The organism is Ruegeria sp. G10 (assembly GCF_056533645.1).
Window position 1 is genome coordinate 400,040 of the sequence record NZ_JBQFOQ010000002.1, and the last position, 115,343, is coordinate 515,382.

At 55.5% G+C, this 115,343-nt stretch carries 105 protein-coding genes and 2 pseudogenes (2 of these 107 running past the window's edge); 54 read left to right on the forward strand and 53 right to left on the reverse strand.

Translation table 11 applies throughout. The annotated features are described in order from the left end of the window. Positions 1-756 carry the 3' portion of an MBL fold metallo-hydrolase gene (locus ACR0KM_RS05650; RefSeq protein ID WP_480858183.1) on the forward strand. The gene continues 123 nt to the left of window position 1, outside the view, so only the last 756 of its 879 coding nucleotides appear in the window; the start codon falls outside the window, past its left edge; its stop codon occupies positions 754-756. A gap of 432 nt (positions 757-1,188) precedes the next feature. On the opposite strand, the gene ACR0KM_RS05655 is transcribed toward ACR0KM_RS05650, so the two are convergent. From ACR0KM_RS05655 to ACR0KM_RS05665, 3 genes are all read right to left on the reverse strand, one after another. Then, positions 1,189-4,332, reverse strand: coding sequence for an efflux RND transporter permease subunit (locus ACR0KM_RS05655; protein WP_480858185.1), 3,144 nt, complete (start codon positions 4,330-4,332; stop codon positions 1,189-1,191). A gap of 12 nt (positions 4,333-4,344) precedes the next feature. Next, the gene (locus ACR0KM_RS05660; protein WP_480858188.1) at positions 4,345-4,986 is read right to left on the reverse strand and encodes an efflux RND transporter periplasmic adaptor subunit; all 642 of its coding nucleotides are present in this window, start codon (positions 4,984-4,986) and stop codon (positions 4,345-4,347) included. A 66-nt stretch (positions 4,987-5,052) separates the two neighbouring features. Next, positions 5,053-5,505, reverse strand: coding sequence for a hypothetical protein (locus tag ACR0KM_RS05665; protein WP_480858190.1), 453 nt, complete (start codon positions 5,503-5,505; stop codon positions 5,053-5,055). Between the two features lie 33 nt (positions 5,506-5,538). Here ACR0KM_RS05665 and ACR0KM_RS05670 point away from each other — a divergent pair, with 33 nt between their 5' ends. Next, positions 5,539-6,222 carry a TetR/AcrR family transcriptional regulator gene (locus ACR0KM_RS05670; protein ID WP_480858192.1) on the forward strand — a complete coding sequence of 228 codons (684 nt, stop codon included), beginning with the start codon at positions 5,539-5,541 and terminating at the stop codon, positions 6,220-6,222. A gap of 176 nt (positions 6,223-6,398) precedes the next feature. Here ACR0KM_RS05670 and ACR0KM_RS05675 read toward each other — a convergent pair whose 3' ends face one another. Then, positions 6,399-7,313, reverse strand: a complete 915-nt coding sequence (locus tag ACR0KM_RS05675) for a LysR family transcriptional regulator (protein WP_480858194.1) — start codon at positions 7,311-7,313, stop codon at positions 6,399-6,401. A 64-nt stretch (positions 7,314-7,377) separates the two neighbouring features. On the opposite strand from ACR0KM_RS05675, the gene ACR0KM_RS05680 reads away from it, so the two are divergent. The 3 genes from ACR0KM_RS05680 (at position 7,378) to ACR0KM_RS05690 (ending at position 10,698) form a co-directional block, all read left to right on the forward strand. Beyond that, entirely contained in the window at positions 7,378-8,118 is a 741-nt protein-coding gene (locus ACR0KM_RS05680; RefSeq protein WP_480858196.1) for a DsbA family oxidoreductase, read from the forward strand. A 342-nt stretch (positions 8,119-8,460) separates the two neighbouring features. Further along, entirely contained in the window at positions 8,461-9,465 is a 1,005-nt protein-coding gene (locus tag ACR0KM_RS05685) for an LLM class oxidoreductase (RefSeq protein ID WP_480858198.1), read from the forward strand. Positions 9,466-9,534: 69 nt separating this feature from the next. Next, positions 9,535-10,698, forward strand: a complete 1,164-nt coding sequence (locus ACR0KM_RS05690) for an FAD binding domain-containing protein (RefSeq protein ID WP_480858199.1) — start codon at positions 9,535-9,537, stop codon at positions 10,696-10,698. A 478-nt stretch (positions 10,699-11,176) separates the two neighbouring features. On the opposite strand, the gene ACR0KM_RS05695 is transcribed toward ACR0KM_RS05690, so the two are convergent. From ACR0KM_RS05695 to ACR0KM_RS05705, 3 genes are all read right to left on the reverse strand, one after another. Beyond that, complete coding sequence (locus ACR0KM_RS05695) at positions 11,177-12,502, reverse strand: amidase (protein WP_480858201.1); 1,326 nt, start codon at positions 12,500-12,502, stop codon at positions 11,177-11,179. Positions 12,503-12,584: 82 nt separating this feature from the next. Beyond that, positions 12,585-13,139: a disulfide bond formation protein B gene (locus tag ACR0KM_RS05700; protein ID WP_480858203.1), complete on the reverse strand. Its 555-nt coding sequence runs from the start codon at positions 13,137-13,139 to the stop codon at positions 12,585-12,587. Between the two features lie 33 nt (positions 13,140-13,172). Beyond that, positions 13,173-13,328: a DUF5993 family protein gene (locus ACR0KM_RS05705; RefSeq protein WP_480858205.1), complete on the reverse strand. Its 156-nt coding sequence runs from the start codon at positions 13,326-13,328 to the stop codon at positions 13,173-13,175. 426 nt (positions 13,329-13,754) lie between these two features. Here ACR0KM_RS05705 and ACR0KM_RS05710 point away from each other — a divergent pair, with 426 nt between their 5' ends. Further along, positions 13,755-15,272 carry a basic amino acid/polyamine antiporter gene (locus ACR0KM_RS05710; protein ID WP_480858207.1) on the forward strand — a complete coding sequence of 506 codons (1,518 nt, stop codon included), beginning with the start codon at positions 13,755-13,757 and terminating at the stop codon, positions 15,270-15,272. 4 nt (positions 15,273-15,276) lie between these two features. On the opposite strand, the gene ACR0KM_RS05715 is transcribed toward ACR0KM_RS05710, so the two are convergent. From ACR0KM_RS05715 to ACR0KM_RS05745, 7 genes are all read right to left on the reverse strand, one after another. After that, positions 15,277-16,551 (reverse strand): phophatidylserine decarboxylase associated domain-containing protein, encoded by a 1,275-nt coding sequence (locus tag ACR0KM_RS05715; RefSeq protein WP_480858209.1) that lies wholly within the window; start codon positions 16,549-16,551, stop codon positions 15,277-15,279. A 344-nt stretch (positions 16,552-16,895) separates the two neighbouring features. Continuing rightward, entirely contained in the window at positions 16,896-17,285 is a 390-nt protein-coding gene (locus ACR0KM_RS05720; RefSeq protein WP_480858211.1) for an ectoine synthase, read from the reverse strand. 559 nt (positions 17,286-17,844) lie between these two features. Continuing rightward, positions 17,845-18,036, reverse strand: coding sequence for a V4R domain-containing protein (locus ACR0KM_RS05725; RefSeq protein WP_480858555.1), 192 nt, complete (start codon positions 18,034-18,036; stop codon positions 17,845-17,847). A gap of 258 nt (positions 18,037-18,294) precedes the next feature. Continuing rightward, positions 18,295-18,951 (reverse strand): lipid-binding SYLF domain-containing protein, encoded by a 657-nt coding sequence (locus ACR0KM_RS05730; RefSeq protein WP_480858213.1) that lies wholly within the window; start codon positions 18,949-18,951, stop codon positions 18,295-18,297. A 104-nt stretch (positions 18,952-19,055) separates the two neighbouring features. Next, the gene (locus ACR0KM_RS05735; protein WP_480858215.1) at positions 19,056-19,916 is read right to left on the reverse strand and encodes a tyrosine-protein phosphatase; all 861 of its coding nucleotides are present in this window, start codon (positions 19,914-19,916) and stop codon (positions 19,056-19,058) included. Between the two features lie 82 nt (positions 19,917-19,998). After that, on the reverse strand, positions 19,999-20,751 hold the full coding sequence (locus ACR0KM_RS05740) for a porin family protein (protein WP_480858217.1): 753 nt from the start codon (positions 20,749-20,751) through the stop codon (positions 19,999-20,001). A 95-nt stretch (positions 20,752-20,846) separates the two neighbouring features. Beyond that, on the reverse strand, positions 20,847-22,502 hold the full coding sequence (locus ACR0KM_RS05745; protein WP_480858219.1) for a sulfatase-like hydrolase/transferase: 1,656 nt from the start codon (positions 22,500-22,502) through the stop codon (positions 20,847-20,849). Between the two features lie 270 nt (positions 22,503-22,772). On the opposite strand from ACR0KM_RS05745, the gene ACR0KM_RS05750 reads away from it, so the two are divergent. The 4 genes from ACR0KM_RS05750 to ACR0KM_RS05765 all read left to right on the forward strand — a co-directional run bounded on the left by ACR0KM_RS05750 (position 22,773) and on the right by ACR0KM_RS05765 (position 27,818). Then, complete coding sequence (locus ACR0KM_RS05750; RefSeq protein WP_480858220.1) at positions 22,773-23,753, forward strand: helix-turn-helix domain-containing protein; 981 nt, start codon at positions 22,773-22,775, stop codon at positions 23,751-23,753. A gap of 473 nt (positions 23,754-24,226) precedes the next feature. Then, a complete protein-coding gene (locus ACR0KM_RS05755) occupies positions 24,227-25,777 on the forward strand; it encodes a hypothetical protein (RefSeq protein WP_480820219.1) in 1,551 nt (516 codons plus the stop codon). Between the two features lie 38 nt (positions 25,778-25,815). Then, positions 25,816-26,508, forward strand: coding sequence for an HAD-IIB family hydrolase (locus ACR0KM_RS05760; RefSeq protein ID WP_480858222.1), 693 nt, complete (start codon positions 25,816-25,818; stop codon positions 26,506-26,508). Between the two features lie 35 nt (positions 26,509-26,543). Then, complete coding sequence (locus tag ACR0KM_RS05765) at positions 26,544-27,818, forward strand: glycosyltransferase (protein WP_480858224.1); 1,275 nt, start codon at positions 26,544-26,546, stop codon at positions 27,816-27,818. Positions 27,819-28,361: 543 nt separating this feature from the next. Here the strand turns inward: ACR0KM_RS05765 and hpaH are convergent. The 6 genes from hpaH to ACR0KM_RS05795 all read right to left on the reverse strand — a co-directional run bounded on the left by hpaH (position 28,362) and on the right by ACR0KM_RS05795 (position 34,321). Then, positions 28,362-29,162 (reverse strand): 2-oxo-hept-4-ene-1,7-dioate hydratase, encoded by an 801-nt coding sequence (gene hpaH / locus ACR0KM_RS05770; protein WP_480858226.1) that lies wholly within the window; start codon positions 29,160-29,162, stop codon positions 28,362-28,364. Further along, positions 29,159-30,013 carry a fumarylacetoacetate hydrolase family protein gene (locus tag ACR0KM_RS05775; RefSeq protein ID WP_480858228.1) on the reverse strand — a complete coding sequence of 285 codons (855 nt, stop codon included), beginning with the start codon at positions 30,011-30,013 and terminating at the stop codon, positions 29,159-29,161. Before ACR0KM_RS05775 ends, hpaH begins: the two co-directional genes overlap by 4 nt. Continuing rightward, the gene (locus ACR0KM_RS05780; protein ID WP_480858230.1) at positions 30,010-31,407 is read right to left on the reverse strand and encodes a pyridoxal phosphate-dependent decarboxylase family protein; all 1,398 of its coding nucleotides are present in this window, start codon (positions 31,405-31,407) and stop codon (positions 30,010-30,012) included. The genes ACR0KM_RS05775 and ACR0KM_RS05780 overlap by 4 nt, the downstream gene beginning before the upstream one ends. 86 nt (positions 31,408-31,493) lie before the next feature. Continuing rightward, positions 31,494-32,336: a 3,4-dihydroxyphenylacetate 2,3-dioxygenase gene (hpaD, locus tag ACR0KM_RS05785; RefSeq protein ID WP_480858231.1), complete on the reverse strand. Its 843-nt coding sequence runs from the start codon at positions 32,334-32,336 to the stop codon at positions 31,494-31,496. Positions 32,337-32,426: 90 nt separating this feature from the next. Then, entirely contained in the window at positions 32,427-33,935 is a 1,509-nt protein-coding gene (hpaE, locus tag ACR0KM_RS05790; protein ID WP_480858233.1) for a 5-carboxymethyl-2-hydroxymuconate semialdehyde dehydrogenase, read from the reverse strand. After that, positions 33,932-34,321 (reverse strand): 5-carboxymethyl-2-hydroxymuconate Delta-isomerase, encoded by a 390-nt coding sequence (locus tag ACR0KM_RS05795; protein WP_480858235.1) that lies wholly within the window; start codon positions 34,319-34,321, stop codon positions 33,932-33,934. The genes hpaE and ACR0KM_RS05795 overlap by 4 nt, the downstream gene beginning before the upstream one ends. Before the next feature lie 171 nt (positions 34,322-34,492). Here ACR0KM_RS05795 and ACR0KM_RS05800 point away from each other — a divergent pair, with 171 nt between their 5' ends. Then, a complete protein-coding gene (locus tag ACR0KM_RS05800; RefSeq protein WP_480858557.1) occupies positions 34,493-34,906 on the forward strand; it encodes a MarR family transcriptional regulator in 414 nt (137 codons plus the stop codon). A gap of 4 nt (positions 34,907-34,910) precedes the next feature. On the opposite strand, the gene ACR0KM_RS05805 is transcribed toward ACR0KM_RS05800, so the two are convergent. Genes ACR0KM_RS05805 through ACR0KM_RS05840 form a run of 8 tightly spaced genes read right to left on the reverse strand, consistent with a single transcriptional unit; the run spans position 34,911 to position 43,460 of the window. Further along, complete coding sequence (locus ACR0KM_RS05805; protein ID WP_480858237.1) at positions 34,911-36,263, reverse strand: aminotransferase class III-fold pyridoxal phosphate-dependent enzyme; 1,353 nt, start codon at positions 36,261-36,263, stop codon at positions 34,911-34,913. Beyond that, positions 36,260-37,075, reverse strand: coding sequence for an IclR family transcriptional regulator (locus tag ACR0KM_RS05810; RefSeq protein ID WP_480820197.1), 816 nt, complete (start codon positions 37,073-37,075; stop codon positions 36,260-36,262). Before ACR0KM_RS05810 ends, ACR0KM_RS05805 begins: the two co-directional genes overlap by 4 nt. Continuing rightward, complete coding sequence (locus tag ACR0KM_RS05815; RefSeq protein WP_480858239.1) at positions 37,076-37,786, reverse strand: type 1 glutamine amidotransferase; 711 nt, start codon at positions 37,784-37,786, stop codon at positions 37,076-37,078. 1 nt (position 37,787) lies between these two features. Then, complete coding sequence (locus ACR0KM_RS05820) at positions 37,788-39,080, reverse strand: type I glutamate--ammonia ligase (protein ID WP_480858241.1); 1,293 nt, start codon at positions 39,078-39,080, stop codon at positions 37,788-37,790. Between the two features lie 7 nt (positions 39,081-39,087). Continuing rightward, entirely contained in the window at positions 39,088-40,344 is a 1,257-nt protein-coding gene (locus ACR0KM_RS05825) for a cytochrome P450 (protein WP_480858243.1), read from the reverse strand. Beyond that, positions 40,325-41,929 (reverse strand): tripartite tricarboxylate transporter permease, encoded by a 1,605-nt coding sequence (locus ACR0KM_RS05830; protein ID WP_480858245.1) that lies wholly within the window; start codon positions 41,927-41,929, stop codon positions 40,325-40,327. Before ACR0KM_RS05830 ends, ACR0KM_RS05825 begins: the two co-directional genes overlap by 20 nt. Beyond that, positions 41,929-42,462: a tripartite tricarboxylate transporter TctB family protein gene (locus ACR0KM_RS05835; protein WP_480858246.1), complete on the reverse strand. Its 534-nt coding sequence runs from the start codon at positions 42,460-42,462 to the stop codon at positions 41,929-41,931. The genes ACR0KM_RS05830 and ACR0KM_RS05835 overlap by 1 nt, the downstream gene beginning before the upstream one ends. A gap of 59 nt (positions 42,463-42,521) precedes the next feature. Then, positions 42,522-43,460, reverse strand: a complete 939-nt coding sequence (locus tag ACR0KM_RS05840; RefSeq protein ID WP_480858248.1) for a tripartite tricarboxylate transporter substrate-binding protein — start codon at positions 43,458-43,460, stop codon at positions 42,522-42,524. A 176-nt stretch (positions 43,461-43,636) separates the two neighbouring features. Here ACR0KM_RS05840 and ACR0KM_RS05845 point away from each other — a divergent pair, with 176 nt between their 5' ends. The 4 genes from ACR0KM_RS05845 to ACR0KM_RS05860 are packed head-to-tail and all read left to right on the forward strand — an operon-like array spanning position 43,637 to position 48,616. Beyond that, positions 43,637-45,121 carry an aldehyde dehydrogenase gene (locus ACR0KM_RS05845; RefSeq protein WP_480858250.1) on the forward strand — a complete coding sequence of 495 codons (1,485 nt, stop codon included), beginning with the start codon at positions 43,637-43,639 and terminating at the stop codon, positions 45,119-45,121. A 45-nt stretch (positions 45,122-45,166) separates the two neighbouring features. Then, positions 45,167-46,432: an aspartate aminotransferase family protein gene (locus tag ACR0KM_RS05850; protein WP_480858559.1), complete on the forward strand. Its 1,266-nt coding sequence runs from the start codon at positions 45,167-45,169 to the stop codon at positions 46,430-46,432. Next, complete coding sequence (locus tag ACR0KM_RS05855; RefSeq protein ID WP_480858252.1) at positions 46,429-47,361, forward strand: homoserine kinase; 933 nt, start codon at positions 46,429-46,431, stop codon at positions 47,359-47,361. The genes ACR0KM_RS05850 and ACR0KM_RS05855 overlap by 4 nt, the downstream gene beginning before the upstream one ends. Positions 47,362-47,383: 22 nt before the next feature. Continuing rightward, on the forward strand, positions 47,384-48,616 hold the full coding sequence (locus ACR0KM_RS05860; RefSeq protein ID WP_480858254.1) for a Tm-1-like ATP-binding domain-containing protein: 1,233 nt from the start codon (positions 47,384-47,386) through the stop codon (positions 48,614-48,616). 875 nt (positions 48,617-49,491) lie between these two features. Here the strand turns inward: ACR0KM_RS05860 and ACR0KM_RS05865 are convergent. Together ACR0KM_RS05865 and ACR0KM_RS05870 are read right to left on the reverse strand one after the other, a co-directional pair. Beyond that, positions 49,492-50,577: a ParB/RepB/Spo0J family partition protein gene (locus ACR0KM_RS05865; RefSeq protein WP_480865463.1), complete on the reverse strand. Its 1,086-nt coding sequence runs from the start codon at positions 50,575-50,577 to the stop codon at positions 49,492-49,494. Then, positions 50,574-51,881 carry an AAA family ATPase gene (locus tag ACR0KM_RS05870; RefSeq protein ID WP_480820175.1) on the reverse strand — a complete coding sequence of 436 codons (1,308 nt, stop codon included), beginning with the start codon at positions 51,879-51,881 and terminating at the stop codon, positions 50,574-50,576. Before ACR0KM_RS05870 ends, ACR0KM_RS05865 begins: the two co-directional genes overlap by 4 nt. A gap of 467 nt (positions 51,882-52,348) precedes the next feature. On the opposite strand from ACR0KM_RS05870, the gene ACR0KM_RS05875 reads away from it, so the two are divergent. From ACR0KM_RS05875 to ACR0KM_RS05885, 3 genes are all read left to right on the forward strand, one after another. After that, a complete protein-coding gene (locus ACR0KM_RS05875) occupies positions 52,349-53,032 on the forward strand; it encodes a DnaA N-terminal domain-containing protein (RefSeq protein WP_480858257.1) in 684 nt (227 codons plus the stop codon). 268 nt (positions 53,033-53,300) lie between these two features. Then, complete coding sequence (locus ACR0KM_RS05880; protein WP_480858561.1) at positions 53,301-54,926, forward strand: ABC transporter ATP-binding protein; 1,626 nt, start codon at positions 53,301-53,303, stop codon at positions 54,924-54,926. Further along, a complete protein-coding gene (locus tag ACR0KM_RS05885) occupies positions 54,923-55,822 on the forward strand; it encodes a glycosyltransferase family 2 protein (protein ID WP_480858259.1) in 900 nt (299 codons plus the stop codon). The genes ACR0KM_RS05880 and ACR0KM_RS05885 overlap by 4 nt, the downstream gene beginning before the upstream one ends. A 161-nt stretch (positions 55,823-55,983) precedes the next feature. On the opposite strand, the gene ACR0KM_RS05890 is transcribed toward ACR0KM_RS05885, so the two are convergent. Continuing rightward, positions 55,984-56,232 (reverse strand): hypothetical protein, encoded by a 249-nt coding sequence (locus ACR0KM_RS05890; protein WP_480858261.1) that lies wholly within the window; start codon positions 56,230-56,232, stop codon positions 55,984-55,986. Between the two features lie 405 nt (positions 56,233-56,637). After that, on the reverse strand, positions 56,638-57,648 hold the full coding sequence (locus ACR0KM_RS05895; RefSeq protein ID WP_480858263.1) for a LacI family DNA-binding transcriptional regulator: 1,011 nt from the start codon (positions 57,646-57,648) through the stop codon (positions 56,638-56,640). A 211-nt stretch (positions 57,649-57,859) separates the two neighbouring features. Here ACR0KM_RS05895 and ACR0KM_RS05900 point away from each other — a divergent pair, with 211 nt between their 5' ends. The 5 genes from ACR0KM_RS05900 (at position 57,860) to ACR0KM_RS05920 (ending at position 63,234) form a co-directional block, all read left to right on the forward strand. Continuing rightward, entirely contained in the window at positions 57,860-59,128 is a 1,269-nt protein-coding gene (locus ACR0KM_RS05900) for an ABC transporter substrate-binding protein (protein ID WP_480858265.1), read from the forward strand. A gap of 73 nt (positions 59,129-59,201) precedes the next feature. Continuing rightward, a complete protein-coding gene (locus ACR0KM_RS05905) occupies positions 59,202-60,047 on the forward strand; it encodes a carbohydrate ABC transporter permease (protein ID WP_170556212.1) in 846 nt (281 codons plus the stop codon). Continuing rightward, positions 60,044-60,880 (forward strand): carbohydrate ABC transporter permease, encoded by an 837-nt coding sequence (locus ACR0KM_RS05910; protein WP_480820163.1) that lies wholly within the window; start codon positions 60,044-60,046, stop codon positions 60,878-60,880. Before ACR0KM_RS05905 ends, ACR0KM_RS05910 begins: the two co-directional genes overlap by 4 nt. A gap of 23 nt (positions 60,881-60,903) precedes the next feature. Next, positions 60,904-61,944 carry an ABC transporter ATP-binding protein gene (locus ACR0KM_RS05915; RefSeq protein WP_480820161.1) on the forward strand — a complete coding sequence of 347 codons (1,041 nt, stop codon included), beginning with the start codon at positions 60,904-60,906 and terminating at the stop codon, positions 61,942-61,944. Positions 61,945-61,956: 12 nt separating this feature from the next. Next, entirely contained in the window at positions 61,957-63,234 is a 1,278-nt protein-coding gene (locus ACR0KM_RS05920; protein WP_480858267.1) for an amylo-alpha-1,6-glucosidase, read from the forward strand. A gap of 262 nt (positions 63,235-63,496) precedes the next feature. Here ACR0KM_RS05920 and ACR0KM_RS05925 read toward each other — a convergent pair whose 3' ends face one another. The 5 genes from ACR0KM_RS05925 to ACR0KM_RS05945 form a co-directional block, all read right to left on the reverse strand. Then, positions 63,497-64,495 carry a LacI family DNA-binding transcriptional regulator gene (locus ACR0KM_RS05925; RefSeq protein WP_480858268.1) on the reverse strand — a complete coding sequence of 333 codons (999 nt, stop codon included), beginning with the start codon at positions 64,493-64,495 and terminating at the stop codon, positions 63,497-63,499. A gap of 21 nt (positions 64,496-64,516) precedes the next feature. Then, entirely contained in the window at positions 64,517-65,197 is a 681-nt protein-coding gene (locus ACR0KM_RS05930) for an ABC transporter permease (RefSeq protein WP_480820155.1), read from the reverse strand. Then, a complete protein-coding gene (locus tag ACR0KM_RS05935; protein WP_480858270.1) occupies positions 65,197-65,883 on the reverse strand; it encodes an ABC transporter permease subunit in 687 nt (228 codons plus the stop codon). Before ACR0KM_RS05935 ends, ACR0KM_RS05930 begins: the two co-directional genes overlap by 1 nt. A gap of 71 nt (positions 65,884-65,954) precedes the next feature. Further along, positions 65,955-66,731, reverse strand: a complete 777-nt coding sequence (locus ACR0KM_RS05940) for a transporter substrate-binding domain-containing protein (protein WP_480858272.1) — start codon at positions 66,729-66,731, stop codon at positions 65,955-65,957. A 31-nt stretch (positions 66,732-66,762) separates the two neighbouring features. Beyond that, entirely contained in the window at positions 66,763-67,548 is a 786-nt protein-coding gene (locus ACR0KM_RS05945; protein ID WP_480820149.1) for an ATP-binding cassette domain-containing protein, read from the reverse strand. A gap of 170 nt (positions 67,549-67,718) precedes the next feature. Here ACR0KM_RS05945 and ACR0KM_RS05950 point away from each other — a divergent pair, with 170 nt between their 5' ends. The 3 genes from ACR0KM_RS05950 (at position 67,719) to ACR0KM_RS05960 (ending at position 70,396) form a co-directional block, all read left to right on the forward strand. After that, positions 67,719-68,693, forward strand: coding sequence for an ester cyclase (locus ACR0KM_RS05950; protein ID WP_480858274.1), 975 nt, complete (start codon positions 67,719-67,721; stop codon positions 68,691-68,693). Positions 68,694-68,821: 128 nt separating this feature from the next. Beyond that, positions 68,822-69,841, forward strand: coding sequence for a nuclear transport factor 2 family protein (locus ACR0KM_RS05955; protein ID WP_480858276.1), 1,020 nt, complete (start codon positions 68,822-68,824; stop codon positions 69,839-69,841). A 126-nt stretch (positions 69,842-69,967) separates the two neighbouring features. Further along, positions 69,968-70,396, forward strand: a complete 429-nt coding sequence (locus tag ACR0KM_RS05960) for a hypothetical protein (protein WP_480858563.1) — start codon at positions 69,968-69,970, stop codon at positions 70,394-70,396. 70 nt (positions 70,397-70,466) lie between these two features. On the opposite strand, the gene ACR0KM_RS05965 is transcribed toward ACR0KM_RS05960, so the two are convergent. The 4 genes from ACR0KM_RS05965 to ACR0KM_RS05980 form a co-directional block, all read right to left on the reverse strand. Then, positions 70,467-71,411: a hypothetical protein gene (locus tag ACR0KM_RS05965; RefSeq protein ID WP_480820143.1), complete on the reverse strand. Its 945-nt coding sequence runs from the start codon at positions 71,409-71,411 to the stop codon at positions 70,467-70,469. 353 nt (positions 71,412-71,764) lie between these two features. Continuing rightward, on the reverse strand, positions 71,765-74,320 hold the full coding sequence (locus ACR0KM_RS05970; protein ID WP_480858278.1) for an AMP-binding protein: 2,556 nt from the start codon (positions 74,318-74,320) through the stop codon (positions 71,765-71,767). Positions 74,321-74,325: 5 nt separating this feature from the next. Beyond that, positions 74,326-74,976, reverse strand: a complete 651-nt coding sequence (locus ACR0KM_RS05975; protein WP_480858280.1) for an acetyltransferase — start codon at positions 74,974-74,976, stop codon at positions 74,326-74,328. Positions 74,977-75,257: 281 nt separating this feature from the next. Beyond that, positions 75,258-76,310, reverse strand: a complete 1,053-nt coding sequence (locus ACR0KM_RS05980; RefSeq protein ID WP_480858282.1) for a ketopantoate reductase family protein — start codon at positions 76,308-76,310, stop codon at positions 75,258-75,260. Positions 76,311-76,796: 486 nt separating this feature from the next. Between ACR0KM_RS05980 and ACR0KM_RS05985 the strand changes: the two genes are divergently transcribed. From ACR0KM_RS05985 to ACR0KM_RS06015, 7 genes are all read left to right on the forward strand, one after another. Then, positions 76,797-77,471, forward strand: a complete 675-nt coding sequence (locus ACR0KM_RS05985; RefSeq protein WP_480820135.1) for a Crp/Fnr family transcriptional regulator — start codon at positions 76,797-76,799, stop codon at positions 77,469-77,471. Between the two features lie 91 nt (positions 77,472-77,562). Then, positions 77,563-77,772: a YgaP family membrane protein gene (locus tag ACR0KM_RS05990; RefSeq protein ID WP_480534505.1), complete on the forward strand. Its 210-nt coding sequence runs from the start codon at positions 77,563-77,565 to the stop codon at positions 77,770-77,772. Beyond that, positions 77,772-78,206, forward strand: coding sequence for a YeeE/YedE family protein (locus ACR0KM_RS05995; RefSeq protein WP_480858284.1), 435 nt, complete (start codon positions 77,772-77,774; stop codon positions 78,204-78,206). The genes ACR0KM_RS05990 and ACR0KM_RS05995 overlap by 1 nt, the downstream gene beginning before the upstream one ends. A 3-nt stretch (positions 78,207-78,209) precedes the next feature. Then, a complete protein-coding gene (locus ACR0KM_RS06000; protein ID WP_480820130.1) occupies positions 78,210-78,647 on the forward strand; it encodes a DUF6691 family protein in 438 nt (145 codons plus the stop codon). Positions 78,648-78,670: 23 nt separating this feature from the next. Then, entirely contained in the window at positions 78,671-79,555 is an 885-nt protein-coding gene (locus ACR0KM_RS06005; protein WP_480858286.1) for an MBL fold metallo-hydrolase, read from the forward strand. A 21-nt stretch (positions 79,556-79,576) separates the two neighbouring features. Further along, positions 79,577-81,256 carry a bifunctional protein tyrosine phosphatase family protein/NAD(P)/FAD-dependent oxidoreductase gene (locus ACR0KM_RS06010; RefSeq protein WP_480858289.1) on the forward strand — a complete coding sequence of 560 codons (1,680 nt, stop codon included), beginning with the start codon at positions 79,577-79,579 and terminating at the stop codon, positions 81,254-81,256. Between the two features lie 22 nt (positions 81,257-81,278). Further along, complete coding sequence (locus ACR0KM_RS06015; protein ID WP_480858291.1) at positions 81,279-83,066, forward strand: SulP family inorganic anion transporter; 1,788 nt, start codon at positions 81,279-81,281, stop codon at positions 83,064-83,066. Between the two features lie 1,054 nt (positions 83,067-84,120). Here the strand turns inward: ACR0KM_RS06015 and ACR0KM_RS06020 are convergent. The 4 genes and pseudogenes from ACR0KM_RS06020 to ACR0KM_RS06035 all read right to left on the reverse strand — a co-directional run. Further along, positions 84,121-84,513, reverse strand: a pseudogene (locus tag ACR0KM_RS06020) (nicotinate-nucleotide diphosphorylase); the annotation flags it as partial. Beyond that, positions 84,465-84,836 (reverse strand): annotated as a pseudogene (locus tag ACR0KM_RS06025) (NAD(P)H-dependent oxidoreductase). The pseudogenes ACR0KM_RS06025 and ACR0KM_RS06020, both read right to left, overlap by 49 nt. Before the next feature lie 92 nt (positions 84,837-84,928). Continuing rightward, positions 84,929-85,354, reverse strand: a complete 426-nt coding sequence (locus ACR0KM_RS06030; RefSeq protein ID WP_480858293.1) for a hypothetical protein — start codon at positions 85,352-85,354, stop codon at positions 84,929-84,931. Positions 85,355-85,373: 19 nt separating this feature from the next. Then, positions 85,374-85,868: a nuclear transport factor 2 family protein gene (locus tag ACR0KM_RS06035; protein WP_480858294.1), complete on the reverse strand. Its 495-nt coding sequence runs from the start codon at positions 85,866-85,868 to the stop codon at positions 85,374-85,376. Positions 85,869-86,009: 141 nt separating this feature from the next. On the opposite strand from ACR0KM_RS06035, the gene ACR0KM_RS06040 reads away from it, so the two are divergent. The 7 genes from ACR0KM_RS06040 to ACR0KM_RS06070 all read left to right on the forward strand — a co-directional run bounded on the left by ACR0KM_RS06040 (position 86,010) and on the right by ACR0KM_RS06070 (position 90,185). Beyond that, complete coding sequence (locus ACR0KM_RS06040) at positions 86,010-86,141, forward strand: helix-turn-helix domain-containing protein (protein ID WP_480820118.1); 132 nt, start codon at positions 86,010-86,012, stop codon at positions 86,139-86,141. 9 nt (positions 86,142-86,150) lie between these two features. Continuing rightward, positions 86,151-86,624, forward strand: a complete 474-nt coding sequence (locus ACR0KM_RS06045) for a LysR substrate-binding domain-containing protein (RefSeq protein WP_480858295.1) — start codon at positions 86,151-86,153, stop codon at positions 86,622-86,624. A gap of 36 nt (positions 86,625-86,660) precedes the next feature. Further along, the gene (locus tag ACR0KM_RS06050) at positions 86,661-86,906 is read left to right on the forward strand and encodes a type 2 periplasmic-binding domain-containing protein (protein WP_480858297.1); all 246 of its coding nucleotides are present in this window, start codon (positions 86,661-86,663) and stop codon (positions 86,904-86,906) included. A 51-nt stretch (positions 86,907-86,957) separates the two neighbouring features. Continuing rightward, entirely contained in the window at positions 86,958-87,845 is an 888-nt protein-coding gene (locus ACR0KM_RS06055) for a helix-turn-helix domain-containing protein (protein WP_480858299.1), read from the forward strand. A 113-nt stretch (positions 87,846-87,958) separates the two neighbouring features. Further along, positions 87,959-88,912, forward strand: a complete 954-nt coding sequence (locus tag ACR0KM_RS06060) for an alpha/beta hydrolase (protein WP_480858300.1) — start codon at positions 87,959-87,961, stop codon at positions 88,910-88,912. 60 nt (positions 88,913-88,972) lie between these two features. Beyond that, on the forward strand, positions 88,973-89,482 hold the full coding sequence (locus ACR0KM_RS06065) for a nuclear transport factor 2 family protein (RefSeq protein ID WP_480858301.1): 510 nt from the start codon (positions 88,973-88,975) through the stop codon (positions 89,480-89,482). Positions 89,483-89,492: 10 nt separating this feature from the next. Beyond that, positions 89,493-90,185, forward strand: coding sequence for an SDR family NAD(P)-dependent oxidoreductase (locus ACR0KM_RS06070; RefSeq protein WP_480858303.1), 693 nt, complete (start codon positions 89,493-89,495; stop codon positions 90,183-90,185). Positions 90,186-90,187: 2 nt separating this feature from the next. Here the strand turns inward: ACR0KM_RS06070 and ACR0KM_RS06075 are convergent, their stop codons facing one another. Continuing rightward, the gene (locus tag ACR0KM_RS06075) at positions 90,188-91,024 is read right to left on the reverse strand and encodes a LysR family transcriptional regulator (protein WP_480858304.1); all 837 of its coding nucleotides are present in this window, start codon (positions 91,022-91,024) and stop codon (positions 90,188-90,190) included. A 91-nt stretch (positions 91,025-91,115) separates the two neighbouring features. Between ACR0KM_RS06075 and ACR0KM_RS06080 the strand changes: the two genes are divergently transcribed. Both ACR0KM_RS06080 and ACR0KM_RS06085 read left to right on the forward strand, forming a co-directional pair. After that, a complete protein-coding gene (locus ACR0KM_RS06080; protein WP_480858306.1) occupies positions 91,116-92,111 on the forward strand; it encodes a quinone oxidoreductase family protein in 996 nt (331 codons plus the stop codon). 28 nt (positions 92,112-92,139) lie between these two features. Further along, positions 92,140-92,880: an SDR family oxidoreductase gene (locus tag ACR0KM_RS06085; protein WP_480858307.1), complete on the forward strand. Its 741-nt coding sequence runs from the start codon at positions 92,140-92,142 to the stop codon at positions 92,878-92,880. A 198-nt stretch (positions 92,881-93,078) separates the two neighbouring features. Here the strand turns inward: ACR0KM_RS06085 and ACR0KM_RS06090 are convergent, their stop codons facing one another. Then, complete coding sequence (locus tag ACR0KM_RS06090; protein WP_480820100.1) at positions 93,079-93,495, reverse strand: hypothetical protein; 417 nt, start codon at positions 93,493-93,495, stop codon at positions 93,079-93,081. 166 nt (positions 93,496-93,661) lie between these two features. Between ACR0KM_RS06090 and ACR0KM_RS06095 the strand changes: the two genes are divergently transcribed. Next, entirely contained in the window at positions 93,662-95,299 is a 1,638-nt protein-coding gene (locus ACR0KM_RS06095) for a winged helix-turn-helix domain-containing tetratricopeptide repeat protein (RefSeq protein ID WP_480858309.1), read from the forward strand. A gap of 639 nt (positions 95,300-95,938) precedes the next feature. Here the strand turns inward: ACR0KM_RS06095 and ACR0KM_RS06100 are convergent. From ACR0KM_RS06100 to ACR0KM_RS06110, 3 genes are all read right to left on the reverse strand, one after another. Further along, positions 95,939-97,528 carry a hypothetical protein gene (locus ACR0KM_RS06100; protein ID WP_480858311.1) on the reverse strand — a complete coding sequence of 530 codons (1,590 nt, stop codon included), beginning with the start codon at positions 97,526-97,528 and terminating at the stop codon, positions 95,939-95,941. A gap of 747 nt (positions 97,529-98,275) precedes the next feature. Further along, positions 98,276-99,313, reverse strand: coding sequence for a mechanosensitive ion channel family protein (locus ACR0KM_RS06105; protein ID WP_480821320.1), 1,038 nt, complete (start codon positions 99,311-99,313; stop codon positions 98,276-98,278). A 119-nt stretch (positions 99,314-99,432) separates the two neighbouring features. Then, positions 99,433-100,983 carry a winged helix-turn-helix domain-containing tetratricopeptide repeat protein gene (locus ACR0KM_RS06110; RefSeq protein ID WP_480865465.1) on the reverse strand — a complete coding sequence of 517 codons (1,551 nt, stop codon included), beginning with the start codon at positions 100,981-100,983 and terminating at the stop codon, positions 99,433-99,435. A gap of 183 nt (positions 100,984-101,166) precedes the next feature. Here ACR0KM_RS06110 and mddA point away from each other — a divergent pair, with 183 nt between their 5' ends. Together mddA and ACR0KM_RS06120 are read left to right on the forward strand one after the other, a co-directional pair. Then, the gene (gene mddA / locus ACR0KM_RS06115) at positions 101,167-101,925 is read left to right on the forward strand and encodes a methanethiol S-methyltransferase (RefSeq protein ID WP_480821316.1); all 759 of its coding nucleotides are present in this window, start codon (positions 101,167-101,169) and stop codon (positions 101,923-101,925) included. Positions 101,926-102,069: 144 nt separating this feature from the next. Then, positions 102,070-102,582: a GFA family protein gene (locus tag ACR0KM_RS06120; RefSeq protein WP_480858315.1), complete on the forward strand. Its 513-nt coding sequence runs from the start codon at positions 102,070-102,072 to the stop codon at positions 102,580-102,582. An 85-nt stretch (positions 102,583-102,667) separates the two neighbouring features. Here the strand turns inward: ACR0KM_RS06120 and ACR0KM_RS06125 are convergent, their stop codons facing one another. The 3 genes from ACR0KM_RS06125 to ACR0KM_RS06135 form a co-directional block, all read right to left on the reverse strand. After that, the gene (locus ACR0KM_RS06125) at positions 102,668-103,564 is read right to left on the reverse strand and encodes an outer membrane protein (protein ID WP_480858565.1); all 897 of its coding nucleotides are present in this window, start codon (positions 103,562-103,564) and stop codon (positions 102,668-102,670) included. Positions 103,565-103,629: 65 nt separating this feature from the next. Further along, positions 103,630-104,454: a class I SAM-dependent methyltransferase gene (locus tag ACR0KM_RS06130; protein WP_480858317.1), complete on the reverse strand. Its 825-nt coding sequence runs from the start codon at positions 104,452-104,454 to the stop codon at positions 103,630-103,632. A gap of 3 nt (positions 104,455-104,457) precedes the next feature. Beyond that, positions 104,458-104,973 (reverse strand): OsmC family protein, encoded by a 516-nt coding sequence (locus ACR0KM_RS06135; RefSeq protein ID WP_480858319.1) that lies wholly within the window; start codon positions 104,971-104,973, stop codon positions 104,458-104,460. A gap of 142 nt (positions 104,974-105,115) precedes the next feature. On the opposite strand from ACR0KM_RS06135, the gene ACR0KM_RS06140 reads away from it, so the two are divergent. The 9 genes from ACR0KM_RS06140 to ACR0KM_RS06180 all read left to right on the forward strand — a co-directional run. Next, positions 105,116-105,826 (forward strand): winged helix-turn-helix transcriptional regulator, encoded by a 711-nt coding sequence (locus ACR0KM_RS06140; protein WP_480858321.1) that lies wholly within the window; start codon positions 105,116-105,118, stop codon positions 105,824-105,826. Positions 105,827-106,354: 528 nt separating this feature from the next. Continuing rightward, a complete protein-coding gene (locus ACR0KM_RS06145) occupies positions 106,355-107,920 on the forward strand; it encodes an arylsulfatase (RefSeq protein WP_480821344.1) in 1,566 nt (521 codons plus the stop codon). A 184-nt stretch (positions 107,921-108,104) separates the two neighbouring features. Beyond that, positions 108,105-109,058, forward strand: a complete 954-nt coding sequence (locus ACR0KM_RS06150; RefSeq protein ID WP_480858323.1) for an AAA family ATPase — start codon at positions 108,105-108,107, stop codon at positions 109,056-109,058. A gap of 9 nt (positions 109,059-109,067) precedes the next feature. Continuing rightward, positions 109,068-110,048, forward strand: coding sequence for a DUF58 domain-containing protein (locus tag ACR0KM_RS06155; RefSeq protein ID WP_480858325.1), 981 nt, complete (start codon positions 109,068-109,070; stop codon positions 110,046-110,048). Continuing rightward, positions 110,045-110,521: a DUF4381 domain-containing protein gene (locus ACR0KM_RS06160; RefSeq protein ID WP_480858327.1), complete on the forward strand. Its 477-nt coding sequence runs from the start codon at positions 110,045-110,047 to the stop codon at positions 110,519-110,521. Before ACR0KM_RS06155 ends, ACR0KM_RS06160 begins: the two co-directional genes overlap by 4 nt. Before the next feature lies 1 nt (position 110,522). Next, the gene (locus ACR0KM_RS06165) at positions 110,523-111,506 is read left to right on the forward strand and encodes a vWA domain-containing protein (RefSeq protein WP_480858328.1); all 984 of its coding nucleotides are present in this window, start codon (positions 110,523-110,525) and stop codon (positions 111,504-111,506) included. Next, a complete protein-coding gene (locus ACR0KM_RS06170) occupies positions 111,506-113,035 on the forward strand; it encodes a VWA domain-containing protein (RefSeq protein WP_480858329.1) in 1,530 nt (509 codons plus the stop codon). Before ACR0KM_RS06165 ends, ACR0KM_RS06170 begins: the two co-directional genes overlap by 1 nt. 293 nt (positions 113,036-113,328) lie before the next feature. Further along, on the forward strand, positions 113,329-114,315 hold the full coding sequence (locus tag ACR0KM_RS06175; RefSeq protein WP_480865467.1) for a hypothetical protein: 987 nt from the start codon (positions 113,329-113,331) through the stop codon (positions 114,313-114,315). Between the two features lie 238 nt (positions 114,316-114,553). Beyond that, positions 114,554-115,343: the start of an alkaline phosphatase family protein gene (locus ACR0KM_RS06180; RefSeq protein ID WP_480858333.1), read on the forward strand. 905 nt of this gene lie beyond the right edge of the window; the window shows 790 of its 1,695 coding nt (coding positions 1-790); its start codon is at positions 114,554-114,556; its stop codon lies off the right edge, out of view.

Below are 115,343 nucleotides of genomic sequence, written 5' to 3' on the forward strand. Positions count from 1 at the left end.
GCCTTTTCGCTTGGATTTGCAAGTTACGCTATTCTCGATCAGAACGAAGCTTTGGTTTACGATACGAGTATTTCTGTCGAGCACGCGCGGGCAATCAGAGACGAACTAGAACGCAGAGGTGCCACCTCTATTCGCGTCGTACTTAGCCACCACCACAAGGACCACGTTGCCGGGACCGAAGTCTTTCGGGATTGCGAAATTATCGCTAGCAAGAAATGCGCACGCGCACTTTTCGAAAACCAAGAAGCCTATGCAAAGTCTTCGCCACCGATTGATAAGCCGGTTATGCCCACCTCGGTTTTTGACGGCGAAATGGAGTTATCGGTCGGTAACATCGGCGTTGAGCTGCGGCCGTTGGACGTGCATAGCTTTGATGGTCTCACCATGTACCTTCCCAAAACGCGATTATTGTTCGCTGGCGATACATTGGAAGACACTGTCACTTACGTGGCCGAACCGGATCGCCTTGAGTTACATTGTGCAGAACTTGAACGCCTGACGACATGGGACATCCAGACTATTCTCCCCAATCATGGTTCGCCCGACCGGATAGTTAGTGGTGGTTACAAACCGTCTTTCGTAAACGCGACCCGAGACTACATTGAGAAATTACTGCGCTGCCAAAATGAACCGAATCTGAGGGCACTCCGGTTGTCAGATTTCATCGCTCGTGACATCGAGCGCGGGACGCTGACATATTTCGAACCTTATGAGCAGGTGCATGAAAGGAATGTGAAGTCTGTCCTGGCAATCTGAAGCCGGACCGGCAGGATGCTGCGCTGGCTCGGACCACCACGAAGAGCCCGCAGCGAGACCAGCACAAGGCGGCAAACGTCCTTAGAAAAGCACTCTACCTGATTTGCTGTTCTTCACAAAGGCAATCGGCAATCCGTTCGTTACCACTGTCCGTTCTTTCGAATCGAGGCCGTTGATCGGCACTATTGAACTCATGAGGGGATGCGTTTGAGATCTTGGATATCAGATTGCGTGAGGCACTACCCGTCACAATCCCTTCTTACATGCCGCTTCATCCGCTTTTGTCGAACGAGCCAACCGTGGCACTGCAAACGTGGGCGTTACGTTCCAGTAAGAACAGGATCAAGCAGCTGCGGTGAAGGTGCGGGGAATGTCCAAGGATCAACGAAAACTTGGTACGAAGAGAAACCACGGAAGAATTGATCGCAAGTTTCATTCTGCGGCGAGTCTATGAACGGCGATGCCGTCCTTGGGACGTTGGAGCGTGGACAGATGACGCCTTGCAAATTGCCCGCGATAGACCAAAGCAAACAAAGGCGGTGTGAAGTAGAAGGACACGACGGTTGATAGTAAAACGCCTCCGGCGATAGCGACGGCGAAAGGTGGCCAGAACGCGCCTCCGCCCAGGATCAGAGGTAGAAAGCCGCCAAAGGTCGTAACCGTTGTCGAGATGATGTGGCGGCTTGAGCCGGACACGACCCGCGCCATTGCGCTGTAGTCGCCGTGACTTGCTTCTGGGTCCTTTTGTAATCCGGTCAAAATGATGATGGCGGCGTTGACGGAAACACCTATTGAACCAATGACCCCAATAATTGCTGTAATGCCGAACGGAAATTGCATGATCGCCAGCGATAGCATCGACAGACCAGCGGACAAAACGCACACCACAAGCGTCACAAGTGTCAGCCGGAACGAGTTGAAGGTCAGCACAATGGTCGCAATCGACAAAGTGACGATCAACCCGACCGACGCAAGCAGGTTGCCGACTGTGTTCGAGCGCGCGTCGCTGTCCCCACCCAATGACACTGTGTAACCTTGCGGCAGGACAAAGCCGGACGCATCAAGCGCCTCCAATACGTCCTGCAACGCCTCTTCGGGCAAAACGCCCGGTACGATAAAGGCCTGAATGGTATTTTCGCGCACGCCGTCTGTCCGGGTGATAACGCTTTCGGTGGGTTCGATCACGGGTCGGGCCAGTTCGGACAATGGCACGGCAGGAAATACACCGGTCGCGGACACCTCGGCTGCGTTCGGCAGCAGGATTGGTATACTCACGATCTGGCTGAGGTCCGAGCGGATGTCGTCACCCAATCGGACACGAACGGGCAATTGTTCTGTGCCTTCAATCAGTGATCCGCCGGTAATGCCCACCAGTGCGGTATCAAGCTGACCTGCTATATCCGCGACGTCCAGTCCGAGAAGTCGGGCCTTGATCTCATCGATTTCAAACCGGATCTGCGGGTTGCCGCCATTGACGCTGGCCCGGGCCTGAGTGACCAGATCCAGATTGGCCATGATCGAGCGGACCTCATCCCCGAGATTGCGCAGAACCGTTATGTCCTGTCCCTGGATTTTAACCTCGACCGGGGCTGCAACTGGCGGGCCCTGCACCAGATCGCGGACGATGATCTGGGCGTCAGGGAAATCAATGTCCAACTGGCGCTGCAGGGCACCAACAAGTCGGGCAGCCTCGTCCGGGGTTTCGGTTGTAATCATGGCCTGCGCAAAGCCCGGCTCGCGCGAGCGGTTGCCGACTATGTTGTAGTAGAAGGCCGGGCCCGACTCGCCCACTGTCCAATAGACACTCTCAACGCCCTCATCAGCCAACAGCATATCGTCGATCTGCCGCGCGGTTGCTTCTGTCGTGGCAATGGACGTACCGCCCGGCATGTCAACTTCGATGTAGAACTGGTTGCGGTCTACACCCGGAAAGAACTGCGCTGTCAGAGTTGGAAATGCGGCAAAACCCAGCACAGGCAAAACCAAGGCCAGCGCGATGGACCGGATCGGGTTGGCAACGGACAAACGGATCGAAGCCTCAAAAAGGCGGGCCAGGGGTGGTATTCTTATGCCCCGGCTCAGCATGCCTGCATCCGCGCGGTCAGACAGAACCCAACCCGCAATCGCCGGGGTCACAGTCAACGCAACCACAAGTGACCACACCAGCATCAGCACCACCGCGATGGCGATGGAACCAACGAAATCCCCTGCCGGTCCGGGGAGCAGGATCATCGGTGTGAATGCAAGCGCGGTTGTGACAGTCGAAGCCAATAGCGGCGCAGCCAACCGGCGAACGGAGTCCCGAACCGCAGCAAGACGGTCCATACCTGCCTGCAGGCGACGACGGATCTCGTCGGTCATCACAATTGCCGCGTCGACCAGCAGGCCCAAAGCCACGATCAAGCCCGTCACCGACATCTGGTGAATGGGCAACCCGATCATGTTCATTGTCGCAAGCGTCGCCAAGGAAACAACGGGCAGAACCAGCGCCACAATCGCCGCTGCGCGGACACCCAGTGTTACCAACAGTACCGCAATAACCAGTGCCACTCCGATGGCCATGTTGATACCAACATCGGTCAGACGGTCTGTTGTGTATTGGCTTTGATCGAACAGCAGAACTTCTTGAATGCCCAAAGGGACCGATGCAGCACCGGCCTGCAGCTCATCCTTCAGGAAACCGGTCCAACGATCGATTTGCACGCCTTCCTGCGCGAGGACTCCGACCAGAACGGCTGGCTTGCCATCGGCGAAAGCAATCGAAGACTGCGGGTCGCGCGCGCCCCTATCTACCTTGGCGATATCGCCAAGTTGCACCACCGCACCTTCGGCGCTTTCGCGCAGAACGATGTTCCGGATGCGATCAAGGGTTTCGATTTCACCGCTGATGTTGATGGTAAGGTCTACGCCGGATTGCAGACGACCGGACTGTACCTTGCCATCGGCCTCTGCAATCCGCTGAGAAATCTCTACGGCGCTCAGACCCAGGGCGGCGGCCTTGTCCATGTCGACGCTGACAAGGACCTCTTCGTCCGGTTGCCCGAAGTAATCCACGGCACGTGTCGCCGGTATTGCGCGCAGCCGGTCCCCCAAAGCTTCGGCATGACGCGACAGCAGAGTGGTCGGGACATCCGGGTTATCTGCGCTGACCGCGATAACGGCGGAGTAGGCTGAAATACCTTCTGCATCAAATTCCGGCGGCAAAACACCTACAGGAAATGTCTGGCTCGCATCATCGACGGCATCCCGCGCCTCGGCCCAGACTTGTTCGATGGTTGCTTCGTCCAGCGTTTCAATCAGCTCAACCGAAACAACGGAAACGCCAGAACGCGACACGGAACTGACCTCGTCCACCTCGGCGATTTTCCGAAGTTCTTCCTCGATCTCTGCCGTGACCAACGCTTCGACCCGTTCCGGGTCTGCGCCCGGAAACTGGGTTGTAACGGTCGCGAATAGATTGGTGATTGTTGGGTCTTCCTGCCGACCCAGCGACAAGAACGAAGACAGTCCTGCAGAGACAAGAACCAGAACGATCAGCGCGACAAGCCGGGGATGACGATAGGTCAGGGTTTCCATCGGGTTCCTCCGTTACTCACCAGTGTTGAAGGAAACGCGCTGACCAACTGTAACGCGCTGTGGCCCCTGATCGATGAGGACGGCGCCATCCGGAAACGCGCCTCGCACGAAGACACGATTGTCTTCGGCATGCAGCACTTCGACCGTTGCCAAGCGCACTGTCTTGTGCGCGTCGGCAACCAGCAAAGTCCATTGGCCGCGCGCCCCTTCTTTGAGAGACGTCGTCGGCACCCAGGTCCCGGTATTTTGCACCTGATCAAGAACATGCACACGCGCGGTTTGCCCGAACGCAACCTCCCTTCCGTCGACCAGATCAAACAGCGCTGTTCGGGTGCGGGTGACCGGGTCAATATCTGGGCGCAGCGTTGCCAGCTTTGCGCGATAGCTTTCGCCAGCGATTTCGATTTCAACATCCGATAGCAGCGAGGGGTCAACGTCCAACGGAATCCCGATCCGAACCTGTGGCGAGACAACCTCGACCATGCCCAAGACCAGCTCGCCCGAGCGCAATGTTTCCCCGCCGTCCACATGCCTGGAAGTGATTTGGCCCGCAAACGGGGCTTCAATGCTGGATTTCTCAATCCTTACGGTCACATCGCGCAATCCAGCATCGATTTCGTCAATTCTGGACAGCAGCTCATCTTGTTGGGCCACAGCCTCATCCAGTCGTGCCTGACTGGTAAAGCCTTGTTCGATAAGCTTGGCGTTTCGTTCAACCGTCTACTGCGCAAACGCCAACTGCGCGGCGATTGCGGCGCGGGAGGCCGCCAGGCGGTCGCGTTCTACTTCCAACAGTGCGATATCCAACGTCGCAAGAAGCTGCCCCTTGGCAACGTCGTCACCTTCATCGGCAAGGATTTGATCCAGCGTACCATTGAGTTCGAACGATATATCTGCCGCGCGTTGCGGTTCGACCTGACCGATGAAAACGCGATCAACGCTATAAGTGCTTTCGGACTTTATTGGTGTTACGGACACCGGAGTCACAGCAGCGGCATCAGGCGCTGGAACGGCGTCAGCCCGACGCGTCAGTTCAGAAGTTCCGACAAAAACAGCCCCCACAGCGACGGCGATAATGCCAAGGGTCAAACCCAGTCGAAAGGTCCCGCGCAGGACGCGCGAAAACCGGCCAGGTTCCGGTGTGTCAGATCGATGTGTTGCAGGATTCGGCATTCGCGGACCTCATCAAGTTAGTATCTCTAACATATGTTAGAAGTTCTCACTTTGACAAGGGATACGCGATCTGGCACATCTTGGATCATGACAAGTACAGAAAAAATTCACTCGTCAGAAGGGCGACCTGTCGGAAAGAAAGCGTACCATCACGGTGATCTTCGTTCTGCTCTGACCGAGGCGACCCGGCAGTTGGTTGAAGAAAAGGGCCCCGACAGCTTTTCGGTGTCAGAAGCCTGCAGGTTGGCTGGCGTGTCGACAGCAGCCCCGTACAAACACTTCAAAGACAAGACAGAAATGCTGGTCGCAGCCGTTCTTGAGGGGATGGACCGACACCGGACCAGAATGCTTGCCGCGCTTGACGGTATTCCGGAGGGATCACCAGAGCGGATCACGGCGATCGGCATGGAATATATTGCCTTTGCTTTGAATGAACCGGGAATTTTCCGGCTAAAGTTTGGCGGGTTCACAGATCGCATCGCAGATCCGCGTCTGGAAGAAGGTGGACAGCAAAGTTTTGGAATTCTTTTGACCGAGGTCGCAAAATGCCTGGGCGAGCCGACGATCACAGAAGAGGTCCGCCGCCGTGGTTTCCTGCTGTGGAGTTTCGTGCATGGCCTTTCGTTCATTCTGCATGAAAAAGGACTTGCCGAAAAAGGGTCGGAATTCGAATTGCACGATCTACTTGAGGATGTTTCTGAAAGAATGCTGAACTGACCACTCTTCCACTCATTTGAGCTGGGCCAACGCACCTAAGGAAGCCACAAGGCGACTAGGGTTTGTGGGCTAAGCAGCCGTTACTTTGGCCTTCGCATGGTGGCATAGGATTCATGGCACTGTCGCTTGGTTCGTACCTGTCCGGGAGTTCGGTTTCCGAAGCCACATTATCCAATTCAGGCTTCCCAGTAGGGCGGCGAGCCGAAATGAGAGCGCAGGTGCTCGACGAACGCCGTGACCTTTTTTGATCCCCGCCTGTTTGGCAGATAGACTGCATGGATTGCCGTGTCTGTTTCGCCATGCCCGGCAGTCCAATCCGGCAAAACCTGGGTCAATCGCCCCGCCTTAAGATCCTCGCCCACCAGCCAACTCGGCACCATCAAAAGACCGCCTCCGTTGATTGCGGCTTGTCGCAACATCTCAGAGTTGTTGGCGACCATGCTTCCTTTGACCTTCAGGTTTAGACTTTTCCCTTCTTTTTCCATGCGCCACGTGCGATCTCCGTCTGTGAATGCAAAGCAGAGACAGTTGTGGTCTTTCAGCTCGTCGGGGTGTTGAGGGATACCGCGTTCGCCCAGATAGTCCGGGCTCGCGCATAACAGCCGCCTGTGTGGCGCGAGTTTACGCGCGATCAGGCTGCTGCTGTCGAGCCTGCCGATGCGGATGGCGATATCGATCCGATCCTCGACCAAGTTGACGAAACCGTCGCTCAGCTGGAAATCCAGTTCAATCTCGGGGCAACGCCGCATGAACAAACCCATCGCAGGAGCCACATGCATCGAGCCGAAGACGACCGGCATCGAGATTCTGAGCAACCCACGAGGCGCGCCGCCCGCTTCACTGACGCTACGGTTTGCATCATCAAGGGCGTCGAGCACCAGAATGGTCTGATCCAGATAACGCGCGCCCGTATCGGTCAGCGTTACGCTTCGGGTCGACCGGTTCAAAAGTTGCGTGCCGAGGCTTGCCTCAAGTGAATTTACTTGCCGTGTGAGAGATGACGTAGCCATCCCCATACGACGCGCGGCGGGCGCGAAGCCGTCTTCCTCGACTACGGTGCGAAACGCGCGAAGGGCGGCAAAGTAGTCCATCTATACTCCAAGCCATTGTTGCGTATTGCGCAATACTATTGCCGATACTTGGTAGATTATCAACGTGGCGCTGCTGGATCATATTCCTCTCAAACCCAACATTAGGAGTACGACCATGGCCACCGATATGACTGTCATAGACATTACCATGACCTCGGACTTCATCTGTCCGTGGTGCCGCATTGGTGAAAAACGGCTTGAGAATGCGCTGGCGATGCTGTCGGACGACATCAAGGTTAATCTTCGTTGGCAACCTTTCGAGCTCAATCCCCACATGCAGAAAGAGGGGATAGACCGCAAAGTCTACCGGTCGATGAAGTTCGGTTCGTGGGAGCGGAGCCAGTCGCTGGACGCCGGAACCGTCGAGGCGGGCCAGCCCGATGGTGTTGCGTTCAACTACGACATCATTGAGCGGACGCCCAACACCTTTGCCGCGCATAAGTTGACGCATTGGGCAGACACCCAAGGTAAACAGTCAGACGTCGCACACCGCATCCTGAGCGCGTATTTTGCCGAAGGGCGGGATATCGGCGATCCTAAGGTTCTTGCGGCAATTGCCGCAGCGGCGGGTTTGAGTGGGGGTGAAGCCCTGACTTACTTGGCAGATGAAACGACCGATGCCGAAACGCGAGACTTGCTGAATGCCACAGCGCGCTCTGGTGTGCGGGGTGTTCCACAATTCGATATCGAAGGCACAATTGTTAGCGGCGCACAGCCCGCGGACATTCTGGTGCAGGTTATTCAGTCGGCCGCACACCAGAAGTCAGCAGGCCAGCGCGCTGCTGGTTGGTGGCAAGGCTTCTGATGAGAAACTGACATTGGGCAAAATGGTGCAATCCCCGCCTGATGAATTTCAAACCCCAATCTCTGAAGCACTCAAAGCCAAAGCTTGGATGGCCCTGCCAACAGTGGGAGGCGACCCAACGAACGTCGTGGCTGTGGTCTGACGAAAGGGAAGAGAACCTATGATGTCTCGACGCTCCAAAACACACGGCACAACAGCACGCATGTCGCGGCACCCAAAATTCGCCGACAGTTTTGCATCAGATGGATCCGCATCTGACCTGTTCGCAACCGTGATGATCGCCTGGGCCTCGCGGGGCTCATTTGATGATCCAGATACCCTTCAGAACAAGGAGGTTTCCCAATGAAACTCGCCAACCCAAATGCCTCGCACCGGGGGTTTTCCCAAACCTTCGCTCCGGGACACCTGTCGCTCGGCCTGATGATGCCAACCGCGCCGCTTGTGCATGGCATTCCGAACATGATTGGACAGTTGGACCAGGCGGCGCGGATCGATGAACTTGGCTTCGCCGCGCTCTGGTCTCGCGATGTCCCATTGTTTGATCCTGACTTCGGTGATGCCGGTCAGATTTATGACACGTGGGTATGGCTGTCTCAATTGGCGGCGCGGACAAAAAGCATCGCCTTGTCGACAGCAGGCATCGTTCTGCCTTTGCGCCATCCCATTCACGTCGCAAAGGCCTCGGCATCATTGGATGTGCTGTCGGGTGGCCGCTTCATGCTGGGTGCGGCTTCGGGCGATCGTGCAACGGAGTATCCCGCTTTCGGCTATGACCATGCCGGCCGCGGCGCAGCATATAGGGACGGCATCAACACGATCCGTCACCTGACCGAGCATGATTTCCCTCGGTTCACGTCTGAGCGCACGTCCTTTGATGGCGGTCTTGATCTGCTTCCCAAGCCGACCGCGCCGCGCCTTCCGATCTTTGCAATCGGCAGCGGGCAGCAAAGCGTGCAATGGATTGCTGAGAATATGGATGGATGGATTTCCTACCCCCGTGACATCGAAGATCAGCGACGTCGCATCGGGCTGTGGCACACCGCCTTGGACCAACGCGCGCAGGGCACCTTCAAACCTTTCGCGCAATCCCTCTTCGTCGATCTGACCGATGATCCCGACGCGCCTGCAAGCCCTATTTTCCTGGGCTTCCGCTTTGGGCGGAACCGGTTGATTGAACATCTGGAGAGCTTAAAAACCCTTGGCGTCCATCATGTGATGATCAATTTGCGGCACAGCACACGACCGGCATCTGAGGTGATCGAAGAATTGGGTGCGGAGATTCTGCCGTATTTTCCAACCCTTGGAAGCGTTGCGCAAAATGCAAAGAAGTTGACGGAAACTGCATGATTATTACGGCATCCAACAAGCAATAGCTTGAATTCGAACCACTGAGACAGCGGAAAAAGGATGAGTGTTATGTCCAATCACAAAAACAGGGCCATTGTCATCGGCGGATCTCTGGGTGGGCTCTTTGCGGGCAACATGCTCAAGAAAGCCGGATGGGAGGTCGATATCTACGAGCGCTCGGCGCATGATCTCGACAGTCGGGGTGGCGGAGTCGTGCTGCAACCGGACGTTGTTGAGGTGTTCCGAGAAGCGGGCGTCGATATCAGCACCATGCGCCTTGGCGTTCCGTCCAAAAACCGGATCGTCTACCGCAAAGATGGCAGCATACAGGACAAACGCCCCGCGCAGCAAATGCAGACGTCCTGGTCTTTGATCTACACCACGATGAAAGAGGCGTTCGGCGATGCGCATTATCACCGGGGTCGGGTTCTGACATCCATCGAGCAGAACGAAGACGCCAAAACCGTGACCGCGATCTTCGAAGATGGTTCGCGCGAGACCGCAGACCTCCTTGTTGGAGCCGATGGAAATGGCTCGACCGTGCGCCAACTGATTTGGCCGGACGCGCAACCGACTTACGCCGGTTATCTTGCATGGCGCGGTTTAGTCCCCGAGCAAGAGCTGACCTCGGCCGCCCGAGATGGTCTGGCCGGCGATTTTGGTTTCGCCAACACAAAAGGATCGCACATTTTGGGCTATCTTGTTCCCGGGGAGGGAAACGCGACAGAGCCTGGCAAGCGGTTTTACAACTGGGTTTGGTACCGTGTTGCGGACCACGACACTCTCAGGAAGATCATGATCGACAAGAACGGCAAACAGCGTGGATACTCGATGCCCGAGGGAAAGCTGTCCGACACCTGGAAGGCGCATGTCTATCAAGAGGCTGAAGCGTTGTTGCCAAAGCCATTCCGCGAGGCGGTTCTTTCGACACAGGAACCCTTCGCGCAGGCGATCCGCGACCTAACCGTGCCGAACATGGTGCAGGAACGCGTCATCCTGCTTGGCGATGCAGCTTTCGTCCCCCGGCCACATACCGCAGCAAGCACGTCCAAAGCAGCGGCGAATGCCCTCGCGCTGTATGACGCGCTGACCCGCCACCCCTACGACGTCGATACAGCGCTACACCTCTGGGAGCCGGGCCAGATGATGCTGGGGACGATGCTGTACCGTCAGGGCACCCAAGCGGGCGACAGCCTGTTGTTTCGCAAAGATATGAGTGAGCGGATCGGCTAGGATAACCACTAGAAAGGGGTGCGAAAAGACCAAAATCATCACCTAAACTAAAGATGCTTGGCCTTTCTTTGACCGGGCGAAAGCTCTGCCGATAGCAATGGGGGTCGCCGTTCAAACAGGGCAACGTTTCCACCTTTGCCACCTGTGACGCTTCTTCTCTAATGGTAGGGGGACGTTGTCTTGGGTGGTTGGAACCCCGCTCTAAATGGAGCGATGTATCTCTCGAACATCGTATCGCACGTGACGATCATGCATCCGCGTGACTAGTTCAAGGCTGATCAGGTCCTGAAACAAAGGATTGAGAAACTCATCAATGAAAGCAACGTCGCCGTCCTTTGGAACCGGGAAGTCATTGATTTCCTCGGTGCGGGGTCTGTTTCGCGACTGCAGTTGACGAGAAACCGTTAGGGGAGCTGAACGTGAGATCGCAACCGATGCGGCGGTTGTGGTGATCAGTCGCGATCCAAAACCCCAAACGTCAGACAGGCGGGCGCAACTCGTGCCAACGGGTCAGCTTTTGAAACTCTTCTGCAAGTTCTAGCAGCGAGGTCTCCTGATATTGATGGCCTACAATCTGCAGACCAATCGGCAAACCCGTTTTCGTCTGCCCACAGGGCAGGCTCATCGCCGGGTTGCCTGTAAGATTAAACCCACATGTAAACGGCACGAGGCTTGCCAGCTCCTGTGTTGGATCAAACTCCGCCAGAGGCATCGCAGTGTGTGGTGTTGTTGGTGTCAGCAAGACCTGCGCGTCCGCTTCCTGGAGTGCCTGAGTGAGCTCATGCCGCAATTGCGACCGGACGTTTATCGCGTTCAGCAGCTGATCCTCGGGAATATCCAGACCAGAACCGATCATTTCAGCAACCGCGGGCGCGAAGTCATCGCGCCGATCCTTGAGGGTTTCACGATTGGCACATGCCAGCTCTGCCGCAAAGAGTGTGACGATTGCATCCACAGCCAATGGCAGCGTCGGAAGCTCAACCTCAACAACCTCAGAGCCGTTTTGTTGGAAAACAGAGCGCGCTTGTGAAAATGCGGCCATGATTTCCGGGTCAAGGCCGTATCTTTGCGTTACAGCCTCAAGAGTTGCTGCTCCGAGAACTGCGAGTTTCTCGGCGGGACGCCGTCTCTCGCCATTGACCGGTCGGCTTCTCAATGTTGCTTTGTCCTGCGGATCGGGCCCTGCGAGGATGGGCAGAATCCGAGCGATCTCAGCGGCGGATCTGGCGATGATTCCAACATGATCTATCGACGGCGCTGACGCCTGCCGCATAACACCATACGAACTGATCAGGCCCCAGGTCGGCTTCAGACCGGTGGTTCCCGTCATGGCCGCTGGTATGCGAACAGATCCGGCCGCATCAGTCCCCAGTGCAAAGCGGGCAGACCCAACCGCAACCGAGACGCCCGCGCCCGCGCTTGAGCCTCCAGGGTAGCAGGCTAAGTCCCATGGATTGCGTGTTGGTGGTTGGTCCAGTCCGCAGGTTAATTCATGCGCGACTTGCGTTCCGACCAAAATGCCTCCTGCTGCGCGCAGCCGCTCAACAACTGCGGCGTCCTTTGAGGGTATACGGCTTTCATAGGCCTTTGATCCCCCTGACGTCACCACGCCTGCTACATCGAAAACCTCTTTGACTGCAAATGGCCAGCCCTCGATATGGGGCGATTGAGGATCGACACGGGCGTCAGCCGCACCAGTCTGAGCTTTGGTAATCAACAGATGCTTGTACGCGTGAACTTTCTCTTCTGTGCGAGCCAAAGCATCCAGAGCATCTGAGAGCGGGCTGTCGGTGGTAGTGGACATAGGTTCTCCTGAGCTCCCCGTTGGTTCTCAATTCAACCACAAATCAAATCGCTATTCGGTCTCATGACCATCCAGTCGCTTATCAATCGGCTGAGACTCCCAGCTCATCCAGCAGCTTGTAGTCGGTTGGCGGATCGTCACAAATTCCTGGACCACACTCTAACAGAGCTGAGCCGGCGTTGAGTACCGCCAAGAGCAGGATCAGAAAAAACGCCGTTTTGGCCAGCGGGCTGCCACCGAACCTTTCGGTTGCCCGGACGTCCGACGCCAGATCGTATTGTTTTTCAAAGACAAGCATGATCGCGGTTCCAAGGATGACCAAGCCAAAGGCTATTCCCGCCCAAGTATAGAAATGCAGGCCCAACACAGGTGAGCCGTAATGTCCTGTCCCCGGAACGATGTGCAAAAGGATCTGCCGGATCGAAACACTTATGCCGAAGATCGCCGCAACCAGAACTATTCCATAGTTCCTTGCGCGCGTCCCCCACAACAGGTTCAGCCCCAAACCAAACCCAACGGCGACAAACCCGACGCGCTGTAACAGACACAATGGGCAAGGCAATTCGTACAAAACGAGCTGAAAATAAAAGGCAAGTGCCAATACAAGACAGACCGCAAGGGCGCCCAGCGCGTTCATGTTTCGAGCGAATTCAGGTGACATCGATCGACCTCAAAGCTGGATGGAAAGTGGGGTCGTAGCGTGGAATTTAAGCCAATATGTGCTCATCAAAACGGCGAGGACGAAGATGACGTATGAGACTTTTACGAAGTTGAGATAGGCAAACGCCATCGCGCTTGCAAAAAGTGCAAAAAGCAAAGCGATCATGGGATGCTCCTTACGGATCAAATGGATCTATTGAGACCAATACCGCTAAGCTGAACCGGTTCCGGTCCTTTAATCAAGCCTTTAGCTATCATTAGATGTGCTCAACTTTACCGGCTGCTCGCCATGCATCGATTTTGCGCTATGGCGAAGGTCGGCAATGCGCACTGCAGGCGGCATCAATGGTGCGTCTTATAGGCCGTTTGTCGTTCTCAATGCGCTATGCAGCAAATTTCCGTTCGTCCATTTTTCGAACCTGGGCGCTAGGAGGCACCTATTGGGAACATCACAGACAGGGTCTTTTGGTTCTTGCGTTGCAAAATCGACGAGCAACCAATCGATAAATGCAAAAGATGCAGCAAAAACTTCGACGATTATGTAACCTGAGCAAGCAAGCATCGTTTCAAGAGCAGTCGGAAAATCGAACTTATGGCAGCGCAATCTAACCCAGGTTCGGACGCATCGGACGGAGAGGCTCAACGGAAATCTGCTCCCAAGAAACTTGGTCTGTTTGCCATGACCCTACTGGTTGTGAGTGCGATGTTTGGCGGCGGAGTGTTCAATATTCCGCAAAGCATGGCCGAGCAGGCTGCGCTGGGTGCGATTCTCATCGCATGGTTGATCAGCGGACTGGGTATTTTCTTTGTCGCGCGAAGCTTTCAGGTTCTGGCCGATATCCACCCCGAGATGACCTCGGGCATCTACATGTACGCCCGCGCAGGGTTCGGCAGGCTTGCAGGGTTCCTGATCGCGTGGGGATATTGGCTATCCGTCGCATTCGGAAATGTCAGCTATGCCGTTCTTCTGATGGACGCCCTGAATTACTTTTTCCCGCCATACTTTCAGGACGGGAATACGTGGCAGGCCACGCTGGGTTCGTCTCTGATCATCTGGGGTCTGTGTTTTCTCGTCATGCGCGGCGTGAAAGGGGCGTCGCTTCTGAACAGTATCGGAACCGTGGCCAAGTTCTTGCCGGTTGTTGTTTTCTTGGCGGTGGTGGTTTTCTTCTCGTTTGGAAAAGGTCTGATCACCGCGGACTTCTGGGGCAATGCCCCTGATCCTCAGCATGCTGGCAAACCCTTGGGCAGTCTTCTGGACCAGATCAAAAGCACGATGCTGGTGACGCTCTGGATGTATATAGGCATCGAATGTGCCGTGGTGATGTCCGATCAGTCTGACGCCAAAACCGTCAGCCGGGCAACCATCCTGGGCTACTTCATCGTCACGGTCATCTTTGTTCTCATCTCGGTCGTGCCATTCGGGGTGATGTCCCAAAGTGAGCTTGCTGCACTGGCCCCACCATCTACTGCGGGCATTGTGATGTCGCTTGTCGGCTATTGGGGCGAGGTGTTTATCAATGTCGGCGTCATAATTGCCCTGCTCAGCTCTTGGCTGGTTTGGACGCTGTTGGTGGCTCAACTGCCATGGGTCTGCGCAAAGGACGGAACCTTTCCAAAGTTCTTCGCCAAGACCAATCAGGCCGGTATTGCGTCGAACTCTCTGATCATTTCAACCGCTATTATGCAAGCCGCCGTTATCGTTGTCTATTTTGCCGACAATGCATGGAACCTGATGTTGTCGATCACGGGGGTGGTGATCCTACCGGCGTATATAGGATCTGCGATTTTTCTGTGGAAGGTGATCTGGTCGGGCGATTACCCGCGCACCGCTGAATACGGCAGGAATACGGCCCTGATCAGCAGCCTGCTTGCGACGGGTTTCGGGCTGTGGCTGGTCTACGCGGCGGGCATTCAGTTCATGCTGGCGGGCGCGATTATCTATGCGGCCGGATTGCCGATATTCTATTGGGCGCGGCGGACTGCTGCAGATTCGTCCGCCGCATTTGACCGGGCCGAGGTATTGGTAGCCGTGGTTCTGGTGTTGTTGGCAGGACTCGCCCTGTGGATGTTGATCGATGGGCGGCTGCCACAGGTATTTTCGGTTTGATATATTAAACCTTCCTGCGCGGTCCAACCGTTGCAATCTGCTGGTTGACCAGGATGTTTGTGCTGTCCAGCCCCGGTTCCTGCCCATGCAGGTCAAAGTCGATATCAACGTCCGACTGAAAGACCAAGCAATGTGTTGAACCACCAAAATGGAACATACCAATCTCGTCACCTTTGGTGACATGCTGGCCTTCGTAGACGGTTATGTCACAGGTTGAAACTTCGGCCATGCCGATGCCGACGAAACACATAAGGCCAATATCCGGATTGTCCGCTTCGATGAATATCAACGCGCGCGTGGCCACCTCGGCGATGTAACCCTGCGAGGCATTCGGACCGGCAGGGTCCAGACCTTCCGGCATGATTTCCGAGTAATAGGTTCCTTCGATCCGACGGGTTTTGACAACCCGACCCGATACCGGTGCATGCCAGCGATGATAGCTGAGTGCGCTCAGGAACGCCTGGTAAACAGTGGCCGAGTCAAAGTGATGAACCAGCGGATCGTTATCCAGCATGAATTGCAGCGCGTAAGGTTGGGCTTTGATCCAGAACTGATCACGCAGCTTTACATCTCGGGCGACGCGATAGGGTGCGGATTCGCAGGCGTTGACGACAACCGCATCATCGCCCGGCGCAGCTATCGGTCGGACCCCTTCGCGAAACCGGCGCGTAAAGAAATCGTCCCAGGATTTGAACCCGAAGTGAGGCAGTGACGGGTCGCAGATGAAGTCTTCTTTGAAGGTGGGCATCGCTTTTTGCGCATTTGCGCCGAACCACCCTGTTTTCGGGTCATCAGTCAAAACCGATCTGCTTTCCGGTGATTGCAGGAAAATGGCCCATTCATTCAGCATATCGCGCAGACAGGCATCGATCTTGTCATCCAAAAATCCGGCCCAGCCACCGACATTCGCCATCGACCAGTCAAGGATCGCATTAAACGGAAATCCCACCAATCCGCTTTCATTGAATTCGGGCGCGTGCGTCATGATCGTATTGAACAGCCGCAGCATATGTTCATAGTCGCGCACCTGCGGCTTGCCCGAAGGCGAGGTTTTCTTGCTCTCGGGGACCTCCTGAAACATCTGCGAAAAGAACATATATGCCTTCGCATCGGTCTCGATCAGGTTTTTCAGCCTTCGTACAGATGGCAACAGCGGGCTGGTGTCCTGCTCGGCCTTGTCGGCGATTTTGGCAGACCAGGCGTCCAACACTTCCTGATCCGAAGGCAACCATTTGCCGACTTTGTAATGAACGTTTACAGACGTTTCTTTCGAGGTCATCGTAAGCACCTTATCCAACTGCGTTCTGGTCCATCTCGACCCAGACGATACTACATATCCAGTCGCCGCCCAGTCTATTTGGACACAGACACTTTACAACCTTGCGGTGTCCACGATCCCGACATCTATCGCTAGAAGGATCGCGCAGATGCAGGAGCGTGGTAACCCCGAGCGGCTGTCGCAGTATACCCTCCTATCGGTATGCTATGAGCCGCGCGTGAAGGCGATCCTGATGATCCTTGGGAATAGGTGCCGCGGTCTATCCAACTTCCGGAAAGAGCCCATTTTTCTGGGCGGCGCCCTGTGGCCCAAGGATCGATTGGCGGAAATCGTTGCCGCGCTCATCAGGATGTCGTCGGAGCATAGCTTCCGTCTTCGCGGTGCACTTCACCCCCGGTGAGCGGTGGATTGAAGATGCAGACCAGTCGCAGGTTCGTATCTGCGGCGCGGACCCGGTGCCGATCATGCTGGTCGAGTGCATAGAGTGTAAATGGCTCAAGCGGATGCCAGGCTTCATCGCCCACCGCTTTGATCTGACCCTTGCCCTCGATGCAATAACAGGCCTCAAGATGATGCGTGTATTCAAGCTCAAGCTCTGCGCCCATTTCGATCAGCGTATCGGTCAGTGAAAATCCCATGCCGTCAGACGCCACCAAAAGCCGTCTGCTGTTCCAACCCGGGCCGGAAACATCACGTTCAGTTCCAAGAACTTCCTTGAGTGATTTAACAATCATTCCTCACCACCTCTCTCTACCTTACCGCTCGGTTCATTCCGTCATCTGACGGTATGCTCTGGCAATCAACATAAAGGGCGCCTGCGTTGGCAGGGAACACGCAAGTCTGTCCAATATCCCGGAATGTAGCGGAGTGCTGAGCAAGGATTTCCCGGCGAGCTTGTTCAAACAGATCCACTTTATCGCGAAACTTGGGCAGCAGGTTGTTCAGGCGAATATTGTGTCGCGCGTAGGGGTCGCCGTAAAGCTTTGCGCAACTGTGCGGCGCACATCGTTTGCAAGTCATCGACATCCAGAACCGAGCCTTGGCCACCGATGCCGCCAAGCTCTTCCGCCAGTGCAGTCGAACAGTTAGAGGGTGACATCAACGAAACCTTGTAACCAGCCCTTGCCATTACGATCAGGCAGCATCGGCCAATGTGTTGTCCTGTCCTTGTCATCACTGCGACTTTGGTTGCGCCGGGTTTGTTTCGGCGCTCCGAAAGCACTAGATCAATCGTATTGCCGTACCCATCGACAGCTTGAAAGAGATAGGGCGAGCTCGCTACCATCAAAGGCCCTAGTCGAGACTGCGCGTCACCTTTAGCTCAAACCTGCAGGCATTAGCTGAGCTTTGCGCGCAGCAGCTCGTTTCGGCACACCTGACGTCCGGATGCACCAACTCCCGGTAGAGATACTCAAAGACAGCCGCGTGCCAAAGGCACAGCGGCGTCTGGCTTGTTTCGCCTCGAACGATTGGATTGTCCGTAATCTCGAACGTCCAGACGTTTGCTGCACGTGCAAATCAGGGTCTTTTCGAACTGATCGGCCTAAATACTGGTTCAGGTGTATTGCGAGGCTTGGCCGTAAAGATGAATATTTCATACTCCGCCCAATTCAAATCTCGCAACATACGGAAATGCAGATTAACCCAATGTCACAGGCAGAATGGTTGTCCTAGTCAGGTGTGTTATTCATAGTCTCAAGCGGTCAACCCGACGGGGTTACTTTTAACGAAAACCCGTCCAATTTACTTTTCGATTCTGCTGATCTTAGTGCCCTGAAGACTTGTCCCTGCCATTAGACCTTCTTGCCCGAAGACTATTGGAACTATATCCCCTTGTAGATCGTTTGTTCCCATAGACGCGGACCAACCCTGATCCCCACCTACGAGTGTTGGACCGCTTCCAGCCTCCCAACCATTATTGTTACGAAAGTATCCGAGAGCGTGAGGATTGAGGAAGAACATGACATATGAAAACTGCTGAACACCTGCCTGAAACCCATAAGACGCGCCGGCAATACTGTAGTATCCAGTGGTGTTCCCGTCTTCGCGCATTGCTCCCTCTCCAAATTGACCGCCTACCATCAGGCCACCTTTAGTGATCTTGGGAAAGACCAGGATCGCAACTGCTTGATTGGACAACTCTATGGTTTCAGGAGAACTTGCGTGAAGCTGAGCGAGTACGGCATCTACACCTGCGTCGATCTCAGATACGGTCGCACCGTTAGTCACATCAAATACAGTTTCGCCAGCTGATTCAGCTGCATTCCCTACCTTATCGACCACACCAGAGACACCTTCTGTGACTTTATCGAGCAAGCCTTGGGAACTCACCGATGGAGCCTGAGAAAGATGCACGAGGCATGCAACCACAAGTCCGAGCAAAAGTTTGGGACGTATCATGTTTCCTCCTATTGCCATTTTCGCTGGAGCAAGGTTGCGACTGACCACTACCGAAAGGTTGCTCAAGTCACCGACCCTTTCTACTTTCACACCCTGAGTTCGCCTCAGTTCAAATATCTGTTTCGTAGAATAACCAAGTCTTCATCCGTAAGACCAAGACCTTCGCGAAGGTAGCCATCGACCGAACCATAGCTCTTTTCAACGCTATTGTAGAACTCTTCGAGATAAGCCTTCCGGACCCCAAGCGAAGGCCAAACAGCTTCCGATGTCATGTTTGTCCCCTGAGCAGCATTGACTTCAGCTGCGATTTCCTCGGCCTTTTTATCTGCATCTTTAAGCACGTTGCTCATCATGAAATCGGCTTGAATGTCTTCTTTCGTGACACCAAGCGCGGTCAGCACCAACGCGGTAGCGACGCCGGTGCGGTCCTTCCCGCCAGAGCAATGGTAGAGAACCGCCTCACCTTCCGGCTGTGCAAGCAAGACGTCGAACAGATCGCGATACTCGTCTTTATAGTCCGTTGCGATGTAACCGAAGGCTCGGGCAAACAAGGCATCAGTTTCTGCCGCCTTGGCCTTCCCTGACTTGATGCTGGAGCGCATGTCTTCAATCATCCTACTTTCATTTTCCATCACCGGGAAATTATGACGCATCGGCCCCTCTCCTTCTGGCCATTGCGCGGGATGGGCTGTCGCCTCGGATGTGGTTCTGAGATCGACAATCACACTGACGCCCATGTCGTCCAGCGTCCGCATGCTGTCCTCACTGATCTCATCTATCTCTCCGGATCTGATAAGTTGCCCCGCACGCACCGAGCGGCCGTCCTCCGTTCGCAAACCACCGAGGTCTCTGGTGTTGAGGACACCTTCCAGCGACACAGCACGCTCCTCAGCAGCGATGACGGGAGGAAGCACGCCAATCGTCATCAGAAGAAGAGCGGCACCAATTGAACTGAGTGATTTCATGTCTGTCTCCATTGCCTGGTAGGACTAGGGTCTTCGACGCTGTTTTGCTCCGAGCCGGCTAATCTTGCTAACATCTTTCAACTCAGAACCCGAACCTTGCACCAATGAACGGCCCTTGAAAGGTTAGATCGGATAGAACCTGGGAATTGCCGAGGTCCCACGTCAAATACCGGTAGCCGAATACAAGGCCCCAATTGTTGATCTGGTAACTGACCGCAGCACTTAATTGTGCGGTCAAATCGCTTTCACCTGCCCCGATATCTGCATAGTAGGAAACGCCCAAACGATCGACGATCTGGGTGGTCCCACGGATGCCAACGATGGCGTCCCAGTTATTGATCCCATCCGAGATGCGCTGTGATCCAGAGGCGATAGAAAGATTTGCACTGGCGTCGAGATCCATGCCCCGAAACCCGCCAAGAACAGAGACCCGCGTGTTGGTGCTATCTGCCAGATCATAGCCGGCAGAACCGGAAAAAACCGTCCCGCGCACGTCGGCTTCTGCATTGGCTGCAAGGCCTGGACCCACGACAGTGTTCTGGTCATCACTCAGATCCAGGTACAACGCGTCCACAAAAATCGAATATCTGCCGCGCCGCGCTTCGAGCGCTCCCATCAAGGCAAAATCGAGATTGTCGAGAATGTCACTGAAGCTGATATCAATGCTGCCGCCGGCTGTTGTATCTCCGTTCAGTGCAGGGCCCCAGAGATACAGGTAGCCAGTGAAATCCCAGTTCGCGTCTTGTGCATTCCCATTCGCTGCCCAGCCCAAAGACAAGGCAACGCTTATGGTGGCCAGGAGTTGCCTTTGGGCTGACATGGTTCTCTCAGACATGACATTGACCTGCTGTTGTACCGGCTATTCTGTGCGACGCCATTTCTTCGTCTTCGAGGCGCATGCGCGAACAGGCTCAGCGCGCCCGCTGGTTTTCATTCTTGCCAGCTCATAAAGACCTGCCGCGCCTCTTCGCTTTCAGGTCGAAGGTTTTCTATGCCGCCGTAGGGTATGTCCTTGCCGATCTCAGAGTTCGGGTACTTTGCAATCGTTTTCTGATGACGTTTGACCATGTCCTGAAAAGAAGCCCCGGACCAAAGCGCATTACCGATCAGAGCATTCTCTTCCCGGGGATCGCGATAGACGTTAAAGACGGGTGCCGCAGCCCCGGGCTGACCGGGCGCAGGCAGGTGCATTTTGAACTCCTGCTTGACGACCGACCGAAGAACCGGGCCTTCGTAGACATAGACATAATCGCGACGCCCGTTCCCCTCACCCTCAAGCAACAAAGCTGTCTGATCGATCCCGTCGATCACCCGGTCACGGGGGATGAAATCCGTTGCTCCGGCGATGCGGGCCATCGTTGTGTAGATATCCGAGACATGAAAGATATCGCCCGCCGCGCTGTCGGCCTGAATCACGCCGGGCCAGCGGATGAACGCGTCGGTACGCACGCCGCCTTCCAGATGCTGGGTCTTGCCGCCGCGATAGATCAACTGGTTCAGGCCGGATGTCCCTTCATATTGGTACATCAAACCGTTGTCGGCCATGATCATGACGATGGTATTGTCTGCCTCGCCGGTCTCGTCCAGCTTGGTCAGAACCTCTCCGATCCAACCGTCCAGCAGTTGCAATTTATCGGCATGAAACCCACCGTTTCTGGAGAGAGCCTGATCCGGGTAGACGAAATTCAACGGGTAGAGCGGCCAGTATTGTAGAAAGAACGGCTCATCCAGTGCCGCCACCTGTTCAAGTTGGTCCAGTGCCTGTGCCTGATAGCGTTCGTTCATTTCCTCGTATTTGGCTTGCGTCCACTCTTCGCCCGCAGCCATATCAACCTCGCGCGCGGGTCCGCCTGCCACGCCTTCGACGCCGGTCACCAGCCCGTAAGGTTTAAAGCGTTCGTCCATCAGGAACTGGTTGTTTTGGCCTGAAGGATGGAAGCCCAGCATGTTGTTTGCCTGCATAGCCTCGCGGGTCATCAGGCTCAGCTGGACTTGCTGATGCAAAGGGAACGCGGCCCAGTCGAAGCCTTGATTGTGCGGGTACGCCTCTTCGATATCGCCCTGATGCCACTTGCCGACATGAGATGTGTTGTATCCTGCCTGTTTCAAAATCTCGGGCAGGGTGACCTCGCTAGCGGGCAGTCCTTCACCGACCAAAGCCACCTTGACCTCTTCGACGCCTGCCCGGATCGGATGGCGACCGGTCAGCATTGCAGTTCGGGTCGGCGTGCAAGACGGTTCGGTATACATGCGCATTAGCGACATGCCTTCTCGGGCGAACCCGTTGATGTTGGGCGTTTCGATCCCCATCACATAGTTCATCTTGCGCTCGCCCATCTGGCCGAAGCTGATGTCATCTATGAGAATGTAAAGAAAATTCGGGGGTTTGCCGCCGTTGGCTTCGCGGATATCTGCCAATCTGGCTTCGATCTCGACATCCTGCGCATCCCATTGCTCACCAAACTGGGCGCGCAAAAACTCAAACTCTCCGTCATGCACAATTGCATCTTGCTGCGCGGTCGTCGGCAAAGCGCTCAGCATTGCAAGCACACTGGCTGCGAAACCGGTTCTTAAAGGTTTGGTCACTCTCGGATCCCCCTCGAATACTCGTAAATTCCATGGCCTGAGCAATCAGTTCGTGGCATCTTTCTGAACACGACTGATTTGCGTGTTGTGCCAGTTCAGAGAGCCTCCGATGCTCCGGGGGCGTGAGAAATGTCACCACCCACTCAGATCGGGCATCGGCTTCGCGAAGCCGCGGAAGACCCACGGCTGTAAGGTTTGTAGGCTCGGCTGACACTTGACTCCCGACGGTTCAAAATCGCTACATTGCCGGTAAAGTGTCAGGCAATTGAAATGGACCACATCAAAAATTCGCCAAAATTGCAGAACGCCGCCCATCCCAAATCGGTCGAGGCGACACCGGCAATGGCGCTGAATTTTGATCACCCCAACATGATTGGGGAGGTCACACCCTGGGAAATCGACTTTCGACAGCTTGACCCAGGACGATTGTCTACGGCGATTACAGTACGCTCCGGGAATTCGGTATCCACCCTGAACATCGCTATGAACCAACGCGTTCACCAGCGAGGTGTTTCGCCAAAGGGCTGGATGAGCTTTGGTATTCCAACAAAGGGTGCTGTCGACAAATGGCAAGCAAACGATGTTACCGATGGCGCATTCCTGTCTTTTGGGGACAGCAACGGGTTTGATGGTATTTCGACAGCGGGATTTACGGGCAATGTTGTATCATTTGAAACCAAACGACTGGAGAGGTTGGCCAACACCTGTGGGTTTCAATTAGATGACAACAAACCGGCCGCCCGTAGATTGGGCTCAAAAACAGGGTTGGCAAGCATGGCGCGATTGGAGCGTCACGTGTCCAAATTGCTTACAAGTTCTGATGCACAATGGTCTCAAGAGACAGAAGAAACTCTGATGCTGGAAGCCCTGAACATCCTAACCGACAACGAATTACATTTTGACAAGAGTCAGGCGGACACGCGACGGCGATCCCTTGGACGCGCGATCGAGTTTATGCTCGCCAACCTTGAAGATCCAGTTTCAGTGGAAGAGATTTGTAAGGAATGCGGGGCGTCTTGGCGAACGTTGGATCGCGCTTTCAACGAGCAGTTCGGACAAGGGCCCAAGTTGTACTATGTGCGGCTTCGACTGAACCGCGTTCGAGAGGACCTTCTTGCAGCATCTTTCAATGGCACAATAACCGACACCGCCAACCTGCACGGATTTTGGCACATGGGGCAGTTCGCACGGGACTACAGGTTGTTTTTTGGTGAACTGCCGTCAGAAACACGGTGCAAACCAAATTCATAACTTCAGATATTTCCAAATGCCCCAATTATCGCGGGTCTGGACAATCAGTTCGAGAAAACAAACAGAGGGATCAAACGAAGAGTGGTACAGAACCGACGTTACGCACTGCACCCCGATGCTGTCGTCTTACCGCGCCGTCCCGATCTTGGCTGCAAGCGCGAAATTCGGTGTTGGGCAAACGGCAGTTCCGTGCATTTGTGCGATGATCATAGGCTCCCAGCCGCCGCCCAATCAGAAAAGCGGAATTCAGCATCCCCCTTTTTCTTGGGAGATATGGTAGTGCTTTCGCGAGATTATGCCGCAAATCAGAAGAAAACTTCGCGCTGAGGACAAGCATCGGGCTTCGTATGCCTGATTGTCTCATTCTTAGGTTCGCGTACATACTGTGCAGGTCACATTGCGCGAACAGCATCACAAAGCGCTTTCGTTTCTGGCATATTGCATAGTGGCTATACCTAAGACATTCTGAAGCAATGTACGCTTCACATGGTTTTCTGCAGTCCGATATCGGCGATGTCGACGTTGTCCATCACGACGGGCTTTACCATCTTTTCCACTTAGTCCTACCGAACCACGATTTCATTGCTCATGCCGTCAGTAAGGATGGCATGACATGGCGTCGTGTTCGAAACGCACTGTTCGTCGGAGATCCGGGCGCTTGGGATGACGACATGCTATGGACCATGCATGTTACACCGGATCCCGAACGCGACGGGTCGTGGCGGATGTTCTACACCGGGCTGACACGTAGCGAATACGGTCGGGTTCAGCGTGTGGGATGTGCCAGATCGGATGATCTTTATACGTGGGAGAGATGCGACACCGGATCATACCCACTCGAGATTTCTGGGAAGTGGTATGAATCGAGTGTCGATGAGGGCCGGAACTGGGTCAGCTTTCGGGATCCTTTCTTTTTTTGCGATCCGGCAACGGGCGAGCGTTTGCTCTTGTCTTCCGCACGGGTCAAAGAAGGCCCGATTGTTCGCCGTGGCTGTGTTGGTGTCGCCCGTGAAACTGCACCAGACATTTTCGAATTTGGTCCGCCACTGTGCTATCCAAGGCTGTATGATGATGTTGAGGTTCCCAATCTTGTTCAGATTGAGGGGCGCTATTACCTGATCGGCTCGATCCGAGAGGATACGAAAATCAGGTACTGGTACGCAGACGATATTGAAGGACCCTACAAGAATTTCGCTGACAATGTCCTATTGCCTGAGGGTAACTATGCGGCGCGGATTTGTCGTGTGGATGACCGGCTCTTGCTATTCAACTTTTTCCAGCGACGAGTGATTTCCTACGGCAAAGAAGTCACTACGCGCCTTCTACCGCCCCCCAAGGAATTGACCACGGATGACGCAGGGCGTCTGATATTGCGCTCGTTTCGTGGGTTCAACGCGAATGCACACAGTCCGTTTGAGGTTACTCACCCCGCAGAATTCGAAGCGATGTTCGGTAATCCGTATGCATCGATCCACGGCGACAATGGAAGTGTTCACGTGTCTTGTCCAAGCGGGTTCGAGGCGTTCCTATTGCCAGGTGAACACGAAGATTTTCGATTGCGTGCGCGCATTCAGCTTGAAGGTCTCGGCAAGTGCGGGTTGGTTCTGCGCTGTTCTGAGGAAGGGGATGGGTACTACCTGTCGCTCGACTTGGTGAAGGGGTATGCCCAGATCAGGCGCTGGGGGGCCAATCCGCGTCCCGAGTTCGAGAACGCCTTCGACTACGAAACGCTGCAAAGCGGTAATTTTGTCACCGACAATGCAAAGCAAGAGTGGGAGATCGAAGTGGTCTCGCATGGTACGTATATCGAATTCTCGATTGGGGGTCAGGTTACGTTGTGCGTCGTCGATGACGCGTTCCTGACGGGGCGTGTCGGGTTTTATTCGGAATCTGCGCAACTCAAGCTAGACGGGATCAAGATGGAACGGCTGTTACGATCCGTTAGCGAAGAGGAAACGGTGTATACCTCGACCCGCCATTCGGAATTGAGAATGCCGGCAGCCGACGCGCCTGCGGCCTCATGAATGATGTATCGAACCAAAGGCCTCATCGATGGCTGCTGGTGAGTGATATCGATGATACCTTGACCGGGGATGCAGACGCACTGGCGGAGCTTGCCTTGGCGCTGGAAGATGTCGGAAAGCGCGTGACGTTTGCCGTCAATTCAAGTCGGCCTGCGGCCAGTGTCGCGACCACTCTGGCGAATGACTTTCCCGAAACACTGCGCCCCGATGCAGTGATTACGGCCCTGGGAACGGAAATTTCGGTTGAAGGGACCGAAATGTCAGCGTGGCAGACCCGGTTTTCCGGTTGGCCACATGACACTGTTTTCTCAATACTCGCGGACCTCGGCCATCATCCACACGACCGAATTTTTCAAACCGAGCGCAAGGTCAGTTTTGCCGTCCCTGAACAGGCACAAGCTGAGGCGCGCAGGGCTTTGTCCGACGCGGGGATCGATTGCGAAGTTATCGTGTCCGGTCGTGATGACTTTGACGTTTTGCCCAAGGGTGCTGGCAAGGCAGCGGCAAGCCTGTTCGTTGCCGGCCATTTCGGGCTTCAACTCGATAATATGGTGGTTGCCGGAGACAGTGGTAATGATTTGGATATGCTTCTTGCGGCGCCCGCCCGCATTGTCGTCGGAAACGCACGGCGAGAATTGATCGATGCGTTGGGGCCTGCATCATTTTATCACGCAACGAGGCAGCATGCAGCGGGTGTGCACGAAGGACTTCGGCATTTTGGCGTGTTATAAACTACAGCACAACGTGCAAAAGGGATGTGGCTGACATGAGCAACGGCAATTCAGGTTCGCTATTGATGATTTCGCTGCACGGCTATGTGGCGGGATCACCCGAACTTGGAAAACCGGACACTGGTGGACAGGTCGTCTTTGTGATGGAGCTTGCCAAACGGTTTGCGCGCCTTGGCTACACGGTGGATGTCGTGACGCGGCGGTTTGAAGATCAGGCCGCAGAAGACCGGATAAACGAAAACCTGCGAGTATGGCGCATCCCTTTTGGCGGAACCGATTTCATTCGCAAGGAGGATATGCACGACTGGTACGGCGATTTTGTTTCGAACCTGTTGGCTGCAATTCGAAAACACGGTCTGTCCTACGATGTGGTGAACAGTCACTATTGGGACGCAGGAGTTTCGGGCCAAAAAATCGCCGAAGAACTGCAGATACCCCATATTCACACGCCGCATTCTCTTGGCTGGTGGAAAGCCAAGGATATGAAAAGCCTCGGAGAAGGCAAAGCAGCGAACTACCGTTTTGAGGAACGCATTCAAAAGGAATTCGTACTCTATCGTAGCTGCGATCACGTTATTGCAACAAGCGAGCAGCAGGTTCAGTTGATCGAAGACCACTACGACCTTCCAAGCGAACACATATCCATGATTCCTCCGGGCATTGATGAACAGCGGTTTACTGCGGTGACGCCGACGCAGGTTGCCGAAATTCGCCAAAGGCTGAATATGTCCCACAATGACGTCTATGTCGTCGGTCGTGCCGCAACAAACAAGGGATACGACCTGATCATACAGGCTTTGCCGCATCTGCGGGCCTTGCAGCCGAACGCCCGTCTGGTTCTCGCGGCTGGGGCAAATTCAAGCGACGATAAAAAGTTGATCGATAGCTGGAAGAAACAGGCCGCAGATTTGGGGGTCGCGGATTTTGTCGATTGGCGCGGGTACGTGGCGGATGACGATCTTGCTAACTATTACCGTGCGCCAGGAGTTTTCGCGCTCCCGTCGCGCTATGAGCCTTTCGGTATGACCGCCGTCGAGGCTATGTCGAGCGGCACCCCAACGGTCCTTACCACGCGCGGTGGTCTTTTCGAACAAGTCGAGTTTGGTCGTCACGCGCTGATAGCTGACCCAACGCGCCCGCAGGAGTTTGCTGCAATGGTAAGTATGCCCATGCAGCACCCGTGGTTGCGAGAGAAACTCATGGTAGAAGGCGCAAGATTCGCCCGCCGAACATTTGGCTGGACAGGTATTGCACGCCGAACGATCGGGATTTTCGAAAACTTCCGGGGTAAGTACCAATCCGTACTTTGAATCGGGCTCTGTCGTATTCTTTTCTGCAGTACGAATGAGTGGTGGAAATTTCAATCTATTGTCAGATTTGCTGACAGGATTACTCAGTCGTGCCACTGACAGCTTATAGAGTTTTGGGCGCGACAGGCAGGAAGACAACCGATTTCACTCACCTCGTGGTTCCAAGGTTACTGGCACTGACCGCGCTGTTGCTTCGTCGCTCAGAAATGGAGGAACATCATGGCAATGCCCCTTTTCGGGGTACAACGAAATTATCTTCCTGTTCCCAGCCGCTTGATCCATACTTTTGTGTCAAGCGGTGCTGCCCCGGCACCCGGCAGATCGGGCGCTCTGTGACCTTCATCTCGCTTGCGATCCGGTTGATGCAGGCACGGCAGCCGCCGCAGCTTCTGAAGTACTTCTTCCGGGTGGTGTCTCTTCTTCGACACCAGCGTACCCCCCCCGTTTCTCTAACATAACGGTGGTCTAGCTCGGTTGAGTTGGCTCAGGCCTTGAGCACTGCCTCAAACGCGTTCTTTGGCATTAGTACATTCAGCGGTCTTTTCAGGCAAAGTCGATTTCGACCGAACCGAAAGGTCCAAAATCTGCGTGGATCTTTGTACCCGACGGGCATTCGACGGGGCGGATAAAGCTGCCGGATAGGATAATCTGCCCCGGTTCGATGCTCTGACCATATTGCGCCATCCGGCGCGCCAGCCAGACCACGCTTTCGATCGGGTCGTTTAGCACCCCTGCGCCCAAACCGGTTTCTTCGATCTCGCCGTTGCGGAAGGTCAGCGCGCCGACCCAACGCAGGTCGAATACGTCGATCGCGTGGCGCTCTGTCCCCAACACGAGGCCCGCATTAGCGGCATTGTCGCTGATTGTATCGTAGACGTTACGCGCCCTACCGCTTTCCGGGTCTGTACGTTGAATACGGGTATCCAGGATTTCGATGGACGGCGCGACGTAGTCGGTTGCGGCGACAACATCATCACGCGTGACGTCCTTCCCCCCGACAGAGGACTTCATGACAAAGGCAATCTCGGCCTCGATCCGGGGCTGAATGAAGCGACCGGCAGGGATCGTGCCGCCATTCGCAAAGACCATGTCATCAAACAGAATGCCACTATCAGGAATGTCGATGTTGAGCGCATATTGCATTGCCTTCGAGGTCAGGCCGATTTTCCAGCCTATGACCTTGCGCCCTTCCGCCAGTTTTTGCCGATAGATCGCATTTTGCACCGCGTAGGCATCATCCATACCCATCTCGGGGTGGCGCAGGCTCAGCAAACCGATCTGCTTTCCCGTGCGTTCAGCCTGCATCAGATCGGTCGCAGCGCGGGCATGATCTTCGGGTGTCATGGCTGTTCATCCTCGACCGTGTTTCGCAGCGTCCCAATGCCGTCGACCGACACCTCAACAACGTCTCCGGGGGCAAGGTATTTCGGCGGATCAAACCGCGCGCCTGCCCCGGTGGGTGTGCCGGTGACGATGATGTCCCCCGGCTGCAACGTCATGAAGGTCGAGATGTATTCGATCTCACGCCGGACCGGGAACATCATACGGTTCAGGGTATCGTCCTGCCGCAGCTCACCATTCACGCGGGTCTCAATGCGCGCGTCATCCAATTGCGATGCGTCGGTAAACGGCACCAGCCAAGGACCGATTGCCCCCGAGTTATCCCAGTTCTTACCCTGGGTTACGTTGAACTTTGCATGCCGAACCCAATCACGGATCGTACCTTCATTGCACAGGGTCAGCGCCGCGATATGGTCATAGGCGTCCTGTTGCGAAATCCTACGACCGGGCTTGCCGATCACAATGGCCACTTCACCCTCATAGTCCAGCGTGTGGTTTTCCGGAGGCCGGATCAACGGGCGGTCATGCCCTGTAAATCCACTGGCAAAGCGTGGGAACAGGGACATGTATTTCGGTTGCGCACTGCCGTCTTTGTATTCCGCATTCCGATCCGGGAAGTTCACGCCGACGCAAAGGATACGGCGCGCGTCCGGCATCACCATTTCATAGGCAAAATCGGTATGTGTGACAGGCTTTCCCTGTGCCGCGCTGATCAGTTGATCAAAGGCTCCGGCGGCGATCACCTCGTATAGGCTGGCATATTCAGGGAAGGCCTCATTCAGCGCAATTGCACCGCTATCGGTGACTGCCCCGAAATAGGTGTCTCCACCGGCGGTGAAGGTTGTAAACTTCATGCAAGTATCTCCCAAACCTCTTGAATGACATCTGCGGCCATCAGCACGTCATCCCGCGTCGTATCAAATTGTCCGACCTGAAAGCGGATGATTTTGCGACCATCGAACATGCCCTGCGTCAGGTAGATCCTGCCATCGTCGTTCAGTGCATCGACCAACCGCTGTTGCATTTCATCGTCGCCGGGACAGCGGAAGGAAAACAGGCTGAGGATTGGGGCGGTCGTAATCTTGAACCCCTCCATAGCCCCTATTTTCTCAGCAACTTCATTGGCCCAAGCCACGTGGTTACGGATACGCGCGCGCAGTCCGTCCAGCCCGTAGGACCGCAACAAAAACCAGATTTTCAACGCGCGAAAGCGGCGGCCCAGCGGGATCGTCCACTCTGAATAGTTTGTGACGTCTGCGCCTGTGGTCTTCAGGTATTCGGGCTCGATTTTCAGCGTGTTGAGCTGCCGTGTCGCGTCCTTCAGAAACTGGATCGCGCAGTCAAACTGCGCCCCCAGCCATTTATGCGGGTTGAACACGATGCTGTCATAGCGCTCGGCCCCGGCCCACAGAGCGTCGCGGAATTCGGGGCAAATCATGGCCGACCCCGCCCAAGCGGCGTCCAGATGGGTGTAGAGGTCATACTTCGCAGCGATATCGGCGACGGCCTGCAGATCATCACAGGCGCCAACACCTGTGCCACCGGTGATTGCGATGATCCCAGCTGGGGCGTGCCCCTCTGCTATATCGCGTTGGATCGCGGCCTCCAGCATGTCGGGGTCAACGGCGAATGTCGGCCCTTGCGTGGGCAACTTTACCAGATTGTCCTGTCCGATACCCGCAACCCAGCAAGCACGGTCAATCGACGAATGAACCTGATCCGAGCAATAAATCCGCAGAGCACCCTTGGCGTTCAACCCTTGCCGGTTGCCCGTAAAGCCCGTGGCGCGTTCGCGCATGGTCAGGACAGCCGACAACGTGGCCGACGACGCGCTGTCCTGAATGACCCCGGTCATCCCGTCCGGCAGACCAAGCGCCTGTCGCAGCCAATCAACCATCACGCCTTCAACCTCAGTTGCGGCGGGTGAGGTCTGCCACAGCATACATTGCGCAGCGATTGTGGTGACCAGCATTTCCGCCAACATTGACGGCGGCGCGGCGTTGGCAGGAAAGTAGGCGAAGAAGCGGGGATGCTGCCAATGAGTCATCCCCGGCATGACGATCCTTTCGAAATCAGCCATTATCGCGTCCATCGGCTGCCCGGATTCTGGCGGCGTCGGTTCAAGCTGACTGGAAATGTCGCCCGGCGAAGTTTGCGCCCGAACCGGGCGTTCTGACAGCGTTTGATGATAATCGGCGGCCCATCTGGCTATCTGCTGCCCCCACTGTGCAAATTCGTCCCAGTCCATTCGCTCGCTTTCCTATACCGCAATCGTCGTTCAAGATTGACCATCGCGGACTGTGTCGATTGTTCTTGTCTTGAGTTGCGCAGGCTTCAGACCGAAAAGCTGATATTTGTCTGACCCGTTCCTGAGCTGCCAAAATAGGGTGTGTAGATATCAATCTCGCCCTTGTAGCTGCCCCAGCCAAGTGCACCGAACAAAAGTGCCGTGTCGTTCATCGCGCACTCTCCTGTGCATTTCTTGGCGTAATCAGGAAGAAGCTCGAGGAATTCCTCAAACCGCCCCTGTTCCCAAAGCTCGATAACTCTCAGATCCATCTGGCGATTGAACTCACCGTTGACGGCGTTCAGGCCGTCGACCGAGCGTTCGTTTGGCGTGAAATCATGGCTGAGCGAACCAGATGCCAGGATCGAGACATCTCGATCCGAGCGCCGGATGCCTTCGGCAATTGCCTCGCCCCAAACACGGTTCTCCTGAATTGACGAGAACTGATTGACCGCAACAGGTAGTACCCGCGCGTTGACGCCGTCATTTATGAAATGCATCGGCAGGAGCGTGCCGTATTCCATACCCATGTCGGGATGCGAATGGCCCAAGGCCCGCTCTCCTCTCTCGCGCAGCACGTCGAGAATGGTTTCCCCAAGTTCGTGATCACCTCGGTAGTCGAATTGCATATCCGCCAACATGTGCGGCAGTTCATGGCTGATGAAACGCCCCTTGTGGTGTTCTTTGGTGTTTAAATGGAACCCTTGATTGGTGATCCAATGGGTATCGAAGATGACAAAGGTATCAACCTTGCGATCAATCGCATCCTGACGCAGGCGCGCATACCCATCGATGGCAGGTTGCCGGATGCCTTTGTATTTTGGCATCGTATGGGACATCCAGATGCTAGGCACATGCGTGATCTTCGCAGCCTGTACAATCTTTCCCATGACAGTTCCTCCTTATTGCGATGGGGATGCCCCTTATTTCATGGTCTGAGTATAGGATACCCGGCCCGATTGCGGCACCGGTATCCCAAATCATTTACCCAACTGAGTGATCTTGTGCTGACCGGTGGCAAAACCGATGTGCTTTTGCTCCATATAGAACTCGAACGACCAGTCCCCGCCGTCCCGCCCGATACCTGACGATTTGACGCCACCGAATGGTGTTGGCAGGTGACGGACGTTTTCCGAATTTACCCAGATCATCCCCGCCTCCAGCCGATCCGTAAAGCGCAGGGCGCGTGTCAGGTCATTCGTCCAGACATAGCCGGTCAGACCGTAAGGGGTGTCGTTGGCTATTTGCAGCGCTTCCTCTTCTGTCGAGAACGGAATTGCAGTCAGAACCGGGCCAAAAATCTCTTCGCGCGCAATGCGCATCTGGTTGTTCGCATTGGTAAACAGGGTTGGGCGCACGAAATACCCCTCACCTTCAACCTTCGTTCCACCTGCGGCTATGGTTGCACCGTCTTCCTTCGCGATGTCGAAATAGCTGGTGACCTTGTTATAGTGCTCCTCGGTCACCAAGGGACCGATCTCGGTGGCGGGGTCCAAAGGGTGGCCAACCTTGATCTTGTTCACCCGCTCGACCAGCTTGGCCTCGAACGCTTCCTTGATCGTATCCTGTATCAGCAAGCGCGAAGAGGAGGTACAGCGTTCGCCGTTGATCGAATAGATCATGAAAATCACGGCATCCAGGGCACGGTCTAAATCTGCATCATCGAACACAATAACGGGGTTCTTGCCACCCAACTCAAGATGGTTACGCTTGAGCGTATCTGCCCCCTGCTTGGTGATCAGGCTGCCGGTGCGGCTTTCGCCGACAAAGGCGATGGCGCGGATTTTAGGGTGCTCGCACAACGCCTTTCCAGCTTCTTCACCGAAACCGTTGACCGTGTTCAAAACACCTTTGGGCAGACCTGCCTCTTCGGCGATTTCCACCAGCAACCGGGCTGTAAGGGGGCTGGCTTCGGCTGGTTTGTGAACAACTGTGCACCCAGCCGCCAACGCGGGCGCGATTTTCCACGTGGACAACATAAACGGAGTATTCCAAGGCGTAATCACACCAACGGGCCCAATAGGGACACGTGTCGTAATGTTCATCAGCGTCGGAGATTTCAAATGCTGGCCATCCCGCGCCTGCACGACCTGATCGGCAAAATACCGAAAGTTCTCGGCCCCGCGCAGCGCCGCCTTGGACATGAATTTCAACGCCTGGCCGGTATCCCAACACTCGCACAGGGCGATTTCTTCGGCCCGAGCTTCAATAGCCTCAGCCACACGGATCAGGATTTTGCGCCGTTCGGTTGCCGGCATGTCGCGCCAGTCAGAAAAGGCATCGGCTGCAGCATTGGCTGCGGCGTCGATATCATCGGCGTTTCCTTGGGCAACCTCGCAGATCACGCTTTTGTCGACAGGCGACGTGTTCAGAAACCGGCCAGCGGACCCTTCCCAGTCTTCACCTGCAATACGGTTCTTTATTCCATCTTCCTGAAACCGCGCCAGCAACCCATGCAGCGTTTCAATGTTCTGCTCCAAAGTGCTCATTTCGGTTCCTCCAGATGGTCGCGGATTGTGCCGCATTTTGGGGAAAACTTCGCATCAATCTCGCGCAATTCGGACGACAATGCGATCGAATGCGTTTTCATTGCCGGTTCAAGAAAGGTCCGTGCAGTTTCAAACAATCGCTCGATGACTTCCTGTTTGACCTCGTCAGTCCTGCCCTCGCGCAGGCGCACTGAAATATCCACAAACCCGTGTTTGGCGTCGCCATCAGCGATCGAATAGTGATCAACCCGTGTTGCCCGCACGCGTAGCCCGGGCATGGGCAATGCATCCAACGCAGCCGCAGATTGCCGTAGCACATTGCACAGCTCGGCCATATCCAACACTTGCTCAAGGTTACCCGAGTATTCGATGTGGATGTGCGGCATTACTCAACTCACATTATTTGTCATGTTAATTAATATTGTTGCTATCTGATGTTGCGGCATCGAGTCAATCAATTTATTTAACATGTGATCTATATTGAGGTTGGATTATTGCCAGACGCGCCGAATACCCGAAAAGCCGCCACGCTGCCCACAACGGCGCAATCGCTTCCGGTGTCTCTTATCCGTGCGCGCGAGGCCGTAATGGCACCAATTCGCAAAATGCTGCAGAAAGCCGGAATTACGGAACAGCAGTGGCGTGTTTTGCGTGTCCTAAGTGAGAATGGGAAGACAGACACGGGCATGCTGGCAACGCGCGCAGCACTTATGTCGCCCAGCCTGAGCCGGATCATTCAATCCATGGAAAACTCTGGCCTCGTTTCCCGCGAGGTCGACCCAAATGACCGTCGCCGTCAGCACATCGCCATAACGGCCGCGGGGCAGGCAATCATCGATGACCATTTGGATGAGGCATCAGAAATCGCAGCGTATTACCGCAATATCCTGGGCGACGAAGACCACGACACCCTCGTCGCCTTGCTGCAAAAACTTGCCTTGGGTCTCGATGATCCAAATCAGGGCACTTAGCGGTTCACACCGTTTCCAAGCCTTTGTCCAGTGACATAAGAAGTGTGTTCACATCCTCTTCACTCAGCACCAGCGGCGGAGAGAGTATGATGTTATTTCCCGACACGCGCACCATGGCACCAGCATCATAAGCCGTTTTCTGCACCGTGCCGATTGTCGCTTTGTCGATTGGCGACTTGGTATCACGGTCAGATACCAGCTCTAACGCGCACATCAGACCATATCCGCCGCGCACATCGCCAACCACATCGTATTTCTCGCCCAACTTCTTAAGGCCAGCATACAGTTGCTCACCCCGCGCTGCGGCGTTATCCTTGACGTTCAGGCGTTCCGTTTCCTTCAAACACGCAATTGCGGCAGCCGCGCCAACCGGATGCCCGGAATAGGTATAACCCGACCCGATTGCGGCCTTGCCTGAGGTGTCATTTTCGAACACGTCCGAGACGGCATCACTGATCATCACCGCGCCGAACGGGAAGTATCCGTTTGTGATGGCCTTGGCCGTCACGGCCATATCAGGCTTTACCCCAAAGCGGCGCGAACCGCTCCAAGCGCCTGTCCGGCCATAGGCTGTAATCACTTCATCCGCGACCAGAAGAATTCCGTGTTTTGAACAAATCTCACGAACTCCCGGCATGAAGCTTTCGTGCGGGGGGATCACACCACCTGCCCCAAGAACCGGTTCCATGATCATTGCCGCAATGGTCGAGGGGTCCTGGAACTTTATCTCGTCCTCCAGCGTCGCAAGGCACAACTGCGCAAGCTTTTCTGGATCGGTTTCACCAAACGGGTTCCTATAGGTGTACGGCGAAGGTATGTGATGGCAGCCGGGCATCAGCGGTTCGTATTGCGTCCGGAAATTTGGGTTTCCGTTTACCGATGCACCCAGAGTATGCGTTCCATGGTAACCTTTCTTGAGGCTCAGGAATTTCACCCGACCAGCTTCGCCGCGTACTTTATGGTATTGCCGCGCGAGCCGCAGAGCGATTTCAACACCGTCCGAGCCACCGGATGTAAAAAACGCGCGCGACAGCCCGTCGGGTTCAAAGAACTCACGCAGCATCCAGCTAAGCTCGATCACCAGATCATTGGTCGTTCCGCGGAAAATTGAGTAGTATGGCAACCGGTCAAGCTGTTGCGAAATCGCGTCTTTCACTGGCTGGCACGAGTAGCCCAGATTTACGTTCCAAAGGCCGCCTACCCCGTCCACAACGGTTCGACCATCCACATCGGTGATACAAACACCTTCGCCGCCGACAATGATCTCGGGCGGGTTCGCAAGGCTGTCGGCAGGATGAGTCATCGGATGCCACAGGTGGCGTGCATTGTTTTCTTTAAGGAAATTGCTGTCCTTCATGAGATCACCTGTTGAGTCGTGGTTTCATCGCCCCATTGCAGCGGCAAGTCGTCGAAGTCGCGGGGGAACGTGCCACCCAGGGCCGTCGAGGCACGCTTTGCTTCTTTCAAAAGCATCAGGGCTATGTCGCGCAGTTTTTCCGGCTTGGCGCGCACGCTTGGAACGGCAACGGCCAATGAGCCCAGAACACGCCCCCCCTCTCCGAACACAGGCACACCAACCGAGGTTACGCCCTCGTCAAAGCCACCCGACACGGTGGCCACCCCAAGCCGGCGGACAGCGTCGAGTTTTTGCTTCAAAGCCGCCGGATCCGAAATTGTCTGATCGGTGTATTTTGACAGCGGTCTGCTCATGATCCGCGTTTGCCAATCCTCAGGGCAGAAGGCCAAGGCCGCGATGCCGGATGACGTGGCGTGCAAGGGCAGCATCTCGGCGATGTCAAAATTCACCTGAATGCCGTGAAGACTTGGGTCGGCGTGGACCACCGGAGACATTGCATCGCCCTGCAACAGACTGGCATGGGCCAATTCACCTACGGCTTCGGACAGTTCCAACACGATCGGCTGCAAGAGCCTGCGCACCGGAAACAGCGTTTCGCGCAGGGCAGACAGCCTGAGCAGCGCCGGCCCAAGCCGATACGCGCGCGTTTCCGGGTGTTGTTCAAGAAACCCGTTTTCGGCAAGCTCGGTCAGGTGGCGATGCACAGTGGCCTTGTCCCGGCCCGTGAGGCGAACAAACTCTCCCAACCCGATTTCTGACCGGTCACGGGCGAAAAGCGAGAGCAGATCCAAGGCTTTTGTAATCGTTCCCATCTAGCGGCCTCCATGCTCGAAGAAGGCAGCGATTTCATTGGCAAACGCAGCACGATCCGCCGGACCTGCCTCTAGTGACAAACGCGCCATGCGGGTGACCTCTTCACCGACGTAATCGGCATATTCGTCGACAAGATCAGTGATAAACCCTTGAGTCATTTCCGGGTGGTGCTGAACGGTGAATACGTCATTGCCAATGGTATAGCCGGCGATGGGGCAGCCCGGGCTTTCGAACAGCCGCTGCGCGCCCTCGGGCAAAGCCCCCACTTGCTCGATATGCGATCCGTATAGGTGCCATCCATTCCCGCATCCCGACCAAGGAGCAGAGGCCACGCGTTTGGTTTCGATCCGCCCATGCGCCCAGCCTTGCGGATTTCGAATAATCGGAGCGCCCAGGGATTTTGCGATGATCTGATGGCCGAAACAGGCGCCAAAGATTGGTATCTTTCGCTTGATCAGGTCTTTGACAAGCACCTCAAGCTGCTGCATCCACGGCGCGTTCTCGGTGACCGAGGCCGGGCTTCCTGTGATCATAACCCCGTCAAATCCCGAAAGATCATCGGGGAATTCGTCCTTGCAGACCCAAAACGCCTCAACCTCCCAATCTGGGCGGACTTCCGCAATCAGAGTGGCGAATTTTTCGTCATCTAGCGGGCGCGCTTTGGCAAAGGCGCTGTCATCGGTGTTGGTGACAAGGGTCGCAAGTCGCATATCAGACAAACCACACATAGAAATCGAGCAAAGCATCAGGCTCTAATTCGCGGGTCTTACGGAATTCGCGCTCTTTCATGAAGGCGTGATTTTCGACCAGTTCGCGCCCGACCGCATCCACCAGCGCCGTATCTGCCTGCAGGTCCTGAATGGCCTTGCGCAGATTGGCTGCGGTGCCGGTGCGGGCATCTACTTTGTCAAATCCGTCGCCGGTTTCGATCGGTGGTAGGGTCATCTGGGCCTCGTACCCCAACCGCGCGGCCTGCAGAACCGCAGCGCAGGCGGTGTAGGGGTTGGCGCTGGCGTCCGCCATACGATGTTCCAGACGGGCCTTCGCGCCGCCTTCGCCCGAGACGCGAGTGGTCACGCCGCGATGATCCCCGCCCCAGTTCTTCCAATAGCCCGACAGGGACGCCGGTTGCAGGCGGCGATAGGACCCCGCCGTTGGCGCGATCAGACCGGCCAGCCCTTCGTGGTGATGCACCAGACCGGCAAGGCAGCCGCGCGACAGGTCGTTCAGATGATCGGGGCCGCCGACCTCACCTGTGGCTAGCGCGTTCCTGCCCTCGGCATCTTGAAAGGAAAAGTTGATATGCATACCCGATCCGCCCAATTCGGACAGAGGTTTGGGCAGGAAGGTCAGAACGATCCCGTGATCCAGCGCAATCTCACGCGCCATGAGGCGGAACAGCACGAGATCATCGACGGCTGTCAGCGCGTCATCGAAGGTCAGCGTGTATTCGAACTGGGGGCTGTCATATTCGGCGGTAATCAGATCCAGCCGAAAGCCCATTTCCAGCGCCTTGTTCCAGATCACATCATTGATCCGCATCGGATCGGCGAAGGGGCCAGTGCCATAGACGCCTCCGCCCGGCGCATCATAGGGGCGTAAACGGCCATCCTCGCCCCCTTGCAGGGCATAGGCCTCAAGCTCGATCCCCAGCATTGGTTTCAGCCCGTGCTTTTCCCAATCGGCCACCGCCCGTTTCAATGCCCCGCGTGGGCACAAGGACAACGGCGCGCCGTCGGCGTCAAACAGATCGCCCAGCACGACCGAGGTGTTGGGTTCCCACCCTTTGCGGACATTATCGCCCCGCCAGCGCAGCTCCATGTCCGGCGCGCCCTCGCGCACTTTCGCGTGCGGCGCGTCCAGCAGAAGATCGCGGTCGTAGTGCACTCCGAAAGTCGCGCGCGCGAACCGGGTCGAGGCGTCGGCGATCTTGCTGGCGGGCATGTACTTGCCGCGCGGGATCGAGAGGTGATCGATGAACAGGGCGCGTAAACGGTTGGACATTGAGAACCTATTGCAAAGTGACGCGAACAGGCATCCGCTTGATGCCGTTTACAAAGTTGGACCGAACAAACGCCTCGGGGCCGTCGGGTTCGATGGTTCTGATCCGTTTGACCAGTTCCTGAAACAGCACCCGCACCTCGAGCCGGGCCAGATGCATGCCCAGGCAGACATGCGGCCCGCCTTGTCCCCATCCCAGCTGACGGTTGGGCTTGCGCGACAGGTCCAGGCGATACGGGTCGTCAAACATGACCTCATCCCGGTTGGCGGAAATGAACCAATACAGCACCTTGTCGCCTTCCTTGATCTGCTGGCCGTGAACTTCGACATCTTTCATCGCGGTCCGGCGGAAATAGGTCGCGGGTGAAGCCCAGCGGACAATCTCATCTGCGGCGGTGCCCCAGACCTCGCCCGATTGCATCTCTTCCAGCAGGCCGCCCTGCCGCGCGATGGCCTGAATGCCTGCAGCGATGGAATAGCGCGTCGTATCGTTGCCCGCCGCCACCAGCAGGCAAAAGAAATTGCGAAATTCGGTCTCCGATATCGTCTCGCCATTTTCATCAGGCTGCAGGATCAGATGCAGAATGCCGCTGGTGTCTCCGCTGGCGTTCTTCTTGTCCATCAGCGTGCGGGAATACTCGTACAACTCGGCCCCGGCGGGTGAGTTGAACGGCATCAGGCGGAATTCGTCCGTCTGCATCTTGTCGACGACATGGTCGGTGAAATCGGGATCCGAGTTCGCCATCAGCGCATCCCCCTTGTCGACCAGCCAAGGCAGGTCTTCATCAGGAACACCCAGAATTTGGCCAAGCATCCGCATCGGCAATTCCCGGGCGATATCGCGTGTGGCGTCGAACGTGCCCTTTTCCAAAGCGCGATCCAGAATGGGGCCGCACAGGTCGCGAATCTGATCCTCGAACCCAGCGACCACCTTGGGTGAGAACGCCTTGGCCACCTTCATCCGCACCTTGCGATGCTCGGTCCCATCCGTTTCCTGAAAGGTGCGGCGGGCCATGTATTCCTCGTAGGTCTGATCCTCCATCCGGATGCCGCGCGCGGACGAAAACGTTTCGGTATCGCGCACCATCTTGTCGATATCCGCATGGCGTGTGATCGACCAATAACCCTTGCCGCCTTCGAACTCGGACCAGTGGCACGGATTCTCGCGCCGCAGCCGCGCAAAGGTGTTGTACGGCGCGCCGCCCGCGAAACTGTCATGCGAGCCGAGGTCGGCAAACCCGTCGTCTTCAGGAACCCACATGGTCATAAAAGCGCCTCCGTCTTTGTTGTTTCTTGCGGTTTTCGAAATGCCGGTGCGAGCGATCTGAAATCCGTTTTGCAAATGTGTTGGATGCCTTCTTCTGCATTGACCGGCGATCCACCGGTCGCCATTCCCGCCAGACGCGCCAAATCGTCGAAAAAAGGATGATCACGATGACGCAGAACAGCAGAAAGGCGATGGGGCGGTCGATAAAGTCCAACGGCGTTTTGACCCGCGCGAGGGAGGCACGCAATTTGACCTCCATGATGCCGCCCAGAACCATGCCAAGAATGATCGGTACAATGGGCATGTTCAGGCGTTTCAGGACAAACCCCAGCAGCCCGAAGACCGCTGCGATGATGCAGTCCATGGTCGAGTTGCGGATCGAATAGACCCCAACAAAGCTGAGCAACAGGATGCACATGCCCAGAAAGCGGTTTGGAATGCGCGTCAGATGCACCAGCCAGCCGGTTGAAACCAGCAGGAAGCCGACCACGATCACGTTCAGGACTAGCAGCGCAATGTAAAGCGCGACAACGAAATCCATGTCGTTCTGGAACAGTCCCGGCCCCGGCACGACGTTATGGACATAGAACACCGACAGCATCATCGCCGTCAGCGCCTCACCCGGTATACCGAGCGCAAGCAAGGGGATCATCGCCGCTGCGGGAACTGCGTTGTTGGCGGTCTCGGACGCGATCAGCCCCTCGGACGAGCCATGGCCGAACGCTTTGGGGTTCTTCGACAATTTACGGGCCGAAGTGTAAGACATGAACTGGGCCGTGAACTCTCCGACACCCGGGATCATGCCCATGACCACCCCGAAACTGGCCGAGATGGCCGCCACACGCGGGTGGCGGGCCAGTTCGCGGAAGCCCTGAAACAGCGAACCGCGTGACCGGGGCAGCCGGATCTTCTCATCATCCATCGTCAGCAGCAAAAACGCCTGCGACAGCGCGAACAGGCCAAGAACCACGACGATCAGGTCAAGACCGCCCGCCAACCAGCTTTGGCCGAAGGTGAAGCGACGGGTATAGGCAGCGGGTTCCAGACCAATTGTGCCGATCAGAATACCGAACCCCGCAAGCGCCGCCGCTATCGCCATCTGACCCTTGTGGGCGACAACGACCAGTATAAGACCCAACAGGGCGGCCAGAAAGATCTCGCGCGAGCCGAACATGGGCGCGATTTTGGCCAGCACTGGGGACAGGAAGATCAGGCATATGACCGAGAACAACCCGCCCAGAAAGCTAGCCGAATAGGCCAGTGACAGTGCCCGGCGGCCCTCGCCCCGCAGGGTCATCGGAAAACCGTCATAGGTGGTCAGCGCATTCACAGCCGTGCCAGGCGTGTTGATCAGGATCGCGGGAATTGACCCGCCATACATGGACGATCCGTAAATACCCAACAACAGCGTCAGCCCAACAATCGGGTCCATCGAAAACGTCGCGGGCAGCAGGATGGCAATCGCAACCGCTGGTCCAACCCCGGGAATGGCACCGATGGCCACGCCACCGACAGCGCCCACCAGCAGGGCCAGCATCACGTCCCAGCGCGCCAGAACGTCAATCGCCGATAAGATCAGATCCATCAGAGGTACACCAAAAAGAATGTTCGGATCGACTCGGGCAGGAATTCATAGATTTGCGCGCCCGGAATGCTCACACCCAGAAATCCCTTGAACAGCGCGACCATCGCAATCGCGAACACAGCAGCGATTGCGATTGCCAAACGTGATCTATAGCCGAGGCGATAGGTTAGAGCGCAGGCGAAAACGATGCTCATGGGCATGAAACCAAGGCGTGGAACTGCAGCGACATAGACCAGAAACCAAGCAAGATATTCCAATGGCTCTGCCCAACGGCGCGCTTCGACCCAATCCAGCGCGTTGGGTTTTCTGCGCCGCATCAACCGAAAGTGCACCGCAAACCCCGACAGCATCGTGATGAGGGCAATCGCCGGCCACAAACGCGGTTGACTGCCTATGTTCCGCGCCTTTTCGGTCCATTCCGTCTGATTGCCCAGCTGAGACAACAAAACCAAAGTCACAACCAGACCCGCAATGACAAACACAACCTGGCCAGAGGTTTTTGTCTTGATTTGTAGAAGCTCGGAATTGTCCATTCGACCCGGTCCCTGGCAGAGTTGAGGGGACGCATTTTCGCCCCCTCACAAGATCGCTCTTATTGGCCCAATGCGTCTGAGATGGTGCCCAGCGTTGCCTTGTCTTCGGCGATCACGGCCGCGCTTTCATCGGCATTCAGCCAATAGACCAACGCACCCGTTTCTTGTGCCAACTGTTGAGCACGCTCACTGTTGACCGTCTTCTCGGCAACGGCGGCGATCTTTTCGCGCACATCTGCCGGAGTGTCCTTGGTAACGAACAGACCGTTCCACAGCGAAATATCGAGGCTCGGCTCAACTTCGCCAATGGCGGGCGTGTCCGGAACCTTGGTGATCCGTTCGCCCGTGATCGAGACCAGAACCTTAACGTCGTCGAGACAGGGCAGGATGAGTTGAAGCGTGGTGTTGATCACATCCGCATCGCCAGAGGCCAGCGTGTTGCAATCCAAGGCGTCAAACGCGGCGTCCCCTGCCCATTCGAAACCCATGGTCGAAGACAGGGCTTTGGTAACCTGCGTGGGCGTCAGAACATCACCGAAATGCCCGAGGAAAACCTCGTTTTCCTTGGCGTGGTCGGCCAGTTCCTGCATCGAGGAATAGGGCGCATTGCCCGAGGTCGCGATCACAAACGGATAGGTCAGAAAGATGCCGACAGGGTCGAATTTTTCGGGCGTCAGTTCGGGGATGTCGATCTCATGTCCGATCAGGGACACTGCCGGAACAAAAGATCCGATGGTGTAACCGTCCGCCGGGGCTGTTGCCACTTCGACCGCGCCGGGAAATGGGCCACCGCCGCCGCCGGGCTTGTTCACCACAGCCGCTGGCACGCCGTACTCTGCCTGGAAATCTTCGGCAATCATCCGCGTCAGCACGTCCTCCAAATCGCCCGGAGGCCAAGGAACGATAAAGCTGACAGGTTTTTCGGGGTACTCGGCCAGGGCCGAACCGGCCAGACCAATAGCAAGTGCGGCCAATGCGGCCTTGGCTGTGTTGGACATATCATCTCCCTGCGACGTGTCGCTGCGTTGGTTTATTATATGAACCTTTAGTAGCAATTATTCTGAATTAGATTCTTCACCTGTCAACAAAAAAATCATTATTGACAAATGCAGCTTTATAGACAGACAATTTTTTTGACACTTTTGGTTCATTATTCAAACCTGTGAGGCCTGACTTGGATATTGCGAGAATTAGCGACCTTCGATCCCGAACCATCCCCCCCGCAAGCCATCTGATCGAAGGCAGCTCTCATCAGGCATCCGACGGCGGAACGTTGGATGTGATCTCGCCGATTGACGGATCGACCCTGACAACAATACCCAAAGGCACACAAGACGACGCGCGGCGGGCTATCCGTTCCGCGCGACGCGCTTTTGACGATGGGCGATGGTCTGGTCTGGCGCCTTCTTCCCGAAAAAAAATTCTGCTGAAATGGGCGGACCTCATCGAAGAAAACGCGGAAGAACTGGCAGTTCTGGGTGTAAGGGACAATGGCACTGAGATCGGAATGGCCTTGAAGGCTGAACCGCTCAGCGCCGCCGGAACGATCCGCTATTTTGCTGAGGCGGTCGACAAGATTTATGGCGAGATTGCCCCCACTGCCCCGGATGCTCTGGGACTGGTTCATAAACAGCCGGTCGGTGTTGTCGGCGCAATCGTGCCGTGGAACTTTCCCTTGATGATCGGCAGCTGGAAACTGGGACCAGCGCTCGCGGCTGGCTGCACGGTGGTTTTGAAGCCTGCAGAAACGGCCTCATTGACACTGATCCGCCTTGCCGAACTTGCCGTCGAGGCAGGGCTGCCCCCCGGTGTTTTCAATGTCGTGACAGGCGAAGGCGCAGTTGTCGGCGCGGAAATCGCAGAATCTCATGAGGTTGACGTTCTGGTGTTCACCGGATCAGGCGCGACGGGACGGCGGCTGATGGAGGCCTCGGCGCGGTCGAACCTCAAACGCGTTTATCTGGAGCTTGGAGGCAAATCGCCAAACATCGTCTTTGCGGACGCACCTGATCTGGCCGAGGCTGCAAAGGTTTCGGCCGCCGGGATATTCCGCAATTCCGGGCAGGTTTGCGTTGCCGGATCGCGGCTGCTGGTACAGCGCGACATTCACGACACGTTCGTCGAGATGCTGGTCGGAAACGCCGAGGCCATGCGGGTCGGCGACCCTTTGGACCCGAACACACAAGCCGGTGCCGTGAACTCGGAAACGCAACTGGCGCAAAATCTGGCGTTTGTTGAAGAGGCCCGTTCTGCCGGTCGCACCATCGCCACGGGCGGGACGCGCATACTGCAGGAAACAGGCGGCACATATATGGCGCCAACGATCATCACCGGCGTGCAGCCCCATGATCGCGTCGTCTGCGAAGAAGTGTTTGGCCCGGTTCTGACCGTGCAATCCTTTGAGACCGAGGAAGAAGCCATCGCCCTCGCCAACGCAACACAGTTCGGTCTGGCTGCGGGCCTCTGGACTGCTGATCTATCGCGGGCACATCGAATGATCACAAAAATTCAGGCCGGCGTGGTACATGTAAACACTTATGGAGGCACGGACATCACGGTACCGTTGGGCGGGGTAAAACAATCCGGAAACGGGCACGACAAGTCGCTGCACGCGTTTGACAAATATTTGGATCTGAAAACCGCCTGGATAAAACTCTGAGCCAAGGACACCTGAGTGACACGTCCCACAAAGTCAGCAGAACTTATGGAGCGCCGAGCCAGATTACTGGGCCCGAACGTTTCAACCTTTTACGATGAACCTGTCCATTTCGTAAAAGGCGAAGGTGTTTGGCTGTGGGATGCGGATGGCCGCAAATATCTGGATTGCTACAATAACGTGCCGCATGTCGGTCACTGCAATCCCCGCGTGGTCGATGCGATCTGTCGTCAGGCATCGACGCTGAACACCCACACGCGGTATCTGCATGAAGGCATTCTTGATTACCTCGAAAAACTGACGGGCACCATGGATGCGCCGCTTGACTCGGCAATCCTGACCTGCACCGGGTCCGAGGCCAATGACATCGCCCTGCGCATGGCCGAAGGCATGACCGGCAAACGCGGCATCATTGCCACCGATGCCACATATCATGGCAATACCGCGCTGGTCAGCCAGCTTGGCAATTCCAATCTGCCAACGCTCGGGTTCGGGTTGGATCAATATTTCAGGTTCGTTGATGCACCAGACAGCTATCGAACCCCTGATCCTTACGGTGCGATTTTCGCAGACGCCGTGGCCGAACAGATAGCCGAGCATGAAAGAACCGGCGTGGGCTTTGCTGCCCTTGTCATTTGTCCCTTTTTCCTGAACGAGGGCTTTCCGGATCATCCCGACGGGTGGTTGAAGCCCGCAGCCGAGGTTGTTCGAAGGGCCGGCGGGTTTTTGATCTGCGACGAGGTTCAGTCGGGCTTTGGGCGCACCGGCACTCATATGTGGGCACATCAGAAAATGGGTGTGGTCCCGGATGTTGTCACCATGGGGAAGCCCATGGCCAATGGCCATCCGGTGGGCGGGGTGGTTACCCGCAGTGAAATTCTTGCCACGTTTCGCAAAGGCTATCGGTATTTCAACACGTTCGGCGGCAACCCGGTATCATGTGCCGCCGCAATGGCAGTCCTGCAGGAAATCGAGGAACGCGACCTGGTTGCCCATGCCAAAACCGTCGGGGACCACGCGCGGTCCAGGCTGATTCTTCTGCAGCAGAAATACGATTTCATCGGTGATGTCAGAGGCTCCGGCCTTATTTTTGGTGCCGAAATGGTTCTGGACCGTGACAGCAAAGCTCCGGCCAGTGCGTTCACGGACCGCGTGATCAATGCCATGCGCCATCGCGGCATTATCCTTTCCAAGCTGGGCAGACATAAGAACACGCTGAAAATCCGGCCACCCATGCCGTTTTCAATCGAAAATGCAGACCTTCTTTTTGATACGCTGGACGATGTTCTGGCTGAAACGCCGCTGATACAATGAAGACGATCGTGAAGCAGGCGTTGGCCCAATGGGGACTGGAAGAGGCCGAGTGGTCACTGTTCGCTGCTCGGGAAAACCACGTCTTTCGCGTGCGGTCGGAAAAAGGGACCTACGCGTTGCGCCTACACCGCAGGGGTCTTCACTCAGCGGCTGAGCTTTGCTCGGAACTCCAATGGATGTCCGCAGTCGCGGCTGGCGGTGTCAGGGTGCCCTCTCCTGTCGCGGCCAAGTCGGGCCAGTTTCTAGTTGAGGTCGATGGGACACACGTTGACCTGTTGCATTGGTTGCCGGGTCAACCGCTGGGCGCGACAGGCACGCCACTGGCACAATGCAACCGCGCCGCAACATTCAGGGCGATTGGCAGGGAGATGGCCCGGCTGCACAAAATCAGCGATGCCTGGACACCGCCAGCAACGTTTACGCGCTGGTCCTGGGATCGTGCCGGGTTGCTGGGGAACGCTCCACTTTGGGGTCGCTTTTGGGAAAATCCGACGATCGGCACGAAAGACCGAGCGTTTCTGATGCGTTTTCGGGCACAAGCCGAGCAAGAGTTGCGGCGGCTTCAGGGCAGCCTGGATTATGGTTTGATCCACGCCGACCTTGTGCGCGAAAACGTGCTGTTGGACGGTGAAAGAGTACAGCTGATCGATTTCGACGATTCCGGTTATGGCTTTCGCCTGTTTGACCTGGCGACAACGCTTAACAAAAACCGAAATGAGCCGGATTTCAAACACTTAAAACACGCCCTGCTCGATGGGTATCGTTCTGTACGACCCATCGAGACCGAACAGCTCGACCTGTTCATGGCCTTGCGCGCGACCTCTTATGTTGGATGGATCGCGTCGCGGCTGGACGAGGACGGCGCATCAGAGCGTAACGCCCGGTTTTTGGAAACCGCCCGGGAACTGCTGACCCACTATCTTAATTGAAGCGCGTACATAAGAGGAAGAGATGGCCCAAAAAACAGTTCTGCTGATCGGCACATACGACACAAAAGAAGCCGAGATGCGCTTCATCGAAGAAGTAGTCAAAGCACAAGGTGCCCATGTGCTGACCATGGACGTTTCGGTTCTGGGTGATCCTGAAAGCGCGACCGACATCAGCAAACACGACGTCGCGGCAGCCGGCGGCATGACAATTGACGAGGTCATCGCGCAAGGGGACGAGAACAAAGCCTTTCGCGTAATGTCCGCAGGTGCCGCCAACGTCGTGGCGAAGGCATATGCCGAAGGACGTTTTCATGGGATGCTGGCAATCGGTGGTACGATGGGGACCGATCTCGCGTTGGACTGTGCTCAAGCGTTGCCGATGGGCGTTCCGAAATACATCGTTTCGACCGTCAGCTTCTCGCCCCTTATCCCGCCGCATCGCTTGGCACCCGACATTCAGATGATCCTCTGGGCCGGTGGTCTTTATGGCATGAACTCAATCTGTCAGTCCTCACTGAGCCAAGCGGCTGGAGCGGTTGTCGGCGCGACCAAAGCTGCTGTCGAGTTGGATCGCCGCAAGCCCTTGATCGGGATGACCAGCTTGGGCTCATCCTGTCTGCGCTACATGAAAACCCTGAAACCAGCCCTCGAAGAACGCGGCTTTGAAGTCGCAGTGTTCCATTCGACAGGAATGGGCGGCATGGCTTTTGAGAAATTGGCCGGTGAAGACGCCTTCGTCTGCGTCATGGATTTTTGCATGCAGGAGTTCGCGAACCTGATGGCCGGTTCAGTGGTTTCCAGTGGTGAAGATCGCGTGACGAACGCGGGGCGCGTTGGGACACCGCAAATGATTGCTCCGGGTGCGCTGGATCTGCTGGATTTTGCAGGTTGGCAGGACATCCCGGATCAATACGCCGATCGCCCGTTTCACGAGCATAACCGCCTGATCAAGAGCTCGGTCTTTACCGGCGAAGAACGCCGCGCCTGGGTTCGAGAGCTCGCCAATCGTCTGGAGGCTGCGACAGGTCCCGTTCACTTTTTCTTGCCAGTACACGGTGTCGAAGCCTGGGACAAAGAGGGGGAAGAGGCCCACGACCCGGAAGCACTCGCCGATATGGTAGACGAAATCCGAAAAGTAATCGCAGACCGCGTGCCAACAACCGAATTGGATGCGCACATCAACGACCAAGCCTTTAGTGACGCGGTTTTGGCACAGTTTGATGCGTGGGTTCAGAGTGGAACAGTTTCCAGGTAACAAAAGCGCTGTCGGACGAACACATCTCTAGCAGACAAATGACACTGTCCTTTAGCCCACGCCAAGTTTGGTTACTCCACAACAGCGGCGTTCTGCATCAGCTTCTCCACCCATCCTGCTATGGTCAAACGTCTGACGACTGTTCCAGCTCTGACCAATGTCGTGTGGAGCGGCGCTCTCCGGTTCGGGACATGGCTCCGATCTCCACCAGATTCTCTAAATCCCGGGTCGCGATGGCTCTTTACATTCGGGTGATGACAATTGGTTTTCCGTGCTCAAACCACCTTTGAATCCGCTGGTCCCTTCCCGGCACATCCGCTCGATAAACTTGGCTTGCCATTAGCTAGTACGAAACCGAATGCCCTTACCGTTCGCATTTTGAAACAAGGCCCCCTGTTCGAGGTCGTGTCAGAATATCCACGCTCCACGAAGGTCGTGGGCCAAAAGCCTGGAACAGGACCGTTCGACCGTCAATCTAATGAATGAAGACAAAGTCATTCTTTATGATCATAATATCACTATTATGCGCACTATAACCGCAGCACAGAATTCGGGAACGTTGATACGCCTTTGCCTCCAGACTTCCCCATTGCAACGGGTCATTGACCCATCCGATTACATCAACCACACAACCTCACGCAGTGAACGCGATCTCAGTCAGTCACTGAGTTCGGAAATACTTCAGGGCCTCAGCCTGCCAAGCGCCCTGCCCTCTCAAACCAAGCGGGGTTGTCTATGCACGGACATCAGCGGACGATACGAACGCTTGATGTCCTGACTTTGTGGAAAGAGCTCTACTGCGCTGAGCGGTCAATCAACCCTGCGCTCTGCACAAACGACCTGCTTCCGATTTCTTACCCACGGGTAAGATACTCTCATTCCCGCAAGCTATCGATCAACGCCGCCACTGCCGCCTCCAACTTGGCGCGGTCGACATCCGTGAAGTCCAGATCATACCGCAATTCAAGGCGTCCATTTGATGCCGAGCATTTTGCGATCCCCGCCCTACCCGTCACCTGAAACGTCGTCTTTGCACGGCGCGGTTTTCCAACTGGTTTCGATGCGGGTTTCTGCTTGGTCCCATTCTCCTCGCCCAAAAACCCACGCAGGATTTCAACTTCGCGCCCGCTGTTTCGCCCGGGCTCGCTGAGCAAGGCGACACTCACCTGACGCACCAACGACTGATCGGCGTCTAGCTTCCGCTTCAACTCGACACCAACGTTACGTGGAATCCCTTCAGGGTGAATCAAGGCCTCGCCCAGCATCGAAAGCAAGCTGGCAAAGGCCCGTATGTAGCTGCGCTTGGTATAGCTCGCCGACTTGAAAAGCGTCGAGACAGCCTTGTCAACGTCCGAGCAGTCATTCGCGGGATCTTCGGCATAGGCGCGCGCCAGCGCCCCCATCTCGGCAAACGAAATGTCCTTGCGGATAAGATTCTCGTCCACCATGCGACGATAGCTTTCGTCCAGCTGCGCCGGCTCAGATATCCCCGCCGGGATTCGGCGATACTTGTCATCACCCGTTTCATCATACAATGCACGATAGGCCGATAACCGGCGCATACCCTGAACAAGATCAAAGCGCCCATCGGATCGACGCTCGACACGGATCGGGTTTGACAAACCAATGTCACGGATGGATGCCTTCAACTCGTCCAGATCCGAATCTACGCCGGGCTTGCGATCCCGCGTCAGGCGTTCAGTCAACACGTCAGCCGGATCAATCTCTTGTGCAACCAGACCCTCGGCCCGAAGCCGGACCAATTCATGCGCCAATCGATCATTCTCGGCACGAATGGCGTCCTCGGTTGATTGCTGACCTCTCAACGCATCCGCATTCTCGGAAATGGCCGTGGCCATCGGACCGCGGCGCTTCTCCTGTGGCTTCTCGGCTGGCTTCTCTGCAGGGCCACCCTCCATCGAAGGCAGATCGATATCGAACATTCTGCGCTTGCGGCTCATACCTCATCCTCCAGCTTGTCCCATGCCGAGAGCATAACGCCACGGAATTCCTCATAGGCACTATCGAAAGTCGACCGCGCCCGACGCCATGTTTCGCGGGTCATCTCTCGGTAGTCCATTTCATAGACCGAACTCAGGAAGCGGCCCGACTGCTCGACCGCTCGGGTCATTTCGACCGGATGCTCGGCAAGATGGTTTCCAAAAACCTTCTGGAATGCGTCGTACATCGCGGTATGCAGCGCATTGCCCGGCTCGTAGCGCGTAAGAAGGAAACGCACCTCACAGAATGTCTTGGGTAAACCGATCTTACCCGTGGGTAAGGTCTTGTCGAAACCGTATGCTAGGTCTTCCAGCGCCTCAGCAAGCTGGCCAATGAAAGACGTCGTTGAGTCGTATTCCCAATAGCCAGGACCGGATGGAATATACAGCATGTCGGCTGCAAAGACCGCGTTCATCGATTGGTAGCCGATGGCGGGTGGGCAATCGAACAAAATCAAGTCATAGGCATCATCGGGAATCTGGTCCAGGTACCGAGATACGGCGGCGAAAAAGGACCACTCTGGATTCAAGTGCCGATACTGGGCAGATGCAAATTCAACGAACGCCGCGTTGGCACAGGACGGTATGGCGTCGATCGTGGACCATGAGGTTTGCTTTATGAAGTCTGAGATGCGCAGATCGCCAAGCCCCATGTCGGTAATCGACGGAGGCAGCTCGCGGCGGGGCAGGGCAGTTCCAGACTCAGCTGCCGCGGGCCGATTGTTCATGCGCTCGGTCTCTCGAATCAGGTCCCGCGCCATGATACCCCAAACCGTGTAGTCTTCGGCGACATCAGTCAGACCCATGGAATGGCTCAGGGTCGCCTGCGGGTCGAAATCGACGACCAGCACCCGATAGCCGTCGAGCGCCGCCGCATGCGCAAGGTGTAACGCGACCGTCGACTTTCCGGCACCACCTTTGAAGTTCGCGACCGCTGCGCGGATCGCGCGCTTTCCCGCCGGGCGCGGCGGTGTAAGCGGCTTACGATTGACTTTCAGCCTGCGGCGCAGCTCGTTGACTTCTTCCAAGCTGAACCAACGCTGTCGGCCATCGGGCTCTACTTCTCCACCAGGTAGGGACGGATCAGAGGCAAGCTTGCCGCGAAAGGTGGACTGATTCACCTTAAAGATCAGCTCCGATACCTCCCAGCTTGAGAACCGGCGCAGGGTTTTCTCCATTTCAGGGCTGAACGTCTGCTGGCGAATCCAACCCTGCAACTTGAGCGATCGTGTTCGCAGGGCGTTTAGGTCTTCGTGTGTGTACATGCCTCAATTCTTCTCTTCTGGACGCTAATTTCTTACTTTCCTTCATTTACGCTGTATTTGCATATTTAGCAAAAGAAATTATTCTCACATTGCGAACTTACCCGTGGGTAAGAAAACATAGTGCAAACAGGTGCGAACATGATTCGCTTTGGCCGTCGGCCGTGCTGAGGACTCAATCACCCTTTGCGGCGATATATAGGGGGACACTAGATCCGATACTACGCCATTTGGGGGGACATAATACTCATTAAGGGGGACACACAGAATGTCCCCCATCACCTATAATTCACCACTTTCATTTAGTTTTTGAATTCGAAATCGGAACCCATTTTGGCCAAAAGCGAACTAGGCCTTGACAGAATCGAAGGTCTGGACGCTAATTGGTGAATAATCTTGAATAGCGTTGGGTAACGGCGCATAAGATATGGGTAACTGTATCTGAGGTCAGTGAAGCGGTGAGAATATCGATGCAGGTTGCAAAACCGGTCGGGCGTAATGCGCCTGCTATAAAATACGACATTCTGTCCGCCCTTGCTGTATTTGCTCTTGCGGGGGATAAGCATCGTAATCGAAGTATTTTGCGCATTATGACCTTGATCACCACCAGGTACAATTGGCGCGCCAATGAGCTGTCGATTGGGCGAGAGGAAATTGCGCGTCTTTGGTCTGTTAACGAGCGAACGGTCAAACGTGAAATGGCTAAGTTGCGGACGGCGGGATGGATTACGGTAAAGCGTCCGGCAGCGCGAGGACGTGTGACTGTTTACGAGCTCGATTTGAAGCAGATCATGTTGGACACCGTCGAAGTTTGGCCGGTGATCGGTCCCGATTTCCAAGATCGCATGCAACAGGAGCCCGAGCCAAGTGCGAACGTGGTGCCATTTCAGATCAGACCCGCCGCGCGCCCAGAGCAAACGGATGGTGTCTGGGGGGAGGTCCAGACCATACTGCACGACCGTGATCCTGAATTGTGGGCAAGTTGGTTCAGGCATCTTTTGGAATCGGAACGGGCAGGGGGTCAGGTAACGCTGATTGCCCCGTCACGATTTATGGCAGACTACATTGCGCAGAATTGGACGGCCCGTCTTTTGGCCGCATATGGTCGGATTGATCCATCTGTCCGTCGGTTGAGAATCGACGTTGCAGGATAAAGCACAGGCGCGCGGGCTTGCTCAGAAGCGGCGAGCAGACTATCTAGCGACAATGGTTTACTGAGAGACCGACTCTCGCCCTTCTCTCCTTTGATCACTGTGGACGCTCGAATTGCTAAAGATCAAATCGAAATTTGCCGATCTCACCAGAGATTCGATCCTGTGGAGGCTGTTGGGTGAAAACCTGAGGGCGCAGATGGTGCCATATACCATCGCCATCATCGCGATGGTTTTCGTAGCGGCCACCACGGCAGCGGTTGCATTTATCATGCGTGACGTCGTGGATTCGCTGTTCGATAGCGGGAACTCGAGCAAGATTCTGGCGGTATCCATCACGGTATTTGTAATCTTTCTGATCAAAGGTGTGGCAACCTATGTGCAGGTTGTCGCTCTGACCCGGGCAGGGAACCGCATTATCGCTCAGCAGCAGATCAGGCTCTATGACAAGTTGTTGCGGCAAGGGGTCTCGTTCTTCAACCTTACCGAAAGTTCTGACCTTCTGATGAGGGTTACCCAATCCGCACAGGCCGCGCGTATGGTTATTGAAATCATGGTAACCACCGCGGTTCGGGATGCTCTGACCTTGGTCGGGTTGCTGTTTGTGATGTTCTACCAGCAGCCCATTTTATCTTTGTTCACTCTGATTATCGGTCCACTGGCGATCTGGGGCGTGCGGACGCTTTTGCGTAAGGTGCGCGCAATTGCTGATATGGAACTGCAATCGATGGCTGCGATCATGAAGGTGATCCAAGAGACATCAGCAGGGATTCGCGTTGTAAAGTCCTTTGGACTAGAAGAGCGTATGGCCGGCCAGATGTATTCAGCGGTCAAAAGCGTCGAGAAACGCAGCAACAAACTTGCGCGTTTGCAAGCGGCAACCAGCCCGTTGATGGATATTCTGGCCGGGTTTGCCATCGCATCTGTCATTGGATTAAGTGCAGCGAATCTGTTCGGCTCGGCCCGTTCCACACCGGGCGAGCTAATGTCGTTTGTTACCGCGCTGATGATGGCCTATGAACCAGCCAAACGTTTGTCCAAAGTGCGGGTCAAGATGGAAGTTGGCCTGCGCAGGGTCAAAATGCTCTTCAATCTTCTTGATCAGCCCGAAACTCTTCCAGAGGACGCAGATGCCAAGGCGCTACCGGATGGGCCGCGTCAGGTCGTGTTCGACCACGTGACGTTTGGGTATCGCGACAATGATCCGATTCTGAAAGATCTCTCGCTCACGTTTGAGGCCGGGCAAACAACGGCTCTTGTGGGTCTCTCGGGTGGCGGTAAATCGACGATCCTGAACCTCGCTCTGCGCCTGTACGACCCAACGAGCGGCTCGGTTTCGATCGATGGTCAGGACATCAGATACGCTTCATTCGAAACGCTCCGGAAGAATATGTCCTTCGTCGGGCAAGAGACCTTCCTGTTCTCCGCTTCTGTTGCCGAAAATATTCGATTCGGTCGGGAAGGGGCTTCGCAGGAAGAGGTGATCGAGGCTGCCAAGGCCGCCAATGCTTATGACTTCATCATGGGCCTCGAAAACGGCTTTGATACCCTGGTGGGCGAAAATGGCTCCTTCTTGTCCGGAGGGCAGAAACAGCGCCTTGCCATCGCGCGTGCCTTGTTACGTGACAGTCCGATCCTGCTTTTGGATGAACCCACAAGCGCTCTGGATTCTAGGTCGGAGCATCTTGTGCAGGAAGCCTTGCATCGCCTGACCGAAGGGCGCACTACGATCATCGTTGCACATCGTCTTTCGACCATCATGCACGCCGACAAGATTGTGGTAATCGAGAGCGGCGAGGTCATGGAAGAGGGCAATGCATCGCAGCTTCTTCAGCACGAGGGGCCGTTCAAGACCCTCTATGATCACCAGTATTCGAATGTGGTCAAAGCGGAATGACCGCCGCGCCCAGCCCCCGGCCAATGGACGCTTCTGTCATAATACCAACCTATCAAAGCTGGGATCAGTTGCAGCTCTGCCTTGATGGACTGGCCGCGCAAACACTAGGACCTGAAAGATACGAGATTCTGGTCGTAAACAACGACCCCAGCGACCCCGTACCACAAGACTTCCGCCTGCCGTCCAATGCGCGGGTCCTGATCGAGGCGAAACCCGGATCCTATGCGGCACGGAACCGCGGCATTTCAGAAGCAGCGGCAGAGCTGTTTTTCTTTACCGATTCTGATTGTCGGCCTGATCCAAGTTATCTTAAGGCCGGATGCAGCGTGGCTTCGGAACATCCCGAGATTGGGCGGTTTGGCGGCAACGTGGTTCTGATCCCGAACGGTGAGGATTGGACCACGACCGAGCTTTATGACGCATATCTTGGTCTTGAACAGCAAAAATGGGTTGCGCAAGGTAGGGCCGTCACTGCCAATCTGATCGTGCGTCGTTCGGTCATGGATAAGGTCGGTCCGTTTAACGACACGGTGTTGTCGGGTGGCGATATGGAATGGAGCGAACGGGCCAAGGCGGCTGGCATACCCATCTTATTCGCAGAAGACGCTATCGTCCGTCATCCCGCCCGGGCAAGTCTGCGGGAACACATCACCAAGGCCCGCCGCATAGAAGGCGCCCGGCTGCGCCGCAACTCCAAACGCGGCTTCGTGAACTACATTCCGCCGATCCATAAGCTGGTGCCGTCCTTCAAAACCCTGCGTAACCTGATGCGTCGCTCAGAACTATCGATGCAGCAGGTCCTTGGCGTATGGGGTGTTCATTATGCTTTGCGTGTCATGAAAATCACCGAGACCGTCCGTTTGTTATGGTTCCGACGACCGGACCAAAGGAAATAGTGGGAAACTGAGCTTTGTTGGTAGTGTGCATTTAGATGTAATTATGTGTATTAAAGTAAATAGGCGTCTGCAGGGTGGTTGTAGATAGGTATGTGCCGCAATGTAAGGGGTTCTGTTGCAGGGTTTCTTGCTGACCGAAGAGTTTTCACCGAACTCGCAGCTCATGCTGCAAGTTCTGCGGATTGACGAAATGGACAGATTCTGGGCGTGGGCCGACCTTCGCGATTCATGTGCGATACTTTGATCCGGTCCAGTGTAACCGCCGCTGAAGCGGAGGCTTTGAAATCTAACATCGGCCAAGGACGTCTCTTGATGATGCGTTGGTCCTGTTCCACGATGTTATTCAGATACTTCCGTCTGATCATCTCGATTGGGATCGGGTAGCCAAAGCCTTCAAGCATCTTGTTCATGGCTTTGATGCCTGCCGTTTTAGCGTCGCTTTTGTCGCGCGGGGTTTTGTTGCACAGATTTGAACCCGTTGAGTTTTATAAGCAACCGCTTGTGAGTCAGGTGGCGAGCTCAGCGAACTGCTGAAATGGGCTATAGGCGCACTTTTGGTGCTTCGGGCCCTTCCTGTAGAAGATCTGATTCAATTCGGCTCTCAATGAGTCCTGGGACAATCTGTGTTCATTCCATCTAGGCAGGTCCTAGAACGCCTAGTGCGCTCTGCGCAGTATAGATTTCAGGAAGAGCTGCCCGCGCATTTGTTCAGCTGGCTGTCATTGGGATTATTCGTAGCTCTGGAAGCCAGCTTAGCCGATCCACGCGCTAGACGAATATGACCTGCCGTCGTAACAATCTGAGCTGAAACATCTTTAACGGTTGGGCACGACTCCCGAAGTTTCTCGCACTTTCAACGTTGCAGAGTATTCGAGATGCCGAACAGGGAGGTTTGGTGCTCTTAGTCGATCCAACAAGACCTCGGCCAATCGAGTGCCCAGCATTTTGGGATTGATCGCCATCGTGGTGAGGCCAGGGGTTGCGATACCGGCATCCTCAATGTCATCGAAACCCACGACGGAAAAATCCTGTCCCGGCACTAGCCCGGACCGGATCAGGCCAAGGCAGGCTCCAAGCGCGACAACATCGCCATTGCATACGATGCTCGTCACCTCAGGATGTTGCTTGCGGAGCGCTGTTATCGCGTCAAAGCCCGCACGTTTGTTGTCGTCACAGGGCCAAACAATCGGATCAACGCCATCTAACTGCTTAAGAGCGTCCAAGTATCCTGCAATACGCTCTTCGCGCACGGATGTTTGCTTGGTGCCGCCAAAATAGGCGATGTGCTTATGTCCCAAATCGATCAAATGCTGCGTGGCATGAGTCAGAGCTTCGGTATTCAAAACGCCGACGTAATCAAGAGACTTCGACACCTTCCGCATAAAGGTGACTGTCGGTATGTTATGAGTATTTATGAGTTCCAACGAGTCTTCTTTTGTGTCGAGTGCCGGAACCCAGATCAACCCGCCGCGACCAAATCGAATACATGCTTCCATAAGGCGGTCTTGGCGCTGAAGATCACCTCGCGCATCGAGGATAGAGACCATGAACCCTTCGGACTCAAGAAGGTCCACGGCGCTGCTGACAACTTCCGAGTTAAATGGGTTTGCCAGCTTGTTAAGCATAAAGCCGACTTCGCGATTATCACCAGATCGCATTGTAGCCGCCGCGTGATTTGGGACGTAGCGCAGTCGCTTTGCTGCGTTCAGGACTTTCTGACGCGTCTGTTCCGAAATTCGACCAGTGTCGCGCATGACCTGACTGACGGTGGGGACCGATACACCCGCTTCTTTGGCAACGCTGGATAGGGTGGGTTTTTTCATCATGGTGGCGGTTTTTAGGTATAACGTTCTCATAATTTGCAGGGAGCTTAAAAAATATCAAGTCAATTGTGAGTAACACGGCCCGGCCTCTAACTTGACACATGATATAACGTTGTATCATAGTGCTTCCATTCGCCATAGGTTAATCCAAGTTCGTCGGCGAGGGAGGGAGGTTGCCAGTTTTCGGACAACCTCAGGCAAAACGGAGGAGAACATGTCTATTCATTCGAAACTGGCGGGGGCCGTATCCGGTGTTGCGATGCTTTTTGGCGCCGCTGCCGTACAAGCGGAAACTCTGTTCTGGTCTACGCAGGCGCGACCTGCTGAAGAAGCGCAGGCGATGCGAACCGAGGTCCTCGGCGGCTTTAAAGGCGAAGTTGATTACCAGCCGAACGAAGATGGACCTTGGCTGACACGTCTGCAAGCAGAACTGCAAGCTGGTTCGGGCAGCATTGATTTGCTGGGTTCATTGCATGGCAACTTCTCAGCGATGAACCCCGAAGACCTGATAGATCTCGGCGAACTGGGCGTCACATCGGCGTCAGACACTTTTAACGATCTGGCCAAGCTTGGTACTGACAGCCTTCAATATATGCCTTGGATGCAAGCTAGCTACATCATGGCTGCAAACACTGAAGCTCTGCAGTACCTGCCTGAAGGTACAGATATCAATGCGTTGACCTATGACCAGTTGATTGCCTGGGCGGCCAATGTTGAGGAAGCGACCGGCCAGAAGAAATTCGGCTTTCCTGCAGGGCCCAAGGGGCTGAAGCACCGGTTCTTCCAGGGCTACCTATATCCATCCTACACAGATGGTGTTGTTCGTACATTTGCGTCGCCAGAGGCCGTGACGGCATGGGAGAAATTCAAAGAGCTGTGGAGCCACACAAACCCTGCATCGACCAACTTCTCTTTCATGCAGGAACAGCTGTTGAATGGCGACGCTTGGATCGTTTTTGATCACACCTCGCGTCTGGCGCAGGCATTCAACGAACGCCCTGACGACTTTGTTGCCTTCCCGGCACCCGCTGGTCCGACTGGCCGCGGTTTCATGCCTGTTCTGGCAGGTGTTGCCATCCCACGTACCGCACCGGACGTCGAAAGCGCGAAAGCTCTGGTGACTTATCTAATGCAGCCTGAAACGCAAATTGCGACACTAAAGGCAACAAACTTCTTCCCCGTGGTTGAAGTTGAATTGCCAGACGATCTGCCGCCTTCGGTCAAGGCCGCAGGCGAAGCGGTTGCCACGATGAGCGGTTCAGCAGACGCCAATCCTGGACTGTTGCCTGCCGGCTTGGGCAGCATGGGTGGTGATTTCAACCGTGTCTACGTGGACACGTTTGAGCGCATTGTTTTGGCGGGGCAACCCATCGAGCAGGTTCTGGAAGATCAAAAGAAACAGCTCGAAAAGATCATGAACGAAACTGGCGCTCCCTGCTGGGCTCCTGATGCGCCTTCAGACGGCCCATGTCCCGTCGAATAAGTCCAAACAAATAGGTGGGCCGCTTTGGCGGCGGCCCTTTTCTCAGCATTTCCCAATTCAAAGGAGCGGTCCGATGGAAGCGCGGCTATTGCCATACTTTCTGATCCTCCCGGTGACCCTGTTTCTCTGTCTGTTTTTCCTCTACCCGTTTGTGCTGGTCGCGCAGGAGGCGTTTGGAACTGAGAACGGTTTCTCACTGGATAACTTTCGAGAGGTTGTGAGTTACTGGAAATTCCCGATCTCAATGAAGAATACATTTCTCCTGGCTGCTGCTGTGGTGCCGATCCAGCTGGCACTTTCTCTTTTGATGGCCACAATGGTCACAAAGATGCAAAAGGGCCGCGATCTGGTTCTGTATATTTGGACTATTCCGCTTGGCATCTCTGACCTTGCTGCCGGTATCATCTGGTTGGCGATCTTTGAGCAATCGGGTTTCCTGAACTCGATGATGGTCGGGCTTGGTGTCACAGACCAACCTGTCAGCTTGCTTAGCTATCAATCCCCGTGGATCGTCTTCCTGGCAATTATGTTGGCTGAGATTTGGCGTGCGACCGCGATTATGCTTGTAATCCTAGTGGCGGGCATCGGTTTGATCCCCAAAGAATATTATGAGGCTGCCGATGTGTTCGGAGCCTCCCGGTGGAAGCAATTCACCCGGATCACCCTGCCAATGCTGCGTCCATCGCTGCAAACAGCATTGATCCTGCGCGTCATTCTGGCTTTTGAAGTCTTTGCTGTGGTCGCCGCGCTCGGTGGAACGCTCTTCCCGGTGCTCATGGGCGAAATCTACGCGTACCAATTTGACCTGCAAAATGGCGGCGGAGCAGCTGCATTGGCGATCATCGTTCTGATTATCTCGATCGTCTTTACGCTGCTGATCATGCGCGCACTACGTGTCCCGAAAGGAGCAACGATATGAGCGCTGTAGCTGATGTTGTAGCCCCTGATGCCCGCAAAGCGGGCAGGGGGATCTACCGGGCCGGAGTGATCCTGCTGTGCGCCTGGGTGATCGTACCGCTCTACCTGTTGTTCGTGAACACAATGTCTTCGCCGGAAACGGTGAACAGCTTCCCGAAGAGCTTCATTCCGGAGTTCAATATGGGATCCGTGAACTTCTTCATGGGGTTCGAAGGGATGCTGATGGCCTTGTGGAACTCGGTGGTGGTTGCTGTACTGACGATGGTGATGTCAATCACCATCGGAGCGCCGGCAGGTTACGCTCTCTCTCGGTTTGAATTCCGTGGGAAAGAGCTGTTCCGGCTGCTGATCTTGCTGACGCGGGCTTTCCCGCTTCCGCTTTTGGCGCTTCCTCTTGCGGTTCTCTTTATCCGCACCGGGCTGGATGATACGGCCTTTGGCTTGTCTCTTGTGCACACGACCCTGGCGATTCCGTTCGCGGTGCTGATCACCTTCTCGCTCTTCTCGGGCATTCCGTTGGAGCTGGAGGAAGCTGCCTGGACGTTAGGCTGCACGCGTCTGACCGCATTTACCAAAGTGATCCTGCCTTTGGTGCTTCCAGGTATTACGGCTTCGGCGATCTTCGCCTTCGTGATTTCGTGGAACGAAGTATTCGCGGCGGCAGTGCTGACCATCGAAAACCGGACGCTTCCCGCGTTCCTATTGCAGACATTGGGCGAAGCTCCGTTGCACCTGAAATTCGCAGGCGGCTTCATCCTCGTGGTGCCTGCGCTGATCTTCATCTTTGCTGTACGCAAATATCTCTTTGCCATGTGGGGCATCGCCAACCGCTGAGCGGTGGCTGAAAGGAAACTGTTATGGCTGAAATACAGATCAAGAACGTCGCGAAGAACTTTGGATCGTACCAAGCTCTTCACGACATCAACCTGACCATTGCAGACCAGGAATTTATGGTCCTTCTTGGAGCCTCGGGCTGCGGTAAGTCCACACTCCTGCGTATCATCGCTGGACTTGAGACGGCTACGACCGGTGAAGTCTGGATCGGAGGGCGTCGTGTGGATCACCTATCGCCCAAGGATCGCGGCATTTCGATGGTGTTCCAGAACTACGCGGTATTCCCACACCTGACGGTGTTCGAGAACATTGGTTTTGGATTGCGGATGCAGAAACTGCCGGATGACGAGGTCAAGCGCCGCGTCGAACGAACCGCGGGGCTGATGCATATCGAGCAATTGCTCAAGCGATATTCAGGAGAATTGTCCGGTGGTCAACGCCAGCGGGTCGCAGTTGCTCGTGCATTGGCAATGGAGCCGGATGTGATCCTGATGGACGAGCCGCTGTCTAACCTTGACGCACTGTTGCGGATGGAGATGCGGGCTGAGCTTAAGGGCGTTTTGGCCGAAAGCAAAACCACCGCTATCTATGTGACCCACGACCAGGTCGAAGCCATGTCCATGGCCGACCGGATCAGCGTCATGTATCAGGGCAAAATTGTTCAAGCTGCCTCACCCATCGAGGTGTATAGGGATCCAGCGGCCGAGTTTGTGGCCAGTTTCATCGGCAACCCGCCGATGAATTTCCTCCCCGCTGAAGCTGCGGGCTCTGGCCGCTGGACAGTAGCAGGACAGATCTTGGACGGACCGGCTAGCGGTAGAGACCTGAAGTGGGCCATTCGCCCGGAAGATTTGCGCGTTACAGATACAGGTTTTGCAGCACGCGCAAAGGTCGTTGAGCCGTTGGGCGCACATCTGCTTGTGACTTGTGATGTCGATGGACACCAGTTTCGCGCTGTCTTGGACAGTGAACTCAACGTGAAACCAGGCGACGTACTTACACTGGCACCCCAAGAAGGTAGGGGACGCTGGTTTGACCCGGAAACCACTTTGGCCGTCGCCTAAAGGAGAAACAGGATGAGCCAAGCGCAAATTGATCAGGCCCGCGGTGTCATGGAACGAAACGACCGGGGCAGCTACACAGTCCCGACCCACGGTCTCTATCCTTTCCAATGGAACTGGGACAGCGCCTTGTCGGCGCTTGGCTTTTCGCATTTCGACATGGACCGGGCCTGGATCGAAGTTGAGACTCTCTTGGCGCATCAGTGGGATGACGGTATGGTTCCCCATATCGTTTTTCACGAACCTGATGACGGGTATTTCCCCGGTCCTGATGTCTGGCAAACCGGCCAAGCCGTGCCCACGACCGGGATCACCCAGCCAGCGGTCGCTGGCTTGGCCTTACGCAAGCTTTACGACCGCTCTGATGACAAAGCTGTCGCGCGCGCACGTCTGGGCAGGCTCTTACCCAAAGTCCATGCGTGGCATCAGTGGTTTTATCGCAATCGTGATCCTGAAGGCACTGGGCTGGTGGCGATCCTGCACCCATGGGAATCTGGTCGGGACAATTCTGTAGACTGGGACGAGGGATTGAAGGCTGTGCCGACTGAAGGCGTAACCCCGTTTACACGGCGCGATACGGCACACACCAATCCCGATCACCGCCCGACTGATGATCAGTATCAGAGGTATATCTGGTTGGTTGAGCACTTCCGCGAATTGGGTTGGGACAACGCGAAACTGCATGACGCCTCACCATTTCGACTGGTTGACCCGGGCTTTAACGCCATCCTGATAAGATCCTGCGACGACGTCGCTGAATTGGCCGAAATCCTGGGCCTTCCGTCGATGACCTCCGAAGCCCGAAATATGGCCGTCAAGGGCCGTGCAGCGTTGGAAAATTTATGGAATCCAACGCTTGGACAATACTCGTGTTACAACCGATCCGCGAGTAGATTGCAGGACACGCCAACGGTCGGCGGCTTACTTGCGGCAATTGCGGACGTGCCCCACAGACGCGCTGAAACGCTGGCTCAGAGGATCGAATTGTTGGCCGAGCGATGCGGTTATCTGGTGCCCAGTCACGATCCGGCGGATGACGCCTTTGACAGCAAACGCTATTGGCGTGGGCCAACATGGTTGGTTGTGAACTATATGATCGCGGAGGGTCTGGCCCGGTCGGGGCAGAACGCTTTGGCGCAGCGCATCCTGGCTGACAGTTTGCGCCTCATCGAGAAAAGCGGCTTTGCGGAATACTATGACCCAGTCAGCGGGGAACCATGTGGTGGCGGAGACTTTACCTGGACGGCTGCAATGGTAATCGAAATCCTAAAAGTTCAAAAAGTGCCCGTATGAAATGCTCATGCATCAACGAGATCATGGCGCACGCTGACGACGCATTCGTTCTCACGGTTTGCCGTCGCTATGTTCGAAAGCTCGGCTGCCCGTTGCACCCCCCGGAAGCCTGGATAGGGAACAAAGGCTGTTGTGTAAACCGGGTTACGAGAAATCCCTTACTTTGCTGAAACGATCGGTGATCGGAAACTGGCACACATGGAATTGGAACCGCACAAGCGGCGTGCAGTTAAAAACACAATGAGCAGAACGAAGCGTCCGCTTACATTGGTCTCAGGGATGAACCTCTGACGATGAGAGTTCCATCCAGTGCGATACGTTCTCGTTTGGTGTGTTTTACTTCGATCTGTCCAACCAGCAATTCGATGGCTTTGGCAGCCATCTGGTCAATAGGTTGACTGACCGTCGTCAAATTATATGAGGGCCACGACGCCAGAGGCACGTCGTCAAAACCCACGATGGAAACGTCGTCAGGTATCGACAGGCCAAGCTCGAACCGCAGCACGTCCATACAGGCAAACGCCATATGGTCGTTAGCTGCGAACACTGCATCAGGTTTATCAGAACCCGCAAACAGCTGCCTGGTTGCTTCCTGCGCCTCATGGTAGTCGAAGTTGCCGATAGCTTTGGAATGCAACGACATACCTGCTCGATGCAGCGATGCCAAAAAACCTGCTTCTCTATCTCGCTGCGTCGAGGCGAACTCCCAACCCGCGAGGTGCGCAATCTTCTTGTGCCCGGTCTCGATCAGGTGGTTCCCAATTTTGCGACCGCCCGAATAGTTGTCAGACGTTACGCAGTTCGAAAGCTCATCATTTGGCAATCTGTTGAAAAACACGGAAGGAATGCCAACCTTTTCGCATTGATTGGCAAGCTCGGAAACCGTGGCGGCGCTAGATACCAACAGACCGTCTACGCCCTGATCAAGACAGCGTGCGATAATTGCGTCCGCTGTGCCCACGGTCGGCATTTCGACCAAAAGAAGTGTATCGTAACCTTTTGCCTGGAGCGCCATCGAGAGGACCTTGGTGGCTTGAGCGTAGAACGGATTCTCAACATTGCTGATTACCAAGCCGATGCGCCCCCCTTCCGAGTTCCGTTTCTTCGCGCCAAGGTGATGATAGCCCAGTTCCATCGCAGCTTTTCGCACCCGCGCCACTGTATCGCGACTTGCGGAGGCACCGGGAGTAAACACCCGGCTCACGGCCGATCGGCTTACTCCGGCCAAATGCGCTACATCTGATGCCGTTACTTTGCTCATCTCACTACCGGTGCCAGTTTCTTAGCGCAGGAACATTGCATATTTCTTCTCAAGTGATCCAGAAATAATCGTAAGAACTCCGACGATCGCGGCATAGAGCGCCCCGGCCGTCAGGAACCCTTCGAGCACAACGTAATACGAAGCGTTCAATTCACGGCCAACGCCCAGAATGTCCGCGACAGAAAGAACGCTGGCAATGACGCTGGCGTGGGTCAAGAAGATAACTTCGTTGGACATGGGCGGTATCGAGCGCCGGAGCGCGTTAGGGAGCGTGATGTAGCGCACCACTTTGGCCTCTGACATGCCGTAGGCGCGCGCAGCTTCAATCTCTCCCTTAGGCACGGCGCGGATTGCACCAAGAAGAATTTCGCTCATGTAAGCCGCAGTGTTCAGTGCGAAGCCCAGGATTAGGCATGTCTCAGGGTTCTCCAGTACCAGCCAGGCAATCGATTCACGCACGGCCTCGAACTGGGCCAGCCCAAAGTAAAGCAGATAGACCTGCACCAGAAGCGGGGTGCCCCGCATTACGTAAGAGTAACCATGTGAGAATTGAGAAACGAACGGCACGCGATAGACCCGCACAAGGCACAGCGGGATCGAGATGATAAACCCGATGACCAAAGACAGGGCGACCAGCCAGAGTGTGGTTTGAACGCCCTCGACGAACTTGGGCAGGAACTCGACGATCAGGGAAAAGTTCATCACACGGCCTCCGTGCGATAACGGCGTTCCATATAGCGAAGGCCGAGATCAGAGATGATCGTGAACGTCAGGTAGACCAGCATCGCAACAATCAGGAATGCAAACGGCTCGCGCGTGGTGCGCCCTGCCTGAAGCGCCGTATATGTGACGTCCTGTAACCCGATGATCGACACAAGTGCGGTCGTTTTCATCAATACAAGGTAATTGTTTGTGAAGCTTGGCAGAGCCAGAGGAACAATTTGAGGCCAAACGATGAAGCGCAACCACTGGCTGGGCCGCATGCCACACGCTTTGGCGGCCTCGACCTGACCTTTTGGGATGGACAGGTAGGCTGATCGGAATGTTTCGGTCATGTACGAACCGAAAATCAGGCCAATCGTGAAGGCCCCTGCCGCAAACTTCGGTATCTGGAATCGTTCGATCAAACCGGTTGCATTGACAAAGTTGTTGATCAGCAACTGGCCACCAAAGAAAATCAGGAGCATCAGAACAAGGTCGGGAACCGCGCGGACAACGCCCGTGTAGGCTGTGCCGAGCACGCGAAGCGAGGTTCTGTTGCTCAGCTTGGCACTTGCGCCAAGGACGCCGAACAAGACAGCAAGCAGTGTTGAAACTAGGCTCAGAACCACCGTGATGTAAGCGCCTTTTAGGACGAGCGGCAGGAATGAGAGGACTTCAGGGTTCACAGGCTTGTTCCTGATTAGGTGAAAAACGGCGGCTGCTTTCGCAGCCGCCAGTCAGGGAGGTTGTCTTGGTCTTATTCCAGCAGGCCGCCGCTGGCATCATAGTCGAAATAGCTGTAGTTGATGCGGCGGAACTCACCGTTAGCGAGGATCGCCTCAAGTGCGCCGTTCAGCTCGGCTTGCAACTCGGACGACCCCTTCGGAACTGCAATACCAGCACCGACACCGAAGATTTCCGGGTCGTTATGCACGCTCCCAACCTGTGTGAAGCCTTTGCCGCCCTCGGTGCCAAAGAAGTTCTGCGCTGGAAGATTGCCGACGAATGCAGCATCAAGACGGCCAGCAGTTAGATCAAGCCAGATTTCGTCCTGGCCGGGGTAGGGGCGAATGTCGGATTCCGGGTAGAATTTCTTTACGTAGTCGTGATCAACCGTACCGCGCTGCACTCCGATTTTCACGTCACCCAACGCGCCGTAGGTGTCGTCAAGCTCGGTCCCCTCAGCGACGACAAAACGCGAACCACCACGTTGGAATGGCATGGTGAAGTCCAGAACTTCCTGCCGCTTCGGCGTGATCGACATAGAGCTGAGGATCGCGTCGAAATTGCCCGAAAGCAAACCCGGGATGATGCCGTCCCAGTCGGATTCGACCCACACGCATTCTTTCTTCAGTTCCGCGCAGATCGCTTCGCCAATTTCGACGTTGAAACCCGTCAATGTGCCATCTGCATTTTTGAATTCCATCGGCGCAAACGTCGGATCGACGCCAAACCTCAGAGTGCCTTCGGCGCTTGCCGCAGAGCCGACTGCAATGGCGCCGACGACCATCAGGCCGGTTAGTAGTTTCTTCATGATATTCCTCCTTGCTGAATGGCTAGATAGTTCAGTCAATCTGTCCGCGTGCGTGTTTGAGAAAGGCTCCCCAAGGCTCGCCGGAGTGGTCGCCTTTGAACATTTCTGACGGCGGGCCCGATTTTGAAACCACCCCGTCTGACATGAAGACAACGTTGTCGCTGACATCGCGTGCAAACGACATTTCGTGCGTCACAACGATCATTGTGCGCCCTTCATCTGCCAGTTCACGCATGACCTTAAGCACCTCGCCGACAAGCTCTGGATCAAGCGCCGAGGTGGGTTCATCGAACAGCATCACTTTCGGCTGCATCGCCAAAGCGCGCGCTATCGCTGCACGTTGCTGCTGGCCCCCCGAAATATGGATTGGGTACATGTCCTTGCGCTCGTAGACGCCAACACGGTTCAGAAACTGATCCGCAATCTCACCGGCTTCTGCAGTCGACAAACCCAATACCTTCATGGGGGCCAGCATGACGTTTTCGCGGACCGTTAAATGGGACCACAGGTTGAACTGCTGAAACACCATTGCCAGGCGTGACCGAAGTGCAGTCAGTTGCTTCTGGTCTATGGTCTTGCCGCTTTTTGCGTTGAACTTCGCTGCATCAATCTCGGTTCCGTCAACCTTGATGCGTCCCGCGTCCGGCGTTTCCAAAAGGTTCAGGCAGCGCAGCAACGTGCTTTTGCCCGATCCAGATGATCCGAGGATCGAGACCACATCGCCTGTTCTGGCATGAAGACTCACGCCTTTGAGAACATGAAGAGCGCCGAATGATTTTTCGACGCCATCAGCGGTGAGAATTTCTTCGTTTGCCATGTGCAGTAAGGCTCCACCCTGCAACGATTCGTCAGAAACGTAGCATCACTGTGCAAAATCACCAAATTATTATTACATATTGTGCATGCACATTTTGCAGCATAAGGTTTCATGGACTGACGTAGCCCGCTAATTGCGGGGCGATCGCGTTGATGTTTGAGGAGGCTTGGATGACGAATTTCAGCGAAAGATGGCCGGACTTCACTGATTATATCATTGATATTACAAGGATAATCTGGGACGATCGCAAGGTGCTTGCTCTGCACGACTATTATGCAAAAGACATCGTGGTTCGCGCGCCAGGCGGGATAACCGTTGGGGTCGAACCGGTGATTCAGGCAACCTACGAGATGATCGGACGCGCGCCCGATAGAACAGCGGGAGCCGAAGATGTGATCTGGTCGTGCAGCGACGACGGTCACTACTATTCCTCTCACCGCGTGTGTGATGTCATGCATCACACTGAAGATGACATTTTTGGAAAAGCGACCGGTAAGAAGATCTGGTATTGGATTGTCGCTGACTGTGCCGCACGTGATGACGTGATAGATGACGAGTGGTTGTTTCGGGATACGGGCGGTGTCGTTCGACAGATGGGATGGGATCCAAAGGACTACGCCCGCAAAGAGATCAAAGCAGAGGGCGGACCAGAAAAATGTGTCAAACCTTTCACCCCTGCGATTGACCAACCCGGACCCTATAAGGGAACCGGTAACGACAACGAGTGGGGAGCGAAATACGCACGCATCCTAAACCGGATCATGGACGGCGATCTGAGTGTTGTTTTGGAAGAATACGATGAGCAGTGCCACTCGGCATACGCCGGCGGGGTGCAAGGGCACGGGCCCTGCGATGCCAACTCGTTTTGGGCGCGGCTGCGGTCGTCCTTTCCCAACGGCGAATTCAAGATCCATCACACAATCGGACGCCACGACGATCTTCTAAGCCCCCGCGCCGCCATTCGCTGGTCTATCGAAGGAAAGCATGAAGGTTGGGGAACCTTCGGCGAACCAACGGGCGCTGATGTCTATGTGCTTGGTGTTTCACACGTCGAATTTGGCCCGCGCGGTATTCGACGTGAGTACGCGCTTTATGACGAAGTCGCCGTTTGGAAACAGATACTTATGCAGACCGAGGGCGATTGATCGCAACTAGAACCGAACGAAGTGTCGCGAACAAGATGCAGCTGCAGAACATCGCTGATCTGTGGTTTTGTCGACTGATGGCATTATGCGGATGAACAAACCGCGGTTTTTCTTTAGGAGAAAAGACTTTGGATTTTCAGGCCGAGAAGACCCATGTGCGGGCGTTCCACCAAGCGCTCTCGAAAGCGGGCGCAAACGAGACCCAGGGGGTACTAAGTCAGTTCATGTCTCCCGAAGTGATCTGGCGAGGCATGCATCCTTTCAATGAACTATCAGGGCCTAACGCCGTAGCCGAAGTCTTTTGGGGACCTCTAAAAACATCGCTTTTCAGGTTACAACGACGCCCGGGAATCTTTATCGCCGGTTTGAATGAGATCGACGGTTTTCAATCGGTTTGGGTGATCTCAATGGGTCACTTCATGGGGCTTTTTGATCAGCCGTGGCTTGGCATTCGCCCGAACCAACGCATCGTTATGTTGCCATATGCCGAATTCAACAAAGTGGAAAACGGCAAGATCACGGAAACTGCGATGTTTATCGATATCCTCTCAGTCATGAATCAGGCCGGTCAGTACCCGCTCCCTCCGGCGACAGGAGCGCATCTGGTAAATCCAGGCCCAGCAACTCAGGATGGGTTGCTGTATGGCGTGCAACCAAAGGAACTGGGGCAACAAACCCTTGCGCGTATTAACTCTATGCTAGGAGAAATAAACTCGCGACCGGAAGGGACCAGCTTTGAAGAAGAAGTAGAAGAACTCAGCAGGAACTGGAGTGAGGATATGGTTTGGTGGGGACCGACCGGAATCGGAGCAACCTATACGAGCCGCAGGTATATCCAGCAACACGGCGACCCCTTTACCGAAGCGTTCAGCAGCACGCGAAAGTTCAATGGTCACCTTTGTCGCTTGGCAGAGGGCAGCTACGGTGGCTTTTTCGGATGGGCCAATCTGACGCTGCAGAGTATGGGCGGATATCTAGGTATGACTGCCGGTCCAGCCCCAGCGGACATGCGCGTTGTCGATATGTACCGTGCCGAGAACGGCAAACTCGTCGAGAACTGGATTTTCATCGACCTATTACACTACCTGAACATGCAGGGCCTTGACGTTTTGAAGAGAACCGAGCGGTTGAATAACTACAGGCTCTAGAAATCGTATTTGTCTGAAGTTCCGAGAACCCCGTTTGCATCTTAATTTAACATAGGTTCTGTCGCAAACTTCACCTCTGACAGAGCTGTTGCAAACCTTTTGCAATTGACGCTCAAGAACGCAGAGGTGAATGGGTGCCGGTGTAGTTCAGCCGAAAGTCAGTTCAGATTTCTTTCAAAGGGTACGCAACTTCCGAAGGATGTGATCCCGTTCGCGGTCTTCTTCTGCGTTCGATTTGGTGTTTCATACCGTGACCCAGAGGAAATCATGGGTCAGTGCGGTGTTTCGGTAGACCACACTGCACTGAACCGCTGGATGAAAAGATACTCTTGCGCGATGGCTGAGGCCGCGCGTCGCCGCAAAAAAACCTACGATGGTCCTTGGAGAATGGACCATCGCTCCATCGGTGGAAACACGCGACCACCGCTAGCGTTCAAGGCTTTTGCTTCAGCGGCCGCTAAAGCGGACGGATTTGAACTGACGCAAATGATCCGCGAAGGCCAACCCAAGCCCGGAATGCTTACGTTTCATCAACTTGCAGAACTGACGGCATAGGCCGCAGGTTCAGTGTGATCTCTTCGTTCGGTCAGAAACCTCGCAACAAGTCCCTCGATTAGGACTGTATCTAGGTGTTCACTTGTGAGTTAATGTAAGCAGCGATTTCTGACCAATTGCTCTGGACCGTTTCATGCACGCCGGTTCTAGAGAATTCAGGCTTTGGAGCTGCTTCTCCATACAGGCAAGAGTAGACAATGGCCCCGACCACGCAATAGCATGTAGATGTGCCATGCGGAGCCCAGTCTTCAAACCAGTCCGAAGAAACCAGGGTGGATGCCGCGGTGTTTTCCATCACGCCAATTAGAACGCGACAAGCTGGCATTAATCTGATTCTCTCGGCTATGGCTGGATAGTCGGCTTTCACATAATCCAATAACTTGTCGTACCATGCGTTGTACCCAAACTCGTCTGTCGTGTAGGCACGATAAGTCGCAAAGCCTTCTGCGGTCGATGTTCCATCTTTGTTGATTGGCCGACCTGCCATGCTATTGGCAGCGCCCCAACACTCGTAGATCCAAAAATTCTGTGGAGTTGCCGAATTAGCCTCCCAACGACTAATCAGACTTCCAAAATGTTCTGGGGCCAGAACGGGACTGCCCGCTGGTATACCGCCAATAGCAGGATCACGATCCATGCCATGTCGGATGGGCGTTGGGTTAAAGTTGTCAATAAACATAACAACATCGGTGAAGCCCGCTGCGTTTGTGCCAGCCCAAGTTTTGAAATTGGCACGTGGCGACGTCACTCCTGGCATTTTCTGATCGAAATTTGGCGGAGTGGCGCCCGGAATAGTATTAAAGGTAAATGCATTCTTGAATGATTTGCCACGATCCTGCGCGACCATAAGGGTCACCCAACGACCGACACTACCATATTTTTGATTGTGATACCAAAGACTATGGCCATAGGTGCCAACTACCCTGTTCTGCTCTACACCAGACAAGGGTGCTGCGATACCCAGAGTGGCAAGCGGCGTAATGCCAAGTGCGGCTAGAAAACTTCTACGATACATTTTTTCTCCACAAACTACTTCAACTACTACCCTGAGCTTCCGCTTCGGTTCATTATCAAAATGTATGTTATGTCATCTATCGAATGATTCAATGCCAACAGCACATGGCGGCTGCTTTGACTTCTGCCGAAAGCTGTAGATTGAAAGCCGATTTTGGCTTCACCAGGATTAGGTTTCATAACCAATAGATGGCGGTTGATGCGAGTGCGACCGCGGAAAGATAGGGGAAAGTTTGGCCATCTGCTCGTCAGTCAGCCGAAATAGGTCGCTCATATGACCACTCCGTTTTCTCGAGCCGTGAATCATGCCGCGCTCTTAAGATCAATGCATCCTGAGCCAAAGACAAAAGCCTTTTATCTTTCAGCAAGTTTAACAACTATGTTGTTGATTTCGCTTGCAGTGCGTTGGCAAGAAGTATCGTCAAAAAGGATAGTACGATGATCTGCGTTGATGTCGTATTGATCAACTTCGCTTGCAAAAACATCCCAAGACAAATTAGGCGAAGGCCCAAGAATTGAACGTCGTTTTGTAGCGCGCAGAAGACAAATTGTTCCTGTGTAATAGCTGGGCTCGTATCTAGAAAGCGCACTGTAAAACTGGCGTATTGTGGCCCGTATTGACGCCGGATGGCTTGATAGCGCAACCGGGAATAAGCCGGGCTCATCCAACGTTTCTCCCTTTGTTGAAACAACGCTCGCAAATACGCGACGGAAGGACCTAAATCGCCACGCCATAATCCGTGCGTGCCATTCAATTTTATCTGAAAAGCGTTTTCGACGCAGCCTGGATGGAACTGCGGAATCTAACAGCACAGGCACGACGGTATTCTGGGACTCATCCTTTAGAATGTTAGCGGTTTCGTATGACAAAAAACCCCCAAATGAGTATCCGACGATCAAAGTAGGTTGAGAAATTCCATGTCCGAGAATGATCCTTGCGCATTCCTGCGCGTATTCAGAAATTGATTGGTTGTCGCGCTCTCTTAACATTTCCGTATTGGGTCGAAGGCCCAAAACTTCGCAACGATCGTCAATAAAGGGGAGGAGTTTGTTGATCCAAAGCGGAACCCCGAAAAGATCTGGCATCGCTATCACAGTGACACCACCGGTTCCGCCACGCAGCACCTCAAGCGGCCCATCCTGAGGTTCCTCGGGCTCACTTGTATCAGGCGCTTTGACTTGCCTCGCAACAGTATTGGAAAGATCTTGAAGCGTTTCAATACTGTTGATTTCAGACATCGATATCTGAATGTCAAAATGGGCTTCAACTTCCATGACCAATACTGTGTGAGAATAGCTGTCCCACCCCGCAATTTGGTCTGGACCGAACGCAATGTTCAGAGAGCCTTTTTTCGTGCCAAACACTTCGGCGGCAATATCCAGGATGACTGCATCGTGCTCGCTATTGATGTCACGGGTGATGGTCGATTGGTTCTGCAAAATTTCTTTCAGTGCAGGCAGATCAACTTTTCCTGATCCTCGACGCGGAAGTTCTTTCAAAAAAACAACTTTCTTGGGTACCTTCTGGCGTTCCAATTTCGTCCGGCAGAACTCCAAAATATCAGACTGTTCCAGAGGCTTCTGAGGGACAATTGCAGAAACCGGTACGGCCCCAAAGTCATCGTCCGAAACACCTACGGACTGCGCCTCAAGCACATCCGGGTGTTTTAAGAGCACCTCATCAATCTCTTCAGGGCGTATCAAAAATCCGCCGCTATTGATCGCTGTGCTCATTCGTCCGACAATACTGAAGTTCCCTTGCGGCGTTACGGTTGCAAGGTCTCCCGTACGGAACCAGTCGCCACGGAATGCCTTTTCCGTTTCTTCTGGTCGGCCAAAGTATCCGGCAAAGATGTAAGGCCCGCGCAAACACAACTCCCCAACTTCACCTTGCGGCTGTTCTTTTCCAGTAGACGGATCGACTATTATTGCTTCGCAATCGATCGGTTTGCCGATCGTATATCGCTCACCCATTTCCGCGTGAGGTCCAGCAAAGTGACTGGCGGCGACTGTTTCAGTCATACCGTATTCATTCACGATCGGTTTTTTGAACCGCTTCTCGAGTCTGTCCCAAAGATCTGGGGCCATTGGCGCGGAGGTCGTCAGGATCGTTTTAAATTCGCTACGATCAAAATAGTCTGATCGGGCCGCGTGTCGGTCGATCAAGGCATACACCGTTGGGGCACTAATCATATGCGTGGCACGACTATCACGTAACCAACACAAATCCTGTTCTAACCGGTTTAATGAAAATGCGCCGGGCCGAAGCAGTGTCGCTCCATTGAAGGCCGTCAATACAGGCCCCTGGACCAATCCATCGGTATGATAGGTTACAAGACCATTAAAGATTTTTGATCGGTGTTCCAATTCCCAGACGCGCGAGATTGCGGCCAACTGAGTCTGCAGGTTCGTGTGCGTCAGCATAACGCCTTTGGGTTGCGATGTGGTGCCCGACGTAAACAATAGATAAGCCAAACTGCTTTCCGGCTGCTTCAAAGACGGATCTCGTTTTTCAGCGTTGGGAAGGTTGTTGGTAAAAAAGGAAACCCACGAGTCGGATTTGGCCCAAGGCTGATTGCGGCGCTCAATATCTGCAACAATCAGACTCGGTTTGATTAATTCAGCGATTCCGACAAGCCTGTCCTCGCTGGAGTCCGGGGCAATGATCGAGGGGACCTTTCCGTCAAGTACCGCCGCGATCCACAACGTGGACGCGACCCAATCGTCGTTGGAGACGATGACCAAAGGTTGACCGCTCTCCAGTCCAATGCTGTCGAATCTTCCACAATGCTCGCAAATTGCACGGGCAAGCTCGTCGTAACTGTGTGCGTAATCCGGACCTTGCCAAAATGTCTTTTTCGGGTCTGCCTTAATTTGTTGCCACAAATGGTTTGCAAATTCAGAGTGCAAAACAACTACTCCTGATCGTCGGACCCCAGTGTGCTGCGCGCAAGGTCTAACTCCTTTACGGTCGCAGGGTTTCCAGCAACAAATGCCCCATCCGGCACGTCTTTGCGGACAACGGATCCGCCTGAAATGATACATCCAGAACCAATTTCGACATCTGGGTAGATTATCGCTCCAACGCCAACAATACTGTCGGATCCAATCTTAATGTTGCCAGCAAGCGTGACGCCGGGCGCGAGACTCACACCGTCATTCAGAACGCAGTGATGTCCAACGCTTGCTGTTCTGTTCACAAGCACCCGTTCGCCCACAATGGTTGCGCCACCGATTACAGCTCCTGCATTTATGAAACTCATTGCTCCCACCCGGGTCGACCGTGCAAGAACCGCTGTAGGATCAATCATGGCATCAGCGGGTTTGAGGCCATGTTCTATTGCAATTTCCGCCAGTTGTTTACGACGTCTTGGATGAAACGCACATGGCCAGAAAACTCCATCAGTATCCCCTAGATCGTCGAGATGAACCACCGACCTACGCGAAAGCACGCGAACAGGATCCCCTAGTGACACACACATATCGGCCGGCGTATTCAATCGCCGAAGCGTCTCTTCATAGTCAACGACCAGAGGGCTACGAGCCCCAAATAGTATTCTTTTCAAGAAAATTCTCCCGATAACGCCTTAAACTAGACCAACGAACATCCAAATTCGTAGTTCGTCAACATTAGCTTGCGTAGGCACTCTCGCTGCTTCGTATGTCGGGCGGTTGAAAGCCAAAATTTTGGTCACAGGCACAAAGATCCCTTGCTAGGTGGATGTAGTAGCTGGGTGAGTAGAAACGGCATTTAACTCAAACGGAATAGGCCCTCAGAACAAGGTATGTTTAAGGGTTCACCACAGTCTTTTCCCGGCTGGAAAGTTAGCATGAACGGTTTGCCTACTCAGCGCCCTGTTTCGCGGTTCGCCGCCAAACGCGCGCTGACAGTTTCAGCCACATTTTTAAGCTCGGGGGTCGCCATTCCAATTTGATCTGCAATCAGGTTTACGAGCAAGTCCACGCGTTCAACTTGCCCTGCGCCTGCCTCAATTGCGCGCGCTGCAGAAGAGGGCTTCAATAGACTTTTTGCCGCATTCGCATACTTCTCGAACGGCACTTTGTCTCCTGAATCCGCTCCCAAATGACTGACAATACCGCTTACTGTTTCGTATATACTCTCGGACAGTGCGACGTCGCAGTGAACGGCATCCTTAATGGCACGAGCGCCTTCGGGAAGAACACACCTATAGTTTCCTGCAAAAAGCATACTCCATTTCGCGAATGGCACGAACAAGGAGTCGAAAACCCTTAGCTTGACAGGTACGTCGTTTCCTTCAACGCGAACTGCATCAATCGCTGTTTCCAGATTTCGCAGTATTTCATTGTGCTCGTCGCTCTCGAAAGGTGCGGCTTTGAAATTGGTTGGAAGACCCACGTGCAAGACATTTGCGCCCTCTTCCACGACCCGATATGCCTGAGGGTCAGGACTACATAAAGTTACATTCCCCGGCTTGAAGGCGCTCCAGCACTCGGGGCACGTGAAACACGACTTTAGCCCTCCGACATCCAGCCCCTCTATGCGCTGCAAATAAGGCGGTGGCGGCATATTCATTATAGATAAGCAGGGTTTGCCAGCATTTGCGATCCGCTGAAGCAAGTTTGCAATGGCTTCATGACAGTACTGCGGCTCTGACATTGCAAGGGCAATCAGATCGTATTCATTTGGGTCGACCTTCTCAGGAGGCATTGCGTTCAGCTCTCCGAGAAGGTCATTCGAATTGAACGACCTGTGCTTTTCTTCACCGCGTAGTTTTATGCGAACGCGTGTCCCCTCTCGGTTTATTAACTCGGCAGTTTCTTGGCGACAAACAAGCGTCACATCCTGGTTAGCCATCAATAGTTTGGTAGAAAGAAGTGATCCGTACGAAGCTCCCAAGATCAATATCTTATATTTCACTAGTATAATCCCTTACCAACCGAAAACTCTGTAATTTAGGTCAAAACGAATTGATTCTAGCAATAGAAAAGCGATTTAGCGAAGCTTTGGTTGCCTAAGGCCGACTGAGATGGTTGGGCGGAATTAACTCAACAATATCAACGAACAAGACCATCGATTCATCAAACGACGGATCAAGCCCATGCTCGGCATCATGTTTTTTGCTCCGGCCGCCGTTGTTCAGGCAGGCTTAGAATTGGTCAACAAGATCCGCAAACGTCAATTCACGCCCGGACCCCTGACGGTTCAGCAGTTCGCCAAACTGACAGGTAAAGCTGCGCACCAGTTTCACTGTTGCTCCCGTCAAAATGCTTGCCACAGAACCGCGTCGAACTGTTGAAGCGCGTCTAGGTCAAAACATTCCAATTTCTGCATTGAATAATATTTGTCTTATGCCACTATCGATTGTGCATCTGACCCTCCGACAACAACAAAATAACATCGCCAATGGAACACTCTTGGATCGAAAAGTTCAAAGGCCTCAAACAGTTGCCGGATTCTGTCCGCACTGATCTGATCGCGGGCAGCCAGATCGTATCCGTGCCCGCCGGGACGCAGGTCTTTGCGCCGGGCCAGACCGCGGACAATCTGTTGCTCCTTCTGAACGGCACCGTCCGCGTACAGCAGAAATCTGAAACCGGGCGCGAGGTGTTTCTCTACCGTGTTAATGCCGGTGAAAGCTGTGTGCTGACCACCGCCTGCATGCTGGCGTTTGAGGACTACTCTGCGGACGGTGTCGCTGAAACCGATGTGACTGCCGTGGCGATCCCACGCAAGACCTTTGACGATCTTGTCGCGAAGTCTTCGGTGTTTCGCGAGTTCGTGTTTACGGCCTATTCCCGTCGCATCACTGATCTGTTCACGCTGATCGATGATATCGTTTTTCAGCGTATGGATGTCCGGCTCGCTTCGCGTTTGCTGGAGCTGGCCGGGCCGGACCATGTGGTCCGTGCTACACATGCGGTTCTGGGCACGGAACTGGGAACTGCGCGCGAGGTGATCTCGCGCATTCTGTCGGAATTTCAGCGGCGGGGCTGGGTGGAACAGGCGCGTGGCGAGGTACGTCTGACCGGCCGCGACGGCTTGCAGCGGATGGTGAAATCAGCCGGGGCCGAGCTTTAGCCGTCGCTGCAAGCACTTTGGTGACCATGTCACCAAAGCTGTAGCGAGGGGTATGCAAAAGTCGCTCCATCGATTCTGGATGGAGTGTGACATGACCACCAATATGGGAAAATTCGACCGCGCGGCGCGCATTCTGATTGCTGCGGCGCTTGTCTATGCGGCTTTGGGCGCCGGGCTGCTGGGGACCGGGGGTCTGTTCTGGCTGGGGCTCATCGTCGCTGGCGTTTTTGCCCTGACGGCCTTTGTGGGCAACTGCCCGATCTACAGCATTATCGGCCTAAAAACCTGTCGGAATTGCTGATGATCGAAACGGCTTTCACTCCGTGGGCGTCGCTAACCGGCGGCATTCTGATTGGTGTGGCATCGGTTCTACTGATGCTGCTGATGGGGCGCGTTATGGGCGCGACAGGCATTCTGGCCGGGCTACTGCAGCCTGCCTCGGGCAATGACTTTGCGTGGCGCGCGTCGCTGCTCGTGGGGATGACAACCGGGCCGCTGGCGGTTTGGCTGACCACGGGGCGGATGCCTGCGGTACAGGTGCCCGAACCCACCGCTGCCCTGGTTCTGGGCGGGTTCATCGTTGGCATGGGCGTAACCTTTGGGGCGGGCTGTACATCGGGGCACGGTGTGTGCGGCATGGCACGGCTGAGCGTCCGCTCAATCGCGGCAACGGCGACGTTCATGCTGTTCACTTTCGTCACGGTGTTCCTCGTTCGCCATGTGATCGGGGGGTAGGTTATGAAGCTGATCGCAACCTATCTGGCAGGTCTGATCTTTGGTGTCGGCATAGCGCTTTCGGGGATGGCGAACCCGGCTAAGGTTCTTAATTTCTTTGACGTTTTCGGCATTTGGGACCCCTCTCTGATCTTTGTCATGGGGGGTGCATTGGTGACCACATTTATCGGCTACAAGCTGGTCTTTGGCCGTGCGGCACCAGTGTTTGATCCGGTGTTCCACTTGCCGTCTGCCACCAAGATCGACTCGAAACTCATCGGAGGCTCAGCCCTTTTCGGCATCGGTTGGGGCATCGCCGGGTTCTGCCCGGGCGGCGCGCTACCGGCGCTTGGGACCGGCCGGTGGGAAGTCTTCGCTTTCGTCGGAGCCCTCATCGCTGGCATCGCCTTTGCCAAACTCCTGCAATCCGCGCTGTCACCCGATTTGCAGACCAACACCTGACGACCCTTCGGAGGAGACAAGATATGACCAACTACCCTGTGAACATGGCTTTAAAGCCTGAGGTTTTTGCGTTCTTTGACGACGCGACCAACACGATCAGCTATATCGTGAAAGACCCGAACTCTAACGCCTGCGCCATTGTCGACAGTGTTATGGATATCGACTACGCCGCCGGGCGCATCACCTTTGACCATGCGGATGAACTAATCCGCGTCGTTACTGAAAAGGGCTTGCAGCTGGAATGGATCATCGAGACCCATGTCCATGCCGATCACCTGTCGGCTGCGCCCTATATTCAAGACAAGCTGGGTGGCAAGATTGGCGTCGGGTCCAAGATCACGGTTGTGCAGGATACGTTCGGCAAGGTCTTTAACGAGGGCACCGCGTTTCAGCGCGACGGCTCGCAATTTGATGCGCTGTTTGAGGATGGCGATACTTACATGATCGGGACCATGCAGGCCTTTGCCATGTATACGCCCGGCCATACACCGGCCTGTATGGTGCACGTGATGGGCGATGCGGCGTTTGTGGGCGATACGCTGTTTATGCCCGATGGTGGCTCGGCACGGGCTGATTTTCCGGGGGGTGATGCCGGGGTTCTGTACGACTCGATCCAGAAAGTGCTGGCTCTGCCGGATGAGACGCGCCTGTTCATGTGCCACGATTATGGGCCGAACGGGCGCGACATCGCGTGGGAAACCAGTGTGGCCGAGGAAAAGGCCCACAACATCCATGTAGGCGGCGGCAAGACCAAAGAAGAGTTCGTCCGCTTCCGCACCGAACGCGACGCGACGCTGGCCATGCCGAACCTGATCATCCCGTCCCTGCAGGTCAACATGCGGGCCGGAGAGGTCCCAACCGATCCGGACGGCAACCCGATGCTCAAGGTTCCGGTCAACACGCTGTAAGCGGGAAAGGGAGGAGAAACGATGGAGTTTCGCACCATATCACCCAAGTTTACCGTCAGCCCTCAGATCTCGACTGAGGATGTGGCAGCTATTGCGGCGCAGGGTTTTCGCTCGATAATCTGCAACCGACCTGATGGTGAGGGCGCGGATCAGCCCTCGTTCAAAGAGATCGCGACCGCGGCCGAGGCTGTGGGCATTGAAGTCCACTATGTTCCGGTACAGTCGGGCATGGTGAAGGATCAGGACGTCGAAGCCTTTGGCGCGGCGTTGGAAGACGCGCAACGTCCGGTCTTTGCCTATTGCCGAACCGGGACGCGCTCGGCCACGCTATGGTCGTTTCACGAGGCTAAGAAACGCCCGATTTCCGAGATCCTCATGGCCACCAAGGCAGCGGGGTATGACATGAACGGTGTCGCACGTCGGATTGCAAACGGGGGTAAGACACCGACGGACTCAGGGGACGCACATTTCCAGGTTGTGATCGTTGGCGCAGGGGCGGGCGGTATCTCGGTCGCGGCCAGCCTGAAAGCGCGGCAACCCGATCTGGATATCGCGGTTATCGATCCGGCGGATATCCACTACTATCAGCCCGGCTGGACCATGGTAGGTGGTGGCATCTTCGATGCGCAGACCACGGCCAAGACCATGGGCAGCCTGATCCCCAAAGGGGTTCATTGGATCAAGGCTGCTGTTGCTGCCTTTGAACCGCAAAACAATGCCATCGTGTTGGATGGGTGCCGGGTGGTGAAGTACGACCGGCTGGTCGTGTGTCCGGGACTGAAGCTGGATTGGGGTAAGGTCGAAGGTCTGGAAGAGACACTGGGCCGCAATGGCGTGACCTCGAATTATCGATATGACCTTGCGCCTTACACGTGGCAGTTGGTGCAACAGATGCGAAATGGCCGGGCGATTTTTACCCAGCCGCCGATGCCGATCAAATGCGCCGGAGCGCCGCAAAAGGCGATGTATTTGTCTGGTGACGCCTGGTTCCGCCGGGGCGTACTTGGGGATATCGATATCCAGTTCATGAACGCGGGCGGGGTGCTGTTTGGGGTCAAGGATTATGTCCCAGCGTTGGAGCGGTACGTCGAGAAATACGATGCCTCTCTCAACTTCTTCCACAATCTGATTGCAATCGACGGACCTGCTAAAAAGGCAGTGTTCGAAGTGGCCAAACCGGACAGCGACCCAAGCACGGTCGAGGTGGATTTTGACATGATCCATGTCTGCCCGCCCCAGACCGCGCCCGATTTCGTGCGCGTTTCACCGTTGGCGGATGCTGCGGGCTGGGTTGACGTTGATCAGTCAACGCTGCGCCACACGAGTTATGACAACATCTGGTCGCTGGGCGATGTGATGAACGCCCCAAACGCCAAGACGGCGGCAGCAGCCCGCAAGCAGGCCCCGACTGTGGCTGACAATATCGTCGCCGATATCGCCGGGCGGTCCGCGGTGGCGCAATATGACGGTTATGGTTCGTGCCCGCTGACAGTGGAACGTGGCAAGATCGTTCTGGCCGAGTTCGGCTATGGCGGCGCGCTCAAACCCAGCTTTCCTAGGTTCCTGATCGACGGCACCAAACCCAGCCGGATGGCGTGGTTTCTGAAGGAAAGCTTGCTGCCGCCGATCTACTGGAAGGCCATGCTGCGCGGCAAGGAATGGATGGCCCGCCCCGAAAAACTGAACGTGGCCTCGGAATAGGCCCGCGCGACGGAAGGCACGAATGATCGACAATCTCCGCCGCTATATCCCCGTTCTGGACTGGGGACGTAGCTATACGCGCGGCGCTCTGTCCAACGACCTGATTGCGGCGTTGATCGTGACGATCATGTTGATCCCGCAATCGCTGGCCTATGCTCTGCTGGCGGGGCTGCCGCCCGAGGCTGGCATCTATGCCTCAATCGCGCCCATTGTTTTGTACGCGATCTTCGGAACCAGTCGGGCGCTGGCTGTTGGGCCCGTGGCGGTGGTGTCCCTGTTGACCGCCACCGCCATCGGCCAGGTGGCCGAGCAGGGGACAGCGGGTTATGCCGTCGCAGCCTTGGCTCTGGCCTTTCTTTCCGGGACGTTTCTGGTGCTGATGGGCGTATTGAGGCTGGGATTTCTGGCCAATTTCCTCAGTCATCCCGTGATTGCCGGGTTCATCACGGCCTCAGGCGTTTTGATCGCGACCAGCCAGGTGAAGCACATTCTGGGCATCAACGCGCATGGGCATACGCTGCCGGAAATGGTCGGATCGATACTGATGCATCTGCCCCAGATCAACTGGATCACACTGGTGATCGGTATTCTGGCAACCGGGTTTCTGTTCTGGGTGCGCAAGAACTTCAAACCGTTCCTTGGGCGGTTGGGGGTCAGACCGGTGCTGGCCGATATCCTGACCAAAGCCGGTCCCGTGTTTGCCGTGGTCGCAACCACACTTGCCGTTTGGAGGTTCGATCTGAACGCACAGGGCGTACAGATCGTGGGCGCGGTGCCGCAGGGCCTGCCGCCCCTGACGCTGCCCGGGTTTTCTATGGATCTGTTCGAAGCGTTGCTAGTTCCGGCGATCCTGATCTCGATTATCGGCTTTGTCGAAAGTGTCTCGGTCGCGCAGACGCTGGCCGCGAAGAAACGCCAACGGATCGACCCGGATCAAGAGTTGATCGGGCTGGGGGCCGCCAATATTGGGGCCGCGTTCACGGGGGGATACCCCGTGACAGGTGGGTTTGCGCGTTCTGTCGTCAATTTTGATGCCGGGGCCGAAACCCCGGCTGCCGGGGCTTTTACCGCCATCGGTCTGGCCATTGCCGCAGTCGCGCTGACCCCGCTGGTCTACTACCTGCCTAAGGCCACACTGGCCGCGACGATCATCGTCGCCGTGCTCAGCCTCGTGGACCTGTCGATCCTGCGAAAAACATGGGGTTATTCGCGCGCGGATTTCACCGCCGTCGCCGCCACCATTGTGCTGACGCTGGCTCTGGGGGTCGAGGTTGGGGTGGCCTCTGGCGTGGCGATTTCGGTGCTATTGCACCTCTATAAAACATCGCGCCCGCACGTAGCTGAGGTGGGACTTGTCCCCGGCACGCAGCATTTTCGCAACATCCGGCGGCATGCGGTTGAAACCGACCCGTCCGTGGTGACGCTACGCGTGGATGAGAGTCTGTATTTCGTGAACGCTCGCTTCTTGGAAGACCTTATCCAGCGCCGAGTAACCGAAGGCTGTAAGGTGGATCATGTGATCCTGATGTTTTCGGCGGTGAACGAGGTGGATTATTCCGCGCTGGAAAGCCTTGAGGCGATCAATCGTCGTCTATCCGATATGGGTGTCGGCCTTCACCTTTCCGAGGTCAAAGGCCCGGTGATGGACCGTCTGAACCGCGCGCATTTCCCGGAACACCTGAATGGTCAAGTGTTCCTGTCGCAATACGACGCCTGGCTCAGCCTGCGCTCTCAGGGCGGAGCGGTTCTGGCGGCAGAGGCAGGGTTAACGCAAACGCTACACTCCGCTACCGCAAGGTCCGAGTTTTGAACTCGAATTCGACCTGATCACCGGGGCCAATTATCTGATAAGTGGCTTCATCGCTAGGGTAGTCGCCGGAAGACCTTCTGTCGTGTTTCTATCAATCGAGGAGCAAGGCTTTATGAACGCGTTGATCGATAGTCGTTTCTGGGTCCAGCGCCTATTTAACTGCGTTTAGCTGCCTGTTTATCGCGTTCAAAACCAGCGGTGAAAAAGGCGGACGTGAACTTCTGATCAGTCGCACCAAGACGGCATGAACACGAAATTGCATGTGGTTTGTGACAGTCAGGTTGACCCTTTGAAGCTATTTGTCACCGCACGCTAGGTCCGCGACTACATTGGTGCGAGGTTTTGGTCAGCAGTCTGTCAAAATGCCCAATGGTCGCTAGGTGACTGCCGCGATGATGCTGATTGGTTCAAAGAGGCTTTGAAAGGCCAAAGGATACGCGCGTGCACTGTAAGCGGCAAACAGCGCAGGCCAATTGTCCGATACGACATGCTCCGTTGCAAAGGGTGCATTCGTATTGAGATTATGCTTCTCAGGTCAAAGAACTAGCGCCGTTTGGCGACGCGGTACGATAGGTGCCCCAGAGCCTTCCTCCCAACAGTCGCTCTCGCTGCTTTGGTTATCTATTGGCTATGAACCCTGGGCCTATTGACCTTAGTGCAGAAGAAAGATTGCGCATCACACTCCCTGGTCAACGCAAGTTATTGGATTGACCGGTTCACCTTTCATGTAGTTCGCCAACCCTGGCGAAAGATGATTGCAGAATTCACAAGGCTTGGTTCCCAGCACGAAAATCTGACAACACAACGAAACCTGATTTTCTGGCGGTGGCGAAGAAAGCAATTGAGTAACTCGGTGTGAATGTGGGTCGTGCGGAGTTGCTCTGATATCAGGATCGCATCTTCTGAAAAAACTGCCGCTAGCCTGTGGATATCCGAATACAAAGGGGCCAAGATCAGGACAAACGTACCGTAACCTATCTGCGCCCGGTGATTGAGGGCGCAGAGAAAGTTGAGCAAGCACTTTGCTCTACAACAGAATTTAACCCTCGGGACGTCAGAAATCCAAACCTAGATCGACCGTGCGATAGGAATGGGTAAGGGCACCGGATGAAATGAAATCCACATCGGTAGCCGCGATGTCAGCCACAGTTTCCTGCGTGACGTTGCCCGAGGCTTCGGTAACCAGCCGACCATCGACCAGAGCCACCGCACGTTTCAGAATCTCTGGTGTCATGTTATCCAGCAGCACGACATCGACGCTGCCCACGTCCAGTACTTCGGCTAGTTGATCCAGTGTATCGACTTCGATCTCGACCTTCATCACGTGCGAAGCGTGGGCCCGCGTTGCCTCGAGTACCGCGCGCACGCCGCCTGCCGCCGCAATGTGGTTATCCTTGATCAGGATCGCGTCCGACAAGGAACACCGGTGATTGGAGCCACCGCCATGCCATGGGCCACGAAAGGCCTTAGATAGGTCATGCCGGCCAAGTTCGCCGTCTGTTGGAACGGTCTCAGGAACTCGGCCATCATAAAGCTGTTGTATCCGCCTGCGTGATAGCTGTGCTCGGGACCTTCGGTCGAAACAAGGATGAGGAACTCACGCCCTTTCAGTTGGTCACCGCCCGGCCCACAAGAGAAGCCATAGTTCAGCACCTGATCCATTCAGGCTTTCATAACCGGAGGTGCGGAATACTAGTAGAATGGAAACTGGACCACGATCCGATCATGGGCCAGCAAGAGGGCCTGTTCGGCTTCGATGTCAAAACGCATCTCACTGCCGCCAATGGCGGTCAGATCGCGCGTTGTCACGTTGGCGGCTTCCGAAAGTGCGTCAAACTAGGCGCGGTTAATGCGCGATTTGCTCAGGTCCGGGCGAGCGGTGAGGACGAGGGTTTTAATATATCTTCCTCTTGCAGGAGTGTTGCGGAATAATGGGTGATCAGCGCGTGGCCACCGGGTCCGATTTCAAAGCGCCAGTCTTCCTGAACGCGGGCTTCAATGTGGTCCTCCGCAATGGTCGTGGCGCGAAACAGAACTTCGAAATGTGCAGCGCCGGGCTTGATTGCGATCTTGCTGACGTGATGTTCAGTTGGGCTTTGCAAGGTTTCAAGCACGTCACGATACCAAGCGCGCGCACGATCATGCCTGTTGAGAGTGGTATCGACGTCAGGCATGTCCCAGTCTACATCTGGGTGGAGGTCAGGCAGGGACGCGCCGATCGGATCCAGCCTGTCGAACCGGGCAAACCAGTCGGCGATGAAACTGCTGGTTGCGGGGTAATCGGTCACTTAAATACCTGTCGATGGTTTACTTGGCCAGCCGCTGAGGGACCGGAGCCAGCGAGTATTGGGACCAGAAAAACGTGTTTGCCGCATCCTGATCGGCGGACAGGTTGGTTGCCTCGACGATCTTTCCATCCTCGATCCGATAGACGAGGGCCCAAGTCGTATCGACATTCGGTTTGCCATCGGCGTTCGACCAGCCACGGTGGATATCAACCACATGGGTCTCGTCGGCCCCGAAATAGGTGGGTTCCGCCTGAAATCCGGCGGTGCCAAGTTGTTCGAAAAAGGCCAGTACTTCGTCCCGGCCAGTCTTGGTTCCAGACAAGGGATGGCGGCCCGGGATGTGCCATTTGACGTCCTCGTCCATTACGGCTGCGATGCCGTCCAGATCACTGGCGCCATAGGCGGCAAAAAAGCCCTGTACAACTTTGATATTGTCTTCGGGGGATGGGGCCATGGCGGTCTCTCCTGCGATCAGAGCAGCGGTGAGGGCAGCAACTTTGGTCAAAGTGTTCATCTTGTGTCCTCCTGAATACGTGGTGACAGCGCTTTGGGCTGCGATGACACGAAGATAAAACTTCCGTTGAGACGTGATAATTCACCCTGTTGGCATTATCTTCATGTATGAAATCGAATAATGAGGTTGTTTGGGGACACGATGCGACTGCCACTCGCCACGCTTGAAATCTTTACCGCCATCACACGCCACGGATCGCTACGTGCAGCGGCCGAAGCGCTGGGCATCAAGCCGTCAACCGTTAGCCATCAATTGAGAGCGTTGGAAGACTAGCTGGGCGCTGTGGTCTTCATTCGGACAACGCGTTCCATCAGCCTAACCGAGGCCGGGCGCGCCCTGATCCGCGGCGCGGGGTCGGCCTTCGATCAACTCTCCGAGGCCGTGGAAAGCGCGCGCAGCACCGGTCACGCCGCGCGGGGAACTTTAAAACTGGCGATGCCGGAGTTTGCCTACCACCTCTATGTTGGTCCGATCCTCAAGAGTTTTTGCGCCGCGTATCCAGAAATCGAACTGGAATTTTCTTTGACCGATGCACTTTCAGACATACTCGGCGAGGAGCTGCATGCCGGGTTCCGTCTGGGGGATCGTGTGGCGCAGGACATAGTGGCGGTGCGGTTGACGCCGCCGCTTCCAGTGACCGTTGTCGGCAGTCTGGACTACCTGACAGAACGGGGCATCCCGAAAACGCCACGCGATCTGCTGGGGCATACCTGTATCCGCTACAGGTTCCAATCCTCGGGCCAGATTGCCCCGTGAAGCTTTCAATCGGGTGAGGAGGAATATGCCTTCGATGTGCAAGGCAATCTGATTGCGAACGCCCTTCCTGCTACTGTCGATCTGGCGAAAAGAGGGCTAGGGTTCGCCTATACCTTCAGGGCTTATGTCACCCCACTGATTGATACCGGAGTTTTGACGCCAGTTCTTGAGGACCACTTGGGCCTCACCCCCGGTATTTTCATGTATTTCCCACGCGAGTATAAATCCATGATGCCTCTGAGGCTGTTCATCGACCATATAAAGCGCCAGCAAAGCGTTTGACCCTGCGCGCGCAGACCCCACATATCGAATATTGCCAGCCGGAGCCGCTTATTGCCCCTGAGATACGCCGATATCTACCCGTCAGAACCGTTGCTGAACAGTGATGCGATGCAGCGCCCTTCGGCGGCCGGTTTGATGTCAGTACGGTATTTTCGCGCCGAACCTGATCGGATGCCGGAAGAGATTTTTGAAGAACACCACGTCCTTCTGAACCTGCAGGAAAAGGGGCATCGAGTGCAAAACTGGCGCGATGGCACGCTGCGGGATTTCACCTTTTGCAAGGATGAAGTCATCGTGACACCGGCAGGCATGCGGTCGGGGTGGCGATGGTACGGGCAGTCCGACGTGATTGTGATCACCTTACATCCGGACAAGGTTCAGCACTTTGCGCAGTCTGAACTTGGGATGTTGTTGGCAACAGAGCAGTTTCACGATCAGCCGCAGTTTTCTGATCCTGACCTTTGTGCTGCAGGTGTGATTTTGCGCGATGCGCTGGCAACGGACGACATGTCCTCAGCCGTGATGTTCGAAGCCATGAGCAGGGTGTTTCTGGTCAAGCTGCTGCAGAAATACGGCAAACGCCGCGCTGAAGAAGTTGAACTGTCCGCGCGGTTTACGTCTCAGCACTATCAACGGGTGCTGGCCTATGTGCAGGACCGTTTGGATCAGACAATCACCGTCGATCAATTGGCCTCTGAGGCAGGCATGAGCCCTTCGCATTTTGCGCGGGTTTTCAAGGAAACGCTGGGCTCGACCCCCATGCAATATGTTATGGCCTACCGGGTCGAGCAGGCGATGAAGATGATCGAAGATCCCGCGCGCCCTCTGGGCGATATCGCTTTGGCCTGTGGATTTTCGGATCAGGCGCATTTCACACGCAGTTTCAAACAGGTGGTGGGTCAGACCCCGCGCGCGTTCCGCGCGGCGAATGGCGGCTGAAGCAGGATCTTTCAAAAACACGGCAGTCCGGTGCAAGTATCCGCACCGCTGACAGCGTATCTCAGGTGTCATCGGGCTTGTGCCCATCCAGACAGATTTTGGGAGATATCGCTATGAACACCCTCGCTCTGAACACCGCCGCAGCGCTTATGGCATCAACAGCCGCCGTCGCGCAGGTTGAAACCCGCACCGTTACCTTCGAGAACGAAGGTGCGACCCTGTCCGGCACGCTGTACCTGCCGGAAGAGCGCGGATCTGAACCGCTGCCCACCGTCGTCGTGACCGGGGCCTGGACCTCGGTTCAGGAACAGATGCCTGCGAATTATGCCCGAGAAATGGCCGAGCGCGGCTTTGCCGCCTTCACCTTTGATTTTCGCGGTTGGGGCAAATCGGGTGATCTGCCGAACAAAGTGCGCTTTGTCGAAAGTCCCGAAGCCAAGACATCGGACATCAAAGCGGCCATCGCATTCATCGCGACCCTGCCCGAGGTGGACGCAGATCACATCAACGGTCTGGGGATCTGCGCCTCGGCCGGGTACATGGTCGACGCGGTCTCCGGCAATCCGCTGGTTCAGCGGCTCGGTCTGGTCGCTCCATGGTTGCAGAATGAAGAGATCGTCGAAGCGGTCTATGGCGGCGCAGAAGGTGTCGCCGGGCTGATCGAGGTGTCTCACGCTGCCGAGGCCGCTGGTGGTCAGATCATTCCGGCCGCGGGCCCTGAGGGTGCCGAGGGCGTTCTGATGCCAATCGGCGGCTACTATTATGAGGCCGACCGTGGCGGGATCCCGGAATATGACGACAAGTGGAACAACGCGGGCTGGGAAGGCTGGCTGACATATCATCCTGCCGACAATCCGCAGCGTTTGGATAAGCCGCTGGCCATTGTGCACTCGGAAAGCGCGGCAATTCCTCAGGGTGTTCAAACCTTCCTTGCCGGTTTCGCAGGAGAGGCGACAGCACAATGGCTGGAGGATGTCACGCAGTTCGACTTCTACGACAACCCCGAGGATGTCACCCGCGCGGCGGATACTGTCGCCGACCACTTCCGCGCCGGGGCGAGCAACTAAGCCCTGTTCGGACGCCGAAAAATCAATCGGCGTCCACCGTCATCTATTCGGAGCATCTTCATGCGCAAAAAACTCACATCGACCCTTGCTGCCGTTTCCATGATCGGAACCGCAGCTTTTGCTGAACAACAGGCCGATATCTCGACCACAATCACCGATATCGCGGCAGGTGCAGACCGCCACGACTGGACCCGCGTGCGCGGCGCGTTTGCCGACACAGTCACGACGGATTACACCAGCCTCTGGGGCGGCGATCCTGTCACGCAACCCGCTGATGAGCTTGTGGCGGGATGGTCCGCCTTTTTGCCCGGTTTCGACGCGACGCACCATATGGTGACCAATCACACGATTACCTCGTTGTCCGATACATCCGCCACGGCACAGGCCGACTTCACGGCAACCCATCGTCTTGATGATGGCTTGTGGGTTCTCGGTGGTCGCTATGACTATGAGCTCGAGAAATCGGACGAGCGCTGGGTTGTCACGTCGATGACCATGACGGCACTCTGGGAAACCGGTGACCGTGGGCTTGTGGCTTTGGCTGGGCAACGCGCTGCCGAGGCGAATTGAGGGAAGATCCATGACCAGTCAGCGCATCGCACTTGTGACCGGCGCTAATCGCGGCATCGGCAAAGAAGTTTCCCGCCAATTGGCTCAGGACCACGGGATGAAAGTTCTGATGGGTGCGCGCGATCTGGCAAAAGGGCAGGCTGCTGCGGATGAGATCCGCAATGGAGCACAAGCCGTGCGTTTGGATGTTTCCGATCCCATCTCAGTCGCTACGGCGTTCGGGCAGATTGAATTAGCCTTCGGTCGCCTTGATGTTCTGGTGAACAATGCGGGCGTGGACTACGACACCGACCAACAGGTCCACCTTGCCGATTTAGACCGGGTGCGCCGGGCGTTTGATACGAACCTTTTTGGTCCTTGGGAGACTACAATCGCGGCGGTGACGCTGTTGCAACGTGGTGAAGATGCCCGGATCGTCAACGTGTCATCCGGTGCAGGGTCGCTGACCGGCATGTCCGCCGGTACGCCGGGCTATGGCGTTTCCAAAGCAGCTTTGAACGCGTTGACCATCAAAACTTCTATCGCGTTGAAACCTGGCAGCATTCTTGTCAACGCCGTTTGCCCTGGCTGGGTCGCCACGGATATGGGCGGTGGGGGGCGCCCGGTTTCCGAAGGCGCAAAAGGCGTTGTCTGGGCAGCGACCTTGCCTCAGAGCGGTCCGACCGGAGGATTCTTTCGAGATGGCGTCGCAATCGACTGGTAAGTTTAGCCGGGTGCCATGAAATCAATCAGCTTCCTGACCCGCGCTGGCAACAGGCGGCGGCTGGGATAGACAACGAACATGTCCCGCGTCAATGGTGCGGCGTCCGTGACCTGCAGCCGCTGCAAGTCACTGTCTACCATATCCAATGGCAACATCGCGACACCCATGTTGCGACGGGCGGCCTGCGCAATGACATCAAGGTCCGTTAAACTGTGCGCTGTGTGTTTAGGGTGCAGTGTTTCACCGCTCTCAAGCACCCAGGGCTGACCAGATGTCAGGGCGGGTAAAGCAAGAAAGTCCGGTTTGGATATCGGCCCGTCCAACGCACGCTCCCGAATGAAGCCCCGTCCCGCACAAAAGCAATAGGGGACCGACCAGAGCCGTTTCGCGATAAGGCTGGAATCTGTTAACGGACCGACCCGAAATGCCAGATCAATGTTGTCGCGAAAGAAGTCCAGCATGATGTTGGTCGTTGTCATCTCAAGCGCCACATCCGGGTTTTGTTCCGCAAAATTCAACAGCCGAGGGCCAATGGTCGTGCGAGCAGCCAACGGAGGAGCCGTAATTCGGATGCTCTGGCGTCTGGCATCGTCGGTAAATCCCGCAACACCTTGCAGCGCCTCAATCGGGTCCTGACATCGATCCAGAAGGCGGCGGCCCTCTTCCGTCAGGCGAACCTGGCGGGTTGTACGTTCGAACAGTTTGATCCCCAGATGGTCTTCCAACTCTGCAATCCTTCGGCTGACCCGGCTGAGCGGTATGCCCAGTCGGTCCGCAGCCTTGGAAAAGCTGAGGTGGTCGGCGACGACAGTAAACAGGGCAAGGTCGTTGTAGATCATTATCCTATTTTTGGGATTATATCTTCCGATATCAACCATTATCATTCGATGATGCGACCTCTACCTTCTGCGTAACAGAAGGAGACAGCTCGTGCCTTTCGCGATTGAAATCACCCAGACCGGCAAGCCGGACGTTCTGCGCAAAACTGACAAAGCAATCTCGACCCCCGATGCCGGGGAAATCCTGATCCGCAACAAAGCCGGGGCAGTCAACTTTATCGACACGATCATCCGTAGCGGCGAAATGCCCGAAGGGATGATGCCTGATCTGCCTCATATTCCCGGAGTTGAAGGGGCCGGAGTGGTCGAGGCGCTGGGTGCAGGGGTTCAAGGCTTCTCTGTCGGGGATCGCGTGGCGTGGATGGGACCGATCGGAGCCGGTGGATACGGCACGTATTCGGTGATCGCAGCGCCCTATGTCGCCCGGTTGGCCGACACCGTAGACTTCGAAAACGCCGCAGCAATCCCCGTCAACGGGATGACTGCCTATCACATGCTGATCAATCTGGGCGGCGCGGCTGCGGGCAAATCTGTGCTGGTTCACGCCGCGGCCGGGGGTGTCGGAACCATGGCGCTGCACATCGCAAAACACCTAGGCATGACGGTGATCGCCTCGACCAGCACCGACAAGGTTGGGTATGCAAAGGACCAAGGTGCCGCTCACGTCATCGACTATCGCACCGAGGATGTAACCGCGCGGGTGATGGACCTCACCGACGGGCGCGGCGTGGACCTGACGCTGAACCCAATCTCGGGCGAGTCCCTGAAGTCAGATCTCGACATTCTGGCGCCTTTGGGCACCGCAGTTCTGTTCGGGTTCCTTGCCGGTCCGCCCGCAGGCAGCTTTGCCCAGGACTTGGCGAAGCACTTCCAAAAGTCCGTCTCGGTCCGTGTCAGCGACATATACACCTATTTCGTCAATCGACCCGATCAGTTCAGCGCGGATATGGCCGCAGTGTTTAACCTGCTTGAGACAGGCGTTCTGCGCCCGCGGGTCACCACTCTGTCTATTACCGAAGCCGTCGAGGCACACCGCCGTCTGGAAGCCGGTGAAACCACCGGCAAGCTGGTGCTGAGCATCGACTGACCCATCCAGCAAAAGAGGAGTCACAGCAATGAACACGGTTTTCGAGACTGCCTTGAAAGGCAAACACATTGTCATCGTCGGCGGCAGCAGTGGCATGGGGAAAGCAACGGCAAAGATGGCCGCTGCCCTCGGTGCGAAAATCACTATCGCCAGCCGTAGTTCGGCCAAGTTGCATGCGGCGGCAGACGAAATCGGTGATGAGGTGCAGATCGCGCCAGTAGATACAACCGATGAGGCCGGTGTGAAATCATGGGTCAAGGCTCTGGATCCGGTCGATCATCTGGTGATCTCAGCCTCAAGTGCCGCGCATGGGGCGTTCGCAGAGCTGCCCACGGACGATCTGCGCACCATGTTCGAGGCCAAATATATCGGCCCCTACGTTGTCGCGCGAGAAGTTCTGCCAGTTCTGAACGATGGAGGGTCGATCACGTTCTTTTCCGGCGTTCTTAGCCGTCGCCCGTCTGCCGGGGCCACGGGCCTCGGCGCAGTAAACGCTGCGGTTGAGGCACTGACGAAAGGGCTGGCGCTGGAGCTGTCCGGACGGGTGCGGGTGAATTGCATCAGCCCCGGAATGGTAGCGACCGAAGCCTATTCAGCCATGTCGGAAGAGGCGCGTGAAGGCATGTATGCGCAGGTTGCTGGCAGACTACTTTTAGGGCGGGTTGGTGAGGCCGAGGAGATCGCGCAAGCTGTGATCATGGCGATGACTAACGGGTTTTTGAACGGCTCTGTTTTGGATGTGGATGGCGGCCACCTTGTGCGTGATTGACGCCCAGCTCAAACCCGACGTTAAGAACGCAGCTTAACCAAGACAGACACCAGTAACTTATGAACTATGAGCAATGGCTTCCATGCGACGCAGAAATTCACCGCGCAGGCAGAACAGGACCGCTTAAATTTTACTTGCCATTTTGCCTCAATCGGAAAAATGGCAAGTCCAGCGGCAGAACTAGTTTGAAACCGAAACTCAAAGGCCGGTAGACGGTTCAAAGCTGTGGAGTTCGAAGGTTTTCTTACCCTCGGCGCTGAATTTCTGGATTGAGTCCCCGACACGCAGCACTGTCATACAGCGATAGCGCCCCTTGTCGGCGGCCATGGAAACGCAAACCTTATCTGTATCGGTAATGGCAAATGCACCTGCGCCACTCCAACCGCCGTTCGTAAGTTCGCCGCTCACGACATTGCTTGGATCGTAGAAAAAACGAAATGTCTTATCCCCCGATGTGGCCGTGACGGTGTTCCCGATCAGAAGTTCTGCGATCTGGTCGGCATTGAGGCGCTCGGCCCCATTATCCAATGCGGCCTCCAGTTCTGTTTGAGCGAATGCAGCGCTTCCCGCCACTGCCACGGCGGTTGCCACGCAAAGTGTTTTAAAGTGTGCCATATCCTGTCTCCTTAATGCTTTGGGCGATGCAATGGGGTGTTAGCCCCAGAGAACGCTAAGCAGGGCAAGCTCATCGCGCTTGATCGGAAGCTGATTTTTTCTGACATTCATCTGACAATCCCCAAACTTCGTTGAGCCGGGGATATTGTGGGGTGTAGGTTGCAGTATGTACCGTTTCATGGAGTTCCAACTTGATCCGACACAGGGATTAAACCGCCTTGGCGAACCGGTTGCTTTGGAACCACAGGCGCTGCTGCTGCTCGAGTTCCTTGTCAGGAACCGAGACAGAATTGTCGGCAAACAAGAGATTATCGACGAGATTTGGGATGGGGCCGCGATCACGGACGCGGCGCTGAACACGCGCATTCGGTCCGTGCGCAAGGCTTTGGGCGACACAGCGGCAAGCGCGGACTACATCAAGACCTTTCCCAAGCGCGGGTTCCAGTTTGTTGCCCCGGTGGTTTCGGATGACGGGCCGCCCGAGCGCATTGCCAAAACCCCGAAACGAGGTGTTCTTGTTGCGGGCGTTCTACTGGGTCTGGCGATTGCCATGTTGTCGATTTCAATCTTTGCTGATCGGCAGCGTTTGCCGGACACCGGAAAACCGTCTTTGGCTGTTGTGCAGTTTGACAATATCGGGGACGAAAGTACGGGTCAGTATTTCGTCGATGGTCTGACTGATGACCTGATCGCGCATCTGTCGCGCAACCGGGAACTCTTCGTTGTGTCCAGCGCAACGATGTTCTCTTACGCAAAGGATCAGGCAACCCCGATCGAAATCGCGCGCGACTTGGGGGTGGGCTATGTCGTCCGCGGCAGCGTCCGCCGGGCTGATGGTCAGATGCGCATCAGCGGAGAACTCATTGATGTCGACAGCGCCGAAACCATCTGGGCCGAGGTTTTTGATCGTCAGGTAACGGATGTCTTTGACGTTCAGGACGAGATCAGCCGAGCCATCGCGGGTCAGTTATTGCCTGAGATTTATCAGTCCGGCGAAGCGCGATCGCAGGAAAAACCGACCGAGGACATGGGGGCATGGGATCTGTATTTGCGCGGTCGGGCTCGGCAGGCTGTGTTTTCGCAAGAGGCCCAGCAGGACGCGGTGAAGTTTGCACAGTCCGCCATCTCAGCGGATCCGGAATTCGCGGCAGCACACAGCCTGTTGGCCCGCGCGCTGGGAACGATATTCTTCTTTCAATGGTCAGATACGCCTCAGGACACATTGATTGCTGCTACCGAGGCGGCCAAACGGGCAATTGAACTGGACGATCAGGACGCGCAGGCACATGCGGCTCTTGGCTATATCTACCGCTTTACAGGAGAGGCTGATCCAGCCATCGCAAATCTCGAACGCGCTGTCGCGCTCAACCCCAATGACGCGCGTATCCGGCTGGAATTGGCGCATACTTATGATTGGTTCCGCATGCAGGACCGCGCCTTGCCCGAGATAGAGATGGCAATCCGGTTGAGCCCACGCGATCCGATGTTGCAAAACATGTATTTCTACCAGGGTCACATCCTGTTTCACCTGGAACGCTACGAAGAAGCGCTGGACGCAGCCCGGCAGTTGGGCGCGGTGGCAACAAGCAATACTTGGCGGCTGTTTCATCACCTGTTGAGGGCGGCCACTCTTGCCGAGATGGGCAGGCAAGACGATGCCCAAGAGGCTGTTAACGATGCGCTTGAGATTAACCCCAAACTGTCAATCTCAGCGATGCGCAGGCAATTCGCTGGATCAAAAAACCACCCCGAAAACCGACGGATCTGGCTGGCAAGCTTACAAAAGGCGGGCGTGCCCGAATGAGAAAGGGTGCCAGACTTGGCACTATTTCATGTCCAACCACTCTCTCTCGATCAGCTTGCACTATCCTTTAGCGGGGCGAACCGTCTCTCGGCCATGTCCATGGCGGTTCTATTGCAAGCTTTTGATGGGGAAGCAGCGGCGGAGCAGCTGTGCAGTTCAGCCTGCGAGTTGGGTGCGCTGCTGAAATGGGCGGGGCCCAGGCGTGATTTATCTTTGCGGATCATGTTGACCAGTTTGATATCGGCTGGGGCGAATGCAGCTGATGAGAAAGACTCGAAATCTAAAAGGGCTCTGATCCGCCGTTTGATGAGTCGATCGCATTGTGCAATGAAATTATTGAGGTGCTTCCGCTGAACCATCTCAATCGATATTGGGCAACCAAAGCCTCTCAGCAATTTGTTTATGGCTTTAAGGCCTGGCCTTGGACGTGAAGCTCCAGATCAGAAACTTGGGAACAGAGTATAAATCGATTTGCAAGATCGTTGGACCTATGTGCGCAGTAGTCAATGCAGTCTGGTTTTGCGCTAGAACCATGGATCACAGTTCTTTTGGGGAATGGTAGGAGGTCGTCTTGGTCGGCCTTGCCGTGTCGCATTTGATACGATGCGGCACCAAATTTGGCATATCTAAGATGTGCTATTATTGTGTAACTCTCAGGAAGAATAGTGTGTTTCCAACCGAAACGACGTCGGTTTCAAGAACCCTGTAGACCGCGCTTTCACCAAGGCATTCAGCAAGCTTGTCTTCTGTTGTTAGAACCACGATGCTAGGACCACTGGCGTCAATCTGCTCGCAGTATTCATTATAGTTTACCGGAATAATATACTCTGGGGGGACGTCCAGGTTGCTCCACCAGTTTTTTCCAATGATGAAATCGGTATTAGCCGCATGCGGAAACCCATGACGCGGTTGGCGCAGCCGCCAGTGTTCGTACATCAGGTTCGGAGCTAGAAAATCTTGTGAGTTCGCTGGTTGAGAGGCCAAAACTTGTGCGATCTGATTGGAAAGGTGGTCAATTTCTTCGATGGTGGATCTGTTTAGAGAGGCAAGCCATCGGGTATGCTCCAACGAAATTCGCCATATCGGAGCAAGGATCAAAAGCACGATGGCAATTTTCAGCATCTCAGCCCCCTTGGGTGCCTGCATAGGGCCGCGCCAAAGAAGTGCGGAAAATAGACCGGTACCGACGGCAACAAACGGAACGAACAATTGCAAGTAATGTGACCAAAAATGTTTGGACAGTATCATTATTTCAATCAAGAAAGGCATTACAATTGTCAGCGATACAATATCGGTAAAAATGGCGATTGAATTGCCTTTAGGCCCAGCTGCGCGATGTCGGATCAGTTGAAGCAGTCCGGCAATTGCAACGGATGAAGATGCAAGTACCAGCATCGGGAAGACCGGCAAGACCCGATCAGTGAACCAACTGTGCTGTTCCTTCAGGTTGCTTAAGGGGGACTGTAAGATAAGGTCTTGTCGCAATAGGTGCATACCGTTCTGGAAGGCCTGCATATTTCCCGTAATGATGTAAGGTAGCACATTGGTCAGTAATCCGGCGATGCCAACGGCAACGATCCAAGCTGCCGCAATACCCGCGCCACTTAGTAGAGTAGCGCCCTTGGGCCGAAGGCGAAGTGCAGCCCAGACCGCGGCCATACAAAGACACAACAAATAGTATGGACGTATCCCGATCGCGAGGCTTGCAAGAATTGCTGAGAGCAAAAATAGCCAAATCACCGGGCTTTTGCTGGCTGCCATGGGTTGGACCGAAGCCATCAGTAGGGCAATTGCGCCAATCGCGGCCGAGCCAGCTAAGGGGTTAATATGGTAAATCCCTCCAGGCAAAAAAGCGAACCCCGCCAGACTGGCAATAGCGCTGATCTGAGCACTCATAGTCACAATCCGTTCAGGCAGATCTGACTCAAATACCAGAACTTGACGTGTGACATACGCAACTGCAACCGCGCCGCCGAACATTGCGGTTATCGACAGGATTTGCCAAGCAAGCACACTGTCGAATGCAGCGGGAATTGCAAAGAGAAATTGATTGATTGGTAGCTTATCGTCGAATTCGGCTGTCCAGTGCAGTTCGCCTTCAAGCAATCGCTGGCCGAAATACATCATGTGGTCGATATCCCAACTCCACCGTGTGTCGATCAGGTTGACGGCGTAGTCCAGTAGTACCGCTAAAAAAATGAGAAAAAGGCAAAGTCTAAAAAGCAACATGACGATCTCCAACGTCTTCCACTATCGCCTGCGTTTACCAAATGGCTAGTGAGGAATCCGAAAAATTGCTTGTTCGTGGCAATCCCCCCATAATTTTGGAAGTTGACAAGAAAGACCTCTGATGCCGAGCGGGGGGCTCGATTGACGCCCTATTTCTAATATTTAGTGGATAATTGGACTTTTCGATTTTTACCGGAGTTCTGGAGGAATGCATACAGACTGTTTATCAGGGCCCGAGCCAAGTGAGTTGCGCGAACAGCATGAAATCAAGGGTGTTTCCCGGTTTTGTCGGTTGGTCGATAACGACTTATTCGCTTGTCGCCCTTAGGCTGTTAAGTTTTGTCCATGCGCCATGATTTTGGTGTTTTACCCTTTTTCGACTGTGCACGTGCAGCAAAGATCGGCGATCAATTGACTGTCCGCCTATTCAATGTCGCTTGGTTAAATCGTACCTCGTGCTCTGCCACGATCTCTTCTTGATCACGATAGGACACCGTGGATCGGTGATAGAAGCAAATAGCATACAAAACGCTCCCTTTGGGCATGAGCGCCTTTCAAAGACACCATGCTGGCGCATATTGAAATACCAATCGGAGCGAGCAAATGCCAGATCCCAAATAGACGCCAATTCGACCCTAAAGTTTGCGACACATCTCTGCCCGCGGAAAAAATTGCCGTTCCGATACATCGGCGACTTGTCATGTCCTAACAATCGTATCCAGAGGGTAAGAGCGGGCCGAGAGCCGCTCAACGGTCAGTTTCGTCGACAAATCTGGATATAGCACCTTTGGAGTTGCTATGCCGTAGGTCATGGATTTGAGCTGAGATCGTTATGCCTGCATTGCGAAGTTGGGAGTCGACCTCGCGATAAAGTTCGTCTCGGCCTGCAAACATTGTTGGGTAGTCGGCAAAATGTACCCAGATCATATATGTGTAGGGCGTGCTGTCCGCCGACATCAACCGGACAACTGGTTCTGGCGAAGGAAGTGGTATGTTGCATCGGTAAACTGCTTTTCGAATGAGCGCGATAACATCTTCCGGCGCGTGATCGCCTGCAACCTTCACGGTGTACCAGGGCGCAAAAGGGTGTCTGTTTCCCCTCAGGTTGGTAAAGCTCTGATTGGCAAGCTGTCCATTCGGGATCACGAATTCGGTTTTGTCCCATTTTCGCAGATGCGTCGCGCGCCAGTTGATATCCTGCACTTGTCCTTCCGTGCCATCTTCAAGCCGAAGCCAATCACCAATGTCAAAGGGGCGTTCGATTGTCAGCGCAAAACCGGAAAACAGATCCCCAAGTGTTTGTTGCATCACAAATGCAAGAACGGCGGCCGTTGCCCCTGTCCATACGAACAATTCGGTAAGCGCATTACCTTCCGCAACAAGAAAGCTGAGGATGCCCAACAGAGCAAACAAGGTGTAGAGGCCGATCCAAGCCAACCCCGGTAGACGCCATTCCTCGGAATGGCTCCGACGCTTTCGGATCAATGACTCAACGAGGCGCGCCACGCCCCAGGCATATCCTAAATGAACCGCCAATCGACCGGCGATTTCTGTCGTGGAAGCCCAATTGGACATGCGGGGTAGCGCGCCTAAAAGAAAAAGTAGGCCTTGCAGCGAATAGCCAATCAAAACCACGATGAGCGCGTCACAAATTCCGCTGAGTATCGGATAGTTGGACAGTCTTCGCAGAAAGAAATTCCGGTTGCGCGCGAGCAACCAAATCAAAGCGGCCGAGATGAGCACCCCAAGCCGAAGAGCTTCGATACTCAACGCGCCATCAAGCATATATTTCGTCCTCAACCCAAACTGTCAGCTATTGAGCAGATGTAGCGGATTAAGTCTATCTCGACCACCATGCCATTTGTTCTGGCAGACTTTCCGAAGTCCTTTCGGCAGGATCACGTTTATAACGACAACTTATTGAGCGACGATGTAAGCGCCTGCAGCCGATCTGCCTGACGCAGGTTGAAATGGGTCAGGAACTCGGGCTTGCCAAAGGGGACGTTCCTGGCGCGGATGGCCTCGACGCAGTTTTGGGCCTTATCCGCATTCCCGGCTTCTGCGTGCACGACCGCGCCGATCATGAAGACATAGAGATGCGGGTTGGGTGCGCTCAGGGCGTGCTCGGCATAGGCGCTGGCCGCGGTCAGATCGCCCGAGACAAATGCCGCCAATGCGCGCGTGCCGTACATGGATTGAAGATGCGGGTCCAAGGGGCTGAGCCTTAGCGCCGTCTCCACGTTTTGATCCGCAGTTTGACCGTTGCATAGCACGGTGTTCAGCGTGGCGTTGTTGTAGTAGCCGAATGCATAGTTGGGGTTCAGATCAAGGGAGCGGTCCACCCAGACCAACCCTTGCTCGGCGTCTCCCAGCAACCATTTTGCGCGCCCGTAGATCAGGTTGCAGAACGGGTCCAACGGGTCCAGTTGCAGGGCATCTTCGGCATGTCCCAGCGCCAATCTGGCGTGCAGGCCGGTATCAGCCGCGAAATGCTGAAACGCATTCTGGAATTCGGTATAGGACAGCCCGCAATGGGCGCGGGCAAAGCCTGGATCCTTTGCGATGGCAGTGCGAAAGTGACTGGCCGCAATCTCGTTATCAGTGCGGTTGTACCGGTACATATGCCGGATCCCGAGGTGGTAATGCCCCCACGCATCAAGGTTTTCCGAAGGGACATGCATCAAACGGTCGGCCTCGTGTACCGGCAGGCGCAGTTCCAGTGCCATGGCAAGGTCACGCGCGATACGGGCGCGCATGTCGTACACATCCGCGATGGCTCCGGTGACACGATCGCTCCAGACCACTTGACCTGAGCGTGCATCCGAAAGCTCGGTATAGATGGCAAGCCGGGTGCCCTGCACCTCCACAAGGCCCGAGGCAACGAACTGCGCGGCCAGTTGCGACCCCATGTCGGTCAGATCGGTTTCGGGTCCCGCGAACCGAAAGCTGGAGCCACGCGCGATCACGTTGATCCAGCGCAGCCGGGACAGGGTCGCGATCAGCTCGGCCGGGATGGCTTCGGCAATCGCGATCTGCGCGGCGTCCCCGCCGATTAGCTGAAAGGGCCGTATCGCCAGCGTCGGATTTTGCGCGGGACCAGCGGCGACGTTTGTGTCGGGCTGAGAATGATCTCTGGACGTGGCAATGGCCTCTGTCACGTCGGCCACAAACCGAAAGCCGTGACCCCGGACGGTGCGAATGATCGCCTGACGATCCCCGTCATCGCCGACGGCCCGACGGATTTGGCGGATTGCGGTTGAAAGCGAGGCCTCGGTAACGATCAGGTCAGGCCAGATGGCATCAAAGATCTGGTCTTTGGACACGGCGCGGTCCCGGTTGCGGATCAGGAATTGCAAAAGGGCAAGGCATTTCGGCTCCAAAGCGATTGGGCCGTCTGGGCCGGACAGCTCCAAAAGCGCGGTATTCAGCCGGTACGCGTCAAACTCATACACCATTGCGTCTTTTTTTAGCCTGATCTTTGCGGCCAACACAAACCTGTGGTTCACGGGTGTTCCGGTAATCTTCAGGAAACCCTCAGGCAACCTTCAAGCGACACGGCTGACACCGAAGTAAGCCTTCCCTGACCCGCCTTTGGTTTTGCGGGTCTTGTGTAGCTTACCTCGTCACAGGAGCCTGAAATGAAACGCCCCGGCCTGATCCTTTATGGCATTGCCGCCTACCTCCTTTTCAACGTTGTTTTCCTTTACATGATCGCGTTTCTACTGGATCTTCCGGTGCCCAAAACCATCAACAGCGGCACACCCGGCCCGGTTGGCTTGGCCGTTATGGTCAATCTGGGCTTGATCTTTCTGTTTGGCTTTTTCCACAGCCTGATGGCGCGGGACCAGTTCAAACGCTGGTGGACCACGATCGTCCCGGCCGAGGCCGAACGCAGCAGTTTTGTTCTACAATCGGCGCTGTTTCTGGGCCTCGCCCTGTGGCAGTGGCAACCGATCCCGGCAACGATCTGGCAGGTCGAGGGCGTTTACGCATGGCTGGCTTATGCGGTTTGCGCCACGGGTGTCGGGCTGGTTCTGCTTTCGACTTTCCTGATCGATCATTTCGAACTGTTCGGTCTGCGCCAGATCTGGTCGGCAAATACCGAAAAACCCATGCCCGCACCGCAGTTTCGCACGCCGATGCTGTACCGATTTGTGCGCCACCCGATGCAGTTGGGCGTCATTCTGGTGTTCTTCGGCACGCCGCATATGACGGTTGGCCATCTGATCTTTGCCGGAGCGATGACCACCTATGTTCTGATCGGCTTGTGGTTCGAGGAACGGTCTCTGGTGCGTGAATTCGGCGACACCTATCGCGCCTATCAGAAAATGGTGCCGATGCTGATCCCTCGCTTGGTCCCGATTGCCCGCAATGCGCTGCAATCCCCGGCGACCTGAACGCGTGGAGTTTGAGCGATGAAACGGGATCTTCACGTCATTCTGGCCCTTCACGGGTCGGCCAGCAGCGGCAAACAGTGGCGCGTTTTGGCAGCATAGTCGAAACCGCTCGGTATCTTAAACCCGAATGCAGGAGGAACGACCATGCTCAACGAAAAGCTGGAAGGCGGCTGCGATTGCGGTGAGGTTCGGTATCGGCTGTTGGCCTCACCCTTGATCGTGCATGGGTGCCATTGTCGGAGGTGCCAGCGACAAACCGGCAGCACACATGCCGTCAATGCGTTGATCGAAGACGGCTATGTCCGGCTGTTGTCCGGCAATATCATCGAGGATATCGCCGAAACCCCATCCGGCAGCGGGCAGAGGATATCTCGTTGTGCAAACTGCCACGTCGCGGTCTGGAGCGAATACCTGCGGTTCGCCAAACGCGTGCCGGCCCCCATTCTGTTCATCCGCGCGGGCACTTTGGACCAGCCGCACCACCTTCCGCCCGATGTCTATATTCATACCGACAACAAACAGCCCCACGCGATTCTAAAAACAGGAGTGCCGTCTTTCGGGGCCTTCTACGATCTCGAACAAGTCTGGTCGGCGGATAGTATGGAACGTCTTTCACGCGCTCACATAACTCCAAATCCCAGAAGCCAAGTGTCTTGAGTGATCCGCCGAAACCCATACTATGGCACAGGACCTGTTTCACCTCTTGAAGCCATGGCATTTTCAGCCTGCGGCCGGGCTGAGATCAAAACCTGTATGTTGCTCCGAAGACAGGTCCTGACTGGTCGAACTCAAAGTCGTTCCCGTTGATCTCGTGCTCGAATGCGATATAGCGAAACCCACCTCGGAGCAGCCATTTTTCGTTGATGGCATAGTCGGCTGTTGCCAATATCTGCCATGTTTCGCTTCCGCTTCTGAACCCGCCGTAATCCACAAATCCTGTCGCGGCCCATTTGTCCGAGAACGTGTAACGCAGGCGCGCCGCGACGAGGGGATCAATCCAGTTGTCATTGGCGCTGAATGAGACACTAGGCGCTGCACCTGCGGTCAGGGTCAGTTCTGTCTCTGTCCGGAACCATCTGAAGCCACCGGCCGCGTCAATTTTGACCTTATCGCTCTCATATACCTGATATGCGAGATAGCCGCTGAAGAATTGTGTTCTGTCCGAAGTCTCAAGATCTGAAAAAGCGGGCCCCGGTGTGCTGTTGCTGAAAGAGAGGTCCGTAAAGTTATAGTCTCCGAGAATGCTCCACCGGCCATTGGATACGGAAAACGCGCCAAAAAAAGCCAAATCGAGGTTGCTCAGGGCATCTGAGAAGCTCAGACTACCTTCCAACGTTCCCTGAGGTGTTTGCAGAGAGATTTCTGTATCCGGAGTGAACAGATAGATCGTAGCCTCGGCGGTCCAGTCGTCAGCTTGTGCTACTGTGGAGGTCGCCGAAATTGCGGTGCAACTCAGGCACAGTGTTTTGATTGCCGACTTGAAATCCATGGTGCCCCTCTCATAGTTTTGTTGGGCCAAAGTCGCGAATAACTCAAGCGCGGCCGCCGCGTCTTTTGGACCGCGTTGTTTTTTGTGTGTTTCACATGCTGCTGAGAAATCGGCTGGATGTAAAACCAAATTTTCACATAAGGTCTGCATCTGGCGCAAGATGATAAATGTTACGAGACACTTAAAAGCGATCCCATCTGATTGAGGGTCGCGGACTAATCAGGGACAGTTGCGCAGACCGTGACAAACTCTCCCGGAATGGCATAGCCACCTGCAGTGGTCCGGAAAAACGCGACCGAGTTCAGAAATTCGCGCCTGACATCAGCCATTGTAACGTCGTCAAAGCGTTTGACGGCCATTGCCACAGGGCCACCCAACATCATGGCGCGGCTCAGGTCGGCGGCGTTGATGAAGTTCAGTGTTTCGTTCTGGCGCGTTTCGCGGATATCCGTCAGACCTGCTGCTTCGAAATCCTTCCGCAGTGCCCCCGGAGCCCCTGAAGCGAAGAACATGGGACACACTTCCGAGGCAACCCGCGCGTCTACAATCGGGAAAATCTCGGCCCAGCGGCAATTCTTGCGTTCTCCCCAGATGGTCGCGGTCACTTTGCCACCGGGGCGAACGGTCCGCGCCATTTCGGTGAGGGCTTTCTGGGGGTCAGGCACATACATCAGCCCCAGCGCGCAAATGGCTGCATCAAAGCTGTCGTCTTCGACATGCAGGTCTTCTGCGCCCATTCTGGCGACCGAGACGTTCGCGATATTCTGTGCATCGCAATGCTGTGTGACCTGGCGTGTCATTTCTTCGGACAGGTCCGTCGCAAAAACCCGACCCGTCGGGCCAACTGCGCGCGCAGCGCGCAGCGTTACCATTCCGGTCCCACAAGCTGTTTCCAGAACGGCCTGACCGGCTTGCAGATTGGCCATCTTAAGCAGCGTATCCTGGGCAGGTCGCAACGGATCCGACCAGTCAGCGTGATAATAGACGGCGGCCGCGTCCCAGCCATAGCGCTGAATCCTAAGCTGTAGTTTGGCATCCATCCCTTAGCCCTCCTGCGCGATCTGCAAATCAACCTGAACAGAATGCGGATCCTGCAATGCGATCAGCCACGGGTCATTCCCAAGCCCTTCGGCAACAACTTCGCTAAGCTCGGCTTTGGTCGCGGTGCTGGTCAGCGTGATCTTGAGCTGGATGTTTTCGGGGCCAGCCGTAACGCCGTCCATTCCAAACATTCCGCGATTGTCCCAATCCATGGTCAGATCCACAGCTATCTCGGAGACTGGGACACTGTTCCGCTCTGCCGCGATGCGCAGGCCCATGACGATGCATGCGCTGAGACAGGCGCGTCCAAACACGCCCGGCGTAGGCGCCTGACCCGTTCCACCCATTATGGCCGGCATATCGCATGTCAGTACTGAACCGCCTTCGCGGCAGGTTGTCAGAAAGCCGATTTCCGACGTTGCGCGTGAATGTGTGCTTTGCCGCGCGGCAATCGGTTTGTGGACAAAGGCGCGCCGGTTGCGTTCCAGCGCGGTTGCTATGTCGGATGAAATTGCCATTTCAAGTCCCCCGTTGATTGCATCTCAACTTCAGGCGCCCTTGAAACGCAGGCCAGAGTACAAAAAGGAGCGAACCCGGTACAGAAAATGGACTGGATCGAAAGGGTAAGCCTGAATAGACTTATCACTCAGGAGGCGTGCCATGCCCAAGCAAAACAACATGCTTTTCTGTCCGATCAACATGGCCTGCGAGGTTCTGCAGCCGCGATGGACGATCCACATCCTGACAGAATTGCGCTGGGGCTCGACACGGTTCAACGATATCCGCCGCGGAATTCCCGGGATTTCTCCGACGCTGCTGGCAAAAAGGTTGAAAACCCTTCAATCGCAGGGTCTGGTTCGAAGGGTGGAAAACCCTGCCAATGGCACCATCGATTATATCCGTACCAATGCGGCGATCGAGCTTGACCCCATCATAACAGACTTGGGTAAATGGGCCTATCGCAATACCTCGGTTCAGGATCATAGCTGCAAGACGCAACCGTCGGCTTTTGTGTGGAACCTGCGCCTGAGTATTGACTGCACGGCGTTGCCGAACCGGCGTGTGGTGATGAAACTGACATTCCCGGAACAGGCTGCGGATCAGCGCGACTTCTGGATCATGTGCCGTCCTGGATTTGATGTCGATGTGTGTTTCCTTGATCCCGGCTTTGACGTGGATTTGTTCATCACCGCTGAGTTCGATGCACTGGTTTCAGCGTATTTCGGATATTCGAGGCTGGCGCATGAGATTTCGGCCGAACGCATAACCCTAATTGGTGAAACAGCGCTGGCCAAAACGATCGACCAATGGCTGATCCTCAGCTCCTATGCCCGCGATCAGGAAATCGATAGGCTTGTTGGTGCCACATGATGCGTCACGCTGTTTGGCTGATGAGGTGCCAGCCGGCGTTTGAAACACAAATGGGAATAGAGAATCCAAGCTCTGACGGCGAATTGGGACTTGGACGCCAGTTGGTAAGAAAGGGGGGAAACAGTGCCCAATTGTAGTGTCAAATGGTGGGCGATCACGCCATGAATTCCCGCTCGGGAACCCTGGCATGCGCAAAGGTCGCGTGTTCCCAGCGCGGGATAGGTGTGGCTGCGGTTCACCCATCAAACCGGCTTGGGGCACCATAGTTCGGTGGTCGATTCCCGACTCAATGGAAAGAGGGGCTGATCAGGTCCGGAGGTGGTCTAAATGTCTGCAATTCCTAGAGTAAATTTCCCTAACGCCTGGCGTAATGTTAGGGAATTTGGCTAAATCGCCAGTCAAGGCTTGCGTTAGAATTCATAGGGAACAATGGTGACTAAGAAGCGCGCGCAGGAACGTCTGTTTTCAATAACAACAAACAAGGGAGTGAAGAAATTGCTACATCGTAAGATATTACGGCTGAAGGCGATGGCCGCGACGGCGCTTTTGGCGCTGTCCGCCGCCGCCTCGGCCCAGGACGATAAGCCCAATATTCTTGTCATTTGGGGCGATGATGTTGGTCAGTCGAATATCAGTGCCTACACGATGGGTCTGATGGGGTATCAAACGCCCAATATTGATCGGATCGCCGACGAAGGGATGATCTTCACGGACTATTATGGCGAGCAATCCTGTACTGCGGGCCGGTCCTCTTACATCATGGGTCAGTCGGTCTTCCGCACCGGCCTGTCCAAGGTTGGTCTTCCGGGTGCAGAGTTGGGAATGCGGGAAGAAGACCCGACGATTGCGGGTCTGCTGAAGGCGCAGGGCTATGCCACGGGTCAGTTCGGCAAGAACCACTTGGGCGACCGAGACGAGCATCTGCCGACAAACCACGGCTTTGACGAGTTCTTCGGCAATCTCTACCACCTCAACGCCGAGGAAGAGCCCGAGAACATCGACTATCCGGGCGATGCCGTGCTGGCAGACGGGCGAACCTTCCGTGAAGCCTTTGGGCCGCGTGGTGTGATCAAGTCGTCCGTCGATGGCCCGATCGAAGATACTGGCCCTCTGACCAAAAAGCGTATGGAAACGGTGGACGATGAAACCGTCGCGGCCGCCATCGACTTCATCAAACGCAAAGAAGCGGAAGGCGTTCCGTGGTTTGTCTGGTGGTCCGGCACTCGGATGCACTTTCGCACCCATGTCGCGGATGAAAAATGGCAGCGCGCGAATTCGATCGCGGGCAAGAATGTGGATGAATACACTGCTGGCATGATCGAACACGATCTGCATATCGGGCAGTTTCTTGAACTGCTGGACGAACTTGGCATCGCCGACAATACCATCGTGCATTATTCCACGGACAACGGCCCGCATATGAATACGTGGCCAGACGCCGCGATGACGCCTTTCTTTGGTGAGAAGAACACCAATTGGGAAGGTGGCTGGCGCGTGCCGTCGATGGTGCGCTGGCCGGGCAAGATTTCGGAAGGGTCCGTCTCGAACGAGATCATGCACCATATGGATTGGTTGCCGACCTATCTGGCCGCTGCCGGGAACCCCGACATCAAAGAGCAGTTGCTGGAAGGTGTAACAGTCGCCGAGGTTGGCGGTGGGCGCGATTATCGCGTGCATCTGGACGGCTATAACTTCCTTCCGCACCTGTTGGGAGAAGAGGAAGAGGGTCCCCGGAAAGAGATTTTCTATTTCTCGGACGATGGCGACCTGACAGCGCTGCGCTACGAAGACTGGAAACTGATTTTTCTGGAGCAGGAAGCTTACTCGACCTTCCGCGCATGGGCCGAGCCGTGGACCGAGCTGCGTGTGCCACTTATCTTCAACCTGCGGCGCGATCCCTATGAGCGCAGCTATCGCACGTCGAACACCTACTACGACTGGCTGATCGACCGGGCCTATCTGCTGGTGCCTGCGCAAGCCTATGTGGCGCAGTTCCTTGAGACTTTCCAGGAATATCCCCCGCGTCAGAAAGCGGCGAGCTTCAGTCTCGATCAGGTTATGCAAACCCTGACCGAGGTCCCCGGCACACCGTAAGACAAGCGCTGCGGATGCTACGCGAAACCGCAAGCGCGAACTGAAGCGGCGTCGGGATGACTATGAAGGCGGAAGCAGTCTTTGACAAAACACTTCACCGGCACCTTCGGGTGTCGGTGAACGGAGTTGTAGCTTGATTTGGAATATTGCGGTGACGGATGCGCGAACAGCTGTAGAAAATCTGATGTCCCTCATGGGCGACTCGATCATCGGGCAAAGGGATGTGATCGAAAGACTGGTGATTGGTCTGCTGGCGAACGGCAATCTGTTGATCGAAGGTATGCCGGGACTGGCAAAGACGCGCGCGGTCAAGTCCTTGGCCAAGAACCTGGAAAGTGATTTCAGCCGTATTCAGTTCACCCCTGATTTGCTGCCATCCGACGTCACCGGCACCGAGGTTTATTATCAAACCAGCGAAGGATCGGAATTCAGGTTTGAGCCCGGGCCGATTTTTGCCAATATCGTTTTGGCAGATGAAATAAACCGCGCACCGGCCAAGGTGCAGGCCGCATTGCTGGAAGCAATGGAAGAACGGCAGGTGACCGTTGCTGGTACGACCCACAAGATGCCCCCGTTATTTATGGTGATGGCAACCCAGAACCCGGTCGAGCAAGAAGGAACATACCCTCTGCCCGAGGCGCAGATGGACCGATTTTTGATGCATGTTCTGGTGGATTATCCGCCGCCGGAAGACGAAGTTCAGGTGATCCGCCTTGTGCGCAACGAAGAGGCCGAGGTGACTAAATCCAAGCCCGCGGCAAAGGCGGCCAAACCCACGATGACGCAGGATATGGTTTTTGCCGCACGCAGCGAGATATCGGATATCCACGTTTCAGACGCGATGGAACGGTACATGGTCGATCTGGTTGCGGCGACCCGCACACCGACCGACTATGGGGACAGTCTGTCGCGCTGGATCGAACTGGGGGCAAGCCCGCGCGCCTCTCTGGCGCTCGACAAATGTGGACGTACCCATGCCTGGCTGAAAGGTCGCGATTACGTGGACCCTCAGGATGTACGCGCTGTGGCGGCCAATGTCTTTCGCCACCGACTGGGTCTGAGCTATGAAGCACAGGGGGAGGGGGTAACGCCAGATCAAGTTGTTGAGGAACTGCTGGCGCAGGTTGCTCTGACATGATGGCACGTGATGTTTGACCGGGCCGCACGCATCAGGGCTGGACTCGCTCCCAAACACGCGACGCCCTCGGAAAAGGACACGCGGGTGTCGGTCGATCTGGCGCATCTGCGCGGGCTTCAGGGGCAGGCACGGTCCCTCAACTTTTTGCCGCGCCAGCCATCGAACAGTGTGCTGAATGGTCGCCATGCCTCTCTCATGCGGGGCCGCGGGCTCGCGTTTGAAGAGCTGCGTGGATACCTGCCGGCGGATGACGTTCGCTCGATCGACTGGAAGGTGACGGCGCGCATGGGGAAACCTTATGTGCGTGTGTTTACCGAAGAAAGGGATCGCCCGGCCTTGATCGTGGTTGATCAGCGGATGTCGATGTTCTTCGGCTCCTCCCTGAACATGAAATCCGTCACGGCCGCTGAATGTGCGGCATTGGCGGCGTTTCGCATACTCGACCAAGGGGATCGGGTGGGCGGCATCGTATTCGGAGACGAGATCATTGCCGAAATTCGGCCTCAGCGCAGCCAATCCGCCCTGAACCGTTTCCTTCAAGCCATCGCCTCGGCGAACGCCTTGCTGCGCGCGGATGCTCCGGATGTCACGCCTGTTGGCTTGAATCGCGTACTCGCTTCGGTCAATCGGATCGCCCCGCGTGACCACCTGATCATCGTTTTGTCGGACTTCGATATTGTCGATGACACGACCCGTAAACTGGTCCGGGGGCTGTCACGCCACAATGATCTCGTTCTGGGGTTGGTAGCGGATCCGATTGCCGACGAACTTCCCCGAGGGTTGAAGTTAACCATTTCCAACGGAGAGTTGCAGGCCGAAATCGATACGGGTGAAAAGACTGTGCATCGCAATCTTGCCGAGATGGCGCGCGGTAGAATTGCCGGTGTTCTGGATTGGAGCCGCACCTTGGGCGTGCCTGTCCTACCGCTGTCGTCCGCGCAAGACAGCCTACAACAAATGCGTCGATTGATGGGCATTCCGGTAAGATGAACGAAACTGCTGATATCGCGCCTGTAACGCTGCTCGATTTGATCGAGCAACTCGTCCCGCCTCAAGAACCACCTGCTGTGTCAATGATGCCCCAGACCTGGGGTTGGGGCGTTCTGATGGTCATGGTTTTGGGGTTGGCGATCTATTTTTTCCTGCGGTGGCGCGCGCACTATCGGGCAAACGCTTACCGCCGTGACGCGTTGGCTGCGCTTGATGCTGCCCGTTCGGACCCGGCGGCCATCGCCGAAATTCTCAGGCGGTGCGCTTTGGTGGCATTCCCGCGCAAAGGCGTCGCTGGCATCAGCGGGCAGGACTGGCTTGGGTTTCTTGACCGTACCGGAGGAACAACCGTTTTCACCGAAGGCGGCGGGAAGGCTATATCGCACGCCCCCTATACAAACGCCCCGCCCACAGACGCCGGTTTGCTGGAAGCTGCGAAAAACTGGGTTCGGAACCACAAGCGGGAGGACTAAGGTGATCGGGTTGGGTTTCCCCTATGCTTTGCTTATGTTGCCCCTTCCGTGGTTCATCTGGCGGTTCCTTCCAGCACGTAAGGAAAAGGTGCCAGCGCTTCGGTTTCCATTCTTTCGAATGATCGTCGCAGCTGCGGAAACCACGCCCGCAGCCGGAGCCGTGGTATTGCGTAGAACCCGGTTACAGATGACCTCGGCCATCGCCATCTGGATCCTCCTTGTGCTGGCATTGGCGCGGCCCGAACATCTGGGTGCGCCGATCGAAATCACCCGCTCTGCAAGGGATGTTGTTCTGGCTCTTGATATCTCGGGTTCGATGGACACTGTGGATTTCGAAATGCCGGATGGAACCCGCGCGCAAAGACTGGCAGCCGTGAAACAGGTCGTTCAGGATTTCGTTGCCCAACGCGACGGCGACAGGATTGCGCTGATCGTTTTTGGAACCCGCGCATTTCTTCAAGCGCCCCTGACCGAAGACCTGGAGACGATCAGCGAACTGGTCGGCCAGACCGAAGTTGGAATGGCCGGGCCGAACACCGTCATCGGCGATGCAATCGGACTGGGGATCAGAACCTTCGAAATCAGCGAGGTGGAACAGCGCCTTATGATCCTGCTGTCTGACGGCAGTGACACAGGCAGTCGTATGAGCCCGCTCAACGCATCCGAAATTGCCCGCGAGCGGGGCGTTGAGATCCATACCATCGCCGTGGGGGACTCCAACGCGTCGGGCGAAAACCGCGTTGATGCCCAGGCTTTGTCGGATATCGCTGCACGAACGGGGGGCAGCGCGTTTTTTGCATCGGATACCGAAGCGCTCACGGCGGTTTACGACCGCATCGACGAACTGGCCCCTCGGCTGGTGGAACAGATTTCGTATCGCCCGCGCACGCAACTTGCGTCCTACGTGTTGGGATTGGCGTCCTTGTTGGGCGTGCTCACACTGGCGTACCTGACACTCCGGCACGGCAGGCGGAGCATGGTGTAATGGAGCAGATCGCGACCGAACTCACCCTATTTGTCGAAGCTTTTCACTTTATTCGACCGCTGTGGTTGATATTGCTCTTGCCGTTGGCCGTCCTGTGGTGGCTGAACCGTCGCGCTTTTACGCGAACGGACCCGGTTTCGGACGAAATAGCACCCCACCTTCGGCAGGCGCTGACGGTGGGGGCGACGGCGCGCAGAAAACACTTGCCGATCGATCACACCGCGCTGCTTTTGATGCTGATGATCACGGGCGCGGCAGGCCCGACCTGGACGCGACAGGTGGATCCGTTTCTGGCGCAAACGGGGCCGCTTGTCATCGCGCTGGAAGTCACGCCATCGATGACCACAACAGACCTGTCACCCGACCGCCTGGAGCGTGCGAAGTTCAAAATCCGGGACTTGTTGGACCTCCGGGCCGGTGGTCGGACGGCGCTGGTTGCGTATTCGGGCACGGCGCACCGCGTCTTGCCGTTCACCGAAGATCCGCAAGTCATGTTGCCCTATCTCGAGGGGTTGGCACCGGAAGTCATGCCGAAAGATGGGACTAACATAAAAGCGGCATTGGATTTGTCGCTTGATCTACTGGCCTCAGAACAATCGGGGGGTGTCTTGTTTGTTACCGATGGCATAAGTCTGGCAGATGCAGATCAGCTCAACGACACCAACGGGGCGGCGGCTGCTGTGCTGGTTATGTTGCCCGAAGCGATCGGTGATCGAGGTCTGGATGCACTGAGCCTACCCGTCATTCGGACAACACCGGATGCATCGGATATCACCCGTTTGGACCGAATTTTGAATACGGATTACCGCCGGGCCACATTGCAAAACAGCGAGCAGCCTTGGGAAGATCGCGGTTGGTGGCTGGCTTTTCCTGCCGTTTTTCTGGCGCTCATCTGGTTCCGAAAGGGTTGGACGATGCGGTGGTCTGCACTGTCGCTGGCTATTCTTGTGACCATACATCTGCCCGCCCAAGCGCACGCGGATGGTGTGGTGGATTGGTTTCTGACGCCCGATCAACAAGGATACCGTGCCTTTAAGAACAATCAGTTTCCAAAGGCGGCGGACGCGTTTTCTGACCCGCTTTGGAAAGGACATGCACAGTATCGTGCGGGCCGGTATGAAGATGCCGTCAATACTTTGCAGCAGCTCGACACGCCCGAGGCCTCTTTCACGCAAGGGTTGGCCCATATCAAGAACCGCCAATACCGGGACGGCGTGCGCGCATTTGAGACGACGCTTGAGCGGGATCCGAACTTTCCCGGTGCTGCGCAGAACCTGCAAACCGCGAAAGACATCGTGGCCTATGTAGAAGACGCAAGAGAAGCATCAGACACGGGTGAAGACACCGGAATAGGGGCGGATGATGTTGTTTTCGATAACGAAGACGCGCGTGGAACGGACACGCAAAGCGACCCGCAACCAAAAGGAGAAGCTGCAATCCTGAGCACCGAGCAATGGATGAATACCGTCGACACAAGCACCGGCGATTTCCTGCGCCTGCGGTTCCAGTTCGAGGTGAACACCAATTGATACGTGCACTGATCATATGCTTACTCGCGCTGACGGCGAACCAGCATGCCGCGGCTCAGAACGCCCTCGAACCTCAGGTGACTGTCGCGCTGGACTCTGAACAAGTCATACCAGGGCAGGCCGCAGACCTGCGTATCACGGTTCTGGTTCCGACATGGATGACCAAGCCCGTTTTGTTTCCCAGTTTTGAGGCCCCAAATCTAAACGTTCGGCTCCCCGAGCGGGCCACCAACCCTATTAGCCAAGCCGTAGATGGCGAGACATGGTCCGGCGTCAGTCGCCGATATCGGATCATGCCGATGGTGCCCGGTCGCATTGAGGTCCCTTCGCAGGAATTGGTCGTAACTTGGGCCGATCCTGAAACAAACGCCCCACGCGAAGACCGTATTGGCATCGATCCGGTCATGATCACAGGCGTACTGCCGGAAGGTGCAGAAGGACTGTCCCCTTTTATCGGAGCCACCAGTTTGACGCTGACCCAAGACGTTTCGAGGGATCAGGAACCGCTCGAACCAGGCGACAGTGTTACGCGAACTGTTACAGCTATGGTCGAAGGGACATCGCCCATGTTCCTGCCGTCACTCATTCCTACGCCACCGATCGAAGGGATCGCCACGTACCCTTCCGAGCCCGTTCTGACCGAAACAGAAACGCGCGGGTCTTTAAGCGGAACACGCGTTGAACAGGTCACGTATCTCGCGCAGACCGGTGGAAACGACCAAGCAGATAGCATTACCTTGGAGTGGTTCAATCTGGAGACCGGGGAAGTAGAAACCGCGACCTTAGACGCCATTTCGCTGGTCGTGGATGCGCCCGTCAAACGCGAGCTCTCTGAGAGGGCCTTGCGAATGGTAGTTCTGGCTGTCGTGGTGCTTTTGGCGTTTCTTTCCGCCCTCTTGATTGTCCGGAAACGGCTCTTGTCATACTGGAGGCGCAGCCGAGCCGAGCGCCATGCGCGTATCTTGGCCTCTGAAGCTTATGCGAGAACGGCATTGTCCAACGCCATACGTGCCCGGGATTATGATGCAGTTATCAAAGCGATGGACGTTTGGCGTGAGCGGTTGTCCCATGACGATCCGCTGCAAGATGCTGCGATCCGCGCCGCCCTAGACCGCATCGGCGCGGAACTGTTCGGCCCGTCAAAAGTCGGCCCTAACGCCGCTTCCTGGCCCGAGTTGGAGACCGCGCTTCGGCGCTATCGTCGCAAGGCACCTTGTGCAGGTTCTCCGAACGCACTTCCACCGCTCAATCCCGCAAGCTATTCCGGCAGGAGAATTTGATGATCCGTTTACCTTAGCTTCCACGGCTTTCGGGCTTTGTCTTGCGACATCTGGTATGGTCCTACAACAGCCTGAACAAGAAGCGGAGCCCTACGGCGTGGTCTGGGATGTATCCCGAGAACAGTGGGATCATGTCTATCCGGATGCGGTGTTATCCCGGAAGCCGGACCGCATTAGACTGGCCGCTCCCAGAGCTGGAGCGGGCGGGGGCCGTATTATGAAACGCAGAGGGAACCCGATGAAACAGAATCTCCTATCCATCGCTATGGCCTGCGTAACGCTTGTTGTCTCGACCTTCTCGGCCGGGGCGGAAGAAAGGCCAAAGCTCATTCTGCAGATAACCGTTGACCAGCTGCGAGGAGACTTGATCCTGCGCCATCAGGATCAGTTCGGTGAAGGTGGTTTTCGCTATTTGATGGAACAAGGCACATATTATCGAAACGCACATCATACCCATGCGAACACAGAGACCATTGTAGGCCACACAACTCTGGCAACTGGTGCAAACCCGGCAGCGCATGGCATGGTCGGCAACCTCTGGTATGATCGTGCTGCCGGACGCACGGTCTATAACATTGAGGACCCCGACTATTCGATTTTGACCAGTGGAGCGGATGTCGATGACGCGACCGAAATCGACCCCACACAACGCGCCGCAAACAGCGATGGCCGCTCACCACGCGCGATCCTGACCTCGACCTTTGGTGATGAATTGATCATCAGCACGGCCGGGCAGAGCAAGGTGTTCGGCGTCTCGATCAAAGACCGGGCTGCTGTTGCCATGGCAGGGCACGGGGGGAAGGCCTTCTGGTTTTCCAAGGCCGTCGGCCAGTTTGTGACCAGCAGCTACTATTATGACGCCTATCCAAGTTGGGTTGAGGATTGGAATGCACAGCAACTGCCGCAGAGTTTTGGCGGCCAGACCTGGCAATTGTTGCAGCCCATCGAAACCTACCTGTTTGGAGCGAAGGATGATCAGGAATGGGAACCGGATTTTGCTGATTTCGGTCGTACATTTCCGCACCCGC

Bases quoted from the DNA above. Each gene is read 5' to 3' on its own strand.
- ACR0KM_RS05820 (WP_480858241.1), bottom strand. From the start codon at position 39,080: ATGTCCAACCGTTTACGCGCCCTGTTCATCGATCACCTCTCGATCCCG.
- ACR0KM_RS05870 (WP_480820175.1), bottom strand. From the start codon at position 51,881: ATGTACACACACGAAGACCTAAACGCCCTGCGAACACGATCGCTCAAG.
- ACR0KM_RS06075 (WP_480858304.1), bottom strand. From the start codon at position 91,024: ATGATCTACAACGACCTTGCCCTGTTTACTGTCGTCGCCGACCACCTC.
- ACR0KM_RS06070 (WP_480858303.1), top strand. From the start codon at position 89,493: ATGACCAGTCAGCGCATCGCACTTGTGACCGGCGCTAATCGCGGCATC.
- ACR0KM_RS06085 (WP_480858307.1), top strand. From the start codon at position 92,140: ATGAACACGGTTTTCGAGACTGCCTTGAAAGGCAAACACATTGTCATC.
- ACR0KM_RS06155 (WP_480858325.1), top strand. From the start codon at position 109,068: ATGTTTGACCGGGCCGCACGCATCAGGGCTGGACTCGCTCCCAAACAC.
- ACR0KM_RS05805 (WP_480858237.1), bottom strand. From the start codon at position 36,263: ATGAAGGACAGCAATTTCCTTAAAGAAAACAATGCACGCCACCTGTGG.
- ACR0KM_RS06150 (WP_480858323.1), top strand. From the start codon at position 108,105: ATGTCCCTCATGGGCGACTCGATCATCGGGCAAAGGGATGTGATCGAA.
- ACR0KM_RS05900 (WP_480858265.1), top strand. From the start codon at position 57,860: ATGTCTATTCATTCGAAACTGGCGGGGGCCGTATCCGGTGTTGCGATG.
- ACR0KM_RS05665 (WP_480858190.1), bottom strand. From the start codon at position 5,505: ATGCCGAATCCTGCAACACATCGATCTGACACACCGGAACCTGGCCGG.
- ACR0KM_RS05865 (WP_480865463.1), bottom strand. From the start codon at position 50,577: ATGAGCCGCAAGCGCAGAATGTTCGATATCGATCTGCCTTCGATGGAG.
- ACR0KM_RS05735 (WP_480858215.1), bottom strand. From the start codon at position 19,916: ATGAAATCACTCAGTTCAATTGGTGCCGCTCTTCTTCTGATGACGATT.
- ACR0KM_RS05965 (WP_480820143.1), bottom strand. From the start codon at position 71,411: ATGTATCGTAGAAGTTTTCTAGCCGCACTTGGCATTACGCCGCTTGCC.
- ACR0KM_RS05700 (WP_480858203.1), bottom strand. From the start codon at position 13,139: ATGAACGCGCTGGGCGCCCTTGCGGTCTGTCTTGTATTGGCACTTGCC.
- ACR0KM_RS05855 (WP_480858252.1), top strand. From the start codon at position 46,429: ATGAAGACGATCGTGAAGCAGGCGTTGGCCCAATGGGGACTGGAAGAG.
- ACR0KM_RS05895 (WP_480858263.1), bottom strand. From the start codon at position 57,648: ATGATGAAAAAACCCACCCTATCCAGCGTTGCCAAAGAAGCGGGTGTA.
- ACR0KM_RS06120 (WP_480858315.1), top strand. From the start codon at position 102,070: ATGCTCAACGAAAAGCTGGAAGGCGGCTGCGATTGCGGTGAGGTTCGG.
- ACR0KM_RS05810 (WP_480820197.1), bottom strand. From the start codon at position 37,075: ATGGGAACGATTACAAAAGCCTTGGATCTGCTCTCGCTTTTCGCCCGT.
- ACR0KM_RS06175 (WP_480865467.1), top strand. From the start codon at position 113,329: ATGCCGATGGTGCCCGGTCGCATTGAGGTCCCTTCGCAGGAATTGGTC.
- ACR0KM_RS05990 (WP_480534505.1), top strand. From the start codon at position 77,563: ATGACCACCAATATGGGAAAATTCGACCGCGCGGCGCGCATTCTGATT.
- ACR0KM_RS06170 (WP_480858329.1), top strand. From the start codon at position 111,506: ATGGAGCAGATCGCGACCGAACTCACCCTATTTGTCGAAGCTTTTCAC.
- ACR0KM_RS05880 (WP_480858561.1), top strand. From the start codon at position 53,301: ATGCGTGACGTCGTGGATTCGCTGTTCGATAGCGGGAACTCGAGCAAG.
- ACR0KM_RS05795 (WP_480858235.1), bottom strand. From the start codon at position 34,321: ATGCCGCACATCCACATCGAATACTCGGGTAACCTTGAGCAAGTGTTG.
- ACR0KM_RS05945 (WP_480820149.1), bottom strand. From the start codon at position 67,548: ATGGCAAACGAAGAAATTCTCACCGCTGATGGCGTCGAAAAATCATTC.
- ACR0KM_RS06130 (WP_480858317.1), bottom strand. From the start codon at position 104,454: ATGGATGCCAAACTACAGCTTAGGATTCAGCGCTATGGCTGGGACGCG.
- ACR0KM_RS06005 (WP_480858286.1), top strand. From the start codon at position 78,671: ATGACCAACTACCCTGTGAACATGGCTTTAAAGCCTGAGGTTTTTGCG.
- ACR0KM_RS05740 (WP_480858217.1), bottom strand. From the start codon at position 20,751: ATGTCTGAGAGAACCATGTCAGCCCAAAGGCAACTCCTGGCCACCATA.
- ACR0KM_RS05825 (WP_480858243.1), bottom strand. From the start codon at position 40,344: ATGACCATGTGGGTTCCTGAAGACGACGGGTTTGCCGACCTCGGCTCG.
- ACR0KM_RS05885 (WP_480858259.1), top strand. From the start codon at position 54,923: ATGACCGCCGCGCCCAGCCCCCGGCCAATGGACGCTTCTGTCATAATA.
- ACR0KM_RS05840 (WP_480858248.1), bottom strand. From the start codon at position 43,460: ATGTCCAACACAGCCAAGGCCGCATTGGCCGCACTTGCTATTGGTCTG.
- ACR0KM_RS05995 (WP_480858284.1), top strand. From the start codon at position 77,772: ATGATCGAAACGGCTTTCACTCCGTGGGCGTCGCTAACCGGCGGCATT.
- ACR0KM_RS05850 (WP_480858559.1), top strand. From the start codon at position 45,167: ATGGAGCGCCGAGCCAGATTACTGGGCCCGAACGTTTCAACCTTTTAC.
- ACR0KM_RS05925 (WP_480858268.1), bottom strand. From the start codon at position 64,495: ATGAGCAAAGTAACGGCATCAGATGTAGCGCATTTGGCCGGAGTAAGC.
- ACR0KM_RS06035 (WP_480858294.1), bottom strand. From the start codon at position 85,868: ATGAACACTTTGACCAAAGTTGCTGCCCTCACCGCTGCTCTGATCGCA.
- ACR0KM_RS05750 (WP_480858220.1), top strand. From the start codon at position 22,773: ATGGACCACATCAAAAATTCGCCAAAATTGCAGAACGCCGCCCATCCC.
- hpaH (WP_480858226.1), bottom strand. From the start codon at position 29,162: ATGACACCCGAAGATCATGCCCGCGCTGCGACCGATCTGATGCAGGCT.
- ACR0KM_RS06100 (WP_480858311.1), bottom strand. From the start codon at position 97,528: ATGTTGCTTTTTAGACTTTGCCTTTTTCTCATTTTTTTAGCGGTACTA.
- ACR0KM_RS05930 (WP_480820155.1), bottom strand. From the start codon at position 65,197: ATGAACTTTTCCCTGATCGTCGAGTTCCTGCCCAAGTTCGTCGAGGGC.
- ACR0KM_RS05755 (WP_480820219.1), top strand. From the start codon at position 24,227: ATGTACGCTTCACATGGTTTTCTGCAGTCCGATATCGGCGATGTCGAC.
- ACR0KM_RS05950 (WP_480858274.1), top strand. From the start codon at position 67,719: ATGACGAATTTCAGCGAAAGATGGCCGGACTTCACTGATTATATCATT.
- ACR0KM_RS05705 (WP_480858205.1), bottom strand. From the start codon at position 13,328: ATGATCGCTTTGCTTTTTGCACTTTTTGCAAGCGCGATGGCGTTTGCC.
- ACR0KM_RS05715 (WP_480858209.1), bottom strand. From the start codon at position 16,551: ATGACCTCGAAAGAAACGTCTGTAAACGTTCATTACAAAGTCGGCAAA.
- ACR0KM_RS05875 (WP_480858257.1), top strand. From the start codon at position 52,349: ATGCAGGTTGCAAAACCGGTCGGGCGTAATGCGCCTGCTATAAAATAC.
- ACR0KM_RS05695 (WP_480858201.1), bottom strand. From the start codon at position 12,502: ATGTCCACTACCACCGACAGCCCGCTCTCAGATGCTCTGGATGCTTTG.
- ACR0KM_RS05775 (WP_480858228.1), bottom strand. From the start codon at position 30,013: ATGAAGTTTACAACCTTCACCGCCGGTGGAGACACCTATTTCGGGGCA.
- ACR0KM_RS05910 (WP_480820163.1), top strand. From the start codon at position 60,044: ATGAGCGCTGTAGCTGATGTTGTAGCCCCTGATGCCCGCAAAGCGGGC.
- ACR0KM_RS05730 (WP_480858213.1), bottom strand. From the start codon at position 18,951: ATGATACGTCCCAAACTTTTGCTCGGACTTGTGGTTGCATGCCTCGTG.
- ACR0KM_RS05815 (WP_480858239.1), bottom strand. From the start codon at position 37,786: ATGCGACTTGCGACCCTTGTCACCAACACCGATGACAGCGCCTTTGCC.
- ACR0KM_RS05985 (WP_480820135.1), top strand. From the start codon at position 76,797: ATGGAACACTCTTGGATCGAAAAGTTCAAAGGCCTCAAACAGTTGCCG.
- ACR0KM_RS05670 (WP_480858192.1), top strand. From the start codon at position 5,539: ATGTTAGAAGTTCTCACTTTGACAAGGGATACGCGATCTGGCACATCT.
- ACR0KM_RS06010 (WP_480858289.1), top strand. From the start codon at position 79,577: ATGGAGTTTCGCACCATATCACCCAAGTTTACCGTCAGCCCTCAGATC.
- ACR0KM_RS06105 (WP_480821320.1), bottom strand. From the start codon at position 99,313: ATGCTTGATGGCGCGTTGAGTATCGAAGCTCTTCGGCTTGGGGTGCTC.
- ACR0KM_RS06095 (WP_480858309.1), top strand. From the start codon at position 93,662: ATGTACCGTTTCATGGAGTTCCAACTTGATCCGACACAGGGATTAAAC.
- ACR0KM_RS06140 (WP_480858321.1), top strand. From the start codon at position 105,116: ATGCCCAAGCAAAACAACATGCTTTTCTGTCCGATCAACATGGCCTGC.
- ACR0KM_RS06060 (WP_480858300.1), top strand. From the start codon at position 87,959: ATGAACACCCTCGCTCTGAACACCGCCGCAGCGCTTATGGCATCAACA.
- ACR0KM_RS06160 (WP_480858327.1), top strand. From the start codon at position 110,045: ATGAACGAAACTGCTGATATCGCGCCTGTAACGCTGCTCGATTTGATC.
- ACR0KM_RS06040 (WP_480820118.1), top strand. From the start codon at position 86,010: ATGCGACTGCCACTCGCCACGCTTGAAATCTTTACCGCCATCACACGC.
- ACR0KM_RS05915 (WP_480820161.1), top strand. From the start codon at position 60,904: ATGGCTGAAATACAGATCAAGAACGTCGCGAAGAACTTTGGATCGTAC.
- ACR0KM_RS06090 (WP_480820100.1), bottom strand. From the start codon at position 93,495: ATGGCACACTTTAAAACACTTTGCGTGGCAACCGCCGTGGCAGTGGCG.
- ACR0KM_RS05890 (WP_480858261.1), bottom strand. From the start codon at position 56,232: ATGAACAAGATGCTTGAAGGCTTTGGCTACCCGATCCCAATCGAGATG.
- mddA (WP_480821316.1), top strand. From the start codon at position 101,167: ATGAAACGCCCCGGCCTGATCCTTTATGGCATTGCCGCCTACCTCCTT.
- hpaD (WP_480858231.1), bottom strand. From the start codon at position 32,336: ATGGGAAAGATTGTACAGGCTGCGAAGATCACGCATGTGCCTAGCATC.
- ACR0KM_RS06110 (WP_480865465.1), bottom strand. From the start codon at position 100,983: ATGGTGTATGAGTTTGACGCGTACCGGCTGAATACCGCGCTTTTGGAG.
- ACR0KM_RS05940 (WP_480858272.1), bottom strand. From the start codon at position 66,731: ATGAAGAAACTACTAACCGGCCTGATGGTCGTCGGCGCCATTGCAGTC.
- ACR0KM_RS06125 (WP_480858565.1), bottom strand. From the start codon at position 103,564: ATGCAGACCTTATGTGAAAATTTGGTTTTACATCCAGCCGATTTCTCA.
- ACR0KM_RS06135 (WP_480858319.1), bottom strand. From the start codon at position 104,973: ATGGCAATTTCATCCGACATAGCAACCGCGCTGGAACGCAACCGGCGC.
- ACR0KM_RS05765 (WP_480858224.1), top strand. From the start codon at position 26,544: ATGAGCAACGGCAATTCAGGTTCGCTATTGATGATTTCGCTGCACGGC.
- ACR0KM_RS06065 (WP_480858301.1), top strand. From the start codon at position 88,973: ATGCGCAAAAAACTCACATCGACCCTTGCTGCCGTTTCCATGATCGGA.
- ACR0KM_RS05690 (WP_480858199.1), top strand. From the start codon at position 9,535: ATGTCCAATCACAAAAACAGGGCCATTGTCATCGGCGGATCTCTGGGT.
- ACR0KM_RS05710 (WP_480858207.1), top strand. From the start codon at position 13,755: ATGGCAGCGCAATCTAACCCAGGTTCGGACGCATCGGACGGAGAGGCT.
- ACR0KM_RS05860 (WP_480858254.1), top strand. From the start codon at position 47,384: ATGGCCCAAAAAACAGTTCTGCTGATCGGCACATACGACACAAAAGAA.
- ACR0KM_RS06145 (WP_480821344.1), top strand. From the start codon at position 106,355: ATGGCCGCGACGGCGCTTTTGGCGCTGTCCGCCGCCGCCTCGGCCCAG.
- hpaE (WP_480858233.1), bottom strand. From the start codon at position 33,935: ATGAGCACTTTGGAGCAGAACATTGAAACGCTGCATGGGTTGCTGGCG.
- ACR0KM_RS05920 (WP_480858267.1), top strand. From the start codon at position 61,957: ATGAGCCAAGCGCAAATTGATCAGGCCCGCGGTGTCATGGAACGAAAC.
- ACR0KM_RS06015 (WP_480858291.1), top strand. From the start codon at position 81,279: ATGATCGACAATCTCCGCCGCTATATCCCCGTTCTGGACTGGGGACGT.
- ACR0KM_RS05675 (WP_480858194.1), bottom strand. From the start codon at position 7,313: ATGGACTACTTTGCCGCCCTTCGCGCGTTTCGCACCGTAGTCGAGGAA.
- ACR0KM_RS05830 (WP_480858245.1), bottom strand. From the start codon at position 41,929: ATGGATCTGATCTTATCGGCGATTGACGTTCTGGCGCGCTGGGACGTG.
- ACR0KM_RS05720 (WP_480858211.1), bottom strand. From the start codon at position 17,285: ATGATTGTTAAATCACTCAAGGAAGTTCTTGGAACTGAACGTGATGTT.
- ACR0KM_RS05655 (WP_480858185.1), bottom strand. From the start codon at position 4,332: ATGGAAACCCTGACCTATCGTCATCCCCGGCTTGTCGCGCTGATCGTT.
- ACR0KM_RS05780 (WP_480858230.1), bottom strand. From the start codon at position 31,407: ATGGACTGGGACGAATTTGCACAGTGGGGGCAGCAGATAGCCAGATGG.
- ACR0KM_RS05835 (WP_480858246.1), bottom strand. From the start codon at position 42,462: ATGGACAATTCCGAGCTTCTACAAATCAAGACAAAAACCTCTGGCCAG.
- ACR0KM_RS06000 (WP_480820130.1), top strand. From the start codon at position 78,210: ATGAAGCTGATCGCAACCTATCTGGCAGGTCTGATCTTTGGTGTCGGC.
- ACR0KM_RS05905 (WP_170556212.1), top strand. From the start codon at position 59,202: ATGGAAGCGCGGCTATTGCCATACTTTCTGATCCTCCCGGTGACCCTG.
- ACR0KM_RS05685 (WP_480858198.1), top strand. From the start codon at position 8,461: ATGAAACTCGCCAACCCAAATGCCTCGCACCGGGGGTTTTCCCAAACC.